The 115,343-nt window shown below is 37.9% G+C and carries 102 protein-coding genes and 2 tRNA genes (2 of these 104 only partly in view); 60 read left to right on the top strand and 44 right to left on the bottom strand.

What is annotated here, in order from left to right; all coding sequences use genetic code 11:
* The 37 genes from LAV82_RS23665 to LAV82_RS23485 form a co-directional block, all read right to left on the bottom strand.
* Positions 1–150, bottom strand: the 5' end (the start) of a protein-coding gene (locus tag LAV82_RS23665) for a hypothetical protein (protein ID WP_499717077.1). It extends 258 nt beyond the left edge of the window; the window shows 150 of its 408 coding nt (coding positions 1–150); the start codon lies at positions 148–150; the stop codon falls past the left edge of the window.
* Positions 151–182: 32 nt separating this feature from the next.
* Complete coding sequence (locus LAV82_RS23660; protein ID WP_499717076.1) at positions 183–677, bottom strand: hypothetical protein; 495 nt, start codon at positions 675–677, stop codon at positions 183–185.
* 15 nt (positions 678–692) lie between these two features.
* Positions 693–1,373 (bottom strand): hypothetical protein, encoded by a 681-nt coding sequence (locus LAV82_RS23655; protein ID WP_499717075.1) that lies wholly within the window; start codon positions 1,371–1,373, stop codon positions 693–695.
* Positions 1,370–1,822, bottom strand: a complete 453-nt coding sequence (locus tag LAV82_RS23650) for a hypothetical protein (RefSeq protein WP_499717074.1) — start codon at positions 1,820–1,822, stop codon at positions 1,370–1,372. The genes LAV82_RS23655 and LAV82_RS23650 overlap by 4 nt, the downstream gene beginning before the upstream one ends.
* Positions 1,819–2,148 (bottom strand): hypothetical protein, encoded by a 330-nt coding sequence (locus LAV82_RS23645; RefSeq protein ID WP_499717073.1) that lies wholly within the window; start codon positions 2,146–2,148, stop codon positions 1,819–1,821. The genes LAV82_RS23650 and LAV82_RS23645 overlap by 4 nt, the downstream gene beginning before the upstream one ends.
* A complete protein-coding gene (locus LAV82_RS23640; protein ID WP_499717072.1) occupies positions 2,145–2,969 on the bottom strand; it encodes a ThiF family adenylyltransferase in 825 nt (274 codons plus the stop codon). The genes LAV82_RS23645 and LAV82_RS23640 overlap by 4 nt, the downstream gene beginning before the upstream one ends.
* 17 nt (positions 2,970–2,986) lie before the next feature.
* Positions 2,987–3,520, bottom strand: a complete 534-nt coding sequence (locus LAV82_RS23635) for a hypothetical protein (protein WP_499717071.1) — start codon at positions 3,518–3,520, stop codon at positions 2,987–2,989.
* Positions 3,520–4,224 (bottom strand): SANT/Myb-like DNA-binding domain-containing protein, encoded by a 705-nt coding sequence (locus LAV82_RS23630; protein ID WP_499717070.1) that lies wholly within the window; start codon positions 4,222–4,224, stop codon positions 3,520–3,522. The genes LAV82_RS23635 and LAV82_RS23630 overlap by 1 nt, the downstream gene beginning before the upstream one ends.
* A 50-nt stretch (positions 4,225–4,274) precedes the next feature.
* Entirely contained in the window at positions 4,275–4,736 is a 462-nt protein-coding gene (locus LAV82_RS23625) for a hypothetical protein (protein WP_499717069.1), read from the bottom strand.
* Positions 4,737–4,765: 29 nt separating this feature from the next.
* Positions 4,766–5,005, bottom strand: a complete 240-nt coding sequence (locus LAV82_RS23620) for a hypothetical protein (RefSeq protein WP_499717068.1) — start codon at positions 5,003–5,005, stop codon at positions 4,766–4,768.
* A 14-nt stretch (positions 5,006–5,019) separates the two neighbouring features.
* Positions 5,020–5,529, bottom strand: coding sequence for a helix-turn-helix transcriptional regulator (locus LAV82_RS23615; protein WP_499717067.1), 510 nt, complete (start codon positions 5,527–5,529; stop codon positions 5,020–5,022).
* A gap of 372 nt (positions 5,530–5,901) precedes the next feature.
* On the bottom strand, positions 5,902–6,183 hold the full coding sequence (locus LAV82_RS23610; RefSeq protein WP_499717066.1) for a MerR family transcriptional regulator: 282 nt from the start codon (positions 6,181–6,183) through the stop codon (positions 5,902–5,904).
* Between the two features lie 17 nt (positions 6,184–6,200).
* On the bottom strand, positions 6,201–6,815 hold the full coding sequence (locus LAV82_RS23605) for a uracil-DNA glycosylase family protein (RefSeq protein WP_499717065.1): 615 nt from the start codon (positions 6,813–6,815) through the stop codon (positions 6,201–6,203).
* Positions 6,816–6,857: 42 nt separating this feature from the next.
* Complete coding sequence (gene recA, locus LAV82_RS23600) at positions 6,858–8,027, bottom strand: recombinase RecA (RefSeq protein WP_499717064.1); 1,170 nt, start codon at positions 8,025–8,027, stop codon at positions 6,858–6,860.
* Entirely contained in the window at positions 8,020–8,391 is a 372-nt protein-coding gene (locus tag LAV82_RS23595; RefSeq protein WP_499717063.1) for a hypothetical protein, read from the bottom strand. The genes recA and LAV82_RS23595 overlap by 8 nt, the downstream gene beginning before the upstream one ends.
* Before the next feature lie 89 nt (positions 8,392–8,480).
* Positions 8,481–9,263, bottom strand: coding sequence for a single-stranded DNA-binding protein (locus LAV82_RS23590; RefSeq protein ID WP_499717062.1), 783 nt, complete (start codon positions 9,261–9,263; stop codon positions 8,481–8,483).
* Between the two features lie 72 nt (positions 9,264–9,335).
* Positions 9,336–9,530 carry a hypothetical protein gene (locus LAV82_RS23585; RefSeq protein ID WP_499717061.1) on the bottom strand — a complete coding sequence of 65 codons (195 nt, stop codon included), beginning with the start codon at positions 9,528–9,530 and terminating at the stop codon, positions 9,336–9,338.
* A complete protein-coding gene (locus LAV82_RS23580) occupies positions 9,527–9,868 on the bottom strand; it encodes a hypothetical protein (RefSeq protein ID WP_499717060.1) in 342 nt (113 codons plus the stop codon). The genes LAV82_RS23585 and LAV82_RS23580 overlap by 4 nt, the downstream gene beginning before the upstream one ends.
* Positions 9,865–10,134 (bottom strand): hypothetical protein, encoded by a 270-nt coding sequence (locus LAV82_RS23575; RefSeq protein WP_499717059.1) that lies wholly within the window; start codon positions 10,132–10,134, stop codon positions 9,865–9,867. The genes LAV82_RS23580 and LAV82_RS23575 overlap by 4 nt, the downstream gene beginning before the upstream one ends.
* A 537-nt stretch (positions 10,135–10,671) precedes the next feature.
* Positions 10,672–11,088, bottom strand: a complete 417-nt coding sequence (locus LAV82_RS23570; RefSeq protein WP_499717058.1) for a hypothetical protein — start codon at positions 11,086–11,088, stop codon at positions 10,672–10,674.
* Positions 11,089–11,128: 40 nt separating this feature from the next.
* Positions 11,129–12,319: an ATP-dependent DNA helicase gene (locus LAV82_RS23565; RefSeq protein WP_499717057.1), complete on the bottom strand. Its 1,191-nt coding sequence runs from the start codon at positions 12,317–12,319 to the stop codon at positions 11,129–11,131.
* A 333-nt stretch (positions 12,320–12,652) separates the two neighbouring features.
* Positions 12,653–13,102, bottom strand: coding sequence for a hypothetical protein (locus LAV82_RS23560; protein ID WP_499717056.1), 450 nt, complete (start codon positions 13,100–13,102; stop codon positions 12,653–12,655).
* A gap of 69 nt (positions 13,103–13,171) precedes the next feature.
* Entirely contained in the window at positions 13,172–13,372 is a 201-nt protein-coding gene (locus tag LAV82_RS23555) for a hypothetical protein (RefSeq protein WP_116737839.1), read from the bottom strand.
* Positions 13,373–13,555 (bottom strand): hypothetical protein, encoded by a 183-nt coding sequence (locus LAV82_RS23550; protein WP_499717055.1) that lies wholly within the window; start codon positions 13,553–13,555, stop codon positions 13,373–13,375. It lies immediately after the preceding gene.
* Positions 13,552–13,929: a hypothetical protein gene (locus tag LAV82_RS23545; protein ID WP_499717054.1), complete on the bottom strand. Its 378-nt coding sequence runs from the start codon at positions 13,927–13,929 to the stop codon at positions 13,552–13,554. Before LAV82_RS23545 ends, LAV82_RS23550 begins: the two co-directional genes overlap by 4 nt.
* Before the next feature lie 13 nt (positions 13,930–13,942).
* The gene (locus LAV82_RS23540) at positions 13,943–14,860 is read right to left on the bottom strand and encodes a hypothetical protein (protein WP_499717053.1); all 918 of its coding nucleotides are present in this window, start codon (positions 14,858–14,860) and stop codon (positions 13,943–13,945) included.
* A gap of 25 nt (positions 14,861–14,885) precedes the next feature.
* Entirely contained in the window at positions 14,886–15,149 is a 264-nt protein-coding gene (locus LAV82_RS23535) for a DNA-entry nuclease (RefSeq protein WP_499717052.1), read from the bottom strand.
* 14 nt (positions 15,150–15,163) lie between these two features.
* Positions 15,164–15,517, bottom strand: coding sequence for a hypothetical protein (locus LAV82_RS23530; protein ID WP_499717051.1), 354 nt, complete (start codon positions 15,515–15,517; stop codon positions 15,164–15,166).
* A 21-nt stretch (positions 15,518–15,538) separates the two neighbouring features.
* On the bottom strand, positions 15,539–15,856 hold the full coding sequence (locus LAV82_RS23525; RefSeq protein WP_499717050.1) for a hypothetical protein: 318 nt from the start codon (positions 15,854–15,856) through the stop codon (positions 15,539–15,541).
* A 217-nt stretch (positions 15,857–16,073) separates the two neighbouring features.
* The gene (locus LAV82_RS23520; RefSeq protein WP_499717049.1) at positions 16,074–17,939 is read right to left on the bottom strand and encodes a DEAD/DEAH box helicase; all 1,866 of its coding nucleotides are present in this window, start codon (positions 17,937–17,939) and stop codon (positions 16,074–16,076) included.
* 205 nt (positions 17,940–18,144) lie between these two features.
* Complete coding sequence (locus tag LAV82_RS23515) at positions 18,145–19,323, bottom strand: hypothetical protein (RefSeq protein ID WP_499717048.1); 1,179 nt, start codon at positions 19,321–19,323, stop codon at positions 18,145–18,147.
* Between the two features lie 194 nt (positions 19,324–19,517).
* On the bottom strand, positions 19,518–19,772 hold the full coding sequence (locus tag LAV82_RS23510) for a hypothetical protein (RefSeq protein ID WP_499717047.1): 255 nt from the start codon (positions 19,770–19,772) through the stop codon (positions 19,518–19,520).
* 369 nt (positions 19,773–20,141) lie between these two features.
* Positions 20,142–20,459 carry a hypothetical protein gene (locus tag LAV82_RS23505; protein ID WP_499717046.1) on the bottom strand — a complete coding sequence of 106 codons (318 nt, stop codon included), beginning with the start codon at positions 20,457–20,459 and terminating at the stop codon, positions 20,142–20,144.
* A 117-nt stretch (positions 20,460–20,576) separates the two neighbouring features.
* On the bottom strand, positions 20,577–20,789 hold the full coding sequence (locus LAV82_RS23500) for a hypothetical protein (RefSeq protein WP_499717045.1): 213 nt from the start codon (positions 20,787–20,789) through the stop codon (positions 20,577–20,579).
* 2 nt (positions 20,790–20,791) lie between these two features.
* The gene (locus LAV82_RS23495) at positions 20,792–21,145 is read right to left on the bottom strand and encodes a hypothetical protein (protein ID WP_499717044.1); all 354 of its coding nucleotides are present in this window, start codon (positions 21,143–21,145) and stop codon (positions 20,792–20,794) included.
* An 89-nt stretch (positions 21,146–21,234) separates the two neighbouring features.
* The gene (locus tag LAV82_RS23490) at positions 21,235–21,747 is read right to left on the bottom strand and encodes an RNase H family protein (RefSeq protein WP_499717043.1); all 513 of its coding nucleotides are present in this window, start codon (positions 21,745–21,747) and stop codon (positions 21,235–21,237) included.
* 97 nt (positions 21,748–21,844) lie between these two features.
* Complete coding sequence (locus LAV82_RS23485) at positions 21,845–22,066, bottom strand: hypothetical protein (RefSeq protein ID WP_499717042.1); 222 nt, start codon at positions 22,064–22,066, stop codon at positions 21,845–21,847.
* A gap of 454 nt (positions 22,067–22,520) precedes the next feature.
* Between LAV82_RS23485 and LAV82_RS23480 the strand changes: the two genes are divergently transcribed.
* Positions 22,521–23,282, top strand: a complete 762-nt coding sequence (locus tag LAV82_RS23480; protein WP_499717041.1) for a hypothetical protein — start codon at positions 22,521–22,523, stop codon at positions 23,280–23,282.
* Between the two features lie 49 nt (positions 23,283–23,331).
* Here the strand turns inward: LAV82_RS23480 and LAV82_RS23475 are convergent, their stop codons facing one another.
* The 7 genes from LAV82_RS23475 to LAV82_RS23445 form a co-directional block, all read right to left on the bottom strand.
* Complete coding sequence (locus LAV82_RS23475; protein WP_499717040.1) at positions 23,332–23,844, bottom strand: hypothetical protein; 513 nt, start codon at positions 23,842–23,844, stop codon at positions 23,332–23,334.
* An 89-nt stretch (positions 23,845–23,933) separates the two neighbouring features.
* Positions 23,934–24,401: a hypothetical protein gene (locus LAV82_RS23470; RefSeq protein ID WP_499717039.1), complete on the bottom strand. Its 468-nt coding sequence runs from the start codon at positions 24,399–24,401 to the stop codon at positions 23,934–23,936.
* Between the two features lie 939 nt (positions 24,402–25,340).
* Positions 25,341–29,195 carry a hypothetical protein gene (locus LAV82_RS23465; RefSeq protein WP_499717038.1) on the bottom strand — a complete coding sequence of 1,285 codons (3,855 nt, stop codon included), beginning with the start codon at positions 29,193–29,195 and terminating at the stop codon, positions 25,341–25,343.
* A 124-nt stretch (positions 29,196–29,319) separates the two neighbouring features.
* Positions 29,320–29,976, bottom strand: a complete 657-nt coding sequence (locus tag LAV82_RS23460; protein ID WP_499717037.1) for a hypothetical protein — start codon at positions 29,974–29,976, stop codon at positions 29,320–29,322.
* A gap of 190 nt (positions 29,977–30,166) precedes the next feature.
* Positions 30,167–30,445 carry a hypothetical protein gene (locus LAV82_RS23455; protein WP_499717036.1) on the bottom strand — a complete coding sequence of 93 codons (279 nt, stop codon included), beginning with the start codon at positions 30,443–30,445 and terminating at the stop codon, positions 30,167–30,169.
* A 400-nt stretch (positions 30,446–30,845) separates the two neighbouring features.
* The gene (locus LAV82_RS23450) at positions 30,846–31,025 is read right to left on the bottom strand and encodes a hypothetical protein (RefSeq protein ID WP_499717035.1); all 180 of its coding nucleotides are present in this window, start codon (positions 31,023–31,025) and stop codon (positions 30,846–30,848) included.
* 457 nt (positions 31,026–31,482) lie between these two features.
* Positions 31,483–32,133: a hypothetical protein gene (locus LAV82_RS23445; RefSeq protein WP_499717034.1), complete on the bottom strand. Its 651-nt coding sequence runs from the start codon at positions 32,131–32,133 to the stop codon at positions 31,483–31,485.
* 340 nt (positions 32,134–32,473) lie between these two features.
* On the opposite strand from LAV82_RS23445, the gene LAV82_RS23440 reads away from it, so the two are divergent.
* From LAV82_RS23440 to LAV82_RS23150, 59 genes are all read left to right on the top strand, one after another.
* The gene (locus tag LAV82_RS23440; protein WP_499717033.1) at positions 32,474–32,668 is read left to right on the top strand and encodes a hypothetical protein; all 195 of its coding nucleotides are present in this window, start codon (positions 32,474–32,476) and stop codon (positions 32,666–32,668) included.
* A 39-nt stretch (positions 32,669–32,707) separates the two neighbouring features.
* Entirely contained in the window at positions 32,708–33,067 is a 360-nt protein-coding gene (locus tag LAV82_RS23435) for a hypothetical protein (RefSeq protein ID WP_499717032.1), read from the top strand.
* 66 nt (positions 33,068–33,133) lie between these two features.
* Positions 33,134–33,400, top strand: coding sequence for a hypothetical protein (locus LAV82_RS23430; protein ID WP_499717031.1), 267 nt, complete (start codon positions 33,134–33,136; stop codon positions 33,398–33,400).
* A gap of 70 nt (positions 33,401–33,470) precedes the next feature.
* Positions 33,471–33,872 carry a hypothetical protein gene (locus LAV82_RS23425; protein ID WP_499717030.1) on the top strand — a complete coding sequence of 134 codons (402 nt, stop codon included), beginning with the start codon at positions 33,471–33,473 and terminating at the stop codon, positions 33,870–33,872.
* Positions 33,873–33,874: 2 nt separating this feature from the next.
* Positions 33,875–34,537, top strand: coding sequence for a hypothetical protein (locus tag LAV82_RS23420; protein WP_499717029.1), 663 nt, complete (start codon positions 33,875–33,877; stop codon positions 34,535–34,537).
* A 154-nt stretch (positions 34,538–34,691) separates the two neighbouring features.
* Positions 34,692–34,765 (top strand) — tRNA-Trp (locus LAV82_RS23415).
* A gap of 156 nt (positions 34,766–34,921) precedes the next feature.
* Positions 34,922–34,996 (top strand) — tRNA-Asn (locus tag LAV82_RS23410).
* A gap of 1,305 nt (positions 34,997–36,301) precedes the next feature.
* On the top strand, positions 36,302–37,465 hold the full coding sequence (locus LAV82_RS23405; RefSeq protein ID WP_449305565.1) for a ParM/StbA family protein: 1,164 nt from the start codon (positions 36,302–36,304) through the stop codon (positions 37,463–37,465).
* Entirely contained in the window at positions 37,465–37,665 is a 201-nt protein-coding gene (locus tag LAV82_RS23400) for a hypothetical protein (RefSeq protein ID WP_449305564.1), read from the top strand. Before LAV82_RS23405 ends, LAV82_RS23400 begins: the two co-directional genes overlap by 1 nt.
* Positions 37,666–37,834: 169 nt before the next feature.
* Entirely contained in the window at positions 37,835–38,581 is a 747-nt protein-coding gene (locus LAV82_RS23395; protein WP_499717028.1) for a hypothetical protein, read from the top strand.
* 12 nt (positions 38,582–38,593) lie between these two features.
* A complete protein-coding gene (locus LAV82_RS23390) occupies positions 38,594–39,064 on the top strand; it encodes a hypothetical protein (protein WP_499717027.1) in 471 nt (156 codons plus the stop codon).
* A gap of 13 nt (positions 39,065–39,077) precedes the next feature.
* On the top strand, positions 39,078–39,518 hold the full coding sequence (locus tag LAV82_RS23385) for a hypothetical protein (protein WP_499717026.1): 441 nt from the start codon (positions 39,078–39,080) through the stop codon (positions 39,516–39,518).
* A 17-nt stretch (positions 39,519–39,535) separates the two neighbouring features.
* Positions 39,536–40,402 (top strand): hypothetical protein, encoded by an 867-nt coding sequence (locus LAV82_RS23380; RefSeq protein ID WP_499717025.1) that lies wholly within the window; start codon positions 39,536–39,538, stop codon positions 40,400–40,402.
* Positions 40,403–40,404: 2 nt separating this feature from the next.
* Complete coding sequence (locus LAV82_RS23375) at positions 40,405–40,788, top strand: hypothetical protein (protein ID WP_499717024.1); 384 nt, start codon at positions 40,405–40,407, stop codon at positions 40,786–40,788.
* 12 nt (positions 40,789–40,800) lie between these two features.
* On the top strand, positions 40,801–41,247 hold the full coding sequence (locus LAV82_RS23370; RefSeq protein WP_499717023.1) for a hypothetical protein: 447 nt from the start codon (positions 40,801–40,803) through the stop codon (positions 41,245–41,247).
* 11 nt (positions 41,248–41,258) lie between these two features.
* A complete protein-coding gene (locus LAV82_RS23365; RefSeq protein ID WP_499717022.1) occupies positions 41,259–41,534 on the top strand; it encodes a hypothetical protein in 276 nt (91 codons plus the stop codon).
* Between the two features lie 57 nt (positions 41,535–41,591).
* Positions 41,592–43,355: a terminase large subunit domain-containing protein gene (locus LAV82_RS23360; protein WP_499717021.1), complete on the top strand. Its 1,764-nt coding sequence runs from the start codon at positions 41,592–41,594 to the stop codon at positions 43,353–43,355.
* Positions 43,356–43,591: 236 nt separating this feature from the next.
* On the top strand, positions 43,592–44,884 hold the full coding sequence (locus tag LAV82_RS23355; protein ID WP_499717020.1) for a hypothetical protein: 1,293 nt from the start codon (positions 43,592–43,594) through the stop codon (positions 44,882–44,884).
* 84 nt (positions 44,885–44,968) lie between these two features.
* Positions 44,969–47,131, top strand: a complete 2,163-nt coding sequence (locus LAV82_RS23350; protein WP_499717019.1) for a hypothetical protein — start codon at positions 44,969–44,971, stop codon at positions 47,129–47,131.
* A 1-nt stretch (position 47,132) separates the two neighbouring features.
* Positions 47,133–48,479, top strand: a complete 1,347-nt coding sequence (locus LAV82_RS23345; RefSeq protein WP_499717018.1) for a nucleotide exchange factor GrpE — start codon at positions 47,133–47,135, stop codon at positions 48,477–48,479.
* A gap of 21 nt (positions 48,480–48,500) precedes the next feature.
* Positions 48,501–49,724 carry a hypothetical protein gene (locus LAV82_RS23340; RefSeq protein WP_499717017.1) on the top strand — a complete coding sequence of 408 codons (1,224 nt, stop codon included), beginning with the start codon at positions 48,501–48,503 and terminating at the stop codon, positions 49,722–49,724.
* A 21-nt stretch (positions 49,725–49,745) separates the two neighbouring features.
* Positions 49,746–50,828, top strand: coding sequence for a phage major capsid protein (locus tag LAV82_RS23335; protein WP_116737921.1), 1,083 nt, complete (start codon positions 49,746–49,748; stop codon positions 50,826–50,828).
* Positions 50,829–50,904: 76 nt separating this feature from the next.
* On the top strand, positions 50,905–51,417 hold the full coding sequence (locus LAV82_RS23330; RefSeq protein ID WP_499717016.1) for a hypothetical protein: 513 nt from the start codon (positions 50,905–50,907) through the stop codon (positions 51,415–51,417).
* Between the two features lie 18 nt (positions 51,418–51,435).
* Positions 51,436–53,550: a hypothetical protein gene (locus tag LAV82_RS23325; RefSeq protein WP_499717015.1), complete on the top strand. Its 2,115-nt coding sequence runs from the start codon at positions 51,436–51,438 to the stop codon at positions 53,548–53,550.
* The gene (locus LAV82_RS23320; RefSeq protein WP_499717014.1) at positions 53,547–55,649 is read left to right on the top strand and encodes a hypothetical protein; all 2,103 of its coding nucleotides are present in this window, start codon (positions 53,547–53,549) and stop codon (positions 55,647–55,649) included. The genes LAV82_RS23325 and LAV82_RS23320 overlap by 4 nt, the downstream gene beginning before the upstream one ends.
* Before the next feature lie 25 nt (positions 55,650–55,674).
* Complete coding sequence (locus LAV82_RS23315) at positions 55,675–57,483, top strand: hypothetical protein (protein WP_499717013.1); 1,809 nt, start codon at positions 55,675–55,677, stop codon at positions 57,481–57,483.
* A 15-nt stretch (positions 57,484–57,498) separates the two neighbouring features.
* On the top strand, positions 57,499–58,017 hold the full coding sequence (locus tag LAV82_RS23310; RefSeq protein WP_499717012.1) for a hypothetical protein: 519 nt from the start codon (positions 57,499–57,501) through the stop codon (positions 58,015–58,017).
* 17 nt (positions 58,018–58,034) lie between these two features.
* The gene (locus tag LAV82_RS23305) at positions 58,035–58,379 is read left to right on the top strand and encodes a hypothetical protein (protein WP_499717011.1); all 345 of its coding nucleotides are present in this window, start codon (positions 58,035–58,037) and stop codon (positions 58,377–58,379) included.
* Positions 58,380–58,381: 2 nt separating this feature from the next.
* A complete protein-coding gene (locus tag LAV82_RS23300) occupies positions 58,382–59,359 on the top strand; it encodes an Ig-like domain-containing domain (RefSeq protein ID WP_499717010.1) in 978 nt (325 codons plus the stop codon).
* Between the two features lie 60 nt (positions 59,360–59,419).
* Positions 59,420–60,562: an Ig-like domain-containing domain gene (locus LAV82_RS23295; protein WP_499717009.1), complete on the top strand. Its 1,143-nt coding sequence runs from the start codon at positions 59,420–59,422 to the stop codon at positions 60,560–60,562.
* Positions 60,562–61,047 carry a hypothetical protein gene (locus tag LAV82_RS23290; protein ID WP_116737938.1) on the top strand — a complete coding sequence of 162 codons (486 nt, stop codon included), beginning with the start codon at positions 60,562–60,564 and terminating at the stop codon, positions 61,045–61,047. The genes LAV82_RS23295 and LAV82_RS23290 overlap by 1 nt, the downstream gene beginning before the upstream one ends.
* Positions 61,022–62,074 (top strand): hypothetical protein, encoded by a 1,053-nt coding sequence (locus tag LAV82_RS23285; protein WP_499717008.1) that lies wholly within the window; start codon positions 61,022–61,024, stop codon positions 62,072–62,074. The genes LAV82_RS23290 and LAV82_RS23285 overlap by 26 nt, the downstream gene beginning before the upstream one ends.
* Positions 62,075–62,092: 18 nt before the next feature.
* Positions 62,093–62,803 (top strand): hypothetical protein, encoded by a 711-nt coding sequence (locus tag LAV82_RS23280; protein ID WP_499717007.1) that lies wholly within the window; start codon positions 62,093–62,095, stop codon positions 62,801–62,803.
* 14 nt (positions 62,804–62,817) lie between these two features.
* The gene (locus LAV82_RS23275) at positions 62,818–65,742 is read left to right on the top strand and encodes a hypothetical protein (RefSeq protein WP_499717006.1); all 2,925 of its coding nucleotides are present in this window, start codon (positions 62,818–62,820) and stop codon (positions 65,740–65,742) included.
* A 66-nt stretch (positions 65,743–65,808) separates the two neighbouring features.
* The gene (locus LAV82_RS23270; protein ID WP_116737944.1) at positions 65,809–66,543 is read left to right on the top strand and encodes a hypothetical protein; all 735 of its coding nucleotides are present in this window, start codon (positions 65,809–65,811) and stop codon (positions 66,541–66,543) included.
* A 60-nt stretch (positions 66,544–66,603) separates the two neighbouring features.
* Positions 66,604–67,092, top strand: coding sequence for a virion structural protein (locus LAV82_RS23265; RefSeq protein WP_499717005.1), 489 nt, complete (start codon positions 66,604–66,606; stop codon positions 67,090–67,092).
* 5 nt (positions 67,093–67,097) lie between these two features.
* Complete coding sequence (locus tag LAV82_RS23260) at positions 67,098–67,967, top strand: hypothetical protein (protein ID WP_499717004.1); 870 nt, start codon at positions 67,098–67,100, stop codon at positions 67,965–67,967.
* A gap of 71 nt (positions 67,968–68,038) precedes the next feature.
* Positions 68,039–68,623 carry a hypothetical protein gene (locus LAV82_RS23255; RefSeq protein WP_499717003.1) on the top strand — a complete coding sequence of 195 codons (585 nt, stop codon included), beginning with the start codon at positions 68,039–68,041 and terminating at the stop codon, positions 68,621–68,623.
* Positions 68,624–68,666: 43 nt separating this feature from the next.
* On the top strand, positions 68,667–69,488 hold the full coding sequence (locus tag LAV82_RS23250) for a hypothetical protein (protein WP_499717002.1): 822 nt from the start codon (positions 68,667–68,669) through the stop codon (positions 69,486–69,488).
* A gap of 14 nt (positions 69,489–69,502) precedes the next feature.
* Entirely contained in the window at positions 69,503–75,526 is a 6,024-nt protein-coding gene (locus LAV82_RS23245; RefSeq protein WP_499717001.1) for a hypothetical protein, read from the top strand.
* Between the two features lie 11 nt (positions 75,527–75,537).
* Positions 75,538–82,527 carry a hypothetical protein gene (locus LAV82_RS23240; RefSeq protein ID WP_499717000.1) on the top strand — a complete coding sequence of 2,330 codons (6,990 nt, stop codon included), beginning with the start codon at positions 75,538–75,540 and terminating at the stop codon, positions 82,525–82,527.
* A gap of 11 nt (positions 82,528–82,538) precedes the next feature.
* Positions 82,539–88,985 (top strand): lysozyme family protein, encoded by a 6,447-nt coding sequence (locus tag LAV82_RS23235; protein ID WP_499716999.1) that lies wholly within the window; start codon positions 82,539–82,541, stop codon positions 88,983–88,985.
* An 11-nt stretch (positions 88,986–88,996) separates the two neighbouring features.
* Positions 88,997–89,455, top strand: coding sequence for a hypothetical protein (locus tag LAV82_RS23230; RefSeq protein WP_449305761.1), 459 nt, complete (start codon positions 88,997–88,999; stop codon positions 89,453–89,455).
* 11 nt (positions 89,456–89,466) lie between these two features.
* A complete protein-coding gene (locus LAV82_RS23225) occupies positions 89,467–89,838 on the top strand; it encodes a hypothetical protein (RefSeq protein WP_499716998.1) in 372 nt (123 codons plus the stop codon).
* A complete protein-coding gene (locus LAV82_RS23220; protein WP_449305759.1) occupies positions 89,825–90,226 on the top strand; it encodes a hypothetical protein in 402 nt (133 codons plus the stop codon). Before LAV82_RS23225 ends, LAV82_RS23220 begins: the two co-directional genes overlap by 14 nt.
* A gap of 11 nt (positions 90,227–90,237) precedes the next feature.
* Positions 90,238–91,107: a baseplate J/gp47 family protein gene (locus LAV82_RS23215; RefSeq protein ID WP_499716997.1), complete on the top strand. Its 870-nt coding sequence runs from the start codon at positions 90,238–90,240 to the stop codon at positions 91,105–91,107.
* Positions 91,108–91,183: 76 nt separating this feature from the next.
* Entirely contained in the window at positions 91,184–91,726 is a 543-nt protein-coding gene (locus LAV82_RS23210; RefSeq protein WP_449305757.1) for a hypothetical protein, read from the top strand.
* 11 nt (positions 91,727–91,737) lie between these two features.
* Complete coding sequence (locus LAV82_RS23205; RefSeq protein ID WP_499716996.1) at positions 91,738–92,442, top strand: hypothetical protein; 705 nt, start codon at positions 91,738–91,740, stop codon at positions 92,440–92,442.
* Position 92,443: 1 nt separating this feature from the next.
* Positions 92,444–93,532 carry a discoidin domain-containing protein gene (locus tag LAV82_RS23200; RefSeq protein ID WP_449305755.1) on the top strand — a complete coding sequence of 363 codons (1,089 nt, stop codon included), beginning with the start codon at positions 92,444–92,446 and terminating at the stop codon, positions 93,530–93,532.
* Between the two features lie 25 nt (positions 93,533–93,557).
* Positions 93,558–96,485 (top strand): hypothetical protein, encoded by a 2,928-nt coding sequence (locus tag LAV82_RS23195; protein WP_499716995.1) that lies wholly within the window; start codon positions 93,558–93,560, stop codon positions 96,483–96,485.
* Positions 96,486–96,517: 32 nt separating this feature from the next.
* The gene (locus tag LAV82_RS23190; protein ID WP_499716994.1) at positions 96,518–97,987 is read left to right on the top strand and encodes a hypothetical protein; all 1,470 of its coding nucleotides are present in this window, start codon (positions 96,518–96,520) and stop codon (positions 97,985–97,987) included.
* Positions 97,988–99,664 carry a discoidin domain-containing protein gene (locus LAV82_RS23185; RefSeq protein ID WP_499716993.1) on the top strand — a complete coding sequence of 559 codons (1,677 nt, stop codon included), beginning with the start codon at positions 97,988–97,990 and terminating at the stop codon, positions 99,662–99,664.
* A gap of 15 nt (positions 99,665–99,679) precedes the next feature.
* Positions 99,680–100,285 carry a hypothetical protein gene (locus LAV82_RS23180; RefSeq protein WP_499716992.1) on the top strand — a complete coding sequence of 202 codons (606 nt, stop codon included), beginning with the start codon at positions 99,680–99,682 and terminating at the stop codon, positions 100,283–100,285.
* A 12-nt stretch (positions 100,286–100,297) separates the two neighbouring features.
* Positions 100,298–100,744, top strand: coding sequence for a hypothetical protein (locus tag LAV82_RS23175; RefSeq protein ID WP_499716991.1), 447 nt, complete (start codon positions 100,298–100,300; stop codon positions 100,742–100,744).
* A gap of 156 nt (positions 100,745–100,900) precedes the next feature.
* Entirely contained in the window at positions 100,901–101,470 is a 570-nt protein-coding gene (locus LAV82_RS23170) for a hypothetical protein (RefSeq protein ID WP_499716990.1), read from the top strand.
* 92 nt (positions 101,471–101,562) lie between these two features.
* Complete coding sequence (locus tag LAV82_RS23165; RefSeq protein WP_499716989.1) at positions 101,563–103,020, top strand: low copy number virion structural protein; 1,458 nt, start codon at positions 101,563–101,565, stop codon at positions 103,018–103,020.
* 11 nt (positions 103,021–103,031) lie between these two features.
* Positions 103,032–110,252: a PA14 domain-containing protein gene (locus LAV82_RS23160; RefSeq protein ID WP_499716988.1), complete on the top strand. Its 7,221-nt coding sequence runs from the start codon at positions 103,032–103,034 to the stop codon at positions 110,250–110,252.
* Between the two features lie 40 nt (positions 110,253–110,292).
* Entirely contained in the window at positions 110,293–115,251 is a 4,959-nt protein-coding gene (locus LAV82_RS23155; protein ID WP_499716987.1) for a hypothetical protein, read from the top strand.
* Between the two features lie 51 nt (positions 115,252–115,302).
* Positions 115,303–115,343, top strand: the 5' portion of a protein-coding gene (locus LAV82_RS23150) for a hypothetical protein (RefSeq protein WP_499716986.1). It continues 1,012 nt past the right edge of the window; the window shows 41 of its 1,053 coding nt (coding positions 1–41); its start codon is at positions 115,303–115,305; the stop codon falls past the right edge of the window.

Genomic DNA, 115,343 nt, shown 5'->3' with positions numbered 1-115,343 from the left:
AACATTGTAAGCAACTCCTCTATTCTTTGCGATAAATTTAGTCTGCTTCATACGAACAAACTCAAATTCACGACCATCAACTAGCAAGACGATATCTCCTATATTTAATCCTTTTAAAATAGCCTTCTTTTCATCTAATGTATAACCCATCTACACACATCTCCTTTTATAATAATTGATTATTAACCGTTTTTTCCACCATGAATAACAGGAACCACTTGTTTTTTCTCTGTATTCACTGTCATTTTAGTTCTTTCTTTAGACATTTCAGGGAAATCAGCTTCTAAAAACGAACGCAATTGCTCTAGGCTCATGTCATCTTGAGGAACAGGAATGCTATGGCCTGCATAATAAACCTTGTAATCTGATCCTACCTTAGTTTTAGTGTCTACTTTAGGTGTTGATTTAGCTGCAGGTGTTGGCGTGGCCGCTTTTTTAGCAGGTTGCTTCTTAGCTGCAGCCTTTGTAGGTTCAGATCCACCAAATAAATCTAGTTGAGCATCTTGCTCAGGAGCCTTGTCTTCATCTGGAACTTCAATATCATCATCAATGTCATCAAAGTCAGGAGCTTCTTCTCTAGACGGATTTGCTGCAGGTGCTGCATCTTCAGTTGCTCCTGTTAGTGGTGTTTGATAGCCTGTTGCTACTTCTTTTTCTTTTTCAAATTCTAATGCCATAATAAAAATCTCCTTTTATTTTAGTAATGTGCTCGTCCATTCGCTAAATGTAGTATTCATTGGAACCAGCATATCGTAATTGAATGGCTGGTGTTGAGTTTCACTGTATATTTCTCTTATAGGTTTGTTCAATGAATTAGTCGAACCTTGGATGTATAAATGATCATTAAAATCAAGATTCATCCAATTGTAAGGAAAAGACTGTAACTGTACTAAGTCTTGAATCTTATCATTGTTGTGGTAACACATATTCCCTCCCATATATACATTGGAGTAAGGAAATCTATAAAGCAACGTATCATCACGTAAGAACCTATCCTTGTAGGCAACCACCATCTTTTTTGTTAAGTTCTTATTTCTAACTCCAAAGCAAAACAATAAGTTAGGAAAAGGTACTTGTTCAAATACATCTTTGTGATACCTCACATCTGTATGTGTTTCAGGGTGAACCATAAAGATCAAATCAGCATCATTGCTCATCTTCGCATACTTAACTGTATTTAAAGGCAAACTTGGTGACACTGTAACTAGTTCTTCTTTTTGTTGCACTTCTAGATGTTCATCATCTTCTTTGATGGAGCTAACAATGAAATCGGCAAGATCTTGATTTTCCATAAAAATTGTTCGTTTAGCTCCTTCTTTCTCAATTTCAACTCTTGATGGAGAATTTTCTTCTAATGTAATAACGGCTTTCAATTTCCCCACTCCTTCGCCCTTTTATCAATGTCTTTTAAAATCTTTAGAAAATCAGTTAGTAATTCATTACACTTAACGTAGGAATCAACTTCAACATGCAACTCATTGTAATGATATGAAACTATCATTTCTGAATAGTGAACTTCGGTATCTTCAAAAGCGTCCTTGAACTTCTTTTTAACTTCTTTATGTAAATGTTTAATACAACGGGGCAAAGAAGGTGTTAATCCAACTTTTTCACTATGCTCACACTTCAAACGTCTGAGATTGAAGTAAGGATATCTTTCTTGCAGATATTGCATTGCTACAAAGAAGTATTCCATAGAGAAGAATCCAAAATATTCACGCTGCTGTATTTCAAATCCTTCCTCATGAAGTGTCTTCATCATGGTAAAGACATCTACGGCTGAGAGTAAGTTCATACGTGTATCTTCATCCATTAAGTTCATATGAAAGTCACCTTTCTTCTTATAGATTTCTTTCTACTAAGAGAAAAAACTATATCTCTTATTTGATAATGCTGAATCCCCCAATGATTCTTATCGCCATTTTCAAAATCAAAGTCATCTGTACTTGGCCAGTAAGATATAAGGTCAAATACCCATTCTAATTCTTCTAACGTCATGGAGTTCAGTAGCTCATCTGTTGCATGTGTGTTATCTATCAATAACCGAAAAACTCTAAGTCCTTGACGCCTTGACTCAATTTCATCTTGTCCTAAACTATCCGCTTTTGCTACCTTATCGATGAATACACCTAAATCAAATTCACTCATTTTGTCACCTGCTCTCTTACAAGGTAAGTAGGTCTGGTGTTCATTGTGCGAGCATTGAAGTTAGTGTAATGCGATACAATTTCATAATCAGAAAGTAAAGTATTTAGATATCCCATCATGACTGACGCAGCAACTTCATTGGTTTGCATACGTTGAGGATAATACACCATCTGTTGACCGCAAGCTTGAGTAGGCAAGCGTGTATCCATATCTCTTAATATGTTAGGGTACACTTCACCCACAGGACCAAGATACTTTCTATCATTTAGTTTTACACCACATACGACTTGTCCTGAATATCCGCTTTCGGTACTTCTTTCGCTATCCATTGCATCTATACCGCTATCGATATACACCATGTTAGGTACTTCGTTAAAAACATCATCCATGATTTGACGAGTAGCATTGTTATCTACACATCCTAAAAGAACTGGAAGGTGTAATGCAAAAGAATAACCTTCTGAATAAATTAAATCTGTTAATTCTGTCGCATTTTCTATGTAAGATGGACGATATAAGATTGGGATATCATAAGCTGCTTCATAACGTTCAGCAAGCACTTGAGCTTTAGGCTGGAGTAAGTCTTCCTCGATGAAAGGTTGACGCATGAGATTAGATGGTTCTACCCGATCTCCATCAATAAGCGTATATTTAAAATGGTAATCGCTATTTTGTGATAAAGCATAAAGTAATTTTGATAAACGTTGAACAAGGTATCCACCTGTCCCACCAGTACCAACCTGGATAATGTTGAAAAAGATACGGCTATTAGATGAGTGGTTGTCGATTAGCTCAGACAACTTGAGTGTAGGGTGAAACATCTAATCTCCTCCTTATTTTATTTTAATTGCTGTTTAAGTAATCGGTTTTCTTCAAGTAAAGCTTGAATAGTTTGCACGTAAGATAACAGAATCTCATAATTCATTGCTACGTAATCATCATCACAACCTTTAAAAGTGAAAGGGAGAAAGTAATAATCACGGTTCATCTGTCTTGCTTCCCATTCTAACTTCTCAAGCCACTCTCTTTTAATAGTGATTTGTTTTTCACCTTTCGCACTCACGGTGCCACGTTCTTTATATTCAGCTAGAGAAGCTGTAAGCTGCTCTTCAGTAATTACGTCTCCCAATGCATGAGAAAGCGCACCTGAAGCAATCTGACGCCTTGCAACGTCTTTTGCTTTCTTTACTGCTTGATTGTATTTCTTAGCTCCACGATTTTCGAAGTCCATTCCCTCTTTCACTTCTTTACGTGTAGAAGATTTAGATTGCAATCCACGTCTTTCTTTAGGAGCTTTATACATACTGAAATTAAAACATTTAAAACATGACTTTGGTGCATTCGCACATTCATTTTCATATATGCAATCCATTACACTACCTCGTTAAATACTGCTTTGATTTTATGATAAGCTTCCAGTTTCTTGTTAGCTTCTTCAAGCTCAGCTTTCAAGCTAGACAGCTCAAAATTTTCTACTGTATCGCTAACAGTAGCTGATGCTAAAGATTCCTTTAACTCAAAGTTTTCACTTGCAAGTTCCCTGTTTTGTTCAATAAGCTTCTTGTTATCATCCTGCAGCTGTGAAAATGTCGATTCAAATGAATCTAAGAGATTGCGCATTTCGGAAAATAAGTTAGGTCTATTACAAAGGTTATCAAAGAAATCGACAGTCCGTGCAATTTGCTGGTCTGTTAAGATACCTGTATCAAAATTAATCTCCTGTTGAACACCTGTCGTTACAGGCACATCATCGTCTGAATTCTTTTTTAAAGGAAAATCAACTATTGTATTTTCAAAAGGAATAAGGCTTTCAAAAGTAGTTTCTTCAGGTTGTGAATCGCATTTCAATTCCACACTTTGAAATGCACTTGCTTCTTCTATCTCGTTTGCATAATGTTTAGCTAAAACCGTATTCCATCTGTTTTTACAAGCTCCTCTAGAGCGCCCAATTAAATTGGATGCATCATCATAGGCATTAGATATTTTAGATCCTTGTCTAATGCTTTGTAAGACAACGTTTACTAAAGTTAAATCTTCATCATTTGTCCAGTTTACAGCGCCTGCTGTTCTTGTCATATGCTTTACCTCCATGTAAAAAGGGAGCATTCGCTCCCTGCAGTTTTAGATTATATAACTTTTTGTTCTACATTAAGCAATGAATTGTTTGTTATTTTAGCATCTGCTTTCGCTTGGAGAGATTGAACAGTTGCTTGTAGGGCATAATAGTAACCTGTAAAGCGGTCTTCTAAATCAAATAAATTCACTGTGGGATAAGGATAATTTTCTGGTGTAGGGAAGTTTTTTGCCATTTGAATACCTGCAGCTTTACGAGCAGGCTCATTAGCACCTTTGTAAAGATCTTTTAATGTATTCTCAATAAGACGGTTAATAGCATCTTTATTTCTTCTAGCTCTACCATAGTCATAGACAGCTTTAGAATACTCTTCTTCAACTTTAACATTGAAATGATGCAATTGTGTCTTATCTACAGCAGGAACCTTGAGAGCCCTATTCTGTTGCTCGTAGTAAGCAACTAATTCATCCCATTGGTTAAAATCTTCACTTAAAAGTCTTTCTAAAACATACATATACATTCTCCTCGTGCGAAACTAACTATTTATGCACCAAAGGTATTCTCTTGATATTGATCACATAAGTCATTAATCTTGTTCGCATAAAACTTAGTCAACCCTACGCTTATTTCTTCGAGAAGATCAGGATTCTCTTTCGCTGTATCTAGTAGTTCTTGTTTAAGTTCTTGCCCTTCTGCTATTGCACACTCCTCGGCTTCCATATAAGAAGCCAAGCGAGCAATAATGCGTTCAGATTGATTACTAATAGTTGTTATATGCGACAATAAAGACAACCCCTTTAATTATTTTTTATAATGTAAGCAGTTGTTCCGTTTCCTAGGTCACGACTTGAAATGACTTCGCCTTTGTCGAATTGTTGAAGGGCTTTAAGTTTCTCCTCAAGTTCGCCAATGCGTGTATACAATAGTTCTTTTTCCCTAGCCTGTTGCTCTAGTTGTTGATCTTTTGATTCTAGAATAGCCTCAAATCTATTTTTGCTTGAGTTTAATTCACTAATCATTTTAAATATATCTCCAACTTGCTGCTTAGGATCTGGAATACCATAGTATACTATTTCATTTGATTCAGCCTTATCCATAGAAGGAACAATACCGATAATTCCTTGTTTGCGTAATTTGCTAATCGCCCTGTGTACAGTAGCTTCACTTGATCCCAATCGTTCACCGATTTGTTTCATCGATTCCTTGATTGCGCCACCATGCTTCTGTGACTCTTCTTTTATGTAAGTGTACACATGAGCTTCACTTTTACTGAGCATTTCTAACACGTTTTGTTCTGTCATCATCATTTTTTAACACATCTCCTTTTTTGTATTACCCAAGCATATTATCATATAATTTATAATTATAATACTTTACAATTATGAACGTACTATGAACTATATAATAATATACCCATTGTAATACATTTTAAAACTAATGCGTTACAAATTTCAAATGAAAATTTTATCATTTTTAACGAATTACTTACAAATACTCAAAAAAGCTCCTAATTACTCACTTCTTTTGATAGTATAACGTGGGACTTTCTTCATGTCAATTGAATTATTAGACAACTTTCGACAGTATTTCAAACTTTTGAAAATATTTTAGTATAATATTCACAGATATAAAAAATTTTCAAAAATCACAAAAAATTTGTGTTCTGTAAGTTTTTGCTGTTAAAAATTAAAATTAAACCCTTCATTCTTTTTCTTACGACGCTCAGCTCTTTTGCGTTCTTTCTGACGCTCTACCGCATCTAAATCTACTACGCTGATACCACGAATTTTAGCTATCTCTAAAATCTCATCTGTATTATAGATGCGATATTTGTTCTTTTCATTTCTTCTTGCAGGTGGTATTAACTCATTCTCTTCCCAATACATGATTGTATCTCGATGAACGTCTAACATTAATGCCACCTGATTCAGTGTGAAATTTTGTTCGTATTGCTTTGTCATAACTGATAGCTCCTTTATTAATGGCTATTCACCTTTACTCGTGCTTGCGCTATAGTGTGACAAAAGTCTTCAAATAAAGTTTGTTCAGTCATGGCATAGGTTGTTCGATATGTTGTAATCATGGTGTATTTATCTAGAAGAACTGATATGTATCCTGCTTTATTGATAGTAGGGTCGAAATGTTTTCCTACATCATATCCTAGTGCAATAATTACTTGGGGTTGAACACAAAGTAGTTCAGATAATAAATGAGATTGGCAACGATCAGGAGTAGCTGACTCCTCACATTTAATGAGTGAAGTAAAATACAGCTGGTCTAAATCATAGTTAGCCCATGATAAAGTATCTACCAATAGCTTCCCTTCTTTCGTTTGGAAATCAACATCACTTGGTGTTTCCCCAATAACCATGACAGACGCATCGAAGTTTCCTAGCTCTAGCGGCTTATTGTAGCTTTTGTTCTCACATGCAAAGCAATTGTGAATGCCTGTCTTAATATGAAATGGTGTAATACTTTTATACATTTGTTCAGGCATTAAAATCTTGTCATAAAAGCCTGGTTCAAGTTGATTTTTTGATTGCAAATCATTGGGTTTTAAATCAAAAGGTGGTTGATTTTCCGATACAATCATATAAATCCTCCTCATATAAAGGAGCATAAAGCTCCATATTTATTAAATGGCCAACGTTCCATCATTAGCCATAGTATCTTCAGGCTCTAAATCTCCATCTTGTGAATGGTCCTCTTCTACAAAGACAGCATCTTTTGGAATGCGGCCTTGTACAATATCATTTGTGTAAGCGAATAATGCTGGACTGCTCTTTAATACATTTTCAACAGTCTCTTTGCCCATCCACTTAAGAGGATTGCCAGCACCATCTACTAGTGGATGGTCTTTATCTTCACCGTAAAAGTAGTAAGCGCCAGCTCTCTTGATAATGTTCATATCCATTGCTACGGTCATGATATCTTTATAGAAATCAATTCCTGTTTCGTAGTAGTAATCAAATTCAGCCTTCGTAAATGGACGAGATACTTTGTTTTTAACGATCTTCACTTTTATGATTTGACCGATATTAACATCACTTTTAGTAATCAATTCACGTCGAATCTCCATTCGGACAGAACTGTAAAACTTCAATGCACGTCCTCCAGGAGTGGTTTCCGGATTTCCATACATTACTCCGACTTTCTCACGGATTTGATTTATCATAATAAATAATACATCATGCTTAGAGCATAACGTGGCTATCTTAGGTAAGTTTTGAGAATTTAAACGAGCTTGTAAGCCGATATTTTGATCGCCTGCTGATCCATCAATTACTTTTTTAGGTACAAATGATGGCAAACTATCACCAACAATAAGACCTACTTGCCCTGAAAGGATAGATGCTTCTGCTAAATCATAAGCCTCTTCTGCACATGTCGGTTGAGAGATAAGCATGCCTGTTTCTTCAGAAATATCGCAACCTAAAAACTCAGCATGATATGGATCTAATGCATGTTCCGCATCGATGAATAATACTTTCTTTCCGTAAAATACGTGAGGGATAATTTTAGCATTCTTTTGAAATTCTGCCACTACCTTTAAGCAGACTGTAGTTTTACCTGATGATTCAGGTCCATAGATTTCTGCTAATCTTCCCCATGGAAGACCGCCAATACCTAATGCAAAATCCAATGAAGGAATGCCAGTTGCAACAGGCTGCACTTTAGCAGTGCTATCGCCATCAAATGCAAAGATAGAGCCTTCACCCATACGCTTATTCATCATATTAATAAAGTCTTTATTAGAGACGGCGCCTTCTATTGTTTTTTGTTTATCTGGAGCTTTCTTAGCCATTTGCATTCCACCCTTTGTAAGTTTCTATAAAGGAATCCACAGCATCTTTAGGTGCTTTCAATTGATGTAAGATATTAAGCATCTTTTCATCGTAAGTTCCTTCTTCTTGATGTTTCTTGATATCTTTAGTGATTTGGGCGCCACGATTATTGAGAGCACGAGACATCCACTGTGCCATTAATACAAGCATATGATCAGGAATTTCTTTTTCCTTGTTCATGTTTTTTACACACACTTCTAAGGTGTTATCAATCATCCGTGCCTTAGCCGTCTTTTGAGGCATTCCACGATCATGATAGTAATCATATATACCAAACATGAAACGCTCTAAGGAATCAGCGGGATTTGCTTTCTTACGTACCAATCTCTTCACTCCATTCGAGTAACATAACCGCCATTGACGGACGAGCATAAAAATCAATAAAAGGGGACGAATCCCCTCTTGAATTTATATTATTGAACTGGTGGGAATCCTCCAGTGTTAGGTGCTCCCGCTGGTACTCCAACTGGTGCTCCATAGCCGCCTCCTGGTGGGTTTGGTGGAAATCCTCCTTGTGGAGCTGCACCCATTGGTTGTTGACCAGCTGGTGGTGCTGGTGGGAATCCACCTTGTGGTGCAGAAGGTTGACCTTGGAACCCTCCTTGTTGTGGAGCGAATCCACCTTGTTGTGGTTGCTGGAATTGCGGCTGTTGTTGTTGACCACCGAATTGTCCACTTGGTGGCTGTTGTTGAGACTGAGCTTGTCCTTGACCACCTTGACCGCCTTCTTTGCCTCCATCTAATCCTACAATGTTACGGACTTTGATTGTTGGGAAGTAAGTGTAGTCATTTCCGTTTTGTTGCTGACGTAATTCAGGAGTACCATCAACAAATACCTTACGTCCTTTAGGGCAATGATTTACTAAGAAATTGTGAAGAGTATCTTGTCCTTCATTTCCCCAAATCTCAATAAACCAGAAGTCTGTCCCTGCTTTTTCGCTTTTATGATTAATAGCAATTTTCGCTGTTGCTACTTTTGAGTTACCTACCATTTTTGATTCAGGATCTTTCACTAAGCGTCCAATAGCTTGTACACTAATGTGGTTGTCAAATCCAGAATTAGTACGCTGTTGACCACCTTGACCTTGCTGGTGCTGGAAATTACCTTGTTGTTGGAAACCCCCTTGTGGCTGCTGTTGAAAACCGCCTTGTTGTCCGAATTGTTGTTGTCCTTGATAACCATTGAATTGAGTCATGTCATTGTCCTCCAATATAATTTAAATTTTATATTCCTTTCACTGAAATGCCCCGGATGGGGCATGACGAACTTAAGAGTGATCTAAGTAATAATAAATTGTTGGTACAGTACCTAGGTCTTTAGGTTCAATACACACAATCGATAAAACATGAATGGAATTATCATTCATTTGAACCTGTATCTTTTGACCTAAACTTATCTTACGATCTGCCGGATACATAAAGTCTTGCTTATTTCCATCTGGAAACACTAAAATATTTCTCATTCTGTAATGTCCTTCATACTGTATACAAAGATAGTTGCATCTCGTATAATTTCTTCTTTATTTCTACGTGTAATGAAGTTGACGAATCCTTCTAGTATTACAAATTCACCCACTACAAGCTCTTTACTGTAGTGTTTCATCATAGTGTCAGGCACTAAAGCATGTATTAGCCCTACGTGATCATCTAATGTGAGAGCATACATAGGAAATTCTTCATTCACAGGAGGAATGATGCTAACAATTTTACCTCCTACAGTGACTTCATCCTCTTGGAAAGCCTTATGTTTTAGTTCTTCAGAGAAGTGAGTAACATGTAGAGAAATATCTTGTATTTTCATTGTCCTCTTCCCTTCTTCTTCATATATTCAGCATGTAATTCAGCAATTAAAGGTTGAATCTCATGAGTAGTAATGATTTCTTTTTGAACTAAAAGCTTAAGTAAAGCATTAACAAGTACATAAGAAGTCTCCACTTCATTTACAGAACCATTCGCAGGATCTTGTTCAAAGCTAGAAAATGGCTGCTGCGGTTGAGGTTCAGGGTTTAGATTAACCTGTTCCCTGAAATCAAAAAAATCGTCGTCTCTATCTCCTAAAGCTGGCATAGCATTAGCTCCTCTTCTTCGTTTTATAGTTTGCGACATCAAGACGCACTAATGCCTCTCATGAACGAATAAAAACGATCAGTTAGAACGAAATAAGAAGTAGCGGTAAATAAGGGATGAACCCTCGCTATTCCGCCACTTTACTTATGTATGCTTTAACTCGTCTTGTTCAACTTCTCCCCAAGTTTAGCACATAACTTAGGGTAATGCAAGGCATTACAAAAATCTAATATTAATTTAAATATTGTGTATGAGCATATTTCAATATCTCGTTTAACTGATCAAATCGTTGTGAATCAATACAAAAGATTGTCCATGCTAACAGTGATTCACATACAGCTTCTGTGTTACTAGCATCTGCAGATTGAAAATGCTTTAAGTTAAAATCATGTCGGGTTAAATTGCAATCTCTCTCTATAAAAGATGCAATCTCAGGTGTAGCTTTGACTTTCCCCTCATTCCACATTTGAAGTACATGTTGGAACTGAAGGGTTCTTGATGATTTGAGGTATAATGTAACTAATTCCATCTTATCAATTAAGAAGCATATTCATAAGAAGTGTAAGGCTTACTAACCCATGCAGATACAGGGGATCTAAACACTTCATTAAATGCTTGAATGAATTTATTAAAGTTAGCGCAAATTTCAGGATCAGCTGTGTCATGCAAATCAAAGCAATTTCCTTTTCCTATAGGGTCAGCGTATAGTGCTGGCATTGGGCCACCACAAGCAATGCCATATTCGGCAAGCTCTGACTTAAACAGGATATGTTTTGTTTCAGATGTATCTATCTGCATTAGCTGTTGTCCTGCTATTTCAGCAAGCTTATTAAGAAATGTATGAAAAGCTACAGGACTAAACACCTTGTCATGTCCTTCTGCTTCAATGAATAAGTCATGGTCTGTATCAATTAACATGTAATGAAAGTGATTATATGAACAGTTTGTAGGCAATTAAATCTCCTCCTTTTTTTATCTAGTGACATAAGAACTCCTACATCACTAGCACTAACTTTTCACTGCTTCGAGTAATTGCTGTATAAAGCCATCTATGATGATCCTCAAAGTTCAACACTTCATTGATAACCACTACTTTCTCCCACTGTGAGCCTTGGGATTTATGGCATGTAATAGCATATCCATAATCAAATTCATTATAGAGGCTATATTCACCTGGCTGTAATTTATACTCTACTCCTTTGAAATGATCACCGATAAGACACAGTTTCCTGAATGACTGACTTGTAAAATCAGGTCTAAAGTTAATCTGAAATGCACTTCTATCAATATTGAATTTCTTATTGAGTTCATACTTAGCGCTTTCTACATATCCTGTCATCCCATTAACTAAGTTAACATCACGGATATTCTTCTCCCAATCATTCTTAATACAAATTAGCTTATCACCTTTTTGAGGTAGCGGGTCGGTAAACCCTAAGTACTTCCGAATATCTTGATTTAATTGGTGACGCGTTTTATTCTTACCGCAAATAATTTGGTCAGCAGTGGTATAGCAACTCTCTTTTAATGATTGCCACTGTATTCTGCTAATGACAAGCGCTTCTTTATTCTTGCCGTACCAACCATATGGAATAGGCTGCTTAGTACGTGCAAGCATTGAAAGATGAATGATAGGATTATCTGCGGCTTGGCGGTGGATTTCTGTGAGAACATAGTCAGGATTATTGAACATCTGTAAGAACTCTTCATTGCCATGCTTAGACACTGGTGGTAACTGTCCTTGGTCGCCAATGAAAAGTGTTTTAATTCCAAATGACTTAAGATCCTTCATGATTTGACCATCTACCATCGAAGCTTCATCAATAACGATTAGCTTCAAGTCAGATAGCTCCTGTTTGGGCTTTAAGATGAAGTTAGGTGCTCCCTTAGAAGTTTCATCTAGCGTATAAATCAATCGATGAATGGTTTGCACCTTGAATTGTCCTTTTGCTTTTTGTGTTAAAACTAGAGCGGCTTTACCTGTATAACATGCAAAAGCCACTTCCTCTTTCATATTTAATCCAGTACGACTAATTGCGTATTCAACAATGGTTGATTTACCAGTACCAGCATATCCTTGTAACACGTATGTTTGATTTTTACCTTGCTTAAACCATTGCTCAATCGAGTCAGCTGCTCCTTCTTGCATAGGAGTAAAAGTGATTTGTTTAGTTGCAGTTGTCATGTTAACTCCTCCTTTTTCCTACCTAAATTCCCCGGATGGGGATTTCTTTTTATGTATTATGTATGTAATGCATTGCATAAAAGAAGGACAAGGATATACCCTGCCCAAAATGTTATTTAGAAGAAATGATACCAAAGAGCTTTGAGTGTTCTTTTCCATTGCCCTTTCTTAGTCAGCTGATAGCCTCCAATGTAAACATTTCCGTTAATTGTAGAGGTTGTGTTTGTACTAACGTAATATGGGATCTCATAGGTCTTCCCATCACGTATAACTAGACGTTCAGTAGAATTAATAAAAATACTTACACCACTACCTCCAATGTTAAATGCATTCTTAGCCAAGGATAAAGAACTTCCCTTCTGTAAGTTCTTCCATGGTCATGAAGTTAGTTGGGATAGGAGCACCTATTACTTCTGCTACAAGGCTAAATAACCCCATTAATTCTTTAGGTACATCATCTTCTACCTTTTGTAACACACGATGAGCTTTACCAATCTCAACTTTCACCTGCTTGCCAGCATTATAAGCTTGGAGGAATGCTCCTAATGTAACTTGCTCCTCTTTGTTAACTAAGCGGAATTTCGTTGACATTAATTCACTTGTTAGCTCAAGAGGCTTGTTAGTTCTAGCATTTAAGAATGTATTGCCTTTCTTTACAATAGTTGTGCCATATAAGTCATTTTCTGTGCGAGCAATAGCCTGTTGTCCTTCAGGAACATTGCCTTGTAGTAATTCCATGAATGTGTAAGCTTTAGTTGCCTTATTAGTTGTAGTTGTAGTCATTATGTATATCTCCCTTTTCTGTATTAATTATAGTTATCACTTAAATGCCCCGGATGGGGCGGTTTGCTATCAATCGTAGCTAGGAACCCGCTTCATCAATTCAATTTCTGAATAGAGCTTTCCTTTTTGAAAATACAGGTCATGCAATTCTTGCTGTTGAACGCTCTTAGGTTCTACTTCTGCTAACTTAATTTTATTAATGACTTCTTGAAATTGCTTCTCCAAGTATTCAACTTGACTTAGAGCTGCTTTCTCTTGCTGTTGTGCCATTTAGATACTTCCTCCTTGCTCAGTATACCAACGTAAAAAACCTTCAGGAGAGCTGCCGTATTGAGAGCCAAGGTTGATATAAGTAACCATGTAAGATGTGATTTCTTCAATCTTGTCTTCTGGCAATCCACTTTCACCGACAGCATCCTGTATAAATTTATTAATAATTCCTTCTTTACTCATAGCTGTTCCTCCAACTTACGCAATTTAATTTCACGTCGTAAAAGCATATATATACGCTTATGAGTCCATAGTCGAACATATTCATCTGTAATGGTTGCTTTAGAGGTAAGACTCCAAGGGGCTAGTCCATATAAAATATGTTGATCATATTCTTCATCATTGTAGAGATATTCTATTTGCGGCATACTTCGATGCAGGAGTCTCACCGTATTCAAAAGGTGCCTATTGTCCATATCCGCAGGATAAATGCATTGTCCGTCATTTGTTATCCAGAAATCATTTTTATGACGATTTCTAGGCAACAAGTAATCAGGAAATGCGAGGGGTTCTATTTTTGTATACCGTAGGAACAAGTATTCAGTTACCATCTCCATAAGCTTCCACCTCTTACGAAAATACAGTATTCAGTAAAGCATTGACTGCATCTGTCTGTACAGGACTAGCTGCAAACTCTCTACTACCGCCACCTTTAAAATAGTTGGCAATAAATCCGCAATCTATATGCTTGTGAATTGTTCTATAGCTAATCTTTCCTGTACGCATATTAATAACAGCAACAACATCAAAGTGAGTGTTACTTTCGTGTACGGACTTTGCCAGCTCGCTTATGTATTGTTCAGCAAAAACTACACCAACTTTATATTTGCCAATAGAGTATTCTTTGACATTAACCTGGGTAGATCTGATGTACTGTTTCTTTTTTTGCTCTAATGAAAAAAGAATAGCTTTATCGCTTTCACTGAATAAGAATCGATCATAATGGTCAAATTTTGCAGTCACATAAGAAATAAAATATTCTGTGCCATAAAAAACAAACAGTTCATGTAAGTTTTTAACCCATTCATTTTCGATGCCATTAATATAATCAGTTATGCAACGGGTATATGAAGTAATAGAACCGTCTATTAAAGGATTCAAATCATTCAAATGTCCTTCAAGAATCAAATACTTTGCAAGTGTTGATGCATTAGATTGTTTGCTTTCAGTTTCAATAACGAAGTTGTATTTGCTAAGCTCTTTACTTACTTTATTGTTAATGAAAACAAACTTTACTTCACCATAGTCATTGTACATATGAATATCCTGAGCGATCTCCTCTGATATATCAACACCTATAATGAACACTGTATCATATTCTACCATTTTTTTAGGATTATTCAAGAATTCTTTTATTTTTTCGAAATGCATTACATTATTGGTGTGTGTTACATCTAACAAATCAAAGTGATTAAACGCATGAGACAACAATATTTCTGCGTTTGCATTATCAAATCCTGAGACTCTAAATAGTTTTTTTCTTTTCAATGTGGTTTCCTCCCTTTGGGGTATTTTATCTGGTTTCAGCTAAACTCTTATAATGATCAAATGTTGAAATGCCATTCATAAACTCTTCTTTGCGCATAAGACAAACAAGCTGTGATACTGTTGCCTCTGTACGTCCGACAGCAAGAGCTACTTCTTTTCTTGTTCCTCTTCCATACGTTGAACATATATAAATTAATTCATCCATCGTGTACTCTTTTCCATGATTGGGATGATATTCAGGGTGATACTTCATTCTTCCACATGAATCATACTCTACTGGAATTCCCATTTGTAACAGCTCCTTTACTCAACTTTATCAATAATCTTATCCATACCTCTTAACTTAGACGGATCATAGCATCCTAGTCGTTCGAAGACTTGCATAGCTTGGGTTTGATGTCCTTCTCTTTCTAAGTAAAGCAGTGCACCAGCACAAAATTGGTTTTTATCAGTTGGAATAAATTCCGTTTCGCCATCTTCATCTTCACTATCTTTAAAATCATTACTATAATCAATTGTTTTATGACAAGTGAAAGAACCATCTTGATGCAAACCATCAACAATACCTTTTATTCTTGTAGGATGTAATGTAAGGTTTGTGATGCTGCCTTTAACAAAAGGACAATCTACACATGGAGTTTTTAATTCAAACATCATAATCCATCTCCTTTTTACGTATTAAACTACAGTACCTATGTAGTAATACAATGCTTTAGTTTGAGCGCTAGCAAAATTTTCTTCCCCAAGTATTGTACCACCTTTTTGAGAAGTGTCTATAATCATTTTCAACTGAGACTTAGCATAAGTAAGAACATCTTTAAGGTCTGTAATCTCACTTTTACTGATGTTAAGACTTTCTCTATAGGCATTTAACATCTTTTCTTGCTCGTACATTTTCGTGCAAATTTCTTGTACACTTCCTTCTTCTTCTGAATTAAATTGGCTTTCAATATGAATCTGAAATGGCTGATTAATATCTTGAACTTGTGCGAACATAACTACTACACCCCTCGTTTTTTTGTAATGTATTTCAAATGCGTTTTATCTAATGTCGATGAAACTCTCCATAAAATGTACTCTTTCATATCTGTAAGTTGATGAATCTTTTTAATTAGCGGATGGCGTCTTTTGTATCGTTTCAATCTCACTGTCATCACTCCTATGATATATTCAATAAAAGGTCCCGGATGGGACAACAAAAAAGCCGTAGGTTTTACCCTACAGCTACTGGTTTACTTTTAGATTTTTTTCTAAGCATACGCTCCATTGCTAGTGTGTTAACATCTTTTCCTTTTGATGAAGTGTCCACTCCACCGGTAAGAATTTGTTTAGCAAGCTCTGCTTTCTTGAATAGCAATTCAATCATGTGCTCATCAAATGAATCACTCATGACATAATAGTACATTGTAATGTTTGCAAATTTGTTTCCTGTTCTGTCGATACGTCCATTACGCTGCTCTAACTCTGTTGCAGTAAATGGCAAATCGAAATGAATCATATAATTAGCTACCTGCAAGTTCAGACCAGTCGAACCAGCACGAGTACTAATGAAAATTCTTGTATGTGGGTCTTCTCTGAATCGTTCAATCACAGAATCCTTTTCTCGTTCAGAGATTTGGCCACTGTACAAGACAGCATGATCTAATTGATCGTAAAGGATACGAGCCATACGTTCGTACTCAGTAAAGATAACTATTTTTGAGCTAGGTTCATCGTTCATGATTTGTTTAACAAAATCCTTTAGGTTATCCACCTTCGGAGATTTCTTTAAGTCCTTATAGTTAAGGCCTAACTCACTAATGATAGCTTTAGACATATTTGAAGCTTCATCATGAACAAGTAGCTCGGGGGTATCACAGTTTTCTATTAAGAAAGTTTGCAACCCTTGAATGATTCCATCATAGTATTCTTTTACTTGCTCACTATTTAAGAGCATGCCGTTCACTACTTTAGAACCTTTAGAACTTCTAAGTTCATCTTTAATCTCTTCCATCTTACTCAATATGTGTTGCTGAATCTTTTCTTGAGCATCTGTCATTTCTAAGAAAACATGTGAATGCTGCACTTTAGGAAGTTGCTGTTGAATTTCAGGCATCTCTTTCGTTCTTCTTATAAAGTGTGGCGCTATACGGTAATACAGTTCTCCTAGGTTAAGGGATCCTGTAATTCCATAGCGAGGATGATACTTACAATATCTTTCTCTGAACAATTCCCATGTTCCTAAAATGTGTGGGTCTACGAAATGGAATAAGCTCCATATCTCTTCTGCCTTTGATTGAACAGGTGTAGCTGTAGCAATATATCTATAAGGAATATAATCTAACTCATAGCATCCTGCAGCATTTTGGGAAGGATTAATATCTAAATACTTATCTGTTACACCTGACTTAATCTTTTGAGCTTCATCTAATGCTACGACATCAAATGGTATCTTCTTTATTTCTTTCAGATATTGTGCATTTCTGAGAGTCTCATAATTGACAACCAAGTATCTGACATCTTCACGTTGAGCAAATCCTTTGATAAGCTTCTTCCTTTTTGAGGGATTCCCATACACTGCGATAGCTGACTCACCGGTGAATTTCTCAATCTCCCTTGCCCATTGGCGTTTGAGTGAGTTCAATGTAACAATCAATGCTCTTTTAGCTTTCCCTCTATTAAATAGTATCTGACAAGCTCCGATAATCTGGGGGGTCTTACCTAAACCTACTCCATCAAAGATTGCTGCTCGTCCTCGGTCTGCTAAAAAGTGAGAGCCTACCTTTTGATAAGGATAAGGTTTAACTGGCCATGTAATAAAATCGTCATCGTTTTCCCATGATAGATGTTTATTTACCAATTCATCTTCTACCTGGCATTTCTTCACGATCTCACGTAAAGGTTGATTCCAAATAATCTGATTATCGAAATATCGTAAAAGATCCCCTATCGACTCTTTGCCAAACATCCACTCTCCTGTGGTTTGATTGAAAGAACGTCCATCTATTGCACGTATTTTATCTAATGTATAATCGAAAGTCTCTTGAGTATCTAAAATACGAACATATAAATTTCCGTATTGCTCTCTAACCTGAATCACGATAGCGGCACTCCTCTCTTAACGTTGTATTTAATTGTGGTTAATATAAGACAATTATACTATAGTTTCTTACTGTAATACAATGTAACCTACGTTTTTCTTAGGTATTCTTTGGTATACTTTCATATTTGTGGGATTTAGGTTTGGGGGGTCTTGCATTTTAAAAAAAGACTGCTCCCGAAGGAACAGTCTAGCTAGATAACAATTAGCTTTTCACCCATGGTAAATCACTTGCACTTAATGGTGCAGTAGCATTTGGGAAAGAAACAGCTACAGGCGATTCGTTATTCTGAGTTTGCATAGGTTGCTCACTTGCATTTGGCATAACAGGAGCTTGAGCAGTAAATGATGGTGCCATTGGCTGAACATTCGGTGTTGGAACACCAAATTGAGGAGTTGCAGGTTGTTGATCCTGAACCCCTTGAGCTGGAGCTTCATTAGATAATGGAATTTGCGTTTGCGTTGGCACCTGTGGCTGTTGAGCCATTACAGGATTAGGAGCACCAGCATTACCAATATTGAATGCAGGAACAAATCCACCACCAAAGTTAGGTGTTGCTGTTGGTTGACCAGTTGCTTGTTGAGTAGTTGGTAAACCTTGAGTAAGTGCCATCTCAAATGCTTTAGACATTAAAGCTTGTTCGTAGATATATGCAAGTGCTTTAAATTCATTAGAGATAACTTGAATATATTCAGGTGATGATGCATTCGTATCTACTGCAAACGTTCCATCTTGATTAATTTGATATTGACCGTTGTTTACTGCAATCTTTGCACGTAACGTTGCAGGTTGATTTTGTTGCTGATGAACACGGTAAAAACGTCCTTTACGTGGTGCGAAGTTAGCATTAAACTCTTTAAACGTATCCGTGTTACGGTCCCAACGATCATTATCAGTTCCTACTACATAATAGTTACCACTGTTATCTTTAGATAGTACAACAGTAAAAGGAATGCTCATCATATGAAACGGTGATGCTTCATCTGTGACAGTAACTACAACGGAAACAGAATTAGGTTGTGATGTCACAGTTAAACGAACTGCTGGTGATGGTTCATAAATAGCACGCTTACGTCCCTCACTTAAATTTTCAACAGCTGCACCTTGAAGGAAATAATAATTTGCAGTAAGAATCATGTTGTGTAATTCTGAGAAATTTGAAATATGAAGTTCTGAGAAAGTTTCTGAACCATCATATAAACGAGTGCCATTATCTTGAGATACAGGATTATATTGAATGAACCAACCTGATGTGAAGCTTGCACCCATATCTGTTACTAAAACTGGATAACGAGTTTTACCATTGCGATTAGTTGGAGATTTAACCTCTACTTTAATTGATGAAGCGATTGTATTTTTAATAGCGTTAAGAATTGATGACATTTGGAATGTCCCCTTTCGAATTTGAGTTTTATTTGATTGAAGGCAACCCTTCATGTAAAGTCCCCGGATGGGGATGTTTTAAAATAATTTATAAAAGAAATCCCGAACTGCAAGAACTAAAAACAGTAACGGGATTAAATAGATTTGTCCTGATAATACAAAGATGATAAATAAGATTGCACATAAGTTATAGGTCATCTAGCAAGAACACTTTCAGCAAGGATTACACGTTCCACAATATGTTGTTCATCTTCTAACAGAACAACTTGTCCCATTTTGAAGATTGCAATGTCTATGTTTTCTCCTGCAATGTCACACTCTATCTCTTTGTTAAGTGAATCAACTGCATTCTTTAAAAACACTAAACGTACCTCTGCTGTACGATCCTTTAAAACTGTACGAACTTCCTCTTTTGAAGTTGCTGATTTGATTTGATTAATGATTGTCATGTCATTCCCTCCTAAAATTTAGTGATGATGCTTCACCTAAGCACCCCGGATGGGGTTATATATATCAACACCATAGGTGTGATTAAACAATGTTAGTGAATCATTGGTGAGATTCAGATAGTGTACATCTCCATAAATTCAGTGATTATAAGATTTATTTTCGTAAAATCGTAAAAAATAAGATTTATTTCATCTGTTAATAAGATTTATTTCTTACGAAAATAAAAAAATAGGCACCCGAAGGTGCCAACACTAAATTATTGGAGTGGATTGTTAATCAGACAATCCTGACTGCTATCGATCACAAGTGATGATCCATAGCAGATGGGTGTCTCATTAGTGGTTCATCAATCCTTCATTAATGCTTCATCATACAGGCAATAGTGATGATGCTTTTGCTAATAATGACTCATCACTATGACGTGCATTTATTTCTTCCATACGCATAGCATGGATTCGTTCTTGACGTTCTAATTCTTTATCTTGAGCTTCCTGCTGAACCTTGTTAAATTCCTTCATTAGTGAACCAACTTCACCAGCAACTGTTTTAAGAACAGAACCATATTCAGTTAAAGATAATTCCGTTACTTCATAAGTGATGTTTTCTACTTGAGCGTTGATTTCTGGTGAATGTCCTGTTTCTCCAACTTTCACGTTGATATTACCTAAGTTAAATTTGATGTTCATTTTATATTCCTCCAGTGTTTGTTTTATTTTTATATATCATCTAAACACCCCGGATGGGGCGGGCAAGTTACAAGTGTGAGCATATTACACATGCTGCAGTTGTGAGCGAACTTGCACTTACATAACCTCTCTAAGTGAATTCATAATATCCACTTGAAGAGATTCTTCATCATTTGTGTAAATGATATATTCTTCTTGAAATTCATTAGCTGTACTTGCACCATTATGTAATTTGATTTCTTTCTTGTAGCCATCCTTACTCTCAAGGATAGCTACAAGAGAATATGTGTTGTCATGTTGACGCTTTATGGATAAGTCATTCACTGACATAATTACTCCTTTTCTTTCGCAATAGGAATGAGTATAGTTTGTCCTGTGCGTATTCGTCCTGAATCTGTGATGTTATTCTTTTCAACAGTTAATTGCACAAAATCACGTGAGTCAAAACCCCAAGGTCGATACGTATTGTTTTCTTGAACAATCTTGGTTAATGTATCTCCTTTTTCTATTTGATATGGAACATAGACGATGTAGTAAGAGTTCACCAAATGAAGCCACACAAATATAAGGATAGCTGTTGCAAGTGCCATAAGACTTCTTGAAATAAGAGTCCAACGTAGTTTTGCTAAACGTGCATTCTTCCTCTTGATAACTATAACTTTCATAATTAAAACATCTCCTTTCACCTAAATCCCCCGGATGGGGGCGGTCTAAGTTGAACTTGGGGTAAACTAACTTTCGATAAGGTTGTGAAACTCTATGAAACTAGTTGAACTTATGTCAAACTAACTTCATATAAATCCTGCTTTCCTCTCAACAAATATTCAGCAGAATTATTAATAGTTAACAGTCGATAAGGCTGATCGCCAGAGGCTTGATTCTGCAAATGTACTTTATAAGAAAGCACTCTGTTGTTATCAGATAAAATGCCATAAATCTGTTGCCACAAATCAACATGCTTAGGATGTTCATTCTTTGTGGTAAGCCAACCTTGCTGCGCCCACTTCCACATGTTGCGGTTCAGACCAGTGCTCACTTGAACAACAGATGTATATATGTGAACAAAAACAGGCTTATCCTTACGCAATTGGCTTAAACCATGATAAACAGCCAACAGGCTCATACGTGTTAAGGTTGTTCTTGATGCATATCCACCAATTGTTTTTGTGTAGTCTTTACCATTGATAAAGCAATGTAAATGAGCACACCAACCTCCATTCTTTTTTTGGTCAGTGGTGCCAGAAACCCATAGGTTTACTTTCATTTTGTCGAATTGAGTTTTACTCATGTTTATCATCTCCTCATATTTCAAATAACAAAAAAAGCTCACACCAATTGGTATGAGCTTTGTTCAGCATTCAATATTCTTCTAAATAAATCACTTGTTAGATACGCACACTCAATATAGTAGCTTGAGGTGTTTGATAAATATATAGACGGATTTTTATCCCACGTCTACCACACTCCTTTTCTATGATATTTAACATTGCATTAGCACGCATATCTTGTTTTTTGACTGAAGCTTTTCTTGCATGACTTAACAATTGAAGCAAATCATCAGGTAAATGTGTAACAGACAGATTTCTAATACGTTCATTTATCTCCAATACGCTTCCACCCCTTAACATGGCACCTAAATCCCCCGGATGGGGGCATTTTCCGAAGGATTCAATGATTCACTTATGGTGTGTGGGCCACTGATGATAGCAAAAAGATGAATCACCTGTGACATGTAGACCACCAGTGATTACAAAGATGTGAACCACTAATGATATGTAGATCACTAGTGACTATATTAAAGTGAACCACCAGTGATAAATGATTCACTCGTGATTAAAGGATAATGAATCACTTGTGTAGAATGAATCACCAGTGATGTAATTGTAGTAAATAACAAGTGATGTATAAATCATCTGTGAATCATGTGTGATGCACTACAATTGAGGTAATGATGCACAAGAACTAATTCTGTTATTAAGCACAATAAATAGTTGATGAATCACTAGTGAAAGAGATATGATAAAACATAGGGAAACGTATAAAACAAAGGAGCGATGCTAGTTGGAAAACGGACAATGGTGGCAAATCACTGAGTTTGCAGATAAACTTGCTACTGTTATGCAAGAGCACTATCAAGATGAAAAAGCAGGTGTTCACTACAACACACTTGATAAATGGTTTAAAACACTTGAAACTAAAAAGATCCACTATATCACAAGAGCTGCAGGAGAAAAGGTCTACGATGAACTAGACTTAAAGATAGCTAGTTTTATTTATGTAAAAAGACAGGAAAAATGGAGCCTGGATGCTATTCATAACTTACTTGAAGAAAACGGTGAAACAAGACCGTTCCCACAGGAGTATGAAGATAAGAGTGATTCATCACTAGCAGTGAATGAAGAACAACTAGTGAACAGAATCGTAGAAAAAGTGGAAGTCAAAGCGATTAAGATGATTGAGGATCGTATCGAAACAAAGTTTGAACAAATGCAACAAGAATTACATAGTGCTATAAAAGAGGTAGCTGCCAGTGAATTAAAAGGAATGCTACCAAAGCCAGAACCTAAAGAAGAAAAGCCTACTGTCAGTGAAGAAGATGAACAGGTTAAGCGTATGAAAGAAGCTACGTTAAAGATGAGAGTAGAGCTTGAACTTGAAAACGAAGCACTTGAAGAGTGGTACAAGCTTCCACAGGAGGAAAGAATGCGTAAAGCAGGATTCTTCAGAAAAGAGGAAGATACTACGAAGAGAGATAAGTTCGTGAGGGAATACAGACAAAAGCATTTTGAAGAATTTATTAAGAAAGCATATACATCATTATAAAGTAGTGAGGCACTAGTGAATCATTCATCACCGGTGCCTCACTTTTTTATTAGAGAATGCCATCAAAAAGCGTGTGAGAAGTAGGCGTCCCTGAATCATTTTGAGACACAGCATGTAATTTACATTCATTTTCACGAACAGCAAGTGTGAAACGAAACACCTCATGTACATCATCACAATTTATGTATTCCTCAAAACTCTCTAAAAGAGTATCGAATAGATTATGATGTGAGTATGTGCTTAAGAATAGGAATCCATCTGCTTTAATGAATGACTCTTTATTATGTTCAATAAACTCTTTAAGTGAAGCACGAATGTCATTATCAGAATTGACAAGAGTAGGTTTAATATCCTGTCCAAGTATTCCACTTAAGATTTCATCCACGTCAGCTTCATCATGCTCTACATTGTTGCCAATGTTATTGCAGACAATTTCAACATGGCCTGTCTTTATTTCCTCATTCATATGATTAAGGTTCATATATATCAAATCATCTTTCTTGTGATCATCATGATATCCATATCCATCTTTAAGTACACGTACAAGTAATTGCATAGTCATTATAGGTTTCCTCCTTAAATTATGTATATATCACCCAAACCCCCCGGATGGGGGTGGTCACAGGTGAATCATTCATCATTGATGCCTCACTATTTACTATTTAACTTGTACCCAAATATAAGACCTTCTAGATAAGTCTTTACTTCGTATACATTTCCTGAAAAACACCTTGTACCAACTAATAGATCACCAGTAGGATGATGCATTACGTTGCAAAATAAATCAGGAGAGGCATCTACGGTGAAAATTGCTTTAGTATGTGCTACCAAGTTGTTGATTTCTTTTAGTGCTGCAGAATATGGACCTTGACCTAAAATTAATTGTAAGGCCTCATACTGCTTGTCCTCATGCTCCATCATGGCATCTATTTCTGCATGGAATGAATCAAAACGATTTAAAGTCATAGTATAAAATTCATCGTAGGGAGGAAGGATTACACCAATAGAATCTAAGAATTTATACTGGTGCTTAGCTTCTGCTTCTGTCCAAGCAGACTTAGGCATCTGTGAAACAAGGCGGTCTGGATAGTAGTAGTAGGGTTCATTCTTTTTAGGCATTTATATCAAACTCCTTTTTATATTATGGTTCAAGTATAAAGCAAGTGGACACAAATAAGTGATTATTCTATAAGTGAATATCACCAAATCCCCCCGGATGGGGGTGGAAGATATCATGTAATGCATTACAATCAATTCTATAGTATATGTGTTCTTTTTTCTATCAAAATAATACGAACACTTTGTGACAGATTTGTGATAAATTATGACCAAGGTAGAATTTCCCCAAGTTTTCGCTATATATAAAGATAGTGAGCTGTCTTCGTGAACAGATTCAACCAATGGAAGTAAGCACTATAAGAATCTTTTCATGAAAGGAAGCTTATTAAAAAAAGAAATAAACCTGTTCAAAACAGAGTCTGTCATTGAAAGCTTAGACATTTCTTGCAGGTGTGCGAGAGCTAAGAATCTTTGACTGGACGGTAGCATATATCCACGAAAGGCACCCTAGGTGAAAGGCATGTGAGAGGATGCTGCCACCCGGCATAAGTATGCCCTTTTATAAGGGAGATAGATTCTTTCAAGTTCAAAACCTTTCTATTCATTTAGGGTATGTAGTAGTTGTAGGTTGAAGCAACCATCATAGATACTACAAGTGTAGATATACTATCTTCTAAATAGGTTCATATGAAAGGTGAAGAATCATTACATCATCACATGTGAACAATTCATTCATCATCAGTGATACATATATGTGAGCGGAACCCACAAGCCGAAGGCACATTCAGTTATGATGAAGCCTTAAAGAGAAAGAGTGAATCATCATACTGTGATTAAGCAACACCATCAAGTAACACCATCAAGGGCACAACAAGTATGCCCTTTGTGCTATTACCAAACTTATTTACATATGAAATAAAACATACTTTCTATGAACATAAAACTTATTTTTTACGAAAATAAGAAAAGAGGAGAGGAAGACCCCTCACTCATGAATCATCATCCTTGGTAACGAACGATGTTAGTTAATGTGAATGAAGCAGACTTAGCTGTTACATTTACATCTTTGAATGTGAATACAAACTTCTCAGCACCAGTGAAGTAGTAAGTGTAATCTTCAAACAATACACCTACACGTTCGCCAGCAACATAAACGAAAGGTAGGTAGTAACCAGTAGTTTGATCCACTTCATACACAACACCAGCTTTAGCAGAAGAAGCAAAAGCACGAGCTACTTTATCGTTAGATACAGTGAATGCACCAAAACGAATCTTAACTTCAGCAGGCTCGATTGGTTGTAACTTAACAAGACTGTTTGTTTTACCTGATACTTTCTCAACTAATTTAAGCATACCTTCTTGGCAAACAACCCAAGGGAATGATAAGCCAGCTCCAACAGTTTGTGCTTTATCATGACGGTATTCTCTGTACTTCTTAGCATAAGCAACATAAGCAATTGTCTCAGTATCGAAAGGTAAAGCTTTAACTTGTGAACGAGCAGAAGTAATTGCTTGCTCTTGTAATTTGCTTAATTCAAACTTCATTTTACGATTGTGAAGTTCAGCCTCATGTTTGCTAGCAAAGTTCATCATTTCATGTTGAGCTTCATATTGTTTACGAACTTCCATGATATGACGTTGAGCTTCACCGTAAGATTTAAAGATAGTAGTAAGTTGCTTAGAAATCCATTCAACAACATTGTGATCGTACACGTTAGCATGTGGTGCAAAACGAGCAATTAAGTTGTGAGAATCTAAAGCAGGGTTTAACTCATTGAAACGTGCTTTCACTTTAGTTGCAAATTGGAATAATACATGAGCACGTAACTCTTGCATTAAAGAAGGGTAAACTTGTCCAGCTTTAAGTGTAAGAGAGTTCATTGATTTACCCGCTTTATGCCATTCTAATGAATCATAGCTCGTTACAGGACGACCATTAACCATACGAGTTGAAGAAGCGAAACGTGGGAATGCTTCAGGCTTAACAATGAAATCAAGATTCATTTCATTCCAGAAAGCACCACCATGTTTTGGACGGTCAATCTCAAACCCTTGAGCAAGACGTAATTTGTCTACCATTACATCCATTGCTTCAATTTCTTGCTTGTACATATTACGCATATCAGAATCCAGTACTTCACCATCAACAGTTACATTGTGTGATAAGCTCCACTCTAAACGAGAGATAGCAGCAAGAAGTTTAGTTGCATAATCAGTAAGCTCACCAATACGGTTTGGCTCAAGAGAACGTAAAACAAATACTTTAGATAGCTCATGTAATTGACGAGCGAACTCAGGAGTGTAATCAGCATCTGTGAAAGAAGCTTTAAATCCTTTGTTTGCTTGAGCTCCTTCAGTATCAAATACATTGTACTCACAAACTTGCGTTACAATATGGCCTTTATTATTAACAAAAGTGTACTCAGCTTCTGACTTAACATCAGGTTGCCAAGGACAACCCTCAATGAACTCGCCATCAATCAGAGTTAAGTCAAGTAAAGCAGGAAGTTCCTTCACAGCATTTACTAACACTGGATCCATTGAAGCATGAGTCTTATCTCCATCAAAGTCAGCTCCACCTTGCTTAACAACATGAAAGTCGTGGCAAGAGAAGAACACAAGATTGTTAAACGCAAAAGGGTACTCCTTACGAGCAAAGAAGTAATCTTCTGTGATAATTCCTGTTGCCTTAGCAGTCTCTTTCATGCTAATCTTAGGATTGCGTTGGAAAACAATTTCTTTGTTGGTAGCGAAGAATTTGTCTTCATCGTCAACCATCACTACATGGTTGGCAGGGATACCTACATGAGAAGGGACAATGATGTCAGCATTGCCTTTCTCATCGTATTCTACAAAGTCAGTTGTTCTCTTAAACTTGATATCACGAGAACCTTGACGGTATGCTTCCATAACTCCATAAACATCAGTCACCATGAAGCGGTAGTGACCATCAACTGGTAAAGCTCCACGAGTCCAAGCTTTAATCATATTCTCAATGATATCCAGTAAACGTTTCTTGAAATATAAATCTTCCATAACGAATGAGCCAGCGTAGAAGAAGTTAGTGAACATAGATACTAATGTACCTTCAATGTGCTCACGTTGCTCTTCAGTAATATCCTCATCAGCCATGTCTTCGTACATATCAAGAGTCTTTGTTCCAAGGTACTCAGATAACTTATTAGGATCATCGTACACTTTGAACGCTTCCTCTAACTCAACATCTAATTTATCTTTCAATGCATCTAAATGTTCTTGATTAAATAGAGTTTGAATCATTTGATAAGGGATGTTCGTTTTCTTCTTATCATGACTAGCATCCTTACCAAAGATAGCAATACGGAATTCAACTTGGAAGTCAGGGTTAGTACGTAATAATGTTTTGTAGCTACCTTTAACAGCGCTTTCAAAAGCAAGCAAGTCGTGACCAACCATTTCTTTTAAGCCAGGAACAAATACAACAAGACCTTTAGTAGCAGGTGTAATACGAACTTGTTCAGCAGAGATTAACTTACCGAATTCAGCATTCAATGCAAATTGCACAGAAGCATCAGCAAAGATTAATCCATCTGTTACATTACGTTTGAAAGGCACTTCACTAGCATCTAACTTAATAAACTTATCGTTAGCTGCGTCAAATGCAAGATACTCTCCTTGTTTAACATAAGAGTAGATATCATTCGTTACTTTCATTGTGTGAGTACCACCAAGAAGGGCATAGTCACCATTCTCGTATTCTTTCACTTTGTTACCAATCTTAACTAGAGTAGAAGGTACAGTACTAGTAGATGCCAAGCCGAAACGAGTAGGAGCTTTCGTCATATCTAATGTGTACTTAACACCATCATACTTAGCGAATTGACGCATATCCATTCCAAGAACATGTAACGCTTCAATAGCATCTTTACCTACAATGTGAGTACCCATAACAGTACGCTTTTCAGAAGCAGAAGCTAAGAAATATTCTGCTTTTAACATTGTTCCATTGAAATCAAAGAAAACACCATTCATAACAGCGCTATGTTGAAGAAGCTTCTGTTGTGCAGTTAATTTCTTTTGTCCTTCAAGGATAGGTAAATTGTAGTCCATGCTCATGATATAACGTAGATCACGAACACGCTTGTAGTTAACACCTTCAAAGTCATAAGATAAATCTTTCTTTAACTGACCAAACTTAACAACGTGTGCCGCTTGCTCTTTAGAAAGAGTATACATTTCACCAGTCTCTTCACTGCGTGTCACCATAACATAGTTAGTAGATAATGTACTCATAACAGCATTCTCAGCACGTAACTCTAAACGTGGTTTTACTACAGTTTGAACTGCACCATCAATAAGCTTAGATTCAGCAGTTAATAAGTCAGCAACAAATACAAGACCCATTTCACGAGTAGGAGCCGTAACATAAGCAACGTTGTATTTAGAAGCGAAGTCTTTTACATATGGAATATACTCAGTCTTAATAAAGTTCTCAGGTGCTTTTACAATAGCATCAAGCTTGTTACCAGCAGACATAGCGGCAGATACTTCAGCAACAATATTCTTTCCGTGTGGTTGTGCAGATAATTTAGCAAATGCTTGTTTAGTAGTTTTGATTTTCATAGTTTCTTGCTCCTTTTTATATTCATCAAATTTAGGTACATAACGTGTCACTTCTTCACCAGATACAGTTACTTCTTTCACTACATGAACCTCACTAACAAAGAAGTGCTTAGCAATACGAACTAACTCAGCTTTACGTAAAGTACTAAGACGCTTCACTTTAAAATCGTTTGCTAACATACGACGTAATGGTTTAACAGTCATTCCTTCAACGTTTACTAATTGACCACCGATAATTTGATTTTTAGACATAATAAATTCCTCCAATAATTTAGTGTTTTTTTATATTTGTAGGGAAGCTTTTAACGTCATCACCCTAATTTGGACAAATAAAAAAGACCTCTTAATAGGTCAGCCGACAAGATAAATGATTAAATTAACGTGCGTATGAACGAGTGTGATTGTTATCTTCCTTACGCTTATAGAAATCCGTGCATGTATAGTCACAATCAATCTCTTGATATGGACCCTTCATTCCAGTGACAAACCAATGAGCAAACTTATCTGCATCAATCTCACACCAACGTAACTCGTAAGGTAAATCAAAAGTAATCTGATTCGTGATATTAATAAGTTGATTATCAAAGAACTCATAAGTAGCAATCTGATAAACATGACGCAACTCATGAGCAACTGTATGAAGAATACGTTTTATAAAGTGGTCATTAGAAGGGTACTTAATGCCAGCAAAGGAGCGGTAATAGATATTAACTGCATCTATGCATGGCATAAACGTACCATCTTGCAAGTAAGCTCCACTCATCATGACTTCACCAAACTTACGATAAGATTGATTCACATAAGTATCATCATCATGATTCGTTACCTCAACATGACCAAGACCTAATACGTTACCGATATGATCTGCAAACTTAGAAATAATCATCTGACAAACTATCTTGCATTCAACCTCAGAGGGAACATATACATCTTGTTGTCCTTCTAATACTGTAACTGACTCTTGATAAGCCTTATCCATTTCCTCTACACTTAAAGCACCAATAACTTCTAACACATTCTTAATATTCATCATCACAAATCCTCCAGTAACATTGTTGTTTTAGTAATATAAATAAGACTCACCACAATAGGTCAGCCGACAAGTAAAAAGCAAACATAGGGGAACGGAACCCTATAAAATGAATAGAAAAAGAACTATACAATAAAGACTCCTATACAATACCTATAAGCATATAGAGAGAAGGAGACTAATAGATAGACAATTACTTCATCAACCACATTAAGCAGTAAACAATATAGATACCTAATAAAGAACCTATTACACCTACAGACAATAAAGCTATATTCATGAAAGACTTAACATTAGACTCTAATTGCTCATATGATGTAATGCCTACCTTCTTCCAAAACCACTTAAAGAAACGTACACGAATAGAAGGCTTCTTAGATAAGACTGTTAACACTATCGTTTCCTTGCCATCTCTAACTACCATCTTTTCACTTACTACTTTCACTACACGCTTTTGATTGTTTTTCTTCATGATTACATTCCTCCAATAATTAGTTATCTATTTATATTTGAAATACATTACATACTTATTTAAAGCTTGCATATACAGCACCACACGAATAGCAAACTACTAATCGGTGCTTCCTTAAAATAGGAGACTTACTTTTGCACATACCAAAAGCACGTAATCCTACACTCACAGGAATCGATAAACGACTACCCTACAATTGTGCGAGATTACGTGCTCACCTACCCTCTAGGCGTTGTTATAGGCTCACAGGAACCTTTGCAAGAATACCTAATGTTTTTGTATTGTCAGGATACGAACATGAAAGGGAAGGGAAACTGATCAGTCTGAGGATGCCCCTCTATAAGAAGGCCCTCATATAGCGGTACCTATATAGACACCCCCTTATAGAGAGGCACCTATATTAGCACGTACCTGTATATTCTATTAGCGGTGATACAGTACCATTAGTAAGGTGAACGATCATGTACTTCTTATTACCTTTGTTATCATAATCACGGAATACACTGTATAGGAATCCTTTCTGTTCATCGAATCCTAGGTACTCACCATGTGCTTTTACTGTGTTATATGTCATCTTCATTCTTAATAACCTCCATAATTAGTTAGTATTGTTCGTGTATGTCAGAGGTAGCGTTTGTTTACCTCCTAGCGGAGTATACGCACCTTACACGAAAGACGAATTAAATAAAATATTAATATATGATTGTTCGTGTATTACACATTTAACAGTAAGAATACTGATACGTGGGGTGTCCACTAACCACATCCATGGCAATATCAGTGATAGAATGCATACTGCTTCCATGTCATGCTCTACATGCGGCGCTCCTATCGGGCGCCTTGTCCATACAATGTCAGTGTATAGATAGTGGGCTATTACAACCCTGTTCGTGCCATGCCCACTCACAGCCCTACAGGTGGTAGGTTGCCTTGTCACCCTCGTCGCATACTACCGTCAGCTCAGAGGGAGTAATCACTCACACTAGATGCCCATTTGCATACCATCTAGCGGGTGATTACTGGGACACCGTAGCTCATTAGGCTACGATGATAGCGTATGGTAGTGCTGCACCATACACGAATGCGAAAGCTAGTACATAAGAAAGGCCTAACAGAACAAACGGCATAGCTAGGACAGTACCATTAGCAATAGAAAGGTTATTAAGAAAAGCTTTGTAATTAAGCTTCTGCTTCTTCTTCTTAGCAATAAGATGCATAGCCAATACAGTAAGGGTAGCAATACCTGCACCTACTAGTAGGGCACCTGATAGGCTACCTGTGAATAGACCCGCTACAGAGATAGCAGTAGATCCGATAGCTACCAATGTACGGTTATCATTGATATAACGTAGTGCCTTCATAGATGCACGCTTAATAGCGGCCCATGCTGTAGATGCTGTTTCCTTGAATGACTTATCAGTGGTAGCAGGCTTATCCTTCTTAGTGAAGAATGCCTTTACCTTGTTAGTCGTAGCGGTTGCTTTCTCTTTAAGGCTATCGCCTTTTAATTGTGTGCTGTTCATTGTGCTCTCCTCCTTAGTCATGTTAGCTGTACTAGCTGCTACCGCAGCGTCTGCATCAATAGTGATATGCTGTGAACAATACTTAGCACCATCTTGTACGGCTACCTTGCATCCTTTCTGTGCGCATACTTTGTTTACCTTGAATGATTTGTTTGATTTAGTCATGATATGACTCCTTTCTTAATGGGCACTTTATAGCTTAGTGCGAACTTAATGTGATAGTTGATTGTGGTTATGTTATTACTCTCTCGTAGACACTGCGATAACCCCACAACCTTCAGCAGCCGAGCCTTGCTCAGAGGGGTGGGGCGACGAACGCCACATAGAGTACACACTATACAACCACGTACCCCTCGCAAAATTTTTTTATAAAAATTCCCCTATATAGGCTTTTCCCTAAGTTAGGTGTATCCCTAAAAAATTTTTTGTGAATTTTTCATGATAGGGTAGAATGCACATGTTATAATCATAAATGTAATGCATTACAATAAATGGAGGGATCATTATGAGCATTGCAAGAATAGATAAAGAAATTGAAACGCTACAAGAAGAGATGCGTGAATTAGATGTGTTGTATCTTAGCAAGCAGAAGGATCTCAGACGTTTAAAGAAAATGAAGGAAAAAGAGATGGTAGCGTGGCAAGCCGCTGACAATTGGAAGGCCACCCATCATAACATCACTGAACACTTTCAAAAGTAAGCATCACAAAATGAATAGAAAAAAAGGAGTCTTGTTCATATGACTGAAAGATTTGAGTTAACAGAAGAATTAATAGATAGATTAAGAAGAGCTATTGCTACGCTTAAGTATTCTTCAGAAGTAAATACCTTAACAGAAGAGAAGCCCATGGTTGAATTGTTAAAAGGTGCACTTCGTGAAGATGAAAGTGCAAAGCATAAGAGGGGATTAATTAAACATATAAAAATAGATTTAGCCGCTAACGAGCAAGCTTTAGGAAAGCATGAGCAGGATCAGAAAGAGTTTGAACAGTTAATTAGTCAGGTATTCGGTGCAAGTAAGGTAAAAGCTTTCATTGAGCGTGTAGAGTCTGCATCAGAAGCGGTTAAAGAAGCGGAAGAGAAAGATATCGAGGATTGAGGTAGGCGCATGAACCTAACACATGAATACATAAAGAAACAAGGGAACACAGGGTACTTACATAAGTTGAATCAGTACGTACCAGATGCAGTTGCCCTTTTGTATAGTAAAGAGGGTGTAGTCCCTGAGTTGTATCACACTACAATGTCAGAAGCCAAGAAGATGTTGCACCATTGGGAAATAACAGGAGAGCTTGAGATATATGAGTTTGACCCTGCGAGCTTAGATTCAAAAAAGAAAATAGAAAGACCTGATATAGTAAGCGTCCTTGATCTTAAGGAGACTTACAGAAGAATGGATTATCCTCAACAAGATGGGGAGCAACCTTGGTAAAAAGTTAGGGAAACACCTACCGTAAAAATGTGCGGGCGGGCTTCGCCCTATATAAAAAGGAGAAATCGTATTGGAATTAATAGATCATTATTTAGAAAAGGTTATGAAGGTTCATGGCATATACGTACTTCGTGTAGACAGGGAAGAATGTAGTGACCACCAAATGGAACAGATTATCGAGCAGTGGGACCTAATCAGTGACGGGCATCCGCTATTCATTTTTCCGATGGCGTTCACTATAAGTTTCTTAGAGGAATACAGTCTATATATTGCTCTTATGCTTGTCCGAGGCGGTCAGGCAATAACAAGGAATAGTTGGTTGAAAGAGCACGTAGAAACCGTGCCTTACTTCATATTGAATAATAATGGACAAATAGTAAAACGCACTCCAGGTAAAGAAGATGAATTGCTTATTATCACAGATGAATACATGGATGCGGAAGATTATGTGGTTATACCAAGAGGGAGTTAGATATGGAGTTAATAGCAGAGTATATAGATTTAAATACACCAAACATTATAGATACACCTTTAATCAATATTCAACCAGATTGGGATACATTTCATAGAAGTTACGAACGTAAGATAAGTGTCTTTGCAGGGAGAGGAACAGGGAAGTCTCACAATATTGCTTTAAGAGCTGTTCGTTCTGAATGTGACTGCATTGTTTTTGTACACAATGAAGGTCTGGTTAGACTTATGACTGAAAAGATTGCTGACTTAAGTAATCCTAATGATCTTGCAACTTGCAGGTCAGACAGAATAAGATCGACTATTACATATAGAGACGGGCATTCCATTGAGGTAGTAAGCTTAGCTTCCCTTAATTTGTTTCCTTTTAGAGGTAGAGATTTTTATGAGAAAGAGATAATGTTTGATGAAGCAGAATATAACGGTTTTTCAGATTTTATCATTGAGCATCGTAGGGAGTTAGAAAGAGCAAGACGTATTATAATGGTTAGTTCAATTGCAAGAGACTTAGACACTGCAGCAAAGCGGTGGTTTAAATTCTCTGAGAAGAAATTCTTTATAGATTCGGATATGTTTATTCCTGTCGAGATGCAAAGATATGAGCTATATCCTAGTGAAATGCGCCATATGATAGAGCAATTACCACCTATTTATTACATAATCTAAAGAATTCTAAATTTTTCTTAAGTTTTTTCAATCAAGGTATTGTAATGCATTACATTATGAGTTATATTATTGGTGGGTGGTTTATTAATTCCGATTATCTTGCACATCAGTGCAACTCCTCTAGACATTGTGGTGCAGCTCTTGCACCCTTTATATCGGCTTAGTTTAAAGGTAGAACAGCAGTCTCCAAAACTGCTAGTCTGGGTTCGATTCCTAGAGCCGGTGCCAATTAGTAAGTTGGGGTCTTAGCACCCTGAGAGACTTAGAAGCTCTCAATATTATTATGGGACAGCCATCCCACCAATTCTATGATTTTACGTATGATAAGTGAACAACGGGTTAGCGGAAGGGAGTTACCGAAACAAACTCCTTCTACTATATTATTGGCTAGTAGCTCAGCGGTAGAGCAATCGGCTGTTAACCGATCGGTCGCACGTTCGAATCGTGCCTAGCCAGCCATATTATCATGGGTTGATTACCCACCTTTGCTACAGATCTAGTCAATCTGTTATTGCGTGATTTTTATGTAATCTTAGTCATCGTTGTGTTTCTTCCGGTAGAGTGTTAATTCACTCTGCTCCATGTCGCTTGGATGGTAGGTATCATGACAGGATTCAATAACCTGTGAAGAAGGCGTTCAATTCGCTTAAGCGGCTTAGACCCGTTCCGCACTGCTTCGTGTTAAAGCAGAGGGTTAAACACTTGACCATACCAAGTGTGCCTTGATGTATAAGGGCTAAGGTATACATCGTTTATCTGAACGTAAAACAGAAGGCCCTTCTTGCCATAGTAGAAGCGGCTTCGAGCAGCCGACGATGTGTGAAGTGTGAGCAACCCTTGAGGAAGTTAGGGTCATCCTGCAAGGCTGGGCGAAGGGGCGTACAAACATAAGAGGTCGGGCTGTTTGTGCAAGTTAGAGGGTTCGGGGACTCTAACATCTAATAAAGGAATGATACATATGAAAAACAACAAATGTGTAAATTGTCATTTTCCATTAAAGAAAGTAACCTCATATCTTTGTACCAGTTGCTTTAAGAAAGAACTGAAGAAGAAAATTGAGAATAGTTAATACATGTTGTCTGGATGGTAGGATCATGACAGGCTTCACAACCTGTGATAAAGACGTTCGATTCGTTAAGGCAACCTTCTAATATGGGCTTTGGCAGCCCACCAACGGAAATTTTTTAATTTTCATTTGAACTACTCCTTTCTAGCAAGGGGATTTTCCCTACCGCCAATAGGTTTTTGCCCCTTGCACCGTGGCTCACAAGCATAATGGTAATGCGTTCGAAAAGCTTCTTATATGAAGAGAGTAGAAAGAAAGAGGTTCAATTCCTCTGAGGGCCGGACATAGATCGAGACGACGGCGTTCTGACGAGAACGTGATCAGTACCACGACCAGTTTACGAGCATTTGTAACACCTCCTTTCAGGTTGGAGCTTTTCCCTGTACGTAGGGTGCAGGTCTTTGCTCCCAACCCTAAAGAGTATACGGTGGTTTCTAACACACACATCTCCTTCCACCGTGTGCTTTTTAGGGTGTGGAGCACACACTCAGTCCCGACATTCTTTCGGTAACATGAATAAGGATAACGCAAAAAAGCACTAGAGCGCAGGCACAGTTCTAGTGCTTTTTTTATGAAAATTTCTCCAATTTAAATGTTGCATACTGAGGGAAATGGTGGTAAGATTGTACATGTAGACAAAATAGACAAAATAGACACAGTATCCAAATTGGACAAATTGTATTGGAGGAGATTACAAAATGGCAACAACAAAACAGAAAGCTAAAAAAGTAGTAGCACCGATCTTAGTAGGTGTTGATGTGGGCTTTGGAGATACAAAGAGATTATCGAATATCTTCCCACAACTTAAAGTTATGCCGAGTGCAGTTATCCCAGGCACGAAGCCAAAAAACAGCAGAATCTTTGATGCTGAAGAGATTCAAGAAGATAGCCTAATTGTTACAACAGAAGATGGAACTTTCTATGTAGGAAACCAAGCAATGGTAGCGCCTGTTCCAGGTAATCGTCGTACTCAGATTCGTGATCGTGCTAATGATCCAATCAGCCGTACATTGTTCTACACAAACATTGCAATGAGCGTTCCGCATGAAGAAGGGGAATATGATGTATTTGTAATGACAGGTTTACCGAATGATGATTATGATCTATCAACGAAAAAGAACTTAGATGACTTCTTAAATAAATCTTACGAAATTGAATTCCATTTAAGCCCGACTAATACGATTAAGAAAACTATCAATATTGTAGGGCATCATATCTTACGTCAACCAGAGGGTTCTGTTACATATAACTATTTCGAGTTCGATATGCAAGAATTCCTGCTTCCGGGACCAAATGCTCGTGATACAATTGGAATTATTGATTTAGGACATGTTACTTCTGACTTCGCTTTATTCCGAAACGGTGAAATCATTGAAGATGATGGTGTAAATGATTCATCTGTTGGTGTGACTGAAGTATATAGAAGATTGCGTAAGCGACTAATCATTAAACTTGACCAAGAAGGCATTGACTTAAAGGTTAAGGAGCAAGACCTTGATGTAGCAGTACGCACAGGTAAAATTAAATATCTAGATAAAGATATTGATGTATCTGCAGAAGTTCAGCAAACAGCAGAAGAAGTAGCTAAAATTATTGCTGGTGAAGTATTAGATGCATGGGGCAATGAAACGAACCGTCTTGAGCTTATTTTACTTGCTGGTGGTGGTTCACATATCTTTAGAAAGTACTTACATCAGGAGTTTGAAGCACGTAACAAGCAAGGTTTCTTAACAATCGATACTCCACAATTCAGTAACGTATACGGCTTCTATATGTATGGATGCATGATTCAGGTTGAAGAATTTGGACAAGATGAAGTGTTAAACACTTATGTTGCTCCAGTATTTGAGGGTGTTGCGTAATGTCTGCAACCCCTAACAACAAGAAGCTTTATGCTCGTATACGGAAGGAAGATACTCTTCTACAAGAGCATTTCAATACTGTCAAAGACAGTGACTGGCCATATGAAATCAGAAGGCTTTTGGAGAAAGCTATAAAGATTGAAAGAAAAGAGCAGGAAATGTTCGAGCAGATGAGAAGACAAGCACAGCAAGACTCTTAACGGAGTCTTGCTTTTTTTTATGGGTTCATACCGAGTTACAGATAAAATTGTAAAGCTAGTAAAATAGAGATAGGGAGATACCGCACCACCCCAGATAGCACCGACTGGCAAAGTAGGGGGATTGAGTTGGGTATCTCTTTTTTGTTTATTTAGAAAGGGGAAAGAAGAGATGACAAGTACTGGACCAAAGACAGAAGCAGGATTGCAAGCTGTTTCTGAACAAGCAAGGTCACTGGATCATACAGCGTGGACGCAGAATCCAGAGGCTGTGCAAGCTATTGAGATCGCTAAAAGGTTAAGGAATACAAAACATGGGATGTATGCATCAGTTCCAATCATTTGTAAAGCAGAAGGATGCCCCTATGCTGATTCATGTGAGCTACAGCAAATGCAGCTTGCTCCGTATGGTGAGAAGTGTCCAATGGAGATTGCAGCAATTGAGGACTTATTTGCACGTTATTGTGATGACATGAATATCAATGCGGAAGATCCTCGTCAACAAGTTGATGCCATTCTTGTAAAAGAAGTAGTTGATATTGATATTTCTATGCTTCGTTGCGATAAGAAGATGGCAGTTAGTGCTGACTTTATTATTGAACAGATTGTAGGGATGACAGATGAAGGAGAAGCTATGTCTCGCCAAGAACTTCATCCACTTACTGAATACAAAGAAAAGCTACGAGCTCAAAAGTATAAAACACTTAATCTGTTGAACTCGACACGTAAGGATAAAGAAGGCTCCAAAACTACTGTTGTCTTCGATCCATCTGAACGTGCTGCTCAAATGCTTAAGATACAGCAAGACATGAAACAGCTTGAAGATCAGGAAGATGAAGCAGAGAAAGCTTACTACGAAAAGATGCGTCGTGGTGGCAGTGATGTAATTGATGTTGAACCAATCGTGATGGAAGAATAGGGAGTGATTTAAATGCCAGGGAGATTTCTTATTCCACCTGCAATGAGAGTAGGTCATAAGTATACACATACAAACCCTATTGAGAATACTAAAAAGATTGTAAAGGGTATCGGCAGCCACTTAAAGGAGAACTACAATCCAAGAGATCCGCTGTTTACTAAAGATAACGTGGAAGGCAGAAATGTTAATAACCTTTGGACGGGCTATAAGCTTGGAGGTAAAGGGAAACTTGCTGCAGGTGCAAGTGTATTAGGTGGTGGTGCAATCATGGTAGCAGACCCTCGTGGTGTACAAAGTACATTAGGTGATCCTAGCATGATTCAAGCTCAAAGTGACGAATTAGATGTTGAATCTTTGCAGTCTACTAGATCAGATGGATTAGGGTACCAAGCGCAGCTCAGTACAAGCGCTCTGCAAGATTTATCTGCTTCAGGTGATTTAGTATTCGCTATGCACAAAACACGCCATAGCGGGCAATTCTAGAGGAGGTTTTTGAATGGCAGGAACACCAATTGGTCCGAATAATTCTCAAGGAAACATTGATCAGTTAAAAAAGAAAGGTATCGGCATGGGAGGTCGGTTGATGAACCATGGATTCATTGGCTTAGATACTTTCATGAGGGTGAAAGATGGAGAAAAGCTACCAGTAGCATTAGGAAAGGCAGTTTTAACAAATGCCGCATTCTCTTTGATTCCCGGAGGAATTGTAGGTGGTATGGCAGCAATGGCTGTTATGTCGGCTCCTGATATGATGAACCAACTGGATCAAGCGACAAGTGCTCTAGGTGCTAAGAAACAGCAATTTGGTGGGAACTTTCAAGAAAGCGAAACTCAAATGTATATGATGCAACAAGGGCTAGGCAGAATGCAGGATGCTAGAATGCAAGCAACTCGACGTATGGCTAATCATGCAAGAGGAGCGCAAAAAGTTTATTAGAAAGTGGGGGAATCCGTATGGCAGCAGTCGCAACAAACGAGCCCTATCAGCGAGTCGCAAAAGACAATGGCGTATTTGATGGCGCTATGATTGGTGCAGGTATTGGGGCAGTAGGAGCTACTGCAGGTGTGTTTGGAACTCGCATGAGTTATAACGGCATCGGCAAGAGAGTTGAGCGTGATAAGCAAATGCTCGAAGGAAAACTCAAGCACCAGCAAAAGCAGGCACAAAGAGCTGAAAACAAATACAACAAAGTCAGCCAAAATGCCGGCCCTCGATTCTATGAAAAGAATCGCTATAATCGTGGAATGGATGCTGAGGAACGAATTGTGAGCCACAGCAATAATTTAGAGACGGCTATTAACAATAATCGAAAACTGGATGTTTCTTCTCTTCAGGAAAGAACAGCAGCAGACATCGAAAGTACAGTAAAACAGGTTGTGGAGAAGAGTCCACATTCTAGTCCAAATACTGTTCGTAGACACAATATTGATGTTCAGCAAAGACGAAATCAGTACCTGCAGGATCAAAAGGAACTAAATGCTAACTATGACCAACAGATAGGACAAGTTAGACAAAATACCTCTTCACGATTAGATCAGAATAAAGATGTTCAACGTAAAAGTAGAATTCAAAATAAAATTGATGGTCGTGTAAATCAGGCATATACGAAATACACAAATAAAGTAAATGATGCTGTTAACACTGCAAGCAAGTTACGAGACATTGACTCTGGCGCACACGCAGAACACCTTCGTAAAAATCATGCTTATAGTCGTCATATGGGTGGATGGAAGAATGCTGCAATTATAGGTGCTAGTGCCGTAATCGGAAGTGGAGCAGGTATGTTAACAGATAGCTTATATCAACAAGGAGGTAAGTAATTATGTTATCAAGTAATCAGCCTTATCATAGAGTAGATGACGGAATTGGTGCAGGTGTAGTTGCAGGAAGTGTAATTGGCGGTGCAGCAGCAGGGGCTTCTCACATGTGGGGAGGAAATTTAATTAATGGTTATCGTGACAAATCTTCTGCAGCATTTGCTAATGCAAAAAGGGATTTTAATGGTGCTGAAAACAAAGAAGCTGCAATGAAAGATTATCAAAAAGCCAATGATAAGCACACAAAACAGCAAACAAGAGCTAAGAATCTATCTTCTGCTCATAGCAAAGGTTTTAGTGGAGGATGGAAAGGAAAAGCAGCTGCTTATGGTGGTTCTGTCTTAGCTGGAGGCATATTAGGTGGATTTATCGATGGAGCTAACAACTAAGGAGGAGAAGTTATGTCAGTAGATAGCAACAAACCACTTCAACGTGTAAGTGTGCAATCAAACCATAACGACACTATCTGGAATGGCGCTGCTTGGGGTGCTGGAGCAGGAATCGGTGCAGCTGGTCTAACATATGGAGCTACCATGCATGGTGCAAGAGGTTTATCCAATCTTAATTACAAAGTAGCAGGAAACAAAACTGTTCGTGAAATGACAAGAGCAGATAAATTAAAAGAAAAAGGTAAGCCCTTCATGAGTAGTGCCGGTATCGATGCTATTCACGAACACAGAATGGATAAGGCAGATGCTTTCTCTAATAAGATGGGCAAAGTTCAAAAAGCAGGAAACTTCATGTTTGGTGAAGGTCCTCATGGATCGTTAAAGAGAAGTAAGGTAGCCGGTGCAGCAGGTTTACTTGGTGGTATGGTTACTGGCGCTCTTATCGATTCTAAGAAGTAGGAGGATACATTATGTTGCAATCAAATCAACCTTTCAAACGAGTTAGTGAAGAGACACCCTGGCAGAAGTTCGGAACAGGTGCTATTAACGGGGTTGTAGCGGCTGGGGTTATGGATGCTGGGCTTTACGGTGCCTCTAAAATGAAGTCTACAAATTCACATCTACAGTCTTTACAAAGACTTGGTAAGGAAGGACATGCTCACGGTTACGGTAGCATGAAAAGACGAGCTTTTACTTATGGATCAAGTGCTTTAATTGACGGTGTAATCGATTCAGCTATTAGATAAGAATGTAGCAGTGATGTGTGAGTGCTCCACACACAATAGGATGTAAGGAATGAGGTAATGAGCACAAGCATATTAACGGATAATCAGATGGATGAATTAGAGCGTGAGATACGTTCTGACCCTATTAAGTGGGCTTATTGGAAGTTGAAAGACCCAAAGGGTAATCCATGGAAAGCACGTTGGTATCAAAAGAAAATGATTTACGGGATACTAAACGGGGATAGACGTATTGCCGCACGTATGGGACGACGTGTAGGGAAAACAGAAACAATGGTAGTCTTTTGTTTATGGTATGCATTTCACCATAAGAACTCTCGATTACTAGTAGCAACACCTTATGAGCACCAAGTTCGATTAATCTTCATGCGTTTAGCTGAATTGGTACGTGATTGTGATGAGCTTGATGCTTCTGTGTCTATGACAAAGAATCCTTTCATTGCTTCTTTCGGTAATGGCTCTAAAATTATGGGATTCACAGCTGGTGCTAATGCTGGTTCTCAAGCCGGTGCATCTGTCCGTGGACAACGTGCAGACTGGCTGTTCTTGGATGAAGTCGATTATATGTCTCGAGACGGTATTGATGCTGTTACAGCTATTGCCATGGAAGATCCTAAGCGTATTGGAATTTGGGTTTCTTCTACACCTACTGGTAAACGAGATTTCTTCTATGATATCTGCACAAACTCTAATACTGGTTACAAGGCTTATCATTTCCCATCTCATGTTAACCCTGATTTTGATGAAAAATTAGAAGGTGAAATGAGAGCAACCATGACCGTACAAGGTTATATTCATGAGGTTGAAGCGGAATTTGGTGAAGAAACAATTGGGGTTTTCAGTAAAACGGCGGTAGAGCGAGCAAAAAGCCAATATCTTTACAGTTATCGAGAATTAAACCTATGGGAGCAGGAACAGTACAAGAAACAGGGCTATATCATAGATGACATAGTATTCCATCCAGAGTATACTGTAAGGAATCCAGCACCGGATGCTCATCGTATTGTAGGAGTAGACTGGGATAAATACGCTGAAGCAACACAAATTGTAGTCACTGAATTTGATGAAATACTTAAGAAATTCCGTGTAGCTAAACGTTATGAAATACCACGTGGTGATTTTACATACGATCATGCTGTACAGAAACTTATTGAGATTAATGAGATATGGGACCCAAAATTCTTCTATATCGATGCAGGGCATGGAGAGTATCAAATTGAGATGCTGCGCAAACATGGTTTAGAAAATCCAGAGAGCGGAATGCTTAAGAAAGTTAAGAGGGTTCATTTCTCTCAAACACTTGAGATTCGTGATCCAGGTACCCGTGAAGTCGATAAGAAGGACGTTAAGAACTTCATGATTAATCAGACTAGTATTCTGTTAGATCGAGATCAATTAGTATTGTCTCCTTTTGATGATATGGTTTGGAAACAAATGATGGACTACCAAGTAGTGCGTATTTCTCAGAACGGTAAGCCTATCTATACGTCTGAAAATGAGCATGCACTAGATGCATTCATGTTAACAATTATGGGATTCACTTTAGAATTTCCTAACATAACTAAGATTCTTGAAGAAATTAAAGTAGCACGAAAGGCATTACCTTTCAAAAATACAACTCAAGAATCCTTACAACAAAAGGTCTTTGGTGGGCATCGTGATGTGTACAAGCCCTTAAAGGACAAACCTGAAAGAGAAGAGAGAGATAATCCAAACTGGCACTTAAATAAAGTATCTGTTGGATATGGCAAAAAGAAAAATGCTTCGGGACCTTGGGGTCGTGGAGCAAGTAGGAGTACAGGATTAGGTAGAGCGAAATTCTAAGATTTATTTTCTTAAGAAATAAAATCATAAAAAATAAATCTTATATTCATTGGAATGCCTGAGATAATGCGTTGACCCTATGTAAGCGACACGATCTGAAATCGTGGTTATAGGCTGTAGGTGGAAGGCACAAATACCCCCTGTATCCCATTTTTTTAGCTTGACTCAACTTTCATCTCTTTCCCTGCCCTCATAGACTTGTCTATGGGGGTTACATATTGTTTAGGGGGGATTTTATGTCAGAGCAAACATTTGATGAACTATATGGTGGTAAAGGGATTGATACACCATATGAGCACGATAAGATCACTTATAGACCACAAGTGAAGTACACAAAAAAGAGCATATATGAGCTGATTAGACCTGAAATTAAGCAGTCTATAGAACGTGCAAGAACCTTTACTGTTAGTCAAATTCTTTCTGATTATGATGAATTAATCGCAGAGATTGATGAACTACTAGTGGACTTAGCAGCACGTAATTCGGTGGAATTACTTAAGAAGCTCAAAACAATGCTTTCTCTGAAACAATTCAAAGACATCATCTCCTTTGAGCGAGAACAAAGTGGTTACAATCAGACTGGTGACTTTGAATTATATAGTCTTCTTTACAATATGAAGCAGTCTTTACAGGTACGAAGAGATTTCATTGATGAGAAATTCAGAACTCAATTCACTAGTGAAACAGATATTGAGAAAATTGAAGAAGCAGAACTGGCTTCTATAGAACAGTGGGAGCAACTTGAAGCACGAGTGATGGACACTTACTCAGCAATGACTGAACTAGATAATCATGATGATGAAGACTTTCCTTTGCAGGATGAATCATTATCTGTAAATATGGATGAACTAAATTATGAATCACTTGAAAGTTTGGAGTCACAAAAGAGAAATAGTGAATTACTACACACGTCCTTAGCTGATACTTCATACGTTCATCGTAACCGTTACTTCATGTTTCTAAATGTAATCGAGAAGGCGAAAATCCTCATCTATAACGCTGGGTCACTTATCGATGATAACTTAAAGGACTTCATCATGAGCCTAAATGACATGTCAGATTTCACTGCGCCTAAATCGCATCTTATTTTGCAGTTTAAATCTGTTAGAGATAAACATGAAGCGCTCAAAGGAAGAATGATGACCATCGATGATGAGAAAGAAAACTTCGGTTCTGAAAAGCAATACTTATATCAGCAATTAGAAGTTAAGACGGTTGAGCCCTTAAAAGCATGGATGTATCAACAAGAAGATAGTTATAGTGGGGCACTGGATAAATTCTCTCAGTATATGGTGAATTCTATGAAGGATTCACGCAAAGTTTACGAAGGTACATTGGCAGATATGCTTAATTTCTATAAATCAGAGTCCGATTTTTACGAGCAACAAATTAACTTTTTAAAAGATAAAGAGGAAATCAGAAGATTTTACAGCATTCTTGAGGATTTAGAAGATGCAGACAAGATAACGAATGCATGGGTGGATGAATACTTAAAAGTAAATGGATATAGCTCTCAGGCGTATGTGTAATGCATTACAATAAAATGTATAATAACTGTGAACTATTATATTTTAGAAATAACGAGCTTATATCGAGAAAAGGGGGTTACATTCTTGGCGAAGCTCTGGAATCAAATGATTAAGAATTTCACGCTAAAGAATGCTCCCTCTGACGGTGGAACGTCAACTGGTGGTGTAGGAGCATTAAACCGTGATCCTAAAGCCATTCAGGTCAAGCGAGTCGGATATCAATATGTTGATGGTGGTGGAGGCCGTGATAGCTTCGAAGGTCCACAAGCCGATTTCGCTCTTATAGATACAGCTATTCAACGAGACTCTTACATTATGCAAACTATGATGAAGTATAGTGAGCTTGTATTTAAGAGTGGTTGGTACTTTGCAGGAAAGAATGATCAATCTCTTCTTTACTTAAAATTAAGGTTAGAGATGATGGCTGTTGCTACAGGTGTTCCTACGGAAGAATTATTCCAAGGGATAGCTGATGATATCGTTCGATATGGCAACTGCTTTATTGCGAAAGCACGTGCTAAGAATGGGGTAGGATTACCACCTGGATTAGCTGCTATTCCAATTCTTCCGGCAAAAGATCCAATAGCAGGATACTTTAGATTGCCACCTAACACTATTACGATTTCACGTGATATTAACGGTACGATTTTAAAGTACAGGCAAGAAGTTGATGGCGCTGATAAGCCAACAGACTTCAATCCTGAAGATATTGTACATATTTCAGTAAACCGTCCTGTTGGAAGACCTTTCGGGCTACCTTGGATTGCACCAGTTTTAGAAGATGTGCGACTCTTACGCAAAGTCGAAGAGAATGCAGCACTTCTCTTATATCGTCATATTTTCCCCTTATTATCTTACACAGTAGGTATTGATAAGCCAGGCTATGAAGCATCTGATGATGAATTAGCTGAATTACAGAGTGTAATCGAAAACATGCCTACAGACGGAGCTATTGTTCTTCCTGAGCGTCATAAAATCGAAGCAGTTCAAATGAGCACAATCGATGGAAAGCCTTATTTAGAATACTTTGAGCAACGTGTGTTTACGGGACTTGGAATGAGTTCAGTTGATATGGGACGAGGAGATACGGCGAACCGCAATACAGCTGATGCTATGGGTGGCATTAAAGCTGATCGTGTAAAGGGTTGGCAAAAAGCGCTTCAAGTTCAAATTGATAAGTACATAGTAGATGAGATATTGATAGAAGGCGGCTTTGATCCTCTTGTTAATTTAGAATTCGATGTGAACTTCATCTTTGAAGAAATTGAACAAGAGAGAAAAATCGCTAAAGAAAACCACACACTCTTAAAGTGGAACTCGAACGTAGCAAGCTTTGAAGAAGTTCGTCATGAGTTAGGATACGATCCAGTAGTGGATGAGAGTCGCTTACAGTTCGCCATGATTGGTATGGCTGTTGCAGAGCATGGAGCGCAATTAGCGACTTCACAGGATTCTGAATCTACAGCGAAAGAAACTGATAACAAGAATGCTCCTGAGAATCAGAACGGCAAGAAGTCTGCCCCTAAAAAGGCTACAGAATCATTGACCGAATCTGTATTTGAACGAGTGATGAGTGAGGGGCGTAATGCACTACAAGAATCTCTGCTTGAATCTTATCGCTTATTGGAAAGTGACACGCTTGGTGTTGTAGAAGCACATATCAAAAAGCAGACCTTCCCAGTAAAAGAACCTAAAGAATGGCTTGCTTCCTTGCATTTCAGTAAAGATAAAATGCTTAGAACCATTCAGCATAGCACTCAATCAGCAATAGCTGAAGGGATAGCGAAAGCACGAACAGATACTGGACGTAAAGATCATCCAGATGTGAGTCGTATGAAAGCAGTCAGAGTCGTAAAGGATTATGCTTCTGAATCCTTAGATAACATCGAAAAAGTGCTGAAAAGCACGTTATCTGAGAGGCTAAAAGATTCCAAAAATAAAGAAGAAGCTATTCTTGCCGTTAAAGGTATATTTGGCTCTACAAATCACCGCTTAACCTTCATGAGTAAAACTCTTCTTGCTAAATCTTATAACTTCGGATACGCCTTGTCGTTGATGAAATACGGTGAAGAACATGTTCGTTCAGTGTATGAAGGATCATGCTTAACCTGTCAGGAAAAAGCCAAAGAGTTGATATCACTACAACAATACTCGTCTTTAGATGAGATTGCTATATTTTATCGGATTCCGTCATGGCACCCGAATTGTGATTGCCCATTAGAGTACGTTGAGGGAGGTGAGAAATGAGATGAAGTATACATTAGATGAGCATAAAGCTAAGAAAATTGTATCAGGCAGAGAACTGCTTGAAAGTGTAGGGATTACAGGAAAGATTAAGCCAGAGACGGTTCAGCAACTAAGCGAATCAGCCAAAGGCAAAGGTAATCGAAAGTTGATCGTTCAAATGGAAGCTATCCACGTGGGACGAACAGCAAACTACACATTCTATACAGAAGATGGACTAAAAGAAGGTCTTGATTCTTGGACACACCCTTATAATAAACCAGTTTTAACGCATCATAATTCACATGCTGGTGAACCTGTAGGACGCATCTTAAGAGCGGAATACACTGAATCCACTATTTCAGGCCGCAAAGGTTTAATCTTCACTTGTGAAATCACCGATCCTACAGCAGTAGAGAAGGTGCTTGATGGTCGCTACAGCACAGTAAGTATTGGTGCGACAACGGACAAAGTTACTTGTAACATTTGTGGAACTGACCGTACTAAGGAATGGTGTGAACATTGGCGTGGTGAAGAGTACGAAGGACAAACTTGTCATTATATTGTTGGTACAACATTTGGACGAGAAGTATCTTACGTGAACGTGCCCGCTGATGAAAATGCAGGAAACTTCTCTGTATCTATTGATGATGGAAATGATGGAGACACTGCAGAATCTGCACTACAAATTTTTCAAATCGCAGAAGGATTAATGCAAAACATTCAATTGCCTGAAGTTAACTTGTATGAAAGTGCAACGGACGATGTTAGGCAACTGGTTGATGGATTAATGAACTTCAAGGAAGGGAGCAATGAAAACATGGATGAGGACCCTGAAAACACAAACCAAACTCCAGTTCAAGAATCAGTATTACAAACTCAATTAAACGAGGCGAATGAACGAGTTACTAAGTTAGAGAAAAGCTTAAGTGAAGCGCAAGCAACTCTATCAAACCTAGTTATTGAGAAGACAAAAGTGGATTCCCAATTAGTAGAATCTCAAGGCGAGGTAGATCGTTTAACAACTGAAAATGCTGGTCTTATCGAACAAGCACATAAGGCATTAGCAGAAAAAGTTGTTGATATGAAACTTTCCCTTCGTAAATCCGATGTGGTAGGCGTTACACCAGAAGAGGCTGTTGCTGAACACGTTAAGCGAAGTACTGATTCATTAAATGATGCAGTAAAAGATTTGCAGGCTGAAATGCAAAACACTTCAGCACAACGTGGAACAGTACAAAATCCAGGAGCAGCAGGAGAAGATAATAATCCAAACTCTCCACAGCAACAAGAAGGCTCTAAAACTAATATGACGGTTGCAGAAGCAACAAGCATGTTTAAAGGCATGTTTGGCTCTAAACGCAATCGATAATTTAAAAGGAGTGAATTAGTAATGGCATTATTCCAAGGTACTGCCGGTCCTTTAAAGGATACGCCAGATCAGAAGTTTCGTACTAACACGAAGCTACAAGCAGGTACACATGACTCACCAGGTGAGAAATTCTTAGTTGACCCACGTTTACCACGATTATTCCGCTATCACTTTGGTGGAGATGGATGGGTTGTCATTCCTAAAGGCCGTGTAGTAGCACCATCTACAAATGGTGGTAAAGACGATGATGGTCGCTTTGATGATTTTGATGCAAACGTTCCTTACAATGCTCTTACACTGGCTAATGGCGGTAAAGACGTAACAGAGGTTGGTCGTGATGGAGATGAGTATACTCGTACAGCTAATAAGCCAATTGGTGTGGCATATGCGAACCTTTTTGAAGAATTCGTAGATGGATTCAATGGCATGCAGCCAACAATTGAGAATGAAATCTATATTGAATTGCCTTATATCCCTGCAAAAGCAGATGCTGAAGAAATTCATTGGGGTGCATTCTATGATGAGAACATTGCTCGTCCAGTAAAAGCTGGTGATTTCGTAATGTCTGATGAAAACGGATATGTAATCAAAGCAGACTTTGAAGCTGTCCGTGCTGAAATCGAAAATGCTGCTGACTTAGCTGCTCTAAAAGTTGCTCTTCAAAAAGAGTCTATCATGCGTGAGCAAGTATTTGGTCAAGTTTGGGCTGTTGAAACTAATATGGCACCACAAGGTTGGTTGAAGTGGGTTGGATGGTCTAAAGAGGATTCTGCAGAAGATCAATGGAGAACACAATCGGGTGCTACACATGCTGATATTGGCGCACAAGATGGATTCCCAGGATACCCATATGAGCGAAGCTACCGTAACGTTGATAAGCGTGATAACAAGTATTATCCACAAGGTATTCCAGGCTTAACTAATGGTGCGAATATTGAAGTTCCTTTTGAGGATGAAGTAATCGGTCAAGTTCAAGCAGGTCAATCAGGCCGTCATGATTTCTATTTATTACATACTCCAGCTGTTGAAGGCTCTTTAACACTGAAAGTAGGAAATCAAGTAGTTACGCCTCAACATTTCGATCCAGTTTCAGGACGTGTTGTATTTAGTTTTGATAACACTAATGGAGCTACACCATTAGATGTAACAGCAACATATAAAGCAGTAGGACAGATTCCAGGGGTTCCGACAGGATGGGACTTCAAAGGCAGCATTGGTGCTGTGCGAATCTTATTACAAAAATAAGAAAGGGGATTGAAATAAGCTATGAATATTAATGAACATCAATTAAGCGAGAAATCGCTAAACGTTTTAAAGCGTATGAAGCGCCAATTAGATTTATCTGAGGACTGGACAAGCATTCCTAAACAAGAACTTGTTTCAGTAACAGAAGCATTATCGACTCAAGATGCTAGTATCTTAATTCCACGTGTAATCACTGGTATGATGCGTGAAGCAGCAGAGCCTTATTACATCGGTTCTGACTTATTACAAAAAGTACGTCTTACAGAAGGTCGTTCTATTGAATTCCCATCTATCGGCGCTATGAGAGCACATGATATTGGGGAAAGCCAATCATACCTAGAAGAAACAGTAGATTTCCAACTTCACAGAACACAAGAAGTGAAGGTTGGTAAATCGGGTATGGTAGTCCGTGTGACAGATGAAATGATCAATGATAGCCAATGGGATGTAATTGGTATTTTAGTAAGGAAAGCCGGAGAAGCGATGGCTAGATTAAAAGAAGAGAAGATTTTCACTCAATTCTCTAAACATGGCCATATCGTATTCGATAATGATATCCGTCAAAAGTACGCTGAAGCTGGTACAACTGGTATGGATATCGAAGGTAACTTGAATAATACTATGTCAACTGAAGACATGATTGATATGTTTATTGCTGTAATGGCAAATGGCTACAATCCATCTGATGTGTTATTACACCCATTAACTTGGTCAGTATTCTTCAAGAATGACATTATGCAGTCATTAACACATGCTGCACTTGGTGGTTCTCAAATTACGAACCTTCAAATCAGTCCAGATCAAGTGCAAGGTCGGATTCCATTCTCTATTAACCTTAACTTTACTCCATTTGCGCCGTTCAACTTTGAAACGAAGAAGTTTGATATGTTCGTAGTTGACCGTCAAAACATTGGTATCTTACTAGAGAAAGATCCTTTAACTACTGAGCAATTTGATGATCCAATGCGTGACATCCAAACTGTAAAAGTTAAAGAGCGTTACGGAATTGGTGTCCTTAATGAAGGTAAAGCTGTTGCAGCTGCTCGTAACTTAGCATTTGAGAAGTCTTACCCAGCTCCAGATCGCATCAAAATCGTATCTTAATTTAAGATAGTCAACAACCCATAGGCGGGCGAAGTTGTTCGCTCGTCTATTTTATTGATAATAGGGAGGAAGAATAATGCCAGAACTTACACTAGGATTAGCACCTAATAAAACTAGTTATTTTGACCAATTAACAAACTTTTACTTAACTTTAGATAAACCTGTACAAACTCTTACTTACACTGCTCCTGAGCAACTATCCAAGATTACTCATGCTTTATTATGTTCGGTTCCTGCTCTTGTACTGTATGAAGGACAACTGCCGCAAGAAAGCATCGATGCCTGGAAAGCTAAGTTTGATAAGATGTTCCGAACAGATATGACGAAAATGCAACCATCATTAGATGGAGAACGTCGTGAACCGGTAGCTAAACAAGCTAACCGTGCGTATGATCGTGCAGAGCGATTCAGCGAAAATATTGAAGAGGTTGCACCTGTGGCTCAAGCAGCAAAAGACGCTGAACAAGTAGACTTATTTCAAGCTCAATCTGTAGGTGAAGAAGAAACACTTGAAAAAGAAGAAAAGAAAGAAACTAAGGTTAAATCAACAAGAGCAAAGAGTGCTCCTAAAAATACAAAATCTGAATAATAGGAAGGCGGGAGACTGATGCTAGAATCTCTATTTTCTGTGCAGGCTGTTCAACCCTTCCTAGCCCAAGCGTTTTCTCCATTCAAAGAAGCTCATGAAGACCGTTTATTTAAACACATTACATTCTTTGAAGAGGATTCAGACTTAACAATTCGTTTGCTTCCTGTTGATCGTGAGAATATTATTCGTTCCTCATCTTCAGTGACACAGAAATCCATATCCACTAACAATTTGATTGTAAATCCTCAAACTGAAGTTTTTAGGATTAAAGCTGTACTTTCAGAGGCAGATCATGCTGTTACTGAGTCATCGTGGGTTACTCAAAAGAATATGGATTCCACTTTTGCTAGTTCACACAATCAGTACAGACTACGTGGTGTAACAAAAGAAAATTGGAAGAGTGATTGGGTTTATTCAGAGTTAAGGGATTTCGATAATGATTTAATCGTGTATAACATGATTTATGATGTATTAGATTTAATGCTCTCTGTTCATGATAATCAGATCGATTACTTAATGGATTACATTGTATCAGATACATTTATTGAATTAATGGGGGATATGAAACCTAATTTCTCTTACAACTTGGATTATGAGGAAAATAAAGCAGCATCGATGAGTGATGTAATGTCCTTCATCAAAAATAAAGAAGATTCAAATCCTAGGGATGAGCTGGTGTCTCAATTAGGAGAAAAATTCTTGTTTATAGCTAACGAACTTAAATCTCAATTTAAAGAGGTTCTCACAAGTTCTCCTGAAGAGTTTGCTCAATTATATAAAGTGTATAAATTAATTGACCAATATCAAGAGAGAAAAGTTGATTTTATGAGCTTGCTTGTAGAGATATTCTTAGAAGATAGACTTGAGAAGATTGTGCGCAGCACCAATATCGAAGTATTGTTGCAAAATGACGAAGAAATGAGCAGTTATCTAAACAGTAGCTATGAATTTGACATTAAAAACGAACTCATCACTGCTATATACGATGCATCGCTTAATGACGGTTTTGTCACCAATCTTAATGATGCGGTAGAATTAATATCAGAGCCTGTTATTTTAGAAGCACTACGATATTCAAAAGATGAAAGTATTGAACGCTTCTTACGGATGGCCCTATCAGATCTATATGTTCCTATGCTAGCCGTTGATAGACACTTATTAGAATTAGAAGCGGCAGTAGAAGATAAACATGAACAGTCAGTTCAGAGCAGTATTGTTGAATTCTCTCTTTTAGAAGATGATGTTGAAATCAAAAACATGCTCTTATTTGATGTGGTGGATGCTGTTATTAAGACAGATTTAGAGCCAATTAAAGAATATCATGCTCAAATCATTGATCACATTTTTAAGTCTATGAATGATTCAAGAATGAAATTGTTAGTAGATTATAACTTTGATGAGGTATTGACAGTTACATTGAATGTAGCTGAAACCTTTAAATCAGCATACGTTAAAGAATTTGGACATGCAAATGAAAACGTACATGTTCAATCTTCAGAAGGCTTGCAGCATAGCGAGACAACCTCAACCCGTTCTTTCAAAGAATCTTATTTAGCGGCACTGTCTGATATACATAGGATGCAATCTATTGCTAGTAATGATTATGTAAAAGAACTTAAGGCGACTGGCATTTTAGAAAGCATTACAGAGCAATTCAGCTTGTTTAAGGAAGTGCTGAATGAAATCTTAGAAATTGGTGTTGGTGAAGAAATTTTGAAACAACCTAAAATAGATTCCAGTATACTTTCTGAACTATTGAATGCACTTCAATTAGAATCAATTTCGTTAGATGAGACTCAAGTTAAGAGCAAGGTTAAAGAGTATCTTGGAGCCATTTTAAAAGAATACGCTGACTCAAACAGAATAACAGCAACTGACTCATTCAAAGAGCATTTCCACTCTTCTAAGAATGATGGGTATTACAATTTGTTCAAACACTACTTGAGAAATCCTAATAAGTTCCCATTACTGGATAGAAAGTTAGTCGAACTATCTCATAATTTAAGAGACATTTTCTTAATGGATGGAACTGATCAAGTCCATTACGCAATAGGAGCAATGGATGAAGGATGGCCAGTAGGTCAGTTTAAATTAGGCATCAATACACTAAAAGGTGAGGTATCAAGCTCATGAATAATGTTTTAAATAAATTATTTGCTATGCTTCCAGAAGGAAAAAAGAAACAGGAGCTCATAGCAAAATATGAAAAGGTGCAAACAAGATCAAAAGAAAGAGGTGGAGACGGCTTGCAAGATTCATTCGAATTCATGCCAAAAGGTCACATTAAAATTGAAGCAATTAACGAAAGTGGAGATGTAGTAGGAACTTTAGCTGACCAGCCTAACTTAGTAGTAAATGGTGCAGAAGAAATCTTATTACGAGCATTCTCAGGAGATCCTAATAGAATTCTTTATAAGAACCGAGTTCCTAAAACAAGTCCTACTTCAAAATTTTATATCGATGAAAGTAAATTAGCAGGGGCTGCACTATTTGATGGTAGCCAACTATTACACTCACCTAATATCATTTGGTCTGCTATTAAGGACAACGACTTTGAAATATCATACGGATATTTCCCTGTAACAGTGTACATTAAAGAAGAAGTATCAACTGAATTTGGGAAGAAAGCTTTCTCACTTTCTAAAACACCGGCAACAGGTTATGTCCCTTTAAATGCTGAAGTATATTCAACTTACACGAACCTGTTTATTGGTATCGGTGAAGGTATTCATAAACCAATTCCTTTAACAGACTCTCGATTAACATTTTCTAATAGTTTCACTGTAACTGCAGAATCTGCTTCAACAACTACAGCAAACGATGAAGTGAAATTTAAACAAAAAATCAGTAACTTTGCTTTTGAATATGAAGCTTCTAATAAGGGTGCTCAAATTGATGTGGTAGTCAATGGTGTGGTCAAAGAAACAATTGAAGCGTTTGATAGTGAGCTAACTGAGCCACAGGTCAAATCAATTGAATATACAGGTTTAGATAACAGTGTAGAAACAGAAATTAAACTTGTTCATTCAGGCTCAGATGCTGCAGTAACAAATCCTATCATGAAAATCGTTGGCATTCATTTTGATGCCTTAAGCAAAAGCGATAATGGCTTAATTAAAGAGTTCAAAAATTATGAAGTGGATTTCTTAACGCCTACTATGTTCAACACAACACCAATGGCGCCTTATACTATTCAGCTTCCTAACTTCCCTGTATTAACAGGCAGCCTCAAAATTAAATACAACGATATTGAATTTACGGAAGCAGCACAAGATGCACAGCTTTCTGACACTACATTTAAAGTAGATCACGTTCATGGTGTGATTTCATTTAATCGTGCGTTGACTGGTGTAATGATTTCTTATTCTGTGACAGGAGAAATCTACGATACAGAATTGGCAACGACAATGACTGCTGGAACTATTACTGTAGTTGTTCCTACTGATACAGCAGTAACTAATGAAAGTGTGGGAACAGGGGACGGAATCAAAACTACTTTCAACTTAGTGAATAAACCAATTAACCAGGGGACTTTAGTAGTTCGAGTAGCAGATAGTGCGGTTACTCCAGCATCAATTGATATAGTGAATGGTCAATTCACACTCTCAACACCTCCTGCAGTAGGACAAACAGTACGAGCAGACTATGTTTATGTTAAAAATGTAAACACAAATAAAGCAATGAATAAATATAGTACTCTTTACCCTATTAAAGAAAACACATTGAAAATTCTTGATCAAAATGGAGTAGCACTTGAAAAAGTTGAAAATGCTAGTGACTTTGGCAATGGTAAGTACATGCTTGATAACACTGATCCTAAGCTAATTAAAATTGCTCAAAACGACATTTCGGGTGGGGCTCTTACAAAGATTGAAGTGGTTTATAAATCTGATGAGAAGCCTGGTGTTCCAACAAACTACACTCGTGCTGTCATTGATAAACCAAAAACAATTAATGATTATCCTTGGTTTGAATTAGATAAAGGTTCGGTTCGCTTTATTGCGGAGTTCCCTGAGTTAAAGCCAGCTCATAATATCACAATTCGTGAAATGGGTCTTTTTGATGGACCACGTGCAGAAGATAAAATTGCAGGGTTTAGAAACTATCCAGTAAAAGCTTTCTCACTAGTTCGTGTGGGTGAAACTCGCAAAGAAGTTAATACAGGAATCCGTATTACATGGACAATCACATTAATGAACGAAGAAGGAAATCCATTCCAAGGCGGAAGATAATAAATAATCCCAAGAGGTGAACAGAATGTTACAAGACATTTCAGCAATGAATCCAAAAGGTCATGTTAAGTTAGAACTTTACAATGATAATGGTGTATTTTTCAAGAAAGAAAAGAAAAACCTTGTTGTGCAATCTGCAAATAAAATTGTAGCTGAAATGATGGCAGATCCAACAAAAGTTTTACGTATTACTCAAGTAGATAAGGGCAATACTGCCCTTTCTGCTAATGCGGATTCATTATTCGTATTCGCTTTAAAAGTGCAGCATGAATTAAAAACTAAGTTCGAAAATAACTGGGGAGCTTCAAATAGTGTAGCTATCTTTGAAATTGAAGAACTGAAAGGTATTACATCTTTAGAAAAAGTTACGGTTGGAGAAGCTGAGCTTGTGATTAATCGTGATGTTTTTTTACGAGATGCAGCTAAAGGTAAGATTGAATTTAATGTGGCTCCAATTGAAGCAGTATCTATTCAATACCATAAAGTAAATAACTCTTACATGAAGTTTATTGAAGGAACGGAAGTTGTGAAAGTTAATGGAACTGTGTGGAAGCGTGGTACGACTGCTGCAAATGATACAAAAACTTATCAAATCAACTACCGTACAGGCGAGGTGTTATTTGAAACAGCTCAGACAAATGTAGAAGTTACATATGCCTACAACATGAGCTACGCTTTAGGATTTATGGCACTTGGTGGTAAGCCTAATGCACAACATCCTAACTATCAGCCAGTAGAGTTTGGTAATACGAATAAGCTTGATATTGATATGAAGAATGAGTACGCAGGATCTCGTATGCCAATTCAATACCCTGCATCAATTTCTACAGGTGCTACTGAGATTGAGCCAGCAATTCCAACACAACCAATTGCAGTCGTGACAAAAACTAAAGACGTTACTGTTACTCACAATGGAGATAACGTAACAAAGCTTTTAGCTTATGAATTGCCTAACATTCATGATAGTGGTTCAGGAAATACTGGCCGCACATTATACGAGCTTGTATCTGTACGTAACACTACTACTTCAACTACTATCGACATTCAAAACGTTCGAGTTACTGCTAATACACTATCACGTGTAGAGATTACATTCCGTGATGCAGATGTAGCAATGGGTGATGTAGTAAAAGTTGATTACCGTTTAAAACTTGATAACCGTCACCTAATCTATCAACTAGGTCAATCTCCAGTAGTAGAATTAGTTGCTGTAAGACATACTGATGCTGCAACAGGCGTTATTCGTCCATACACTATCTTAGATTCAGGCTTAAAGCCAAACCAAGGTGATGTTTGGATTTCAAACCCGAATACAGGTCACATTTCATTCAGTGAAAATCCAGTTGGTGGACCGAGGGTAGAAACACCAGGACAATTACAAGTAGAATACAAAGTTAACTCAGGTACAGTTGTTAAATTTGTAGCTGATTTCCCTAAAGGTGTACCTGCTCCAGCAATTGAAGATGCACCTGTTAAAAATGTTTCTGCTGTATCAGGACAAACATCCGTAACTCTTGATTATCCTATTGCGAAAGATAACGCAGGATTATTTATCGAACCGGTAGTGAAAATCACGAAAGCAGGATCCACTACAACATTAACATCAGGTCAGTATCAAATCTCTCTTGATGGTAAGACAATTACACCTAACAGCTTAAGTGCAGGGGACATTGTAAATGTTCAATATAGATATGAAAGATCAACTCATGATATCTATCAAGTGGCAATGTTCGATGATAAAGTTGGCGGTAAAATGTTCAATATTTCTGGTATCGGCCCTGTTACAAAGGATAAGAATACTGGAATGCGTGTTACTTGGTCAGTTACATTCTAATAAGGGGGTTAACCTATGGCTACATATACTTCTGATTATATGAAGCGTATTGCCTTTTTAGATGGACAAGTCCTTCATGATTTCCATATAAATTTACTACAAAAGAACGTGGCTGAAGCAATTAAGCTTCAGACCACACGTTCTAAGTATGACTTCTACATGCTTGTGTCTCCTTATAAGATGTATTTCATGGAACCCTTTGTTAATGAAGATGAGAAAGATGCTAATAGTACAGCGGTGTTAAATCAGCTTGCTTTCTCAATTAATGCAGGTTCTTGGGAAAGTACCTTGTTAGAGTTGCCACAAGTAACAGAGGAAATTTGTTTGGTTGCTAACTTTGAGGATTATGTCGATAAAGGTGCTTTTGTTAAATTTTTTTATAGGACAGGTAAAGATAATGACTGGATTCCCTTGCAACCGGATATTCCAACATATTTAGCTGTTCCTAAGAAATACATTCAAATTAAAGCAGAATGTACATATACAGGTACAATGCGTCCAGCATTATATGATTTTGCTTTAATGTGGAAATAGAAGGAGAGGTACAGAATATGGCATATGCTCGCCCACATCCAGACTTTCCTAAGTTTCGCATGAAAGTTGGAGTAATGCCGGATTTTTCAGGAGCAAACTACGTTGACCAGGAAAAACCTGCAGGCATCATAAATGGAATCAATCGTGTTTTTACATTTGCTAATTTACCTATTCGTCAAAGTGAAGATGTATTCAAGGATGGCATGAAGATGGTTCGTGCAACTTCAGCAGCTCTTACTGATGGAGATTATTTCGTGAATTATAACGTTAGTCCTGTAACGATTACTTTCGCTGACAATCAAGTTCCTCAAGCGAAGTCTGTATTGCGTGTTAGCTATAAATACATGCAGGGAAATCAGTAATAATGAACGTCATTCATAAAACCATTCCTAGGCATACAGATGAGAACATACCCCTTGATCAAGTGTTCGAATTCTACTTCATGATAGATATGAACTTAAATACTATTAAGGAAGAACATATCATCTTATTAAACTTAACAGAGCGTAAAGTTGAATCAGTGCGCTTTGATTATAATAGACGAGTTCTAAAAGTTAGACCTGTAAATAAGCTATCTCCAAATAATCATTATCAAATACAAATTGTAGGGGGTAATGATGGAATTAAAGATATTATTGGCAGACAAATGGCTCAAACTTATGAGCTAGAGTTTTACACAAAAGATGTAGATTCTATTAAGCCACCTAAAATACTATCACCTACCGATGTATCTGCAATTAGCAAGCCTGCTACTATCGTATTAGAGAGTAACGATAAGGTTGAATACTATGAAGTTCAGATTTCACAAAGTAATACATTTGCTAACCTGTTATGGCCAACTAACGATGAAAAGGTTTATAGCTTGCTGAACACAGAGGTCACGCCTGATATAGCTTATAAGACAGGGCTTTATTATCTTCGTGTACGTTCAGTTTCAGAGACAGGTGAAAAGAGTTCATGGTCGCAGGTAATTCGTTATTTCTATGAAGGCGAACCGGTGATAAGACAGCCTGATGAAGAAGAAGTGCCTGAATTGGATCCTATAGAACAAATAGTTGAAAGTTTCACAAGCGCAAAAAAGGTGATACTACAACCTTCAACTAAATTGATAGATGAAGCATCACAGCTTGCTAGTCTGCAAAATGTTTTCTTAAACCAAGAAATTAATGCTAATGCATCCATTCTTGTAAAGGCTACATCACCAAAAGATGGCTCAGTTAATAACACTGTCTCAACTTTTAATCAGACAAACAAGAAGCAGATTGTTATTGAGTTTAATGAAAATATTGATCCATCTACAGTAAATTCTTCTAATTGTTATGTAGTATCAGAACGAAATTAAGTATAAATGTGCCTCCTTACAAGTAGTGAGGAGGTCTTTTTGTAGAAAGTAGGTGTTAGGATGAACTACATCGGAGAATTTCAAAAGAATTCCACGATTTTATTAGAATTATTAGCTAAGGATGAAGAAAACCATCCAATACCTATAGATAATCCACCTACAGCAGTGATTGAGCATACTAGCCGAAATGGATTACAAGAGGTAGATAGTGTTAAACTGAAAACAATGGAGAACAGCTCTACACATGGGTTTGAGTACAAGATTCCATCACATTTTGATGATGGTGAGTATGTCATAACATATAAGGCTGTTATAGATGAAATAGAGTATTCTACTCAAGAAATGTTTCGCATTACAGAATCAAAAGATTACTTAAGTGAAGCAAATCTGTTTAAATCACTCGATATTACTGCAATTGAAGAAGATTTTGAGGAGCCTATCACGGTTGCTGAGGGATATATTCTCCCCGCTGACTTCGCTATTGCTTCTAAGACTGAAGTGAAAGATAACAAAATTATTATTACTTTGACTGATACTCTTAAATACAACTACACATATAGAGTGGTTTTAGACAAGAATATCAAGTCACTGAGTGGGGCTACTTTAGGCAGTGTTAAAACTCTGACATTTACATCAGAGTACAAGCCACTATTTGCTACTCCACTAGAAGTCCAGTCTATATTAAGAAGTACATACAATTACTTTACCCCACATGATGTATACGAAGCTATACGTAATGCAGGGCAAAAGGCAATGACCATGTTAGGTAATAATGCTGATGCAAACAACAGTCGTTATCGTGATATGCGAGCAACCGACACAGCGTTATTTCCAACACAAAAATACGTTGCTTATGAAGCTGCTAGAAGCTTAATGACAGCTCTCATGGTTCGTATCTTAAATGGCGCTAGCGAAGATGATGGAACTGGAACAGGCATGATTAATGAGTCAGGAGGAACCGTTCAATTAGGGGACTTCATGGTTCAAGATAAATCAAGTACCTCAAGTGGAATCAGTGGTAGTAGTTCATCTACAGAAGAATCTCCATTAAAGAAACTACAAGCTCTTATCCAGCAAGTAGAGAAAGAGCAGAAGTTTTGGCTCGATCAGATGATGGGAAGAACCAAACGTGGATTTGCTAGTCCTGTCTCAGGTTCATTTAGGACAGCAGCAGGATCACCAGAAGGACGTGACTTCGCATAATGATTGATGTTCGCAAAAGACTTAAAGAGTTCTTGGACTTATATGCTCACGATATTATTTACATCCGAAGAGACACTAGATTTCGCTGTGAATGCTATGTTGAACGGAGTGGAGAAACTGCACCTGATTGTCCAAAGTGTTTTGGAACAGGGTATGTAGTTCAAATTGAAAAGCAGAGAACACGAAGAAATATCGGAACTGTTCCTGAAAGCTTAGTAGGTATCAATCAGCTTGCACAAGTTGGCCGATTTGTCCCTAAAGCCTATGTATATTATCTTGAACACAATGTAAAACCAGAAGAAAACGATCTTATTCTTGAAGTTATTTGGGACATAAATGGCGTACCAAGATTGATAAAAGAGAAACACGTAATTAGTGCTGCTGAACAAAAGCTTGGCTATAAAGGTCGAGTAGAATTTTATCAAGTGTATGCTCGCTACGATCAGAAGGGAGCAAACGATGATAAAGCCCTCACCGAGCGTTAATTTTTATCAATACCCTAATATCTACATAGAGCGAGAAACAGCTATCGGTAAACGATTGGTTATTATCGCAGAAGCAGATAAAGGAGATTTTTACGATCCTACTCTCATTTACAGCAAGGATATGGCTGCTGACTTCTTTGGCGGCGGTCAATTGGTTCAAGCATATGAAGATGCAACTACTTTTCAAGAAGGATTGAGCATCTATTTAATGCGTATAGAGCCAATGATGTATGAGGATGCTTTCTCTGTATTAGAAGCGTTAACTTTCGATTTACTCTACATTGATGGTGTGCATTACGACAAACATCAAGAAATCATTCTTATGTTTATAGAATTAGCCAAAATCAAAGAGGAAAAGGGTAATCTCATTCATGGCATTACTACACTTTCATCAGCTTATAAAACTTATGCTAGCTTGATTAAATTGAAGAAAGCAATAGCAGACCTTGCTATTGACTCAGGAGATGACGTTATCGAACGAGGTAAATACCTCTCGATAGTGGTAGATCAAGCGGAATTTAAGAAAGCTGGTGCAGTCTATGCTGGAATGTTAGCTACTCTTGACCCTGAAGTAAGTCCAGTTAACAAGACAATTCCTGCTATCAAATTAACGGTGGAATACACCAAAGATCAGATATTGGATTTGCGTTCTATGGGCATTGTTTGCTTTAAGAATACATTTAAAAAAGGTGTTACATGTACATCTTCAAGTTGTGCTGTCAGTACAGACGGAAGTGTACATAAGCATATATCGAATTTCAGAATTGCCCAGTCCCTTATCAATCAAGTTGCTTTAGAGTTGCAGCCACTTATAGGTAAAACAAATATTCCTTATCAAATCCTAAATGCAGAAGACATTCTGAACGGAGTGTGTGATGAATTTGTGGGTTTAAGTAGAATACGAGATTACAACTATAATATTGTGCCTGACACGCTAAATGGAGCCATTGATGTTGAGATTGAATTTGTACCGGTATTTTCGGTGCACAGTATGTCCACACATACACGTGTAAGAGTATTCAAATAGGTAAGGGTGATATACACAATGAGCAATATTACTAATCCATATCAAGTTGTAAAGATGGCTCAAGAAATGCCAGCTCAATTGCAGCAAGAGATGGAAGTTGACCTGAACACCAGCTTGGATTTGAGAGAAATCCGAGATGGGAGGGGCGCATTGCTAGATGCTTATGTGGATAAGCGCTTACGTTCAGACAAGCCTATTACTTTCTTAGAGTTTGTGGACGATTTAAGAAAGCTGTGGGAAGCTGCAGGAAATGCTGCAAAGATAGTCCGATCTATGCCTTTATCCGATGATGCACAATTCCCAACTATCACTTATCGAGTCCTTGGTCGTGAATTGAATTCCGACTTTAAAGACATTAAACCACGAATGCGTGGCGTTATTTCTAATCCTTATATGGATGGGGAATACGTCGAGCTATATGGTCAGATATTTGATGTAACGGTTGAGTTTGCAGTGTATTCCATGGGTGCAGAAGAAGCCGATCAATTGGTATTAGAGTTAGAAGAATTCCTTCAAACTTATGCTGGTTTCTTTAAACAAAACGGCGTCCAAGAGATTCTTTTTAAATCTCAGGGCGAAGATGAGGTATTAACCACAGGACGAGTTGGCGCAGCAAAACGCACACTTCTCTATACAATGCGATTTGAAAAATTAATCGTAAGATTTCTTAATCAAATTGAACAAATCACTGTTCAAGCAAACCTTCAAAGTGAAGGGGAAATTAATTAAGGGAGGATTCCTAAATGGCAACATTCGAGCAGTATGAAAATTTACCTGGCGTAAAAGTTGATTATCAAGATGGTAATCTTTACTCCGGTACTACAGCGCAACAAGCTAATACTCAATCAATTTTGATTATTGGTACTGCAACTGATGGCCCTGTTGGTGAGCCAATTTCTATTAATGCAATCGGTGGACCAAAAGTAGCTGAAAAGCTTTTCGGTGGTCTATTAGAGCGTAAAGTAATTCAAGACAATGGGGAAGCAAAGACTGTAAAAATCCCTCACCAAGGTTCATTAATTCGTTCAATGTGGGAAGCAATTCGTTCAGGTAATGAGGACATTCGCTTACTACGTGTATCAGGTCGTGCAGCTAAGACTGAACTTCCTGCTAAAGATCCTAATAGCGAAATCTTGCAACCACTTGCTGATGCTTTAGGCAACCAATTAATGCTTGGTAACATTGCTTTCTCAAAAGCATTAAGCTTAACATCGGATCAACGTTTGGTGAAAATTGAAAAAGTCGAAGAGTTTACAGGAACTAATACTACTGTTGCTCCAATTAAGACCTTTGCTGATTCTACTGGTTATGTATCAGTTGATGATACTCCAGGTTCTGAAGTTGTGAACTTTAGTAAAGACAAGTTCCGTCCAAAGAATACAATTAAAATTTCTTATAAAGCTAAGAAACGCAACTATACAGCTGTTGACCGCAGTATGGATGGAAAAGTAAAACCTCAAACTTTAGGTTTACTTACTCAAGATCCTTCAATGACAAACTACTTCTCTGCTGAAGTGGGTAACTGGTCTGATGATCCTCTTCACTCAGTGAATGTGTACATCAAGGATTCTAAAGGTGTAGTTAACACAATTCCTTCTGTTAATGCAAACGGTGAATTCTTCTGGCGTATTGGTAAACAAGATCCTACTGTAACAAATGAATTAAAACAAGTTACAACTGCTAGTGAGTTCCAACAAGGTGGTATTCGCTTTACATCTGCTTATCAAGCTGAAGTTGCTAAAGGAACATATCCAGCATTAACGTCAGGCGTTACAGTTCTTGTAGATTACTACTACTATAACGATATTGAGGTTGCAGGAAGTGTTACACACTTAGTGCCAGGTGTAGAGAAAGAAACTTTTTTGAAGTTCATGCCTACAACAGGTACCCTTGACGTGTATTACGAATCCAACGGCACAAAACACACATTAGCTGCAGGAACTGACTACACTGTTGTTTTTCCAACAACAGCCGGTGCTAAGCCAACAGTTCGAATTAAAGCAGGTGCTGGCCCCGTAGGAGTGAAGTTATTTGCTCACTATAAGACGGGTGAAAATGCCACACAAGGTGCAAAGCTTATTGTTGAAGCAAAAGCTCCAGGTCGAATTTATGGCGGCATTGATGATGTAAAAGATCCTAGTTCTTTATTTGGTGTAAAAGTTGTAGTTGAATATGAAGTTAATGAAAACAGAACAATTGACATGGAAAACCGTGTAATACGTTTCATTAAACCTTTAGAAAAACGTGCATCTACCTCTGATGTAGAACTTCGCTTTAGCACAAGACAGTTAGCTGGTATTCGTACACTTCGTGAGTTTGCGAACTATGTTAACAACTTGGCTGATAACAACATCGTTCGCTTAGAAGTTCCTGTTTTAACTGGCGAAACACTTATTACTGGATTGCTTGTAACGGATTACACTGTGAGCCCTATTACAGGAAATTACGATTACCGTGAAATCAACTTAGGTGAAATTTACGATGAAAATGCATTGTCGTTCTCATTAAATGTTGATGACACTAAAGCGGAGACTGATCCAAATCGCTTCCCATGGTTAGGAACAGATGGCTTCTTTGATTCTACTAATCTAGCGGATATGAAGTCTCTATATGATGCACTTGGTGGAACTTATAAATTAGTTTCAGGAACAATTGATGAGTTTGAATTAGTTGAACAAGGTATCTATGCACGCCTTGAAAACTATGCAGTTGATATTGTTCACCTTGCTGATGTTCATGCAAATACAGCAATTGGACTACCTGCTCAAGATGGCACAATGACAGTTGATCCTAATCGCTCATTCGCTACTCAATTAGCACAACACTGCGCAATGGTTACAGCGAAGACATGGGAAACAATTGGTGTTATTGGCGTAGCTCCATCTCCATTAGCTGGATTACGTGATGTACAAGAGTACATTAACTTGCTTACTCAAGGTCAGGCTCAAAATCAAGATAGAGAAGCTTTCTTCATTTCACGAGGAATTAATCCTAACTTTAGAAACCTGCACTATATGTACAACCTAGCTACAAATGACCAAGTATACAACGATGAGGGTGATCCAATCGATATTGGCCGCTACTTAAGTATTGTCTTCGGACCTGAAGTAGGCTTGGCTCATGAAAAACTTGGTAACTACGTAGCAAACGGTGGAAGCATCTATGCTGCATTAATTTCTCAATTAAACCCTGAGATTTCAACTACCAACCAACAAATTTCTGCTGCTGGTGTGCGTTACACATTATCCGAAGCGCAGCAAAACCAATTGGCAGGCGCTCGTTATGTATCATTTGAATCTAAGATTACTACTGGCAACACACGTGTAGTCGTAGTGAAAGATGGCGTAACAGCAGCGGCTCCGAACAGTGATTACCAACGATTATCTACAGTTCGTATCACACATGCAACTGTTCAGTTAATTCGTAGTAAGGCAGATAAATTTATCGGTCTTCCAAATGGTATCGCACAACGTAACAGCTTAGCGACTGAGATTCAAGCAGGTCTTGACCGCTTAAAAGAGTTAGGAGTTCTTGAAAACTTCAACTTCTCTATCTACTCTTCAGCGAAAGATCGTGTATTAGGAAATGCGTTCATTACTCTTGAGCTAGTTCCTGCATACGAGCTTCGCAAAATCTACACAAGCGTAGCGTTACGAGCAAGCCTTTAATAGATAAACGTGCAGGAGGGTGAATCCTTCTGCACATTAAATAAATCAAAGAGGTGAATAATCACTATGTCAATTACTAACTTAGAAGAGTACTCTCGAACTTTTAGTAGTTTCTCAGGTGCCGATATTGTAGCTTCTTTCAATGGACGTACAATTGGTGAATTACAAGCTATCTCTTATTCTGTAGCTCGTGAAGTTGCTCCTGTTTATACAATGGGATCACCTGATGCAAGAAGCTTCAGCCGAGGTAAACGTGGAATTTCTGGAAGCTTAGTGTTTGTACAGTTTGATAGAGATGCACTGATGGATGAAATGCGCAAAGAGTACCAAGGTGCACCTGCTATGCAAAAATTCCAACAGTGGAAAACAAACGTAGGTACACAGTTCGGTAACACGGGTATTGAAGACCAAATTCTTAATGGCTTAAAATCAACATCTGCTAATGGTTCAAATACTTACGGAATCAATACATGGGACGAGCAAATGACTCGTTTAGGATATGGTTCTACAAGTAGTGGTGAATTAGATGCATTCAATGCAGTCGATTTCTACACACCTGAATATGCAGACCAATTAATGCCTTTCAATATCACTATTTCAATGGCAAATGAATATGGACAACGTGCTGGTATGGAGTTATACGGTATCCAGTTATTGAATGAAGCTTCTGGCTTCTCAGTCGATGACGTTATTACTGCTAAAGCTTACACTTTCGTTGGCCGTAAAATTAAAGGTATTGAAGCTAAGAATGCTCACCTTCAATCAGGTAAGGCTCAAGCTAAGATGGGGCAATTAATTTAATTAAGAATAGCAATAGGACAGCACTTAGTGGCTGTCCTATTTTAAGATAGGGGGATATTTATGTTTTTACCAGAGAACTACCAAAAGACAATTACATCATACGCTGGAACAGACATGGTATGTTCCATTAATGTGCCAGGTAGAGGGCCTGTTGTTTTTGGTGAGCTATCTCAGATTTCTTATTCTGTATATCGAGAAAAAGTGCCTGTTCGAACATTAGGTAGAGTTAGCATGAAGGGATATACCAGAGGTATGCGTACTATTACTGGAATCTTAGGTTTTACTGTATTCGATGAATCAATTGTTTATCGTTGTATGAGAGACATCAAAGAGGCCGGATATAGAATGCTGATGGATGAGATGCCTATATTCGATGTAACAGTATCTATGAGTAACGAATTTGGTGCTCAATCCAAAATGATGATCTATGGAGTTAGCACATTTACTGAAGGTATGGTAATGAGCGTTGATGACGTACTAACACAAAATGTCTATGAATTCTACGCTTTAGATATTGATCCAATGCAGCGTGTAAATGAAGGGAGATAAACGAAATGCCAGGGTACATAAATCGTCAAGTCATTCCTAAAGAGAAAAGGCTTGCACCACGAAAAGATGCGTATGCTAGACCGGATAGCCGTGTTGAGTATCAAATCTTTAGTTCTGAATACTTTTCAAATGCAGATGTGAAACTTTATTTTGGTGATATATGGATTGATGATGCCACAAGTATTGCTATTCAACTCCAAGAAGACCTCATGCCTATCTATGGATATAACTCTTATACATTTGATGCTATCGCCCGAGGAAAGCGGCTTGTGCAAGGTCAATTTTCTATTAACTTTACAACTGTAGGTTATTTGCATGAGATTGTTGCAAATGCACATGCAATATTTTATGCGCTAGAACAAGGGGAGAAGAATGGCATTATAAAGCCTGAATACTATCAGAACCTTAAGCTAGGAGAAATCATGCAGCGGTTAGGTAAAGAATCATTTGACCAAGTTGCTGATGAATATGAAAAAGCAATATGGGGAGCTAATGATGATAAAGAGGAGCAGCTTAGTTACGCTGACCGACCATATTTTAGACAAGATCAGTTGGGGTTTGATATTCGAATTCAATATGGTGCAGTTACAGAAGCAACAGGGTATGTTCAGGGTAAGTTTTATCAGTCTGTAAAGGAAGAGTCTCCAAATATGACAGTTGATGTGATCAATGGCGTTCAGCTTAGTGGGATGAGCAAACAAATCGCCACTTCCGATCAAGGTGCACCTATTCAAGAGAGTTATTCTTTTATAGCAAGAGACTTGAATGGAGTATCTTTTGCTCAATTATCTAGAAATTTGAGTGCAAGCAAGAAATCAAGTAAAGAACCTATTGATACAACCTATAGAAAAATGCAATACGGGGTTATAAGATAAAAATTACTTTCACTGCCTAAGTAAAAGGATTATAATAGTATTGTAATGCATTACAAGAGAGGGGAAAGAAGATGAACAAAAACCAAAATGAGAAGGAGCACTACACAGACAATATCCTTCAAGCGTTCCAACAAACCAAAGGAGAGCAGCTTGATTTGCTTGACGATGGTTTCACTCCGCAAAACGAACCTCAAACTAAACATGAGCAGCGTACTCATGAGCAAGAAGTAACGCCTAAAGTTGAAGAAGTACAAGAACAGGAGCTTCAGCAACAAGAGGTAATTTATACAGGGTATGATGGCGTTCAATATACAGAAGAAGAATGGGTTTCCCCTGTTGTAAGAAATGGCCCTAGCCGCCAAGAAGTAGAAGAATGGAAGGAAAGACATGAAGGGCATGTTTACTTTACTCCATTTGATGGTGATGTATTTGTTTGGCGTGTACTTACTCGACCTGAATATAGAGAAATCATTGGTGATAAAACACTGACTGCCTTAGATCGTGAGGAATACTTTACAGAAAAATGTGTATTGTTTCCACGAAACTTCTCAATCGAAAAGATTAAAAAGAGTAGAGCAGGAATTGCAAGCTTACTGTCTGAAATGATTATGGACAAATCAGGCTTTGTTGCAAATAGCGCTCCGATTAAATTGTAGCAGGACTCTATGTTCTGCTTAATTTTTTATAGGGGAGATTTTCATGATAGATATTAATCACATTCTAGAATGGAAGCAAACATTTGGTGATATTTATCAAATAGAAATTCTAGGACAACACTTTATTTTTCGTGCTTTAGGGCGAGAAGAGTACAAAAATATCATAATGCATGACCTATCATTGGGTGAATTCCAAGAAGCAATATGCTTCTCCTCAATCATTTACCCTGATGATTATGACTATACAAAAGGTATCGCTGGTATAGCTGAAGTTTTATCTGATGGGATATTAGATGCTTCCGGACTTCTCTTAGGACAAGCAAAAGAACTCTTAGATGAGTATAGAGAAGAGCTTTCAAACTATGACTACCAAGTGGACTGTCTGATACATGAGGCTTTTCCAGAGTACAAATTAGAAGAAATTGCTCTATGGCCAGTCAGAAAAACTATGTACTATCTATCACGATCAGAATGGATACTTCAAAACTTGAAGGGCGTACCACTCCAACTGATAGATGAAACCATGCAACAGGAGCTTCAAGAGGAGATTCAAAGAAAACAACAGCCGCAGCGCCCTCAACAACCTATGGAGATGCCACCAGAGTTTTCTGAGCAATTACCGCCTCAACCTCAACAAAAGTTAGCTACAAATGAGCAAGTGGCTACAGATTTCTTCGGTGGAGCAGAGAAAATACCAGCTCCGAAACCTGTTCCTGAAGGTGGTATTCAATCAGAAGAAGAAGTGCTTGCAATGCTTGCTGGCACTGGTATGTCTGTAGCAAAACCTTCTACAAACATGAATGACATTAAGCCAGAGCTGAATTGGTTTGGTTACATGGATGAACTGAAAGGAGAATTTGACTAAGGAGGTTTCTTCCTATGGAGGAAGTAAGATTAGAAAATTATGAAGGAAGAGAAAGGCAAACAACTCGATTCTTCCGTGATGAAAAAGAACGAGAAGAAATGCCTTTTCTTGCTAAAGCTGGTATGGGTGTTGCTGTTGCTGCAGGTCTATTAACTGCAGGACATAGGAGTGGGGCTTTCCGTAAAATTGTCCAATTCATGGACACAGAAGCCAAAGCCAGTATCCGTGCAGCAAAGGAAGTGATGGACACTCAAGGTGTTTTGTTCCGTGGGGAAGATAAGCTCACCTTCGATAGAATGAAAGTACTAAAAGATAGCTTTAAAGAGCGGCGAAAAGAAGCTCTTAAAGACATCAAAACAGCTCCTAAAGATATATTGAATAAGAGAGAATATAGAATCGCTAGTGAGTTAGATAAGCGAAAGAATTTTTTAGGAGAAATGAATAGTGCGAGGGACTTTAAAGGTTTACTACCTTACAATATGGAAGAAGCCTTTCGTCACACTGCTATCTTTGATGATATTAGGAAGAGCTCCCTTTTATCACATGATGCTGTTCAAGAGTTAGAAAAAGCTGTATCAAAAGGAAATCTTGGCATTCTTGACTATGGAACAGATGAGCAACTTAAGCTGCTCTTAAGTCAACATGGGAAGAAAATCGATTCCCAAAATGCCTTAGAAGTGTTAAAGCAAGCAAGGGAAAAGTATAGAGGAAAAAGTATGTATGCTGAGAGCCCTGATGCCTTAAAAGCCTTTCAGGGAATGCATAAGAAATTTGAGGAAGCTACAGCTCTTTATATGCAAAATGCTACTCGTAAAAACAACAAATTTAAATCCTTTATTGTTGGCCATGAGCAAGCTACAGTTCAAGACATTCTAGATATGCACAAAGCTGGAAAGATTAACATAGGTGCTGATTTAAAAGCTCAGATTGATGATGTAATGAAGTACAATAAAAACTTCAATCAAACAATCTTCGATGAAGACCTTTACCTTGTTAAAAAAGATGGAAAACTAGACAGCTTAATGGATTACCGTACATTTAGCGATATAAAAAGAGCTAAGGCTGATTGGATTGCTGATACAATCCCTGGAGGCATTTTAAGATTACGGGATATTTTAGAAGTGAAAAGAGCAAGAGAACAGGCAGGAATCAAGATATTCCAACGAGGTGCCGTACTCTCTAGCTTAAATGGTCATAGAGGATTAGAATCTACTGAAGCTTTAAACGAAGAAGTTGTGTTCATGTATGGTAAGTTCGTAAAGCTATATGATCCGGATGCGCTAAATAGTGATGCTGCGCTTGAAGTCCTGAATAAAAGTCGAGATATGTATCTTACAACGTCTCAATTTGGTACCTTGAGTAAAATGCATCGTCATATGTCTGGAATGATGACAGACAATGATAAAGAGAGAAATCTCTTTGCAGAATTTGCAGACATAGGTAATCAGGATAAAGATTCTACTTTCAATCAACTAGTGAGTGTATTTACTAAGTTCGGAAAAAAAGATTGGGAGCGCAACAAAATTAAAAATGCTATCAAGAATGGATTCAAAGATCCTCAAGAAATCTTTGAAATGAACACCTATTTTAAATTAAATACAGAAGGATTTACTCCAAGACTTCTCAACAACCTTAAAGAGCATATGCCAAATAAGGTAAAGTCTTTCATTGATCACGAAGATATTAACTTCTCACGAGATGAGGATATGCTCAAATTATTTAGAAAAATTGGAGAAGAAGAGGTCAATCGTACAGGTACACCTCATACTGACTTGGTAAGGTTATTTAGACAGTTCGAACGTGACCCTGCTCAGGTTTTAAACAAAAAGACACCAATAGGTGAAAGTAATCCATTCATTGGCCATCACACTCATATCCGTACAGGGCAAGATGAAATAAACCAGCAAACAAGCTTGTATTTGATGAATGAAATGCTTTTGGCTCGAAAAGAAGGTAGAAATAAGAGCTATTTAGAACTAGCCAATGGCTTCAGACAAGAATTGAAAGGCTTGCATTATGATGGCAAGATTTTAAGGGCTGACTTGGATAAGGCTGAAAACCTGCTGAATTATAGTATGTTTAATACTCAAACCTTTGATAAATTTGATAACACTAATGCAGTAGTAAGTCGGGCTAGCCATCTATTTCAAACTAATGAAGATTTTCAAGACTCTATGAGGCAGATGGCACGCAAAACAAACCCTGCATGGGAGCGCTTCTCAAGCATAAAGCCGGAGAATGATATAAACGATCCTTACATAGCAGTAAATGAAACAAACATAAGCGGCAATTTTAATAAGATGTTCGGCACTAGTTCGTCCATGAAAGAACGATGGGAAGGATTAAAAGATTTAGGAGTACAGCTTAGTCCTACAACAGGAAGAAGAAATATGGAAGATGTAACGACACTTTCTTTATTCGGAACTTACTTTCCTGTCTATCGTTTGCAAGATTCTCTAGGAAATATGGGGTTAGGCTTTTCTGACGCATCGATGGGAAATGCATTACAAATGTTTAACGCTTTAATGTTAAAACGAATATTCCCAATCTATGCGGGTGTAGAAGGAGCCAAGTATATAGATTACAAGACTGACCAATGGACAGGCGAAGGACTAGACGAGCGATGGGAGAACTATAAGGCAAATGCACGATTAGATGCCGCTGACACTCGAACAGAATCTGATATCTACCAAGCAAAGCGTGAGCGTATGTTAAAGCCAGGGATTGAGCACTGGGAGGACATGCCAGCTATTCATATTCCGGGAATTGGCCCTATTGGTATGGGAGATGTTTTGAATAATGTATTCGCTCCTTTCTTAGGTAAAGCAACACTAAGAGAAGAAGATATGATGACATATGATGAAGCCCTCGATGATTTATACAATGGTGAAGAAGAAATTCGAAAATCACGTTGGTGGTTTGCTGGTTCTAAATCTGCTTACCGTGGTGGAAGGATAACTGAATTTGCACCTAATAGCTTCCGTAAAGCCCATAGCGATTGGGAATATACAGATACTACTGCAACAGGTGAGGAATACTGGAGTCATTCATTACTTCCAACCTTAGAGAACCCTTTGGGTGGCTTATCTTATCTATTTGGGAAAGACCCTTACTGGTATGAAAAGAAACATTACTATGATCGTCCATATATGTTAACAGGTGAACTATTTAACCCAAATACTATGATTCTTGGCGATATAGGAAATGCCACTATAGGCAAGCTAGTAAAACCAGTTCAAGAGATGCATCCGGAGTATTGGGATGATCCTGTGCTTATTTATGAGAATGAAACAAGTCAGTTAGGAGAAAGACCAGCCGGTCCTGTTCGGACTGAAGTATCACCTGCAGGCAGAATGGAGAATCAAGTAGATGCTACGGCTGAAGATTATGGTGCAGAAGTTGACCCTGATTACCTTACACTGATTCAAGCATCTGAATCTGGTAAGTATGAGAATTCAGGAGCAAGATATATCTCAAGGCATCAAAAGGACGAGCAAGGCAATATGACTGATGCGTATCTTGCGCATGACTTAGAGACTGAGAATACAATTTATGTTCCTGCTAACGTTGCAAAAGATGATTTACCAATGAGTAAGTTGTTTGGAATAGCCGCTGGCACTGCACCAGAAAGTTCAGAGGTAAAAGGAGTAGCTATGGTATCTGAAAGCCCTAGCTATCAAGTGCAAGTCAGCACTCAACCAAGAGCAATGTTTGATGAAGACTTTTCATACAGACAAGATATTATGTATCGTAAAATGCAGAACCTTAAAGACCCACGAGATTCTTCATGGCGATTCCAAGAAGGCGTAGAGAACTGGTCAGAGCCGTTAGGGGTTTATAAATGGATTCTTGGTGATGAAGTTCTAGGACATGATCCGTACACAGGAAATATGGTCGTGCAACGAGCAGATGCTGCTTATAATGCATCTAATCGATTTTGGGAATCAGAACTAGGTTCACTTGGTGGGGCAATGTCAGAGATTGGTCGTCGTTTTATTCGTAGAGATGATGGTCAATTGGACCAATACAACCCTATTCGCAATACAATGCCTGACTGGATGCCTGGAGATGGTTATTTTATCAACTTTCAAATAGGGGATCCATACAGCAAGCTTGCTAACGGTGAATATCGATTGCCCGGTGCAGCGTATGAAAGCTTAAATGAATTACACCCTGATGAAACTGGTGAATATGGTGCCTTTGATAAATTCAAAATCCTAGCGGATGTAGCACCTTTTTCAGATGAATATAACTTCTGGAGTCAATATCTAATGGATACATTGCCTGAAGGAAGTGACCTACGAAAAGAAGCTACAGGTATTCGAAAACAAGTTTCTGAACGACGCACAAAATATGAATTTACACCATACCGTTTTAAAGGAAATGACATTGTAACGAGTGAAGTAACCGTTAAGAAATTTCTTGATGACTACACATTCCTTACAGAAGAGTACGGTGATACACCAATTCGATTAGCTGGCATGCAATACCGCAAAAAAGCTCCAGGAATTTTAGAAGAATACTTCCAAGTTGGAGATAAAGTCACCGTGGGAATTGCTGAAGAAGAAGACAAACGAATTTCAAAAGATACTTACGGAACCATGCGAGCAGTTGTATTTAACGAGTTAGGTAACATTAATAAGCAAATTATTGAAAAAGGGGAAATGGTAGAGAATCAAAATGATTTCTCTGCAGCGGGCATTCGCTCAAGGTTTACCGATCAAGAAATCAAAAAGGGTTCACGATGGGAAACACTGATGCATACAAGCTCACCTTTAAATACAAAATTTGCCCAAGTTAGAACAGCACTCGAAGAATACGAACGAGATCAAGTGTACGGTAAGGACTGGGCAACATGGGATAACTTCATGTTAGATGATTATATCGTCCCAACCTTACAGGGTTTAGGTCGCTTTGATAATCCTCTTTGGTCAGGAACAGCAGGCGGTGTCACTGGACTCGTATTAGGACGTTTCTTCTTAAAAGGTGGTCGCCCTACAAAAATTGCAGGGATAGCTGGCGCTTTATTTGGATTAGGATCTAACTTTGCATATAAAAGATATGAGCAAAAGCATGGTGAAGCTTGGATACCTGAACGAAGACGAACAGAGAACGATTTAAATGAGTACTTCGATATTTTAAAGTACCTCAAATATGAAGGTTTATATCAAGCATCCCGAGAAGAGATTGCTCATCAAACTGGATATGACATAGAAGATTTTGCTCAACTAATTGATGATCAAAAGGAATTAACAAAGCAGCAAAGACAAGAGTTAGAAGATGAAAAGAAGCTTCTTTTTCTAGACCAACCTGATGGATGGGAAGAACGCCGTAAAGAAATTAATACAGAACTTAACACTATTGCTGAAGATAAGGGTGAGTTATACCTTCCAGATTCTTTTATACAGGCTCTAAGCTACAAAGAAGAACGTGATACCACTCTTTATTCAATCGATCCTTATGCGGATAGAATGAAGCTTATACAGGCTTTTCCCTATAAGGATAAGTGGTTCGTCCAAGACTTTTTAGATGCACCTGATGAAGATAAAGAAAAGATATTAAAGTTAATTCCTGAGAATCAAAGACGAATCTACAAAGCCCTTTGGGGAATGGGGTTAGAAGAACAGAAGCCCCTTGAATATTACATGGAGAAATATGATATACCTGATTGGACATGGGAGGGCTGGCAGCCTGAATACAGCCTTGATGATATTAAAGTAAAAGCGGTCCAGGAAGCAAATCTTGATATGAGTGACTTTAACTTTTGGGATGATGATATTCAAGCTTCTCAATATGTTCCTGACTTGCAAGAAGACGGAGGCAACTACTTTGAAGGTCGGCCGCCTTCAAGCTTCAAAGGTTTTAGCGCATTAAGACAAAATCTGATGAATGTCCTACAAGGTCAGGGACTAAGGGATATTTCAATTAGTGTTGTCCCATCTAATGGACAAGAAAGTCAAGTGAACTTCAATTACACTGAAGATCGTAGTGATGAAATACAAGAGCACCTTCGGCAAAACGGACGCAGTTACGTGTAAGGAGTGAGTAAATGGATAACCAATTTGACAATGCACCCGATGATATTCGGGTGAATGTTGTCTCTCCAAAACAAAAAGATGTTAAGGTAGTAGCCTTATCAAATCAAGTTATTAAACAAACTAAGACTGACGAGGGATACGAAAAGCGAATCGCTCCTCATATTGAGAAACTAAACACTCAAGAAAAGGTTCTTTCTCGTGATAAGAGCTCACTAGCAGATGAGATTCAAAAGTTAATGGAAAGTCAGGAAAAGATTATTTATAACGGTGAACGAGTTAGTAAACTCTTTCATTCCCTTAATGGTAAAAGAAAAGAAAAAGCTGTTGACTTATTTGAAGAATTCAATGAATCAGGTGCGCATTATGTATTTGATATTGAGACATTTGGTGATAGCAACGAAAGAGATAAGCCATATGGTGTCTCAGAGATTTCAATGAACAAATATGATGTAAGCGGTGAGATGGTTGAAGAAGGTTACAATGCTGTTATTCAACAAAACAAAGATGTAGTGGATTCCTTACAGGCACGTATCAATGAGCTTTCTAAAGATAAATACTCCTATAATAAACTGCCAGAATGGGAAAAGCGAAGCGTTGTAGACTTAATGCGCTATGCGACATATAAAGAAGATACTGATACTCATACTTTCTCTTCAAAAGGTGGCATTCAGCATCACTCAATCATTGAATCAGCCTTCGATTATAAGGATCAAGTGGATCACGGTAAAGTTGTTAGAGAGATGGACATGTATCTAAAATACATGCAATCAGGTCTGAACACTCTTAAATCAAATGGCGAGAAGCCTGTTGAAGCTATGACAAAAGTGGCGAATCTCATGAAAGAGAATCCTCAATCATTCTTTGTTTCATACAACGGAAACCAATTCGACATGCCTGTTATTAAAGCATTTGCAGAGAAAGTGGGCGTGCAGTTACCTTCAGACGTGAAGCATCTTGATTATCTAAATTTAATTAAAACGGTCTTTATGGATTCCGATGATTTGAAAAGAAAAGTAGATCCTGAATATAGTGGAAGTGTGTACGGTAAAGATAAGCTGGCTGCATTCCGTGGTATTCTTCCTGAAGAAGACAGTTCTCAAAAAGATGCCCATAATGCTGCAGTCGATACTAATGATACTGCTAAAGTAGTTGCGGTAACTCGTGATTACGTTAAAGAAGAACTTGAAAATACAAAAGCGCCTATACATAAAGGCTACAACTTCCATCCAACTGAAATGACGTGGAGTGAAGAATCATTAACTCATGGGCAAACATTATTCTCTAGTGGTGGTATACAGACATACGGAGAGGGTGAAGAGTCTTTTCGAGTAGCGCAAGATGAGAACGGAAACTGGAAGCCTGTCTCTAACGGTTTTAATAAGACGGTTATAAATTCAAAAACATTTTATAAGTTTGCTGGTCATGAAGAAATGGGAGATGGAAAGCAAGCATTCCGCTTCTTTGACCCTGAGAGAAATGAGTATTCCTATATTGTTAGGGATGGAGAGCATGCTTTTGATGACTTAAGAGATTTTGTTCAAGGGAGATTTTATAATTGGGAAGGTATTGATGTTGAAACACAAAGAGAGATTTCCCATGCTGCAGATACAGATCGAGCACGTAGACGATATGACCGCTATTTTGGATTAGATGGTGCAGGTAAAGGGTTAACTGTTATAGACGGACAACCAGTTGAAAAAGGTACTAGTGGCTTCTCAGGATTAAAAAGGATGCTCGCAAATACCAAAGTCATGGAAGAACATTTATCTAGTAATGGAGAACCTTATCGTCAAGCTGTAGATGAGTATGTAGCTCAAGGTTATAGTAAAAACCAAGCGAAGAAAATGGCACGTAAGATACGCTCAGGTGAACTAATGGATCACCTTGATTTCAATAGCATGTGGGATGATGAAAAGAAAGAATATACGTTTAATCAATCAGAAAAAGAACAGTTCTTTAAAATGTACAAGCGCCTCATTGATGAGCGACCTTACTTAGAATCTGCAGTGCAAGAAATTGATGCTACCTACGAGAGTGAAATCAAAAAGGCTAGTGCAATTCCCGAAAACAAGAAGCGCCGTGAAGCTTTGATTAGTGTTAACCAGAAACGAGATCAGGCTTTGATGCGATATCAACAAATGGTTGTAGAAAAAGTAGGTGCTCCTACACAAGATGTTGAATTAAAACATTTTGAAAAACAGCGATTAAGTTATTTTGACCCTGAAGTAAATGATACTAGAAGCATAAACTTTGAAACTGTTGAAACTGCTCGTAGTAATATGTATAGCTATGCACGAAAAGGAGTAGAAGAAGGCCCAAACAGACAAAGAGTTATCAGAGAAAGAATGGCCAATTTATTGGGCGTGTTATCTTCTCAGGAAAAAACAGTTGCTGATAATAAGAGTGAACCTATCATTTCAAAACAGCAGTATAAGAACTACATGACAGTTCTTCATAATACAGACTCCGTATGGACTGCGGCTGGTGAAATTGCTATAGACATGCGCACTCAAAACAGTGGTAAATACGATGAAACAAGAGTGCAGCCCGCCATGAATCATAACATTAACATTAAAGAACTGACTCGTGAAGATAATAAAGCATTTATTCAGAGAGCTATTCAAGATACTGAAAATGCTCGCATGGTTATTAATACAAGTTCTGTTGAAGGCAAAAAGTTAGAATTAGGAGAAGAAATGAGAAGGACGTTAGACTGGTTAGACCAAGATCGTTTTTCACGATTAAATCCTAAAAACTATGAAGCCTTAGAGGAGTTGCTTACTAGTATTCATAAACATGCTCCTGGTAAGCACGTTGCTCTTGCAATGGATTCAAGCAGTGATGCAAATGTTAAAGCTTATGTGTATGAACCTAAACATAGTGTTCAAGTTCAAAATCAGTTACAACGTGGTTCGGTTCCTTCTCAGGCATTAGAAATTAACATGCCATTAATCAATCAAGCTGGCACTCACAAGGTAGGCAACATGATGCTCAACGCACATAGTATCGCTACGCTTAATGAAAAGAATGTAGAAATGATATCCAGTGCTCAACAAATCGCAAGAGGCTATGCTTCTAAAATGCGTAATATCATGCAAGCATTCGATTCAGGTGATTATGAGAAAGCTAATACTTTGGCTAAACGTACACTCCGTAACGAAGTTCAAAACATGTCAGGGATCCAACGGAATATGGAGTTTGGTGAAAACGACTCTTATAAATGGGCAAACAATCAATCTGATGCGCTAAAGCAATCTCATGTAAAAATGTCTAATGCTATGGTAGAAGACTTATTCTACAATGGCTATGATGGAATACAACTTACAAAAGATAACTTTTACGACTGGGACAATGTTTCGTATCGAGATGAAAATGGCAATACCAAGCTGAAACGTGGCGTAACCTTTGATGATGTCGATATGGAAACGAGCCATAAGCTTTTAATGAAGATGCCTAAATGGGCTGAAGATAAAATGGAGAAAGAATTCTTTACATCTTCTATTAAAGCGGAGCATGTTTCTAAAGGTATCCTTTCCATGGAAGATGTTCGTCAGTTAATTCCATATGGCACATTTTATAATCATGGTCGTGATAATGCTGTTCAATATATGAATGCTTACTTGTTGAATGATAATGTCAAAGAAGGAATTGAACAAACAAAAGGTGTAAGTCGAGATACGCTGCTTATTACACCACGACAACTTGAATATCAGCAAGATCGTGTAAGGAGAAACCTTCCTGCAAATGACACTAGCATTAATATGAAAACAGCCTATATGACGCAAGATCAGCTGCGAAACAAAATTGAAGACATGCATCAATCTAGTGAAGGAAGGCAACTCCTATCAGACTTAAATTTCTTAGATGAGCATGGTCAAATTGAATATGCAAAACTTCCCCGTTTATACGAGCAGCAAGGAATCATAGCTAAAGATGTATCAGATATGCTTGAAGTAGATAATGAAAAACGATACACAAAAGGCAAGCAATTCAGCGTTGCTGAAGGCTTACAGATAGGGGATAAAATAGCGCCTGGTACAATCTTAGGTGAACGTATTCATGATAATGGATATAAAGAGCAAGTCAGGTATGAAGGTAACAAAGAAGCTACAATTATGAAGGGTGTAGCAGGCAGTGAAGATCTTGTGCTTCAATGGCAATCTGATCCTTTCAAAATTATGCTGGACGGAGAGAAAATGACAGACTCTCCTGTAGATCGCCGCTTTATTCAAGCTCTTACTGGTCGAGACGATATTGTGGCAATTATTAACCCGGACGTAGCAAAACATAAAGACTTTGGTATGCTCATGTCTGGTGAAGCTAGACTATTAGCGGAAGGTGTGAATAAACTTTCTCCTAAGAAGAAGCAGCAAGCTATTCAAATTATTGAGAATGGTAATGTGGGACTTAAATGGAATGAGGAGAATAAAGGGTTCATTGACAATAGCTTTGGTGAACACATTGATAAGAATGCCTTTGATGATGTGTTTGCTAGTCTCAATAAGAAGAACATTAGTATATCTCCTGTAACAGCAGAGGGTGTTCGCTATGGCATTCTTGATGCTCACTTATCAAAGGTATCTAACTACAGTAAAGTTGTTGACCATACAGGACGAGCGGTACTTGGATTTGATACAGATGGCAAGAAGATATATGGAGAAAAAGATGGCGTCCAGTGGGGGCACCGTGAAATGGGTGTTCTTAAAAGCTATGGACTAGATGAAACCTATGATCATGTGTTTAATGTAATGAAACAGAAAAGCAATAGAACCAATGAGACAATAGGCGTAAAAGAGTCACTTAGATATCTAGCTGAAGATAAAGGGATTGAAGGAATAGGTATTCAAGCTTCGGAGTTTGAGAGCTTACCTGAAATACATCGTACTCTATTGGATATTGAAGGAGAAAACGTAGGGTCATACAAGGGCACCATCTTTGATAAACAAGCGGTACAAAGTATTGTCGAACGCATGGAAGAAAAGCATGGTCCTGACGCCAAGATATCCAACGGTCACGGCTTTTGGTTTGAGCTTCCTTCCGTAGAAAGAACAGATGGAAAATTAGACAAAGTTACTGTGAATATGGATAATGGAAAGCTTCAAGAATTAGATAGAATCTTTATTCCATTCACTTCACTTGAAGGAGCTAATGGAGATATTCATCTTAGAGGGATGCAAAAACATATTGCGAACATCTACAAGAAAGCTGATACCGTAAATAAAGCTGAGGACATTACAGATGCACGAAACGCTCATTCTGAACTCCAGTCTGCTGTTTCGGGATACATGAACCAATCATTCCAAGAGTTGTCTTCCTCTAAAGGTATGATGTTAAGTGATGTATTTAAGACACACATGGATACATCTGCTTCTGGATTATTTAAGCTAATGGACTTTGACACATCTCAAAAGTACATGGACAAATATGGTGAAGGACAATATACAGTCATTTCTGAAGAAACAGCTAAAAAGATGGGTGTATATGACGACTTGAAGAATGGCACTGAGAAGTATGTTGCTAACGTTCGTTATCCTACGTTTCATGACGGAGCCATGCAGTTCACTAAACTCCAGATGGCTGATTGGGTAAAAGAAGGGGAAATACATACGACTTCCTTTTCTTCAATGTTACAAAATGCTGACTCGGATGGTGACTACTCTCATGTTGTATTAGTCGATGATGAGAAGGTTCAAAAAGAATGGAAACAAGCTCACGATAGTAATGAGTACAAATTTAAAGATTTGTGGGAAACTCATGAAGCTAAATCTAATCCAAATCGATCTGATTATGAAGAAGCAAAGCCAGTAAGTTTATCAGAAACTGAACCTAAAAGTCTTTCGAAATACGATGAGGAAGTTGCATCACAAGGTAAGTCTTATATATCTAAAGCTGTAGGCAATAGTGATGAAGAGATGGCTTCTAAAATTGGTAAGATGACAATTGGTAGAGCATCTAACTTGAACTTATTTATTCGTCAAGTAGCTGATCGTCATTATAGTGATACCCCACAGATGAATGCTAAGATGAAACAATTTGGTGCAGGTCTTGAGCAGAAGCTAATTGATGCGAAGCACGGTGCGGAACCTGCAGGCTTAAAGATGATAGATGCCATTTATAAAGGCGACTGGAATGAAGCTATCCGCATTGATAAAGACTATTTCGATAAAAAGTTTGTTAACGATTTTCATATGGCTGATGTTGCGCAAGAAATGCCGATGGCCCTTACACAAGTTAGAGATGGGCTTCGTACACAAGGTTTTAAATTTGGTACAAGTACTGGTATTCAATACAACCAGAACTCTACTAAAATGGGGATTAAACAATTCAGTGAACTACTTCATGGAACTGCTGATCCAAAGGATCTTGCTGGTGACAATAAAGCCGCAGCATTACTTTATAAGTACCTTCGAGAGATTGGAGAAGATGTGCCCGATAATGGCAATGTTGAACATACTTCTCCACTTGAAAGATTAAATGCTACTCCAATGAAAGAAAGAACGGATGCTACAAAAAAGAAACTAGGTAGAGTAAGGAACCTAGCAAGTGATGCGGTAGGCGGCAGTATTTCAGATTTAGGGGAAAAGGCATCTAAGCTTTGGGATAGTGTTAAAAACATGAGCGGAAAAAAAGCTGCTCTTATTGGTGGAGGTCTTGCTCTAACAGGAATAGCAGGTTACAATATTCTTAACACCGAAAAACCTGAAATGCATTACAAAAATGAAGAAGAGTTACCTTCAGGTCAAGAACAAGTGCCTCAAAGACAGCCAGTTCCTGCATTGGATGTGCCGTTAGATGATTTTGCTGAAACTCAAAATGCAGCAATAAACATACAGGCTTCAGGTAGAGGCTTTCAGAAGGAGCACATGTCGCAGATGGTTACGCAAGGGATGCAAGACATAGGAATGAATGCGGGTCCTACACGTATTTCTGTAACCCATCAAGATAATACTCAACAACTAAACCGACAATGGTATAGAGATAAAGTAAGGGAAAATATATAGGAGGCATGCTCATGGAAAACGCATTACAGCAATACACTCCATATGGAGGGCTGCTTGAGCATCACTTGCGTATAGGAGACACGGAATTCTACGTGCCTCCTACCGCAATTAGTGTTCACCGTCAAATGAAGAATGAACGTCTTCAAATTCTTCGAGCACGTAATAGCATGACAAAAGAGTCAGGATACTTTGACCATGTTATTGAGTTTACTATTTTCTTTCCAGACATGGATTCTATTAATACTGAGCTACGTCCTTTGTTAGCTCAGGTAAAGAAGTGTCCATTTTTACCAGTAGAGAATACATACTTAAATGATATCCAAAAGATTGATGCTGTTACAATATCGGGAGTTACTGTTCAAACCACTCCTGGCTTTCCTCATACACTACAAGCACAAATACAGTGTTATAGTTTTGAACCATATAGTTACATTGCCGATAAAGAGGAAAGAACCTTTGATGAGATGTTTGATTGGCCACTATTCAGATGGTATTACAGTCGAAACCTTGATCCGGAAATAGGCGTGAACTTTCATACATATTATGAACCGCTATATCATGATTTAGATAATTCTTTTAAATTCAGGATTGCAGCTCAAGATGACCTACAAGCAATAGCTGACTGGAAACAGGAAAACAGGGAGCTTATTAAGAAATATATTGAAGATAAGAAAGATCATTTTTGGGGAAATGAAAAACGTGAAGATAAATTTAATAAAGAGTACTTAGACCAGTATGAAAAAGCAATGTTTGAGTATGACTTGCATTACGAGGATTGGGCAATACCAGGACTCATTCTAACAGACTTCTCTGTTGGCTTCGAAAACAGTATTACATCATTGCAACTACAACATGACGAATCCCCAACTCATCAATATATGGGCTCTCAAGATACGATTATGGTAGCAAGATTTACAACAAATGATAAAGATTGTATAGCAAGCTTAGAGTCGATGGTGAGACGTTCAACTTACTTGATACGAAATTATCATAAAGAAGTGGCAAACGGATTCCTGCAATTTGATCATCAACTAGCAAAGCTATTTGGTGTTAATAACGTCACGATAGAAGACTTAAAAACAGATACCGTTGAAGGGCAGCCAGGTACATTTGAAGTTACTTTGACGATGATTGCTTACAATCGAATGGAGCGTAAACTCAATGAGGTAACATGGCTTTCAGAGACAGCTAAATGGGATATTAATAAGTATGAAGACCAAGGATTCTGGAGCCTATTCACATCAGCAACCACTGTAGACCCTGAGCTAGGTGTAGCTGAAAATATGGGATTACCTTTTTATCGTTGGAGTAAATTCTTAGTTGGAGATCGGCCGGCATTCGAGAGCGTTATGAAGGGTTTTGATAATTGGCGTCAAGGTCATGAAAGAACAGCTGCAGGTGCTCTTAGTGAAGATGCCATCAAGCAAATTATTTATGACGAGTCGGTCAAAGAGTTCTTTAAAGCTTCAGAGTTATATCCGGACTTAGAATTGCCTACCTATGGTGAGTGTGCGCAAGCTGGCTTCCATGTAGAGAATATGAATGGTGGAGTCTTCGTAGATCCTGACTTCTTCATTAAGTATCAAACAGGCACTCAATTTTGGGAAGACCTGTTAGGCGCCATGCAAAACGGATACAAGATGACACTGCGTGATGGAACTGGTGGACAAGCTGATGTAGAAGGCGGTTTGCTTACTAACCTGAATGGTAAAACCCAAAAAGAAATAGAACAAAGCAGGAAAGATTATGAGGCTGCTGCTGAGAAAAATGGTGGTGATACGACTGAAATAGATAAGGCATTGGTTGATAAAGGCAACATTGCAACAAGTGAAATGGAAGCACTGATTAGAGAAAAGTCACAAGCTTTTGGTATCAATCAAAACTTCCCATTAGCCTTTGCTCTTGCTATGGATGAAGACCTTAAGCAGTTCTATGAAGACGGAGTTAATGCGAAGCAAGGTAAGGTAGTAAATTCACAATCTAGCTCGCCTGTTATGATGAGTGATAATTTCTCTTTCTACACAAATGCAGATGGAAAAATAGATGGTGAATATATTGGTGCTATGAAAGTTAGACAGATGTATGGGTCTAATGTGAACCTGCTTGGAAAGAACATTGAATACAATGTTGAGTCAGGCATCCGTAAAATGAGTGACTTATATGTTGAGTTGGAGAGAACATTTACTGTTAAGAGTAGTAATGGAAAGCCTCTCTACAATGAAGGTAATGTATATGAATCATTTGGTTTAAGCAAAAGTAAATCTTTTGATAAAGATAAAGCACGCTTTGCGGGTGTTGTAATGCTTTACCTTGGCTTTGATAAAGAGTATATGGCTCTTTTGAAAGATAATAAGAAGCCTCCACAAAAGGTAACAAACCTTGTGAAAAAGGTATTGGAAAATGCAAACAATGAAAAGCAGTGGTCAAAATCACAAATCAAAGATAAAACTAAGAATCTTCCTGTTAAAGATTTTAAATCTGCTGGTTCTCAGCCAAAGAAAACACAAAGCAATTCAGCACCTGTTGTAGATGATAATAACAACAACATCCATAAAGGGATGATGCATGATATGATCCGCTATGACAAACGGGGAAGACTAGTGCGAGCATTCCCAACTTTCTTCTTAACTTTAATAGATGAAGGACAGTTTATAGGGACGATTAAGTTATCAGACCAATACTTCAACTACAAAGCGGTTATGGATATCATGTACACAAATAATCGAAAAGAAGCTTCAAGTACTCTTGTGTTGGAAATGGCCAATATCTATGGAACATTAGATGATGCTGAAAAAGGAATGGACTTAACAAACACAAGTTATAGTGAAGTCTTTAAGATGATGACAATGCCTGGAGCTGTAGCAAGAGAAGCTGAGCGATCTAGGCAGCGAAACCCTAACTACTATAAATCTATTATGCTGCGAACTGGAACACGCATTCATTTCAGAATGGGTTATGGATCTAATCCAATGGAGCTTCCTACAACAATGAATGGAACTATCACATCTATTCAGAATAATGGAGAATCCTTAACTGTTATCGCACAAGATGATGGAATTGAATTGACTAATAAAATTCGAGCAGATGTAAACGAAACAACAGATGGTGGTTTCTGGTCATCTAAAAAAGAGCCAACAGAGATTGTGGATGAAATCCTAACCGATTCTCAAGGGTTCTTTAAGAACATGTGGGCAGGTTTATCGAATAAAGAATTCAATAATCATAGCTTAGGGATTATGCACTTTGGTCATCAGCAAACCCCTCAAGGAGTAGCACAAGCTGGTGTATTCTTCGGAGGAATTGGAGCCGGTGCTGGTGCAGGGGCAGGCGCTGGGGCATTAATCGGTGGACCTATCGGTGCTGCAATAGGAGGAATCGGCGGCGCAGTTGTTGGTGGAATCTTTGGTAGTGCCTTCGGGAAAGAAGAGCGTACTAAAGGTGAGATTAACATGAATGTTTATCAAACCACAGGATTAACCAATAAAGAGCATGATGGATGGTGGAATAAAATCAAAGATGGATTTGGTATGGGTGAATCTGATGAGGATGGCATCAATATAGGCTTATTTGATAAAACCGTTTGGGATGTCTTGAATATCTGTGCAGCTATCGGAAATGACCACATCGTTGCTGTTCATCCGTTTGGGTTCAGGAACACTATCTTCTCAGGAAAAGCTTATTTCCCTCTTCATTACGATTATGTGGCTGACAACGACTCGATTAAAGGTACAGCCATGAAGCCTTTTAGACAATTCCACGTTTACGATAGCATTAGCTCTATCATAGACAACACGATTGTTACATCAGAGGAAAATGTTCGAACAGTAGCGGTTGGCGTCTATATGAATGAAGGAGAGATGGACACTACATCTCCTGTGTATGTTGATACAAATATCTGGGCTGAGAAACAGCGTGTTGTTAATATTGATACAACAATGAATGCCCAAGGTATACGATTAGTTCAGAACATCCCCTTAATCGGAGGGGTTTTGAATAAGCCTAACAAATGGTATTTCGATGAAGGTGTAGCTATTAAAATCACAGCTCGTGGTCTGAGTGATTACGTGCGAGATATGTACGATGGATATCTAACAGTTATGGGAGATCCTTCAGTGAAACCTTATGATCAGATGTGGATTAATGATACTCATAACTCCATTTCAGGGCCAGCAGATGTTAAGGAAGTTACTCAGATTATGAATCATCAGATGGGCTTTATCACAATGCTGAAGCCAGATGCTGTTGTAGTGAACAGTGATCGACGTTCAATGAGCTTTATGATGGCAGCCCAACAACTTGCTGGTTCTGCACTTTTAACATTTGGACTGCGAAAAATATTGAGCACATCTAAATATTCAGGCAACCTTCCTATTCTAAATGCGCTATGGTCTGTCACAAGAGACAGCATGGATAGAATGAAACAGCGCTTTAAAACAAGTAAAGTGACGGGGAAATTATACGACAGGCTCACAGGTAAATCGCCTAAGAATCCTGATGCCATTAGCAAGGCAGAGAAATCAAGAAACGCGGTTACTGTAAAATCATCGGACACTGCTCGTTGGGCAAAGAATGGTATGCTAGATCAACTGCAAAAGTTAACCGGCACAGAAGGAAAGGAAAACTTAGAAAATATCCTTAAGAATAGTAAACTGCTAGGGTCAAATACCCTCAAGAACATGAAGCTTCAGCAAAAAGGCAGTGCACTTATGAGTAGTGGTTCACGTAAGCTTAAGACAGTACTTAAAGGAACAGGTGGCTTTGCTAGACTCCTTTGGGCTGGTCAGGCAATGGCTGGACCTATAGGCTGGTTAGCTGCGGGCATAGAAGCTTTAGGTGTACATTTGATTGCATCTACTATTGGAGAGTTTATTGAAAGGTGGTTATTCCAGCGACAGTCTTGCTTGATTGCACCATTGACTAAAAGTGGTCTGGAATATTCAGCAGGTATTAACGGACACAAGGGTTCCGTTGTAGGAGATTCACCTGACTTTTGGCAAAGTCTAATGACAAATGATATCTCTTCATTGCTCTTAGGATTTATTGGTGTTGACACTCAGCAGTTTAGCCAATCTGCTCGTGAGGGTGAAGTGTCTGCTAGCGCATCTTCATCCAAAGATACTGTTGATTTATCTCATATAGCTTCAACTATCTTTAAGCAATTTCGTAAACCTTTGCTAACCATTGATAAACTGCAAGAATTATATGATGATGATCGAAAAGCTGCATTAGAACAACTTAACAAGCGTCTTGCTCTATTGGCAAGTCGTGAAACAAAAGCTGTTCATGATGAGGAGCAAACTACCTGGGATGAGTGGAAGAGTAAAATCGCATCTTGGTTTGGCGGCCTATGGGATAAAGTCAAAGAACTAGTCAGTGGTAGTAGTGGCACTGAGGCTGCTAGTGTCTGTATTCCAAAAGGTGATGTTTCTAAGGGAGGAAAAGCAAAAGGACTTTCCAAATACTTTAGTGTTATTGGACCTAAGATTGAAGCTGAGTGTAAAAAACAAGGGATAGAAGGATATGCAGAAATCGTGAAAGCGAAGTGTATGCAAGAGTCTGGTGGAAACTATGTTAAGTACCCTGATGTCATGCAAGCCAGTGAATCAATGGGTAAACCTATTGGCTATATCAAGAACGTTGACCAGTCTATTGCTCAAGGTGTTAAATACTTTGGATCATTATTGAGACGAACTAAGGGTGATATAAAAATGTGCATCCAAAGTTATAACTTTGGTGGCGGCTTTATCGACTACTGTATGAAGCGTGGAGGAAAATACACACCTCAATTAGCTTATAGTTTTGCTGAAATGATGGCCAAAAAGCATGGTAGAATCTCACGTATTCCACCTGGGTATGGAGATTCAAAATATGTAGAGCGTGTGCTTAGATATTACGGTGGAGACATGCCAAATGGTGAATGTGAAAACAGTGACGGTGGAGCAGCAGCTACTGGTGGTGCTAGTTCATGTCCTTCTGTTCTTGGGAAAGAAGGAAAGAAGAAATACCAAACTAGTGGTGCTGGACTAATTGATTTAAAATCATTTAAAGGCAGAAACTTCGGCATCACAATTGTTGGTGGTACAAGTAAAGTACGCCAAGCAACCGCAGAAACACTTGTAAATGTTAGAAAGATTTACGGGAAGGATTTCAATATTACAAGCGGAAATAGACCAGGGGATCCAAACTGGCATGGAACAGGATGGGCTGCAGATATTGATACTCCAAATACGATGAGGACCATCAACGGAAAGATGCGCTTTCCAAATGGAAAAGATAAGGATGAAGCACGAAAGTTAGCTAACTCATGCTGTCAGGCCGGATTTAGAGGAATAGTGTTTGGTGACTGGGACATTGTTCAAGAGCTCAATAAAAAGTATGGATCAGGAACAGCCTTTTATGATCCTGCAGGGCATTACAACCATTTGCACTGTTCATATCCAATTTGTAAGAAGAAGTAGGGGGAAGAGAAATGTCAGTTGAGGAAAGTGGATTTAAGAGGGATTTACATGATAAAGGTGCTGATCGGGCATCAGAAAGAAATTATCAAGGACATATAGGCAAGGTGGCCTTCTATCATCCAAACACTACATTTTGTGAATGTGGTGCAACCGATAATGAAGGAAATATTCGTCATCCGGAGGGCGCTAAAACAGCGCTCCCTGCGGATGAACGACATACAGTAGACGTAGATGTTTTATTAGGAAACAAAATGCAGAGGCTTTATTCAGTGCCTTGCTTTATGTATTCTCAAGGGGTTATTGATAAAGGGTTTAAGAAACATGACAGAGTATGGGTTCAATATATTAATGGAGATCCAAAAACACCTATTGCAACAGCTTACTATCGTGAGCCTGATCAATTGGATTTATTCTTTAACAACCTTAAGTACCGGGTAGCTGGATTCTTTGATGAATTACTACCGAAGTAAGGAGGAACATGATGGGCTGGAAAGATGATTTATATAGTTTAGATACAGAGGAACCTCAAGACTTAGATGAGTTATTTGATACTTCTACTGAAGCTAAAAACGGTGACGTAGGGTTTGTGAACCCTGTAAGTGGAGCAGGTATTCTAGGAAGAGAAAGTGGAGTGCTTGAAGGATTTGCTGACTATGGATTGGGCTTTCGCTTTAGTCGTGATAGCCAAAGCTTAATGGTCTTTGCTCCCAGTGTTCATATCTTTTCAACAGACATCCAAAAACATGACACCGTGATTAAGAATACGTACCTCCGTGATGAATATGGAGAAATCGAAGACATGCTGCTGGAAGTTGAATTAGTAAAAGGAGGCGAAAAGAATGAGAAGCTATAATGAGCAAGATATTCGTTTTTATGATTTGAATAATAATGTGGATGGAGACTTCATTGCAGATGAAACAGGGGACTTTGCTATGACATCAGAAGCTGAGTCTGCTCGTCAAGATATCAATAACCGGGTCCGTACACAAAAAACCGATTGGCGTTCTCATCCTAATATTGGCGCAGACTTGGAACTCTTAGAGGGTGAGCCTAATACCAGAGAGACAGGTCAAAGAGGGCAATCACAAATTTACGAAACATTAACTTATGATAACCGTTTTGATATAGCTGATCTTGAGGTTAGAGCTGTACCAACAAGTATAGAGCAAATTGATTTTTACACGATGTTGAACACGGATAGAAATGGCACCATTGTATTAACTCAACCATTGGACTTATAAGGAGATAAGGTATGTTTTTAAAGAAAAGTTCCCAAGAGATATTAAGAGATGCAGCTATATATATTGCACAAAATACATCGATTACTAACTTCTCTGCAGGCAGTATTGCACGATCTATCATAGAAGCAATAGCACCTGAAATTGGAGTAAGTAGTGACACAGCTCGTGCCTCATTATATCAATTCGCACAAGATGTATTCGATCAAGGTGTGGTCAGTAAGGCAACTGGTAATAACCTTGACTTAATTGGAGGTTTATTTAGTTACCCTAGACGTATTCAGCAAATAAGGAGTGCAGATAACACACTTACTGAAGAGCCAATTAGTGATGATGTGTACCGCTATGAGATTACACAAATTGTCCCTTCGATGGCCACTGCTAATTATTCAGCATTACGACTAGCTTTACTAACAATCAATGGTATGAGTGACGTTATCGGGAAAGAGTATAGTCATGGTACGGGAAGCTTTAGCTTTGTGATAATTCCTCAGTATGGATTCAGTGAAGATGAATTAATTCACCAAGCAGAAGAAGTGATAGCCACTACAAAGTCATTTGGTGTTAGACCTAATCTTATGCTGCCAGTTGCTGTTCCAGTTGACTTAACTGTTAAGTTAGCTTTCCATGAAACCACTAGCGATCAGCAAAAGAGTTACATTCAGTCGGAAGCAAAGAATAAAATCACTGAATATGTTGGCTTACTTGAAATGGGTAAGGGCTTAATCTACAACGATTTAGTTCAGGAGATCATGAATGCTCATGAAAAAATCATAGATTTTGAGATATTGAAATTTTACTTAAACAATGAGCCTGTACTTTTAACAAATCATGAAATATTAGAAGATGAACGCCTTGTACCACAGAATATAGAAGTTCTTTAATGCAGACGAGAAACGACCTGAAATACATTACATGATATGATTAAGAAAGCAAACTACAAGATAAGGAGAACGAAAAATGGCACAAACTCCAACTAAAATTTTGTTATACGATTTAGAGAACGATATTGTAGATATTATTAAAGATTTACAAACATACAAAGGGACTTTCCCTACACTTCTTAACCGGTTAAATGCATTAGATGTCACACTTATGAGCGGTGACACGAAAGCTGTTATTCAAGACCTGATAGACTCACTTAACAATGACAACAAAGGAAGTACCGGCACTCGAATAAAGGCTATTGAGAAAAAGCTCATTGACCTGCAAAATAGCTTGAGCAATGTCAGTCTTAATGACTTAGAAGTTGGCAACTTCAACGAAGTTTTCACCTACACAGACGGAAATGTAACAAAACATGTGTCTACGGGGGATCAGGCTTTTACTGTTATTTATAATTACAAACAAGATGGAAGCGGTGAAATTTCCACTTCAGTGAAGACTTACACTCGACAAAATGGCGATAAGGTTGAAATCACAAAAACATACTCTTATACAAATGGAGATATCACAGGCATTAGTACAGCTACCACTATTACACCGGCAGTACCTATTGTATAAGGAGTGAAAGCATGGACGTTATAGCGTTAGGGAAAGCAACCAAAGTATTAAAACAAGCAAAAGACTTGGATGAAAATATAATTGCTGCTGAAGCAGAATCACATTTTCAAACAGTTGATGCACGCCTTGATTGGCTAGAAGGACAGGCCGGTAAATTACAGATAACCAAAACAATAGATGTTAATTTAGAAAATGGAACATTTAATAATACTGAACTCAATAATGGTGCTATTAAATTGAAGAAGATAAAAGAAGTTCAAGGTATTAGCTCTTATGTGTTTTCAGGAAGCTATGAGTCACCAGTTGTTGATTTGGGTGAGTTTTGGTATGAAACAACACTAATGGATATTAAGAAGCAGATAGCTGAGAATGATACTCTTATAGATATCTATATAGCTTCATCATCAGATGGTAAGACATTCACGCCCTATCAAGTATTCAATCCTAATCGGTTACAACAAAGCCAGTTTATAAAGTTTAAGTTTGAACTGTCTGCTACACCTATACCCGGCGAGGTAAATACATACTCATTTAATCAGTCAAATGACAACAAGGTGACATTGAATAAATTTGTCACTATTAATGGTAGCTTACAATTAACTCAAGATTATTCATATGTGACAGAGGATGTTGCTGAAGTAGAAGGTGGAAAGGTTGTTAAGGCAACTATTCCTAGGCAACTATTTACTAAAATGAAATCCGTGGAGGTGAAGTGAGATGCCAGTACCTGCAACAACAGGACAACTAAGAACAAAAGTGGATGATATGGAAATCGGTGATTATATACAAGCATACTGTGATGTCACTACAGGTTGGCAATTTGGTGAAAGGGTTGGAAAAACAGAACTACCTGTATCAGGGGTTGCTGTTGACACAACTAATAAAACGCATCAAAACTATTTTTTCTATTTTGTTAAAGTGGCAAAGGGATTACTTGTAGCAGATCGTAATTGGTACCATACAGTGAGTTGGGATTCTTTGAATGCTTGGAAGAACATACAGGGATACCCTATAAATAATCTTAACATTATTCCTCCTATGGATAATAATATTTCTCCTAATGGTGTGGCCAGTGCGAGTGAAGAGACAATTCCTGCCTGGAAAGCATTTGACGGTTCAGCTCTTACAAGTTCGTTGAATGAATGTTGGCGAGCGTATAGGAGTACGGGTTGGATTTCCTATCAATTCTCTGATCCAAAGATAGTAAACAGATACACTCTAACTTCTCCTGGTTCAAACTGGGCATCAAATATGATAAAAGACTGGGTATTTCAAGGTTCTAATGATGGAATTGTGTGGGTAACACTTCACACAGTATCTAATCAGACGGGATGGGGAAGCGCTGAAAAAAGAAGTTACATTGTTAATAACACACAGTCATTTATGTATTATCGTTTTAACATTAGTGCAACAAATGGTGGTCCAATTGCTATAAATATGATTGAAATGATGAGCATAATCGGAGTCATACGCTCCCTCACAGGAGGAGTAGCATATGCAGATGCAAGTGGGAACAAGTCTCTATCTAATCAAAATAAAGGAGCATGGCCAACTGATAATGAGTGGGATAAATACATAGTCAATTTCCCTCCATCATTAATACAATTCGGAAAAAGTTTAGATGATGTGTTTCATATTTCAGGTGTAATAACTCTAACACAAGATACTCCAACAGTTGAATTAGGAAGTTCTACAAAGAGAATTGCTAGGGGATACACTAAATCGGCTATAAACTTATTTTTCCCAGAATCTAGCTTGATAGATACTAGTGGATTTCGTCCTGCATTTGAATACGTAGATAAATAAAGTAAGTTGAAAGGAGTAGATTTAGATGGGCAAAACAATAATACCAATTATGAAAAGCAATGTTCAAGATGGATATACAGTCACATCTTCTAAAGGTGATTCTTCCGAATATGGAGCATTTGACGGATCTGATGTTTCTAGAGTATTTAGAAGTAGCATTTCTCCCAAATTGCCAGAATATCTTGCGATACAATTCCCAAGAACCTTTACTGTAAATGGATATAAATTATATCTTGGAAGCACTTCATTCACTGATATGGAGACGTGGGATTTTCAAGGGTTGGTAGACAATCAATGGGTTACTATTCACGAAGGTGTTCACAGTCGAGTCCAGGAGTCATTGGAATTTTCATTTAATCCTGTTCGGGCACAAGCTGTTAGAATTGTATGCAAATCACTCTATGGGAGCAATTCATGGGGAGTAGATGAGCTAGAAGTGTACGGTGAAGCTACACCCGCAAAAATAGGAGAAGCTGTTGTAGCTCCTGATCCAGGCTGGAAACGTTACGATGACTCTGATGGGGCAATATACTATGGAAACCGAACAACCTATCCTATGGCTAGTGCGTCAAACGGCAGTTACTCTAATTACGTTGATGATGTTAGATTTTGTTTTACTGGATCAAAACTAAGAATAATAGGAATGATGTCCTCTGGAAGAACAGGTAACATGAATATAACAATCGATGGCGTTTCTTATGATTTTTCAGAATATAATGCTAATGTTATCACTACTGCGTTAGTATTCGAAAAAACAGGCCTATCGGAGGGAAAGCACACGGTTATTATTAAAGCTAATGATGCCAGGGACGCTACGATTGATTCTATAGATATAGATAAGAATGGCAGATTACTTCACATAAATGAAGTCCTAAATATCCATGACTTGACGGTGGGAAAGTGTATAAGAGCTAACTATTCCTGTGAAAAAAATAATGCCTTTGGTTCATTTAGTGGACTAGGAAAAGAAAATGCGGGTTTCATTTCAAATAAGGTAGCATCAAAACCAAACGGTGATTTTTATTTTATTATGGTGCAGGCATCAAAGGGAAAGAAAATCTTAATAGCTGATAGAAATATAGCTAATAACATTACATGGGATAATTTAAATTCAGAAGGAATTGCTGGTGGTAGTGGAGCACCTCTGTATTTAAGTGCAATCCCTAAACTAAGTTCAGATATAGGAACCAATGGAAAGGCCTTCTCAAGTGGATATACTAATGATAATTATGCATGGAGAGCATTTGATAAAATTTTATCAACTGCGGTTAAAGTTAAATGGCAGTCTGCAACGATAGCGTCTTTTATAGGTTATCAATTTAATTCACCTACATTAATAGGTTCTTATTCGCTTATGGTACAAAATGATGCAACGAATACATACATGTCCGAAACGCCTAGAGAGTGGCAATTTGAAGGATCAAATGATAATTTAAACTGGGACATTTTGGATAAACAAACAGACATAACGGATTGGATACCTTATAGTAGAAAGATTTTCAATTTTAGCAATGAGAAGCCTTACACTTTTTATAGATTAAATATTAAAGCAAACAATGGTGGTTCGAACATTTCAATCTTTGAAATGGATATGTATGAAAAAATTGATACATACACATTTACAATTAGGCTTCTGACGGGTGGTACAACAGCATCTGACAAAGATAATGAATGGGATAATTGGATTGTAGCTTCTTCCCTTAATGGTGCAATCCAGCCAGGGGATAACAGCATATGGAATTGGCAAGAGAGTGGCAGTTGGACATCAACTTCATCTGTTTCTTCCAGCATTTCGGCTAAGGTGTTGAGGGGAGGATCAAGTTCAGTCTCAAACCTATTTACTGCCCCAAGTGGCGGGTATAGTTCGGCCTATGGTTTCCGTCCAGTTTTAGAAATTGAAACAAACTTTGTTTTAAAAAATTATTCATTTATCTATGAGGATCAGGAATATAAGAAATATACTGGTACAATAGAAGGAGATATGTGGGAGTCTGTATCACAAGAGCTGCCTGCAGTTGAATTATTTACAGAGCAGGGAATGAAAGATTTAAGAAGTGTACCTAGTGAGGCATGGAATGCATTACGTAATGATTTTAAAGTTGTAACATACACAAATTTAGTTGAAGGCAGTCAAGCGGCAAGAGTACAAGCTATTCCTTATCCTCAACTTGTATTTGCAGAAACTGACTTCTCTGTTGTTGAAGACTTAACAATCACAGGTGCTGCCGATGGAATAAAGATAATCGCATCAGGTGACGGTGGGGTTACATGGAAAACCTATGATTCACAATGGGTGGAGGTTAACGCTAACTTAGAAGAAACTAAATCTAAAGGAATGACTGTAGCTGCCTTTAATGCCTTGACAAAAGAGATGTGGGCACTCATTGGAGATAATATTCGTTTAGCTTATTATATTGAAAATGAAGGGAAAGTGGACTCTGTATCTGTACGGAAGCAACCTTCATCTATCCAAACACCTTCACTTGATAAAATAAGCATTACTTATGACGAGCTTACAATAGAAGGCCGCTTAAAAGATTTAGAGGAAATGAATGCTATCAATTTAATGAAGCTACAATTTAAGACGAATGCACTTATGCAAGCATCAAAATATACTTTACATGACCTAGTTGTTGATACATTTGAAGATGATAGTATGGCAATTACTCAGGGGGACATTACTTACTCTTCCACAAATAAAACATACTCAGGGTTGGGTGTTTTAGAAACACAATCAGAAAACATCTCTTATTCGCCAACTCAATTAATCCTTCGTATGGAATCTGAATTTTGTTCGATAGAGTACTCCTTAGATGGGGGACAAACTTGGTATAATAGTGAAATCAATGCAGTGAATGACCTTTCAAAAATTGAAGGAAATCAGTTGAAGATTAAAATTAATCTTAATTCTACAACTTCAACAATTACAGGACTATCTTATGCATGGGCTTAATTGCCCTTGCACCATAGTAAGGAAGTGAAAAGATGGATATCATAGCATATCAAAAAGCAATGAAAACGAAGCCAGCTATTAAGAAAATAAAAGATAGGCTTGGCATGGAAGGCACAGAGTCAGGAGACAAAGATGTACGTGGGGATTATTCTACTGTCAAAGAAAGACTGGGAGAATTAGAGAAAAACGCCCCCGATCACATCTTAAAAAAACATGTATCCGATTTAGAAGCAAGTACTGCTATCAACTTAAACAAGCATAACTTACGTGTTAACTCATTACTCAATCAGAATAAGTATAAGTTAAAAGATATGATCTTTGATGACTTTGCAGATGCTTCGGGAATTGATTCGACTAAGTCTTCGAACTATGTATTAGATGCTGCAGGTAAGAAAGTTAAGCAAGTAAATGCATCTTTGAATTCAGAAGTTGTGACGGTAAATGAAACTGTTCAAGAGATTCCTCAAAAGGTTGCTGTTTCATTGGCTTTTAATGAACAAACCTCATCAAATAAAGATATTGACTTGAATAATGGTGAATTCAATAGGACGGAAATAATTGATAATAAAATAAAACTTGTGTTAACAGGTTCCACATTAGGTCCATCTGATGAAAACCGGATACAAGGGACAGATTTATCCTCATCGCCTTATCCTATTTCAGCTAATGTCTCACAAAGTACAGTATGGAATGCATTCAACGATAAGACTACTAAGTATTGTGCTTCAGGTGTTAGCTATATTATTCTAGACTTTATGCAAGGTAACGAACAAGTTATTAATAAATTAAAAATATACGGTGCAGATAGGTACAATTTTAATGGTACCTACTACGAATTAAAAAAATTCACTATATCTGGCTCTGTTGATAACGTTGCATATGACACCTTGTATAGTGGTGATCAAGCAGCTTTAGCATTTAAGGAGCATACTTTTGAAAATAACAAAGCATATCGCTTTTACAAGCTTTCAAACTTTACAGGATATAATGGAAGCTCTCAAGTAGGCTTTACAAAGGTTGAGATGTATGGATTAGGTAAAGTAAACACCTATACTTCTCCAGGTAATTATGAGTCTTCTATTGTAGATCTCGGAAGCAATTTCAAAGAAACACTGAAAGTCGAAACCATTGCTAATACAGCTAATAACACTTCTGTATCAATTTATACTTCAACTTCACAAGATGGACAATCTTTCTCTACATATCTTCCTGTAAATACAGACGGGACGTTAGCTTCTCCCTCGGGACGATACATAAAAGTCAAAGTAGTCTTAGCTTCAGATGGAGAAGTCAAAGAAAGATTGGCATATGACTTTACAGAAGCAGAACGTAATACCTTTCAAGAAAACGATAAGATACTATTCGATGGAGTAGCTAAGATGAAGACACTTTACACTGAATCTATGGAAGTAGATATCTCCTTTACTGAAGATGGAACGCTATTAAGAAAAGGAATTGCTAAAGCAAGCTTCAATAGTATTGAGAAAGTAGAGGTGTTTTAAATGACAATGTACCTTTATGATAAGTATACTTCTATAGACCAGTGGACACCTGAAATAAAATCAAAAGAAATTGCCACCGAATTTAGCGGTGGATGGACTTTTTATAGAACTCTATCTTACAGTAATTCCGTAGGGTACACCGTGTCAGGTACCACTTATAGTATTTCAAATGTTCCATATAATACAATTGTTTATAGTCAGTATACAACGAATAATAGTACACTAAGAAAGGCAACAGCATTAATACCTACAGGTAGGGCAGACAGCATGAACTTAAAAGCTACAACCTATGATTTATCTAGGAGTTTTGAAGCTACTAAAAAAGATTTTATAGAAACAGTTACTGCCACTGATGGTACATATCCTGACGATGGAAAGCATACAGATGGGTTTTATTATGTAAAAAAAGAAATTGCTCCGCCTCTTAACAAATATCTCTTCCAAGATGGAGAAGAGATTAAGAAGTACTATAAACCAGCGAATACAATTGCTCAAGAATATTCAGATGATGTATGTATAGGAGGAACCCCATTTATTTATACTCAATGGTATAACTACCCTCTGAAGAATGCTTTTGATAATGACCTATCAACTGTTGCGGCAGATAGCTATGATCCTGTGACAGCTCATATTGGTTATGATTTTGGAACAAATATAAAAAGACATATCAGGAAGGTTACACTTTATCAGAATCCAGGTGGGTCAGGAGGTTCTGCTACAGTTGTTAAAATTCAAAGAAGTGATGACAAATCAAATTGGATTGATGTAGGGGACACATATAAAGTGGATCCTCTTTCGAAGTCAATTATAGAACTACCAGCTTCTGTTTCATCACGATATTGGCGAATAAAGCCTACAGAGCAAGATAAAAAAGGAGTTTGGTATATAGGAGAAGTCGAGATGATGGAATTAGTAGACAAGGTTATATCGTATCCTCCACAGTGGATAGAAGTAGGACAAACTCCTGCCACAAAAACTATGTTTGACACTGATGGTATGACTGACTTATCTATTGTTACTAATGAAGCTATACAGCAACTAATATCTGATGAGCCTGAACTATTGTGCTGGACAGATAAAGAGAATGCTAATAGAAGTCTAAACTTAACTGCTGCTCCATTACCTCAACTCTTAATAGCACAAGAAGATATTGAAGTAAAAGAATTAGAAAGCGTAAGCATTGATGCAGTAGTGAACCAAAGTGATAATGATTTAAAGATTGCACTTAGTGGGGATAGTGGAGAGAACTGGACAGGCATATCAACTTTTGATACCAATGATTTAAGTAGCTTTAAATCGAATGGTTTTTCTGTCTCAGAATTTAATAGCCTATCTAAAGAACAGCTCAAATCACTATGTCCGAATGGAAAGATAAGAATGGCATTTTATTTAGGACAAGCGAATACAACAAACGCTGTAGAGATACGTTCTGTAACAGTTAATGAGCGACTATACACGATGACTCCTGAAGTAGAGAGTCTTTCAGTATTGTATTCTTTATTGGAAGCTGAGAGCCCTGACCTTTATGTGTCTCGTGATGACGGAGTTACTTGGCAGAAGATTAAGCATGATGAGCTTGCAGACTTATCAACTTTGCCTGAAGATAAACAGTTAAGAGTAAAAGTAGTCCTATCAAATGGCCAAGAGTTACAGGCGCTTTCATACTCATGGATATAAGGAGGTTCACAATAGATGGATATCGTTTCATATGGCATTGGAAACAAGTCTGCTAAAGAAGAAGCGAATTTAAGAAAAGACATATTAGGCACAGGCGTTGAGGGAGCACACCCTCATGTTCGTGCTCGTATTGACTCCCTGGAAGAAGCAATAGAAAATGTTAACTCACTTGCTAATAAACTGATTATCAATGATGCAGTGAATATTATGAAGGCTCATGCTAAGTTAAATGCAATTGCTAATACAACAAAGTATAAGATGCATAATATGATCTTTGATGATTTATTAGATTTAAGCGGCATTGATACTAGTAAGTCTTCTGGTTACACGCATGATACTGTAAATGGCTCTTTAAAAAATGGAAGCATCGTAACTAAAGAAGAAATAACAGATGTTATACCAAGTAAAGTAGTATTAAATGTAGATGAGTCATTTCAAACCAGTAATATAACAGGAAAATATTACATTTCTCGTGACAATGGAATAACATGGGAACAAATTATACCAAACTCTTTGTTTTATTTTACAGACTTTATAAGTCCACAGAACAAGAAACTTCGACTAAAAGCAGAGCTACCTACTGGAACGACGTTACTAAACTACGCTCTAACATGGGCTTAAGGAGGAATACATATGGCAAGAGAACGTATTAGCCTTGTATCAGATGAAATCAAGCAGCAGGCAACATTAGAAACACGTATCCGCTCAGGTGAAATTAATGCCACTAACTTTCAGGAACTATCACCAGAAGAGCAATCACAAGTAAATGAAATCTTGTTTGAAATGGCATGTGAGAATGTAGATCCGCATAAAGGTGCATCAGTATTAGAATTCATTTTATTTGGATTCATGCGAGTAGCAAACAAGAAAATGAATGGAATGGCTTTAAGTGAAGATGAGAAATTCATTGAAGAAAGCCTAACTCAAATGATGAATCGTCATGAAATCACTAACAGTGCTATTGATAAATCAGAGTGGCTGCTTGATTACATGAAGTATGCTGAAACGAAATCAGAAGAAATTCTACGAAATCGTGAAGAACACATTAATAGAAAGCGTGAGACGATGGGAGAACTGTAATACCTTTCAAGAATGAGCTTTGTTATTTTAATGCTTTAGTCTTAGAATTAAATAACAGGGCATATAGCTCTTATTAATTTTATAAGGAGTGAACCAAACATGGCATTTTTAGAATCCCAATATTCTAATCAGGTCAGCGCAATGCGTGATGCTGACTTGCTAGCACCAGCTCAGGTTACTGGTCTTAACTTCACAGTTGAGCAAGGTCGTGTAAACCTTTCTTGGGCTGCTGTAACAACTAATGCTGATAGCTCAGAGCTTTCTGATCTTTCTGGTTACAAAATCTATCGTAAAGCTAATGCAGGCGATGCATTTAGTTTAGTAGGTTCAGTTGCTGGAGATGAATTAACATATGTTGATACTACTGCTAAAGATGGCGCAAGCTTTATCTATGCTGTATCAGCATTTGATGGAGAGCCTACACCTAACGAAGGTGAAAAGTCTGCTGATCTTGCTGTGAAAACTGTTCCTTCTGTACCAACTGATTTAAGTGCAGCTGCTACAGAACATGCAATCAACCTTAACTGGATGTCAGTTAAGAATGAAGCAGATCTAAAACTGAACGAAAACCTTGCTGGTTATAATGTATATCGTTCAGAAGTTGATGGCTCTGGTTATGAGAAGATTGGTGTAGCGGCACCTGAAGAAACTACTTTCGAAGATTCTTCTGTTGTTGGCGGTACTACTTACTTCTACGTAATCACTGCATTCGACAACTCTCTATAATTTTTAGAGAAATGGCACAATGAGTACTATACTCGTTGTGCTTTTTTTATGTTATACTATCTGTAATGCATTACATTAAGGAGTGGATCTCCATGGCTTATACGGTTAACCATGAGGATATATGGATTGAAAGCACGTCCTTATTGACTTGGCGACAAGGGTTTGAGAATGCTTTTAACTATGAGAACCTTACAATTAATAAACCAAGTTATAGCGACTATCAGCCAACACGTCTTCAATTTCATATGAGTTCTGCTACAGTAAACCAAACCATTAAAGTAAAAATAAAGTATGCAAATCGCTTAACGAAAAGTCATCTTGAGCATGCTGTAATCTGTCAGTATGATTCTATCAAGAAAGATTGGATTGTGATTCCGCATACGATAAACAGAAAGCAACAGACATTGGATTTTACATCTAATGCTATTGGTGTGTTTACTGTTTTTATTAACTACTATTGGTATTCTACATTTACTCAACGAATAGCAGATGAATATCCTAACTGGACAAAGATTAGACAGTCAAAGGAAAGTACAGGACAACTTTTTCTGAACTACTTTGGAATAGAATTAGAAACCATTCAAAACTATTTAGAATGGATACATGAGCAAAAGTACATAAGCACTGCTGATGTTGCTGTATTAGACTGGATTCAGATGTATCAGCTTCCGACTGTGACTTCAACAGATGAATTAAAATTTCTCAGAGCTTCAGGTTCTACAATGGTAGATGTACCGATCTTAGAATCACTCCAAGAGTTTTTTTACAACGATGCCAATGATGGTGGAATTGTTGACTATCAAGACTCCAAATTTTACACCATAAAATCGTATGGCAAAATTGTAGTTAATATCACCAGAGACGGTAAAACAACAACAAATGCATTAATACCGGTTGATTACCACATCTGGAATACATTTGACGAGTTCGGTCTACTACTAGGTGTGGAGCGACTTCACTTAGAAAAGAATCAAAACTTTAAGGATCGCATCTTAGATGTGTTTCGATATCCATCTGGAACACATGATATTGGATTAACCAACGGAATAGCAAGAGAACTAAATATGGTTACTCGTGCTGATGCTGCAGGTAAATCACTAGTATGGGCTAACGATGCAAAGGATTTGTTTTTAAAAAATTCTAGTCAAAAGAAAATTGACATTCGCAGTTTACGCATAGATGATAAACAGCTAGAAGACGATCAGTATTCAGTAGATGAGATGGGAAACATCCGTATCTATGCACTAAAAAAAGGTGTAAGCCATACGGTGAGTTTCATTGCTGGAATAGAAAAATATCAGCTGTATGAAAAGAGCGATAGAGAGCTTTACCATATGATGTTTGAAGAAGATGGTCAAGCAACTCCAACACTATTAAAGTGGGTCGAATATATAAATACAGTAGCCCCTGTAATGTGGGACCGCTTTAGATGGGATGAAGGATTTTGGGATACCATCGACAAACAGTTTACAGGTCTAGGATATGTTCCTAACATATGGGACTCCAATATAGAAGTATGGAAAGACTATGTGTTTGAATCTGAAAGATAGGAGGTTACTTAATGAGTAAAACAAGGGAGCGAAATGCCATTCATTCTGGTATAGGCGACAACGATGATTTGTTTGTAAAGCGTCCTGTAGTTGAAGATGTAACTGAGGATTTTCAATATGCTGCTCGCCTTAGAGGAAAGAAACGCCATAGCCTAATGGTTTACCCTGAAGTTCCATTTCAATATGGCATTAGCTATAAAGGTGAAACTCTTGAGACATATAACGAGAAAGATTATAAGTATGATATCAATGCTCACCCTGAGAAAATACTTTCTTATCGTATTGAAGAGTCAAAAGAATCTCCAGTACAGCGACTATGGGAAGCTAAAGCCTGCTTTGAGGCAGAAGTAATCAAAAGAAAAATGGAGTATGCCTTTAACTACAAAGGGCATACAGGAAAGAAAGATAAACGTACCGCTGAGTATGCTGTAAACTGGGAAGGCGAGTACACAGTAAAAAACCATGGTGACGTTAAAGACCTTTTCACTAATACTCGTGGACAATACATTGGCTATAATGATGGGCAAACAACTTGGAGGATGAATAGCGGTCACGTAGATGATGCACTTAACCGCTCATTCTTCTCTGGAACGATTGCCAAAAAAGATGAAGATGGAAAGAACATGTATTCATGGAATGCATATGAGGCATCTTTTACATTTAAGCCTATCTTAAATAACGGTGCAGGAATTTTTGGTAATACAAAAAGATACAATTGGAGTACTCATAGATTCTATAGCGCAGGAAAATGGGACGATGATATTGTAGGACTGATATTCCAAGCAAAAGATAATCGTAATTTCTACATGATGATGTGGGAGTCTGATGAGCGAATTTGGGGTTCTTCTCGTGCAGGGAATAATCTAGATGGTATCAATATCTTTTCTATGAAAGATGAATATGTTGATCGATCTGTGACAGCTGCAGGAAGCCCACCAACACATGCTCAATGGGTAAACTATTGTAACAATAGCGGTTGGGGGAAGAAGCACCGTAGAATTTATAAAGTAACAAATGGTGTAATTAGACGAGTAAATGTTGCCGATAAAAGCTCAGGCAAAGGCTGGGTCATGAACAGCATGCACCGCATTCGTGTAGTTACAACAGGCAAGAATGTAAAAATCTATGGACGCACATCATCGTCAGGTTCAGAAGAATTGATGTTTAATTTTAATGCTGACTGGGATCATGGAACTTTTGGTATGTTCAACGTGTCTCAATCAGTAGAATTTCATGGCATTGAGATTATTGAGAAAAAGATTATAAAAGGACGTATTCCAGAGTCAGGATGGAATTCCTCTGGTGATAGTTTTAAGAGAATTGCTGACCATTCTATTACATATGTAAAGCGTTCCGATAGTTTTAAGCAGAAGCTCCCTTCAGGTGTATCAGCTGATAGGGTTAACATACTAGATATAACAAGTAACATACGAAATCCTGCGAATGGATCAATTAAGGTCAACGGATTGAGGAGTAGTATTGTTGTTCAAGCAAAAGACTATACTACTTGGAAGAGTTATTCAGGACGTTATCCTCGAACCGGTTGGCTCACTTATGATGGAATAGCCAATGAAAAGCTTACATCAAATGCTCAAAGCTACATTCGTGAAAAAACAGGCATTTCAGATTTAGTCTTAGAGTCTATAACAAGTAGTGTGAAAGACCAGAAAGCTGGTAAAATAGCGATTCACACAAATACTGGACCGATTACGCTTTATAGTTCCAACCCTAAAGATGCGGGTGAGAAATACAGTGAGTGTTATGTTCGCTGTGGCATTGTAGAAGTTACACCTGACAATAGGGACTACAGAACAGGTTTACTTGTATTTGATGATATAGCAAAAGTATTTAAGGACGATTACAAGAAGTTCTTTAATCGAAGTGACCTTACAAACAGAAAAACAAGCTATGAGTTATTGAAGCCTGTTAAGAAGCCGCCACCTGATCTTCCTGAAGAGGAACAGCCGTCTGAGGGATGTGTAATTGAACCTGTGGCCCCTCCTGAAGAAAAGCCTGTTATTACATGTTGGGATGACTTCGATTTTGACGGAAAGAAATTAGTTATGTGGAGCTGTGAATTCCCACTAACAACTACTGAGAAGCTGTTTGAAGAGAAGCTTTATGCTTACAAGGGCTGGACAATCTTTGAACCGTTAAAATCCTTCACTGCTAATAAGTGGACTGTTTATAAGCTGATTCCTATTGAGGCTACTATTAACCCTGCATACGATGAAGTAAAATGGGTTGGCCGCAAGGACTTAGCAAACGCTCCTGCAGGTACAAAAGTAATGGCACGAACAAAAGAATGGTATAAGGCTAAGTTTCCTGCTGATATTTTAAACAAAGGAATCGTTACGAGTGATGTTGATATTATATGGGATATCCCACCGGCGCCTGAACATTTCTTTCATCCAACAAGAACTTCCGAACGTATGCCTGATAGTTTTAAAGTGGTTCACTATCTGCTAGACGCATTCGATAACAACTCTGACGTTGTAGCTTGGTTTGAAAGCAAACCTACAGTCACAACTGAGACAGTTGATAAGTCACCTGAAAGCCTTGCGAAGGTAGGACAAGTAGGTATGCCTGTTATCATGACATCAAACGATAATGATCGAGTAGTGATTCACTGTAAAGAAGACCCACGAAATATACCTTGGTCTTCTGGTAAGTACATTGGATATGGCAAACTAAATGGAAAGCGTCCATTTTGGGGAGCTGGAGCAGGAAAAGCCGATATGGTTAATGTATCGACTCAAGTAGTCTTTTTCCCTGAGAATTTAATAGCGGATACATTAGAAGGACCATTCATCGATATGTATGACGTAGAGTTTCCTGATTTCCCTCGTGTACGCTATAAGCTTCACTCTGATGGCAAGCTTGTAGATTTCTATACTAATCACATGGATGCTCATATATGGTATACAGATTGGTATTCAAAGTGGGTGGCAGCAAAGCCTGAATATCAAGCTACCATGCAAGATATCACACAAATTGATAGTCCTTTAGATTTAGACCCTACAAGTTCAGCAGTAAGTGCAGATTACGACCCTGATGATACAACAATTGAGCGAATTGAAGTAACAAGTAACAATCCTTTTGTGAAGATTTGGATTGAAGAAGACAAGGGACCGAAGAACGGACTTCTCGGAACTTACTACCAATTCCCGTTATCAGCCAACATTTACGAAGACTCGTTTCAAGTGAAGGGTGATTACAAGGAATGGCTGCAAACCTACACAATTGAAAACTATATGGATCGCATTGAGATTCCTATAAAGTCAGACCTGGAATACAAAATCCTTGATGTAAAGATTGATAAAAACCTTATCAAGGAGAGTTCAACAAATGGTTGGATACTTGAAGATGGGAAGATAAAACTCAAAGGAACTGGTCTTATGCCAGGAACCCTTATTATTCGCTATAGTACGGGAGACATCGAGAACGAATTCTATCTAGAAGCAGATGGATTGGGTAGTCATATTGAAGTTTATGTAAATGATGAATTAATCGATTCTCAATATTACAGCTTTAATAAAAGAACCATGACGATTAGTAAGGAGAAGCTATTCTTGCATGATTGGGTAAAGATTCAGTCGTATGACTTAAATGACCTTCATGATCCTACTCGTCAAAACTACTTAGGTGACAAGAAATATTCACAGCTGGATTTCCAAGAGGATGCTCCTAGTCAAAGTTCAAACCCAAACTACAATGACCCTTACTATGAAGGCTCTTTTTGCTTCAACTGGGGATACAACGCTCCTCAAAAGTTGATTCCAACAACAACAACAAAGGCGAGCGCTGACTTCTCAGCTAAGTACTGGTACCCTGATGAAATGAATTTTAAATTTAATGTAGATATGGAGATTGTTTATCCAATTGCCGCTCCAGTGGATATTACTAACTTCACAGGTGAATGGAAACAGTGGGATCAAGACCCTAATAAGCAAGGATTAAAAGAATCAGGCGAATGGACAGAAGGAATGGGAGATTGGCATGGGCCACCAGAAGCAGGATTTACACGAGTGACAAATAAAATCAATCAGACTCCATATTCAGGTTGGTATAATCCTAAGCATGTTGATATTACCGACTATGAAGTTGCCTTAACAGCGAGGTCAGAGACTGATTGGGATAATGATATGTATGGTATGACATTTAGATGGGACCCAACAATTATGTCGGGCTATACATTTGAATGGGATAGCGGTGGAGCAGGTGTTTATGGTATGGCTATTTATAAAGTACGATGCACAAACCCTGAAGCTATCGGTACGACAACACCTTTGAAATTCTCAAAAGTTCAATTAGCTCATGATCCAGAGTGGTGGGATCCTAATTCAACAGGCTCAACTACTCCAAACAGAATATTATATGATCATCGAATCCACATTTCTGCAATCGGCAGTGAGTTCAAAGTGTATGTCGATAATCGATTGAAGTTACAAGCAAAGGATGAGTCATACAAAAAAGGAGCATGGGGACCAATTACTCGATCCAATCCTAATACGTATTTCTGGGACTTCTGGATGCAGACATATAAGCGTGTGACGTATAAGGATTATCCTTCCTTCCGTAAGCCATATGAGGTAACAAAAGACCGTCCTGTAATTACAGACCCTAACAAGTTTATGATAGATCTTGAGATTGATCCAACTGATATGGAAGTGAAGTTTAATAATGATATTAATTACTTCTTATCAAAAGCAGGTATTCAAAAATATCAAATTGTATCAACAGAATATTTTATTACGGAAGACAAAAGTGACTATGAGGTATACTTCAAAGAGTTCCAGCGCATTCGTGTACTAGAATTAACACCTGATGTGCTAGCGCCAAACCCACAAGGTAGAACATCTATTCAAGAAGCAGTGCGGAAGTTTGGTGATTTCGATATCTCTAAAGAGATTGTCATTACACAAGATATTTATTCAAACTGGAACAAATATAAAGTAGAAGACTTCGATGTTATTACGTTCACACCTGCCGATTGCAATGCTAACTTTGACATTGTTAGTGATGAAATGATGGACTTTATCCGTGAGTTTAAATATGCTTCCGATAAGGTTGTAGTCATGACTCATGATACAGGTGTAGTCTCACCAATTAAGCGTTTTAAAGAATTGCTTGGGGAATTTGGATTCACGCTATCTACAGGTGTTCCATTTACACGTGGGAATAAAATCAAACGAGTAGATGATACCTTTAATTATCCATACGATTTAGCAGGAGAAGTTACAACTAGTGTATCGCACTGGAACCAAATTAGTGGTGGTTCTCCTATTTATAAATTCACTCATGAAGATAGAGCTTGGTTGTCATACATTAACAACGTGTATTATTCAGAAGCTGGAGATAGTCTTTATAGATGCGATGGCTCCTTTAATCAGCAACTTAGTGATAACGAAATGAAGATATGGATTAATCTAATGTGTCGTATTGCTCAATGGAAAGCGGAGACTAAACCAAAGATGACAAAGTTTGGTCCATCTAAGTTATACGCTACAGTACGTGGACAGAATCCACCATTAGGGGAACCTTTAGAGAAGCCAGTTGCTACGCCTCCTAAGCCTGAAATACCACCGTTAGAGCCACCATTAGAAACAAAGCCTACTGATGGTTTCACAATTACGTGGAATGGATACATCTATGCACCTGCTACAGGATTATATCGATTCAATGTAAAAGTGAATGATGGCTTCCGATTATGGGTAGATAGAAAAATAGTAATTGGAAATTGGCAAATATCTGAAGATCCGTACTCGTCGTATGATGGGTCTGTGCACTTAGAAGGCGGTAAGTGGTATCCGATTAATGCTCACTATTTTGAAAATGTAGGTCAAGCAATGATTGAGTTGCGTTGGGCAATGCCTGGTAAAAAATACGAGCGTATTTCTCCTAACTATCTAACGCCATATTTAGGTTACAAGTTATATGCACAGGTTAAGAAAGCAAGACCGCTTCCTTGGAATCCTCGCATTCATAACGGATATTATTATCATGAGGAGCGTGAAAACTATCTGTATGCTCAGAAAACTGTGCAAACAAAGACACCTAATGCTCTTAATGAAATTACGATTTCCCCTAGACCGCAGCAGGGTAGCGCTATTATTGTGAGGGACAACGAAGGCAATAACCTTCGCAAGGTAACATTTTATGATGATAACTGGAATCTAACCCTTGAAAACAAAGAAGTATTTAACGGCAACAGTTATGCTAAATATTACTTGAATTACAAGGGCATAGATAAGGCTACTCTTAAAGTGAAGAAAAATGGAATTACGTTATCTGCAGGTGACTTTATTTTCAATGAGGAAGAATCCTTTATTGAGTTTATGGAAGAGATTCCTTTTGAAGATACAATTGAAGTGCGTTACAAACTTCATTACAGTTACTATATAGATATGAACTCTAATTCTGTTAATGGAATAGTTAATTCAGATACAGCGAAAATTAGACTGCACTCAAACTACACTGCTTCTAAGATGACAGATATGGAAATCATTTATGAAGCAGCGAAACAGACACCGTTCTATAGAGCTAGTGAGGTAGTCTTTAATCCAATCTTGAACCATAATCATACGGGCTTTCTTTATATTTCAGAAAGCGGTGAACAAGATGTAAAAGATCTGAATGTGTACCTTTCTGAAAAGACATTATCTAGCTCAGGAAAAGAATACGTTTTACTTACAGTGAAAGTTGTAGATAAGTACGGTAATCCAACACCAAATAAATTAGTTGATATTTATAGAGACGGAAGCTTAGTGAAGTCTAAACTATCAACAAATGCTGCTGGTGAGGTTTACTTCTACGATAAGCCGGTTCCTACTAAGCAAAAGGTATCTACTTACCAAGTTCGTTGCGAGGATATTGTGAAGGAGGAAATCCTGAATTACTATATTCAAAACAAAAAGGAACGCATGTATGTAGAAATGGTTGCTCCGAAGCTATCTTTACTAGGTGGCGTTAAAGATGAAGTGACGATTGATATCACGCTTAGGGACGCTAAATGGAATCCTGCAAGCAAAGGTAAAGTGATTAAAGTGGAGAAGAGAGATTCAAAAGGTGTTACTTCTTCTCAAACTTACTCTACTGATGCATATGGACAAATCCATGTGAAGGTATCTGGTGAAAAAGAACAGCACGGTAATATTATGATTAAAGCTTCTTATGACATGGTTTTTGAAGAGGCAGCAAATTATGTTCATCTAAAAGTAATCGGGGGATAAGTTCCCCCTCACTTTTAGTGGATGAAGGAGAGATTGTATTATGCCTATTGAGAAAGAGAAACAGGGGATGGCATTAAATGAGTTTAACAGCAAACTAAAAAACAATACGTCAGCTTTACGTGTAGGTAAGGAAGTTCCAGAAGGTGATGTGAACCTAGCATATATTCATGTTCCGTCCGTAGATTCAGATGAAAATATTTCACTCATAGATACTTCTTATACTTCAGATAACGTGATTACTCAAGATCAAGGTGAATCCATTGTAATAGCAAATGCACAAGGAGAACTTGAATATGTAGACTTCGTAGGAAACGGTGAAGTTCGCTCTCGTCCACCTGAAAATATCTTTCCTTCTAGTAAAGTTAACATTACACGCCAATTTAAAAAGAGTGGCATCTCAATTGAAAATGCACTTTTTTATAAGTTTGAAATAGACTTCCACTATGATAGTAAAGTAGCTATCCCTGATAGTTCGGGGAATTATCCTCTTGAAAAATATACAGGCCAACAAATTGAATTAACTGATGAGAACGGGAATTTATTAGGTGATGACTTTAAGCATGATATATATGTTCAAGCGCAACCACTGAACCCACGAATTTACTCTGTTCGTGTTTACTTGCAAACCATTACGAGTAAGTCTCAAAGTATTAAGATTCGTTATAATCACATTGATAAGGTGGTAAAGAATAACGAAATACAAGCAGTTAAACAAAATGTTGAACTGTATACAGATAAAGATAATATCGTCATTGCTAATGGTGTAAGTAGACAGATGTTAGAAGGAGGCAAACTGCGCATTGTTAATGGCGTGAGTGCCTTTGAAGAGGCTACTGAAGCTGAAGTGAAGACAGCATTAGTTAGTGCAAATGAGAAAGAAATCTATGCGGCTATTCCTCAAGACGGGACTAAAGGATACAAGATTATGGTTCCGCAAAAATCTGAGTACGATCCTCGCTCTCCATCTATATTCGCACATCGTATTCTTGCAAAGTATACAGGAGATGATGGCCAAGAAGTTACCGTTACAGTTGGACACATCACAGAATCCTGCATGAATTCGAGTGCGTTATTGAAAGGTGAACAGGGGGACTATACGAATGATTGGAAGAACATTGGTCTTATTGCTGGTGGAGGAAAACTTAATGCCAGGCAAATGATTGAACTGTCAATGCCTTTTGGGACACCTTCGTTGCCCGCTAAAGCAAAACTTTCTATAGAAGATGATAAGGCTGCCTTAATGTATGATGTCACAACCTTATCAGATAACCCTGATATTGAAACAAAGGTAAACATGATTATGTCAGAGATACCTGAAGCTAAATTCGTGGGAGCAAAAAAACAAAATGCTTGGACTAATGCAATGCAGGAAAATGCAGTTGTTAAGAACATCCCAATCAAGCACCAGGTAACTATTATTCCTGAACGTCAAATGACTAGATGGTTCTTTAATTGGAAAGCCAACGGAGAAGGATACACGAATCAAAAGAATAAAAATGGCTCTGTCACACAAGTGCCTTGGAAAACATCCACAAATGGTTTAACAGTTAACGGAACAGGAACAGTTACATATCATCCTGATGGGCATTATACGATTGTTGTAGATCCTGCTGTGTTGCCAAGCGATCAGATACCTAGTGAAGTTATAGGTTTTAAATGGACTCCTCCTCAAATTGTATCTGGAGACAACGTGAATATATCCATTAGCGGTTCGGACGTGGTGACAGTGACTGCTGACCCTCCACCAATTACCACTATCGGAAAGCGCTATGTTCTTGACGAAAGTGAAATATTAAAATCAGATGGCATTAAACACCTAGAATATCTTTTTAAAAGAGATGACGAAACAGGGCTGTATAGTAAGTTGGGGATACCATCAGATGTTCCAAGAGATGAAATCATGCTGCGCATCGAAAGAGGAGAAGTTGCAAGTATTGCCGCTGATGGTACAGCAACTGTAAATAATCCAGAGTATAGAGTTAACTATAGGTTTCGTTGTCAGAAGAAAGGATTTACGAGATTCCCTGTTGACCAGTTTCAAGATCAGTTAGGAGTCAACCGACTTAGGTTGTCTAGTATTCTGAACGACAGCAAACAATTTGATCCAAATGTAGTAGTTGATTTGGTGGCATGGACAACATTTGAGGAGCTTGAAATGGTTCCTATCTTTGCAGTGAAGATAGATGAACAAAAGAAGATTAAGCTAGAAAAGCCGAAGGTTGCTCAAGACAGCATGGAAGTTGATAATTGGTATTTACGAGTGAAGAACGGCAAATTTCTTAAGCGAATTGTTCTCCCTTATTTTGAACGCAATTCTGGTGCTAAAATTCCGGAGATATACACAGCCTATCCACAGTTATTAGGAATGGTTTCTTCACCAAAAGATACAGTGGAAGTAGACTTAGAATATACGTTGCCTGAGTACGCTGATCAAGAATTCCAAAACAGCCCTCATGTAATTGTTGATAAAGAAAAACCAATCATTTTAAATGACTATTCAATCCAAACACGATACGCACCCATTGCTTTATCTTCAAAAGGAAACAATAGCTATATTGAGGTTTATTCCATTCGCGGTAATCAGAGAAGACAGCTTCGAGTATCAGATGTGGATGCTGCCAAGGGCATTGTCTTTTTGCTTGACCGAATCAGGGAGCAAGATGAAGTGTACATAAAGTACGCATATCAAGAAGAGTATTTTACTTATAGAGGATTTTATAAAGAAAAAGCAGAATACATTACAACTCCTGTTACAAAAGAAGTAACGACAACTGTAAATTTGAAGGTAGAGGCTAGTGGTAAAAAAGAAGTTTCAGAATTTGTAAAGTTACCTAGTCAAAGTCTATTTAACATAGATGGATTTGGTGCTTACGGAATCGATATTTATCCTGCTGCACAAGGTATTGGACCCGGAAACTATAAAGCTGGAGAAAGCTCCTTATACTGGGAGGAAAGTAGAGAACTTTATGATATTTATGATGACTCTTTAAAGTTTTTAATATACGGTACTATGCCAGAACTTAGGCAACCCGATGTTGTGCTAAATGATGTTCGAGACTATTTTGTAAAGCATAAGAAGTCAGGGCTGTTTTTGCTGAACGTTAATGTCTGGGGAGGGGAATCCGAAGGCAGGGTTCCAGAAATCGTGTATCAAAACGAAATAATTAAAGACTTGGGGATTGAACTCAAACGAGCTAGCAACCTGCCTACTGATATTAAAATTAACACAGATCATCCATCGCTCAAGAGTTATGACGCAAAAGGTCTTCCACTTCCATACAGTCCAAACGGTGAACTTGTTATAAGTAATCCTAAAATAAAGCCTATTGCTTGGGCAGGTGCTGATAAAAAGCATGTTATATTTGCTATTCTAGAAGATGGGGATCAAAAGATATTATTTATTGCTAACGCTGGCCCTATGTTTCCATACAGAGATATGAATGCATGGCAATTTGTAATGGATCCACTAGTGACTTCTATCTTTGGTCATATGAGTGACTATATAGACACAAAGATCACCGAAGAAAAGAAAACATTTGGTCCGATTACTAAAACTATCAAAAAAACGTATACGTCCGGCAAGTCAATTACAGAAGAATGTTTTGCTTTAAGTATTTCTCCTTCAGATGAATTTGGATCTACATGGTCTACTTTTATTTCTACTTATAAAGGGTATGGCTTAAAATTAACACCTGTGATTAGTCAGTATTCTAGCGGAGAAAGTTTAAGTAAATCTGAACTATTATTTGGTGATGGAACAGAGATTGGCAAAAGGGAAATGTCCTCTGACGATACGTTTAAGATTAATAACTGCATTCGATTGATTCCTCTTGTAGAAAGAAGAGTTTTAGAAAGCACATTCTTTCATCTTGACTTAAATCCTACACCTGGTCATCGTCATACTGTTGCAGAGAATGGATTCCATAGATGGATACCTACAAATGTAGATACTGAGACTTATACATTACAAGCAGCCGGCACAGACAACAAAGAACTACTTGTGAAGCCTATTCATATTTACATGCGGCCATCAGCTATTCGTACAGTTACTTTAGATGGAAGCAAAGGTGGAGACATCATACCAGAAACCACACTAAACAGAACTGTATTTCATACAGATGAGGAGTGCTGGTTTAATCCAAAAGATTATAAGTATGATCCAACGATGTTCCGCTTGGGAAAAGTGTTATTACAAGCTAACTCAACCATTCAGGATAACATGACGATCCTCGATACAAGAACTAGAGGTGGAGGACTTGATGAGTCACTATCAAGAGAAATCATTCGTCAAGTTAATAAAGAGTCTCTTTATCATTGGGATATAGGATATTTTGATGGTGAAGCTTATCAAGAAAATGGTGTTGTGGTAATCAAAGTTCCACGAACTGTACTAAAGTCTGAGTCAAATCCAAATGGATTTCATGAATCGGAAGTGCAAGAAGCTGTAGCCAAACATAAAGCATACGGTGTGCTGCCAATTATTGAATACTACGATGCAACCCCAGATGAGTATAAATATAATTTAATTTCTAATAGTGAGTTCTTGTATAACAAAGACTTAGATTATTTCGATCCATCTAACAGTAGCGGGAATTATGAGGTTAAACATTTACCACTGGGTGCTGGAGACAACTATGTGCTTTCACTTAAAGATAAAGCGGAATACGCTGTTACGATTCCTGGCTACAAGTTTAAAGAGCCTTCTTATCGAATCGATATTAAAGCCATGAAACAAGCTACTGCATCAGCAAGAAGCATAGGAGAGGCACAAATCTTCTACAAGGATGGCAGCAGTAAAACGATTCCTTTATCTAAAGTTACCCGTGATCAATGGATTGTTTACAAGAACGTTATTAATGTGGGTGAGGGAGTTCATCACGTTAGAATTACACTTAATAAATCAACTGAGACAAGAGATGGAGAAATCTTTGTGGATTACGTAACAGTTATTCCAATTCCAAGCATAGACGAAGGTACAACAGAAGTTCATGAAATTTAATAGTTTTTGTAATGCATTTCATGATAAAATAAACTCTAGGAGGAATATTTCATGCCTGTTTATAATACAAGAGACTTGATTCCTTTTGTGAA

It is taken from the genome of Bacillus sp. ILBB4, assembly GCF_035064545.1.
Classification (GTDB): Bacteria; Bacillota; Bacilli; order Bacillales; family Bacillaceae_H; genus Priestia.
The sequence above is the reverse complement of the archived record's forward strand: the minus strand, read 5'-3'. Positions and strand labels throughout refer to the sequence as shown.

Coding starts and splice junctions, on each gene's coding strand:
- LAV82_RS23660 (WP_499717076.1), bottom strand. CDS start 677: ATGGCATTAGAATTTGAAAAAGAAAAAGAAGTAGCAACAGGCTATCAA.
- LAV82_RS23650 (WP_499717074.1), bottom strand. CDS start 1,822: ATGAACTTAATGGATGAAGATACACGTATGAACTTACTCTCAGCCGTA.
- LAV82_RS23645 (WP_499717073.1), bottom strand. CDS start 2,148: ATGAGTGAATTTGATTTAGGTGTATTCATCGATAAGGTAGCAAAAGCG.
- LAV82_RS23640 (WP_499717072.1), bottom strand. CDS start 2,969: ATGTTTCACCCTACACTCAAGTTGTCTGAGCTAATCGACAACCACTCA.
- LAV82_RS23635 (WP_499717071.1), bottom strand. CDS start 3,520: ATGGATTGCATATATGAAAATGAATGTGCGAATGCACCAAAGTCATGT.
- LAV82_RS23630 (WP_499717070.1), bottom strand. CDS start 4,224: ATGACAAGAACAGCAGGCGCTGTAAACTGGACAAATGATGAAGATTTA.
- LAV82_RS23625 (WP_499717069.1), bottom strand. CDS start 4,736: ATGTATGTTTTAGAAAGACTTTTAAGTGAAGATTTTAACCAATGGGAT.
- LAV82_RS23615 (WP_499717067.1), bottom strand. CDS start 5,529: ATGATGATGACAGAACAAAACGTGTTAGAAATGCTCAGTAAAAGTGAA.
- LAV82_RS23610 (WP_499717066.1), bottom strand. CDS start 6,183: ATGACAAAGCAATACGAACAAAATTTCACACTGAATCAGGTGGCATTA.
- LAV82_RS23605 (WP_499717065.1), bottom strand. CDS start 6,815: ATGATTGTATCGGAAAATCAACCACCTTTTGATTTAAAACCCAATGAT.
- recA (WP_499717064.1), bottom strand. CDS start 8,027: ATGGCTAAGAAAGCTCCAGATAAACAAAAAACAATAGAAGGCGCCGTC.
- LAV82_RS23590 (WP_499717062.1), bottom strand. CDS start 9,263: ATGACTCAATTCAATGGTTATCAAGGACAACAACAATTCGGACAACAA.
- LAV82_RS23585 (WP_499717061.1), bottom strand. CDS start 9,530: ATGAGAAATATTTTAGTGTTTCCAGATGGAAATAAGCAAGACTTTATG.
- LAV82_RS23580 (WP_499717060.1), bottom strand. CDS start 9,868: ATGAAAATACAAGATATTTCTCTACATGTTACTCACTTCTCTGAAGAA.
- LAV82_RS23575 (WP_499717059.1), bottom strand. CDS start 10,134: ATGCCAGCTTTAGGAGATAGAGACGACGATTTTTTTGATTTCAGGGAA.
- LAV82_RS23565 (WP_499717057.1), bottom strand. CDS start 12,319: ATGACAACTGCAACTAAACAAATCACTTTTACTCCTATGCAAGAAGGA.
- LAV82_RS23560 (WP_499717056.1), bottom strand. CDS start 13,102: ATGACTACAACTACAACTAATAAGGCAACTAAAGCTTACACATTCATG.
- LAV82_RS23555 (WP_116737839.1), bottom strand. CDS start 13,372: ATGGCACAACAGCAAGAGAAAGCAGCTCTAAGTCAAGTTGAATACTTG.
- LAV82_RS23550 (WP_499717055.1), bottom strand. CDS start 13,555: ATGAGTAAAGAAGGAATTATTAATAAATTTATACAGGATGCTGTCGGT.
- LAV82_RS23545 (WP_499717054.1), bottom strand. CDS start 13,929: ATGGAGATGGTAACTGAATACTTGTTCCTACGGTATACAAAAATAGAA.
- LAV82_RS23535 (WP_499717052.1), bottom strand. CDS start 15,149: ATGGGAATTCCAGTAGAGTATGATTCATGTGGAAGAATGAAGTATCAC.
- LAV82_RS23530 (WP_499717051.1), bottom strand. CDS start 15,517: ATGATGTTTGAATTAAAAACTCCATGTGTAGATTGTCCTTTTGTTAAA.
- LAV82_RS23525 (WP_499717050.1), bottom strand. CDS start 15,856: ATGTTCGCACAAGTTCAAGATATTAATCAGCCATTTCAGATTCATATT.
- LAV82_RS23515 (WP_499717048.1), bottom strand. CDS start 19,323: ATGTCATCAATTCTTAACGCTATTAAAAATACAATCGCTTCATCAATT.
- LAV82_RS23510 (WP_499717047.1), bottom strand. CDS start 19,772: ATGACAATCATTAATCAAATCAAATCAGCAACTTCAAAAGAGGAAGTT.
- LAV82_RS23505 (WP_499717046.1), bottom strand. CDS start 20,459: ATGAACATCAAATTTAACTTAGGTAATATCAACGTGAAAGTTGGAGAA.
- LAV82_RS23500 (WP_499717045.1), bottom strand. CDS start 20,789: ATGTCAGTGAATGACTTATCCATAAAGCGTCAACATGACAACACATAT.
- LAV82_RS23490 (WP_499717043.1), bottom strand. CDS start 21,747: ATGAGTAAAACTCAATTCGACAAAATGAAAGTAAACCTATGGGTTTCT.
- LAV82_RS23475 (WP_499717040.1), bottom strand. CDS start 23,844: ATGACTATGCAATTACTTGTACGTGTACTTAAAGATGGATATGGATAT.
- LAV82_RS23470 (WP_499717039.1), bottom strand. CDS start 24,401: ATGCCTAAAAAGAATGAACCCTACTACTACTATCCAGACCGCCTTGTT.
- LAV82_RS23465 (WP_499717038.1), bottom strand. CDS start 29,195: ATGTCTAAAAATCAAATTATCGGTGGTCAATTAGTAAACGTTGAAGGA.
- LAV82_RS23460 (WP_499717037.1), bottom strand. CDS start 29,976: ATGATGAATATTAAGAATGTGTTAGAAGTTATTGGTGCTTTAAGTGTA.
- LAV82_RS23455 (WP_499717036.1), bottom strand. CDS start 30,445: ATGAAGAAAAACAATCAAAAGCGTGTAGTGAAAGTAGTAAGTGAAAAG.
- LAV82_RS23450 (WP_499717035.1), bottom strand. CDS start 31,025: ATGAAGATGACATATAACACAGTAAAAGCACATGGTGAGTACCTAGGA.
- LAV82_RS23445 (WP_499717034.1), bottom strand. CDS start 32,133: ATGACTAAATCAAACAAATCATTCAAGGTAAACAAAGTATGCGCACAG.
- LAV82_RS23440 (WP_499717033.1), top strand. CDS start 32,474: ATGAGCATTGCAAGAATAGATAAAGAAATTGAAACGCTACAAGAAGAG.
- LAV82_RS23435 (WP_499717032.1), top strand. CDS start 32,708: ATGACTGAAAGATTTGAGTTAACAGAAGAATTAATAGATAGATTAAGA.
- LAV82_RS23420 (WP_499717029.1), top strand. CDS start 33,875: ATGGAGTTAATAGCAGAGTATATAGATTTAAATACACCAAACATTATA.
- LAV82_RS23405 (WP_449305565.1), top strand. CDS start 36,302: ATGGCAACAACAAAACAGAAAGCTAAAAAAGTAGTAGCACCGATCTTA.
- LAV82_RS23400 (WP_449305564.1), top strand. CDS start 37,465: ATGTCTGCAACCCCTAACAACAAGAAGCTTTATGCTCGTATACGGAAG.
- LAV82_RS23395 (WP_499717028.1), top strand. CDS start 37,835: ATGACAAGTACTGGACCAAAGACAGAAGCAGGATTGCAAGCTGTTTCT.
- LAV82_RS23390 (WP_499717027.1), top strand. CDS start 38,594: ATGCCAGGGAGATTTCTTATTCCACCTGCAATGAGAGTAGGTCATAAG.
- LAV82_RS23385 (WP_499717026.1), top strand. CDS start 39,078: ATGGCAGGAACACCAATTGGTCCGAATAATTCTCAAGGAAACATTGAT.
- LAV82_RS23380 (WP_499717025.1), top strand. CDS start 39,536: ATGGCAGCAGTCGCAACAAACGAGCCCTATCAGCGAGTCGCAAAAGAC.
- LAV82_RS23375 (WP_499717024.1), top strand. CDS start 40,405: ATGTTATCAAGTAATCAGCCTTATCATAGAGTAGATGACGGAATTGGT.
- LAV82_RS23370 (WP_499717023.1), top strand. CDS start 40,801: ATGTCAGTAGATAGCAACAAACCACTTCAACGTGTAAGTGTGCAATCA.
- LAV82_RS23365 (WP_499717022.1), top strand. CDS start 41,259: ATGTTGCAATCAAATCAACCTTTCAAACGAGTTAGTGAAGAGACACCC.
- LAV82_RS23360 (WP_499717021.1), top strand. CDS start 41,592: ATGAGCACAAGCATATTAACGGATAATCAGATGGATGAATTAGAGCGT.
- LAV82_RS23355 (WP_499717020.1), top strand. CDS start 43,592: ATGTCAGAGCAAACATTTGATGAACTATATGGTGGTAAAGGGATTGAT.
- LAV82_RS23345 (WP_499717018.1), top strand. CDS start 47,133: ATGAAGTATACATTAGATGAGCATAAAGCTAAGAAAATTGTATCAGGC.
- LAV82_RS23340 (WP_499717017.1), top strand. CDS start 48,501: ATGGCATTATTCCAAGGTACTGCCGGTCCTTTAAAGGATACGCCAGAT.
- LAV82_RS23335 (WP_116737921.1), top strand. CDS start 49,746: ATGAATATTAATGAACATCAATTAAGCGAGAAATCGCTAAACGTTTTA.
- LAV82_RS23330 (WP_499717016.1), top strand. CDS start 50,905: ATGCCAGAACTTACACTAGGATTAGCACCTAATAAAACTAGTTATTTT.
- LAV82_RS23325 (WP_499717015.1), top strand. CDS start 51,436: ATGCTAGAATCTCTATTTTCTGTGCAGGCTGTTCAACCCTTCCTAGCC.
- LAV82_RS23320 (WP_499717014.1), top strand. CDS start 53,547: ATGAATAATGTTTTAAATAAATTATTTGCTATGCTTCCAGAAGGAAAA.
- LAV82_RS23315 (WP_499717013.1), top strand. CDS start 55,675: ATGTTACAAGACATTTCAGCAATGAATCCAAAAGGTCATGTTAAGTTA.
- LAV82_RS23310 (WP_499717012.1), top strand. CDS start 57,499: ATGGCTACATATACTTCTGATTATATGAAGCGTATTGCCTTTTTAGAT.
- LAV82_RS23305 (WP_499717011.1), top strand. CDS start 58,035: ATGGCATATGCTCGCCCACATCCAGACTTTCCTAAGTTTCGCATGAAA.
- LAV82_RS23300 (WP_499717010.1), top strand. CDS start 58,382: ATGAACGTCATTCATAAAACCATTCCTAGGCATACAGATGAGAACATA.
- LAV82_RS23295 (WP_499717009.1), top strand. CDS start 59,420: ATGAACTACATCGGAGAATTTCAAAAGAATTCCACGATTTTATTAGAA.
- LAV82_RS23290 (WP_116737938.1), top strand. CDS start 60,562: ATGATTGATGTTCGCAAAAGACTTAAAGAGTTCTTGGACTTATATGCT.
- LAV82_RS23285 (WP_499717008.1), top strand. CDS start 61,022: ATGATAAAGCCCTCACCGAGCGTTAATTTTTATCAATACCCTAATATC.
- LAV82_RS23280 (WP_499717007.1), top strand. CDS start 62,093: ATGAGCAATATTACTAATCCATATCAAGTTGTAAAGATGGCTCAAGAA.
- LAV82_RS23275 (WP_499717006.1), top strand. CDS start 62,818: ATGGCAACATTCGAGCAGTATGAAAATTTACCTGGCGTAAAAGTTGAT.
- LAV82_RS23270 (WP_116737944.1), top strand. CDS start 65,809: ATGTCAATTACTAACTTAGAAGAGTACTCTCGAACTTTTAGTAGTTTC.
- LAV82_RS23265 (WP_499717005.1), top strand. CDS start 66,604: ATGTTTTTACCAGAGAACTACCAAAAGACAATTACATCATACGCTGGA.
- LAV82_RS23260 (WP_499717004.1), top strand. CDS start 67,098: ATGCCAGGGTACATAAATCGTCAAGTCATTCCTAAAGAGAAAAGGCTT.
- LAV82_RS23255 (WP_499717003.1), top strand. CDS start 68,039: ATGAACAAAAACCAAAATGAGAAGGAGCACTACACAGACAATATCCTT.
- LAV82_RS23250 (WP_499717002.1), top strand. CDS start 68,667: ATGATAGATATTAATCACATTCTAGAATGGAAGCAAACATTTGGTGAT.
- LAV82_RS23245 (WP_499717001.1), top strand. CDS start 69,503: ATGGAGGAAGTAAGATTAGAAAATTATGAAGGAAGAGAAAGGCAAACA.
- LAV82_RS23240 (WP_499717000.1), top strand. CDS start 75,538: ATGGATAACCAATTTGACAATGCACCCGATGATATTCGGGTGAATGTT.
- LAV82_RS23235 (WP_499716999.1), top strand. CDS start 82,539: ATGGAAAACGCATTACAGCAATACACTCCATATGGAGGGCTGCTTGAG.
- LAV82_RS23230 (WP_449305761.1), top strand. CDS start 88,997: ATGTCAGTTGAGGAAAGTGGATTTAAGAGGGATTTACATGATAAAGGT.
- LAV82_RS23225 (WP_499716998.1), top strand. CDS start 89,467: ATGGGCTGGAAAGATGATTTATATAGTTTAGATACAGAGGAACCTCAA.
- LAV82_RS23220 (WP_449305759.1), top strand. CDS start 89,825: ATGAGAAGCTATAATGAGCAAGATATTCGTTTTTATGATTTGAATAAT.
- LAV82_RS23215 (WP_499716997.1), top strand. CDS start 90,238: ATGTTTTTAAAGAAAAGTTCCCAAGAGATATTAAGAGATGCAGCTATA.
- LAV82_RS23210 (WP_449305757.1), top strand. CDS start 91,184: ATGGCACAAACTCCAACTAAAATTTTGTTATACGATTTAGAGAACGAT.
- LAV82_RS23205 (WP_499716996.1), top strand. CDS start 91,738: ATGGACGTTATAGCGTTAGGGAAAGCAACCAAAGTATTAAAACAAGCA.
- LAV82_RS23200 (WP_449305755.1), top strand. CDS start 92,444: ATGCCAGTACCTGCAACAACAGGACAACTAAGAACAAAAGTGGATGAT.
- LAV82_RS23195 (WP_499716995.1), top strand. CDS start 93,558: ATGGGCAAAACAATAATACCAATTATGAAAAGCAATGTTCAAGATGGA.
- LAV82_RS23190 (WP_499716994.1), top strand. CDS start 96,518: ATGGATATCATAGCATATCAAAAAGCAATGAAAACGAAGCCAGCTATT.
- LAV82_RS23185 (WP_499716993.1), top strand. CDS start 97,988: ATGACAATGTACCTTTATGATAAGTATACTTCTATAGACCAGTGGACA.
- LAV82_RS23180 (WP_499716992.1), top strand. CDS start 99,680: ATGGATATCGTTTCATATGGCATTGGAAACAAGTCTGCTAAAGAAGAA.
- LAV82_RS23175 (WP_499716991.1), top strand. CDS start 100,298: ATGGCAAGAGAACGTATTAGCCTTGTATCAGATGAAATCAAGCAGCAG.
- LAV82_RS23165 (WP_499716989.1), top strand. CDS start 101,563: ATGGCTTATACGGTTAACCATGAGGATATATGGATTGAAAGCACGTCC.
- LAV82_RS23160 (WP_499716988.1), top strand. CDS start 103,032: ATGAGTAAAACAAGGGAGCGAAATGCCATTCATTCTGGTATAGGCGAC.
- LAV82_RS23155 (WP_499716987.1), top strand. CDS start 110,293: ATGCCTATTGAGAAAGAGAAACAGGGGATGGCATTAAATGAGTTTAAC.